The organism is Haloarcula sp. HT12 (assembly GCF_055271655.1).
This window is the reverse complement of the sequence record NZ_JBUXKW010000003.1, coordinates 109007-224349: the sequence shown is the minus strand read 5'-3', so window position 1 is coordinate 224349 and position 115343 is coordinate 109007. Positions and strand designations below refer to the sequence as shown.

The window sequence follows — 115343 nt, the reverse complement described above, 5'->3', positions numbered from 1 at the left end:
ACGCAACTGACCGCAGCCCTGTCCGAACAGTTCGAACTCGTCGACGAGACAACGATCGAGATCGACGGCGACAATCGAAACGCGTCTATTGCCTTCGATAACCCCGCGTTCGGAGACGTTCACCAACTGGACCACCCAGTGGTGTCCCTGCTTGCTGTGGGGTTTGCCACGGGCCTCGACCGACCAGTCACCGTCGACACACGCGAAGATGATCGGTTCAGCGGCGTGGTGACAGTTTCGTGGGACGCCGTCGAACAGTCACCAACACGGTCTGATGACGCGACGACCCAGTCACAAGAGACGACACCAGCCCCGGAAAGCGACTAACGGCAACCCAGTGCTACTCGAACTCGCGTTTCGTCCCGCCGTCACCGACAGCGGGCTCGACGCCCCCACTGTGATCGGTGTCGGACCCGGGTGGCGTGATCGACTGGAGGATTTCCTCGATAACCGCCTCGGAGGTGATCTGGCTCAGTTCGGCGTCGCTGTTCATGATCAGCCGATGCCGCAACACCGGAAGCGCCATCTCTTTGACGTCGTCGGGGATGACGTACTCGCGGCCGTTCAGACGGGCGACCGCCTTCGCCGTGTCCTGGAGGGCAATCGTCGCTCTCGGTGAGGCTCCGTGCGTGACGTTTCGGTGGTCCCGTGTCGCACCGACGATAGAGAGAATGTACTCCTTGACGCTGTCTTCGATGTGCGTTTCCGGGACCACAGTCCGGGCGTCCAGAAGTTCCTCACGGGAGATAACCTGCGAAATCGAATCCGCATCGAGTGTCGGATTCGCGTCGAACCGGTCGAGAATCGAACGCTCGTCTTCGGAGTCTGGGATCTCCGTGACGAGTTTCATTTGGAACCTGTCGCGTTGGGCTTCCGGGAGCTTGAACGTCCCTTCCATCTCCAGGGGGTTCATCGTCGCGACGACGGTAAACGGCGTCGGGAGTTCGAGCGTCGACCCCTCGATGGACACCTGTCCCTCCTGCATCGCTTCGAGCAGTGCGCTCTGTGTTTTCGGCGGGGCGCGGTTGATCTCGTCGGCGATGACCAAATTCGTGAACACGGGGCCTTTCTGGAGTTCGAACTCGCCGTTTCGCTGGTGGTAGACCGTCGTTCCGGTGATATCCGCGGGGAGGAGATCGGGTGTCATCTGGACCCGGGAGTGCTGGAGGTCCGTCGCGTTGGCGACGAGCGTGGCAATCGTCGTTTTCGCGACACCGGGGACCCCCTCCAGAAGCACGTGGCCGCGTGTAAGCATAGCGACAGTAATGTGTCGGAGGATCGCTTCGTTACCGATAAGAACTGTGTCCACCTCCTCCCTGAGACGGTCGTACAGCACCGACGGATCAGTCATTGCGCTGACGTTCGGCCCGCTGTTTAATAACGGCTTCCGTTACTCGCTTGATTTGTGCGGGCTCCCAGTCCGGATGGCGGGCTCTGAGATACTGCTCGACGCTGTCCGGGGACAGGTGTGGGTCCGCATCGCGGCCCCTGTATTCCCGAAGCCGGTCACGGAGCCACTCATCGAGACGGCGGTCGAACACGAGCAGCGCCCCGACCAGAACGACGCCACAGAACAGTAACAGTGCGTCGGACCGCTGTACGGCCAAGATAGCGGCGGCCACTGGCGGGACGCTGCTGGCGTGAGAGTAGTCCAGCAGCGCGGCATCGTGATCAGCGACGAGGTTCCGGACGAACCGTCGGTTGTCCCCACGTTCGAGCATCGCGTTCACGAAGACGCTCGGATCGCTGACGGCGATGACACGACCCTCGCCGACCGACTCGCTCGTGACGACAGGCCTGGACGCTAACTGCTCCCCACCATCGAGTTCTGCGTTCCCGTTGGTGTCGAGATAGGCGTACTCGGAGGTGTTGACGAGCGTCGTCGCCGGCCCGGCCCTGACAGTCGTGCCGTAGTTGAGGACGACGGTGTCAACGCCCGCCGTCTCCGAGTGATTACCGGTGGGCGTCGCTTCCGGGAACGAAGAGTTCCGGTAGTAGTTTCGGTTATCGTACACTGGGCGGCCGTCGAAGCGCGCGTCCGCCCCGACCGAAGCGAGCAGCGCGTTCCCGTGTGGGCGGTAATCCTCGGCGACGACGAGTGTGCCGCCACTTCGAACGAACTCAGCGATCCGCGTCCGCTCGCTCGACGAGTACGGTTCCGCCGGCGAGAGGACTATCGCGACGGTGCCGTCCGTGTCAGTCGTCGGATACTGACTCACGTTCGTTGTGACGGTCACGTTCGCGCCGGCCTCAGTACCGACGGTTCGGAGTTCGCCTGCACCGTCCCACTGGGAGTTGTACGCACCGAACGCCGCCGACGACGTGCTCGCGGCATAGATGAGCGCGATGACCGTAAGGGCGGTGTAGGCCGCCAGCAGGAGCTGCGGGAGACTGACCGACGGCAGCCAGGAATCGCCGGTGGACGGCGCCGATGGCATCAGACCAACCCCGGGGGGAGGATCTCGAGAATCCGTTTGATGACGACGTAGGCAAAGCCCACCAGCCCGAGACCGATGAGCCACCAGAGCCGCCGTCGCCAGCGCGGCGACACGGTCTGCGGTGCGACCAGTTCGACAGTGACGAGAAATCCGATCAGCGACACGACGAAAAACAACTCTAGCGTCAGCGCATCCAGCAGGGTCAACACGAGGATGGTACTAAGCACCCACATGAGATGCCCATAAATGAACTGCTGGCGCTGTCGAGTCGCCATACTACGCCGTTGTCCTGGGTAGACAGTCAAAGTTCCGACCGACGAACGCTGATTGCGACCCCGACGAAAGAACCAATAGTTGGCCTGGTATCTCGGCCCAGTCGCCGCTAGACAGTCTCGTGTCCGTTGACTCGTAATCAGGCTCCGGGTGCGGTCACCGCTGGGTAGCAGTGACACCGACCAGGCCGTCAATTCTAGAATCGTTGCGACGAGGGCACCGAACAGCGCGAGCGAGGCGCCGCCGACGAATATTGCTATGTGGATGGTCGGCGGCGTCTGTGCAGAAAGGCGGAACCTGAAAATCCTATCTGATACCATGGGACTGGAAAAAGCATTTCCCTAGAAGAACAGATACGGGCTAAAACAAATGTTTACCTGACTACCAGAACGCAAGGTTGCGTATCAGGAGCGGCTTGATTGTGTCAACGGTGTCGATATACTCGTCCTGATGACAGCAGATATCCAGCACAGGCTGATGTATCGAAGAATCGAGTCAATCAGCGTCTCTATTCGATGGAAATGGGCATTCGGATCGAACGCTCCCGGGTCGGAAATGCGGTAGTTTACTGGCTGCCCGGAGAAAAGTCGGGATCAAGCTGAGTCCGCCCAGCATCTGTCACCCAGTACACTCTTGCCCGACCAACTCGCTCCGACTCTACCCACCCTTTTGCTTCCATATCCTGTAGTTTGTTGCTCACAGCGGTATTACTGATATCTAAGCGTTCAGCGAGATCTTTTGGCGCCTGGACTGGCGGGTAGGCCAATCGCATCTCTTTCAGAACGTCAGTTTGCGTGACCGTCGGATCGGGTCCGGGCTTAGACACTTTGGAGTTAATTCACCTGCTTCAAACATAGTAATGCCTCTCGATAAGTGTTTTTCTAGGGCAATTATTATGCGTCCCGGTACATCACCGTGAGGTGGGAGGTGTGCTACAGCGTCCCAATTATCATCTATCGTACCAAACCAACGTCGAGGGCCTCAAAACAACACAACAGCAGACCCGTCACATCGCGTCTCCGCTAGTAACCTACGCATAATTAATCGGCTTACACATACCCAATCTGTATGGACCGAACGGTCGTTATCGGACTCGACGGAGGTAACTGGCCGCTTATCAACGACTGGATCGACGGTGGCCGCTTGCCGGTTTTCGAGCGGCTCCGCGACGAGGGTGCGTGGGGAACCTCTCGGAGTTATCTGCCGCCAGTGACCTGTCCGAACTGGAAGTGCTACGCCTCGGGAAAGAACCCCGGCAAGCTTGGTGTCTACTGGTGGGAACGCATCGAGACCGACGATCAAGAGATGGTACTCCCTGACGCGACGGATTTCACATCGCCCGAACTCTGGGACTATCTCAACGACGCCGGTCTGGAGACGGGCGTGATCAACCTCCCGATGAGCTACCCGCCCAGGGAACTCGACGGGTTCATGATCGCTGGCGGCCCTCGTTCTCGGGAACGCAATTACACGACCCCAACGGAGCTTCAGGACGATGTCGAATCGAGATTCGACTACCGCGTTCATCCCGAGAACGTACTCACGTCCAACAAGGGCGCTGACCGGGAAGTCGAGATGGTCCATGACCTCCTCCGGACGCGGTTACGGACTGCGAAGGCGCTGTTCGAGGAGACCGATGTCTCGTTTCTCCACCTGACGCTGTTCCACCTGAACGTCCTCCAGCACTACTTCTGGGACGGTCCGGAGACGCGCCGTGCGTGGGAGATAATCGACGAGGAACTCGAATGGTTCCTCGAAGCCGACTGCAACCTCGTCCTGATGTCTGACCACGGCTGTACGGAGATCGATACCGTGTTTTACGTGAACGAGTGGCTGGAAGAGAACGGCTACCTCGCGACCGAATCAAGCCTCGCCTCCCGGCTGTTCGATGTCGGCATCACGCAGGAGCGGATCGCCGAGATAGTCCGTACGCTTGACCTGGAGCGGTTTATCAGACCGTTCGTCCCCCGGGCGATCATCGAACGGTTCCCCAGCGACGAGGGTGTCGTCCGCGAGGAGAAGCTCAACATGATCGACTGGGAGAACACCACTGCTATCGGGAGCGGCCAGGGGCTCGTATACATCGTCGCTGACACCGAGGCCGAACATCAGCGAATCTTCGACGCACTGAAAACCGATCTGTCGGCGGTAACGGGGCTCAACGGCGAACCGGTCGTCGAGAGTGTCCACGCGCCGGCGGAGATATACACTGGCGGGCATCTCGACCGTGCACCTGATCTTGTGTTCGAACAACGCTCGGGCGTCCACACGGCCGAAGCGATGGGCCACGGTGAGTCGCTGTCCAGCCCGTCGGACTGGCAAGGCGAGAACGTCCCCGACGGGATGGTCCTTTTCCACGGTGACGGCGTCTCGCCGGGCCATCTCGACCCGATACGGATCTCGGACATCGCACCGACGGTCCTGCACTGGATGGGCCTCGCCGTACCCGACGATATGGACGGATACCCGGTTCTGTCGGCCTTCAGCCCCGAGAGCGAACCGGGTCAGCAAGCCGTAGAGACACGGACGCCACTCCGTGCACAGGACACGTCGGCCCGGACAGACCGGCTCGACGACGATGTCGCCGAGCGGCTTGAGGATATCGGGTATCTGGAGTAGGTCACGGACATCCCGGGAACCGATTCCGCAGCGTTTCGTGGGCTGAATCGATGGTGTCGAATCTGTATCCCTGCCGCCGGTATCGGGTAAGCACGTCGTGCAGCAGTGCGAACCCGTCGACGTTCCGCGAGTAGAGCGCCCGGTACAGTGGTGGGAGGGCACTGGCCGATGTCGGCGTTGCGAGGTCGTGGAGATGGATGTTGAACACGACAGTCGATGGGCCGGCCCGGAGGAGGGCGCTCGTGACTAGGCGGCCAAAGAACCGACAGTACGAGAGCGCCGTGGGAATCGGGACGACTGACGAAAGGACGGTGAAGGGCATCTCGAACAGGTCGAAGCGGTTCAGATACGTCGGTACCGCCGGCGCTTGCGTATTGTTGAAATGGCCCGGCCGCCACGTCGGGAAGACGCTCGCATCGAATTCGTACCCCTCCGCAGACAGTAACTGGTAGTCCGACGCTCTGACGTTCCCGTTCGGGAACCGGTAGCCGACAGGGCGTCGGTCGAAGAACTCGGTGAATCGGTCGGTGCTCCGGGTGATCTCATATCCCATCGAGGTGTTCTCGCGCTTGCTGTGGGTGTGTGAATGAGGGTGAAAGGTCACGGGTTGGCTGCACTCTCGGAGCCGCTCAACCGCTTCGGGGCGTTCGTCAAGCAGTTCGGTCTGAACGAAGCAGGTCAGCGGCGTCTCCGTTGTCTCCAGCAGATCAACGAGGTCATCGACGTACTCAACGGCCTCGTAGACGTTCCTCGTCAGCGCAGTCCCGAAGTCACACTCGAAATCGAGCGTCAGGTACACCGTCCGCTCGTCGGGCCACGGCTGTCTCTGTGGTTCGATTTGGAGTTCCGTGTGCTCCGATCCAGCCCTGTTCCAGCCCATTATCTGTCTACCACCTGCCGCCGGCCGTCGCCACTGGCCTTCGGGTGTTTTAATACACTGTGCTGATGGGTGAATGGCATAATCGATTTAATCTTCGCTTTTCGGTGCTGGTGACGCTTCCGACGAGGCCGCCCGTACCCCTGCCTCTGCCGGCTTCTCGACGATGAGATCTTCGAGTACGAGAAGGTCCAGTCCCATACCGAAGAAGTCCCTGATGGCCTCGTCAGGCTTCGTGACGATCGGCTCACCGTGGTCGTTAAACGACGTGTTCAGAACCACTGGAACGCCCGTGATCGCCTCGAATTCCTCGATGAGACGGTAATAGCGGGGGTTTTGCTCCTCCCGAACTGTCTGCGGCCGAGTGGTGTTGTCCCCAGGGTGAAGCACGGCGGAGATCTCATCACGGTTTTCGGCTACCGTATCGAAGGTTTTGATCATGTACGGCGACGGCTCGCCGTTTACGAGATACGTATCGATGCCCTTCTCCAACATCGACGGAGCGAAGGGGCGCCAGCCCTCTCGGTGTTTCACGTAATCGTTGACCCTGTCAAGGGACTCGATGGTCCGCGGATCCGCGAGGATACTCCGGTTGCCCAGTGCTCGCGGCCCCATCTCCAACCGACCCTGAAACCAGCCGACGAGAGCCCCGTCAGCGATCCTGGAGGCGACGTAGTGCTCTAAATTCTCGGGCTCTTTCGCAACAAGCTTGTTCGTCGACAGGTGCTGTTCGATACTGTCGGTTCTGTAGGATGGTCCCCAGTAGACGTTGTCCATCGGTGGGATCTCGCTGGGCTCGTACTCGAGCATCGCCCCGCCCAACGCGCTGCCGGCGTCGTTCGACACAGGCTGGATGAACAGTTCATCGACGCAGTCCAGTTCCATAACCTGCTTGTTCATCTTGCAGTTAAGCGCGACACCCCCAGCTAAACAGACCTTCGAGTGGTTAGTCCTGGCACAGAATGTCTTGACGATGTCGACAACAATCTCTTCGAGCAACGACTGGGTTGTAAACGCAAGGTCCTTCTCCCACTGCGAAAAGGTCTCAGTCGAGGACTTCCGAGGCCGGTCGAATATATCTTCAAGCCGCTGGGTCCCGATCTCGAACCCTTCGCTCGTAATCTCGGTCAGGTCGTAGTCGACTCCGGTCTCGATGTGCTCTCTGAGTGCCTGTTCGATGTCCTCGTTGTGTTCACCGTAGGGTGCAAGTCCCATCACCTTCCCTTCACCGTTATTCGCGTAGAAGCCGAGGAATTTGGTTACGGCACCGAAGAAGTAGCCGAGGCTGTTGGTGTATGGGTAGGTCCGAAGCCGTTCGAGTCCGCTTTCATCAGCGTGCCAGACAACGGTTCCGTCTGTCTCTCCACGCGCATCCATCGTGACGACGAGCGCCTCTTCAAACTCGGTCGGGAAGAAGCCGCTGGCAGCGTGACAAGCATGGTGGGTTCGGTATTCGATGGGCGGAACAGCGGTCCCTATCGACGAGAGTTCGTTTTCGATGGCGCGTTTGCCCAACACTGCCGGCGTGAGTTCGTTGCGGCTTCGCCAGCCAGTCCGTTTTATCTTCTCAAGTACTGAGTCGGAGCCGGTCCACATCCGTTTGTATATCTTTGGAAGCTCTCGGGGAAATTTCGAAGGAACCCACGGCACAACGACCGTATCTACTGCGTCAATATCGAGCTCTGCAGCTTCCAGGCATGCAGTGATGGATCGTTCGGGAAAGGTATTCGTTGCGTGTTTTGTCCGGGTGAATCGCTCCTCCTCGACACCGAACACGATATCACCATCGCGCAACAGCACTGCGCTCGTGTCGTGTGAGCCTAAATTCTTGATGCCGGGATTAATTGATAGCACGTACTGCGGCATGACATGATAGTAATGAAGAATGTTGATTAGTAAATACCAATTACCAAGACAATTGCGGCATTAATCCGCGGTAAGTAACCGTTTCGGACGATCACCATATTAGGTATAAATATCAAATTAGATAGTAATACGACTATGCTGAGTTTCACGTAATCAAATTAATAGGTTGTAACAACAGTATTCACTCGATAACTAAAGCTCAAGTATCAGTCTATCATAATATAGTGCCATGAGTGGCTTGATTGATATCCCATCCTTCTCAGTGTCGCGACACAGTGTCGCGGTCATTACGCTCATAGCGGCGTTAGTTACCGCTGTAGTCCTGCAGGCACAAGCCCTGTTGACGGTCTCCCTCGGTCCATTGGTTATTGGACCGATGTCAGTCTTGGTTACGGTGGCAGGGGTGCTAGTCGGTCCTATCGCTGTTATCGGATGTGTCGCCGGCTATCTCGTTCATAGCGCAGCATACGGTTTTTTTCCCCTGCTTGATGCGAGCGGCCACGTAGCTCTCGGTCTATCGGTATCGTTGTTCTGGGGTGGTTTCAAAGCTTCCGAGAGCCGGAATCGAACGGTGTATCGATTTCGTGCATTCCTTCTTGTTGCGGTGATAGCGTCCTTTGCCGCGGCGACGTTCGTCACGTGGGGTTACGAGGTGACCGGTCGGTTTCCCTTTTTTCCGAACGTGGTGTTCATCGGACTCGGGAACACGCTCTCCGTTTTGATCGGTGGCAGTATCGCGTTCGCAGTGTTATCGAAACTACGCAATAACCGAAAGTGGCAGTCGATGCTCAGAGCCGTCAACTTAGACCGCTATCCTCGCAATGCCTGGGAGTCACCCGAAATCCGTATCTCAGCCGGATTCCTGTTCGCCTGGATGCTGATTGGTAGTGTCGTCAGTATAGGATTCCAGATAGTCGAGTTGGTCCCGCCGTACCACATCCGTGTCCGGAGTCTCGATCCACTGCTGCTGCTCCATGAGTCCGGCCCGTTCGACCACGGCGGTGCGACACTTCACCTCGGCCTCGGTGTGACCGTGATTTCGCTGTGGCTCATCTCTCTGCGCCGCTATCGTACTGCCACAGCGGAATCTGGCGGATGACAATGACCGGGAATCCCTGCGAAAGAGATAATGTCAGCGGGATTCAAAATAGATCCGTGCGTCTTACGCGCCGAGATGCGCTACTCTCTTTGCTAGCAGGGAGTAGTGCGGGTGTGGCTGGACAGTTCGGGTTGTCATCGTTCGAAGGGCTGAACGAACGCCACGATGACGCCATGACCGATACCGTGGTTAGGGACCTTGCTGCCGTGGCAGAAGTCGTGTATCCGTCTGCGGTATCCGGTATAGAAGAGTTCGTCAGAACCTACGCTGGAGGCTTACCCGACACTCGAAAACAGAAAATCGCGTCGGCTGTGACTGAACTCAACGATTATGCATGCCGTACGCACGGCAACCGGTTCGCTGACTTGCCAGTCGGCGACCGGGATTCGGTCCTCCGAGCGATGGCCGTCGATCGGACGGGCTCTTCACCGGACGGAAACATTTCTGAGCGTATCCGCTACTACGTCGTCAATCAGTTGCTTTACGCACTCTACACCTCTCCTACGGGGAGTAGATTGCTCGGAATCGAGAATCCGGTCGGCCACCCGGGTGGCTTCGAATCCTACCAGAAAGGGCCGTCCCAAGCGGCGTTCACAGCGGAGGGTCAGGCTGATGAGTAAAACTATCGACACACAACAGGACCGCACTCCATCCGATGACGCGGACGTGTGCGTAGTCGGCTCGGGCGTTGCCGGCGCACTTGTCGCGTATTCGCTCGCAAAGCGGGATCACGACGTGGTCGTGCTCGAAGCGGGCCCCAGGTTTGACCCGTCGAGCCGACTCGGACAGATGGAAGAGGCGCTCAGACCGGAAGGGTCGATCAGGGACGTTTGGGAGATGGGTGGCGAACGGGACCGGTACACCTCTTCGGGCGGGGTTTATTACGGGTTGAATACTACGCGTGTCAAAGGTGTCGGAGGAACGACGCTCCACTGGCTAGGGATCACGCCCCGGTTGCACCAGAAAGACTTCGAAATGAACACCCGATACGGCCTCGCCTCCGACTGGCCGATAAGCTACGAACAGCTTCGTCCGTACTACGCCCTGGCCGAACAGGAAATGGGTGTCGCTGGGGGGACCGATAACCCGTTCGCGCCACCCCGTGAAACCGACTACCCCATGCCTGCTTTCCCGCCGAGTTACTCCGACTCACTGTTTGCCGATGCGTGTGACGAACTCGGTATCACGATGCACTCTGTCCCGCAGGCACGGAACACGGAGACGTACGACGGACGGAGCGCTTGTGTCGGATACGGCACCTGTATTCCTGTCTGTCCATCAGGGGCCAAGTACAGTGCCGACGTACACGTCTCGAAGGCCGAAGAACACGGTGCTCGCGTCATCGACCGGGCACCGGTCCAGCGACTCGAACACGACGATCGAGGTGTGAGCGTAACGGCGGCAATGTACGCAACCCCGGACGGAGCCCATCACCGACAAACCGCGGATCGGTTCGTTCTCGCGGCCGGTGCAGTCGAGATACCCCGATTGTTGTTGCTCTCGGCATCGGATCAGTATCCGGATGGGTTAGCCAACACCAGCGGTGTCGTTGGAAAGTACTTTATGGATCAGCCGATCGTTTCGATCACGGCTGAGATCGACGAGCCAACGAACCAGAATCCGATCGGCTATCACACGAGCGAGACACACCAGTTCTACGACCACGAGGAGCCACGGCCGGGCAGCATCAAATTCGTCTTCAACAACGAGAACCCGATAACTGCGGCCGATATCGCAATGCGCGGTGGTAATGAAGGGACACGGGAAGACTTGACGGACGTGCTCGCTGGAGACTCCTGGGGAGATGATGCGCTCGCAACGTTGCGTGAGAGGGTTCCCAACCGCCGGATCAGCATGTTCGCTAACCCCGAACTACTGCCGCGTGAGGAGAACGCGGTCACCCTGGACCACTCTAAGACCGACGACCACGGGAACCCGGTTCCGGATATCTCTTGGAGTATTGGATCCCACGCAATGGAGACGATGGAGTATGCCCGCGAGATACAGAATCGGATTCTGGACGAACTCGATGCGACGGTCCTGCACAAAAGCGACCTATCGGAGCCTAAAACAGCCGCGCACAAGATGGGCACGACCCGGATGGGAACTGATCCCGATACGAGTATCGTCGATCCAACACTTCGGACACATGATCTGGACAATCTCTTTATTGCCTCCAGCAGCACTTTTGTTACCGGCGGGGCGATGAATCCGACACTGACAATCGCAGCACTTGCCCTGAAGGTGGCTGATCACATCCATGAGGGACGATAGAGTGGACACAGATCGTGACGCAACCACAGCGGAGTAGCACCAGCGACTCGATCTTCAGGAATAGTGGTCTACAGAGAGACGATGATATCGTACTCGAGGTTCTCCTCTCCCGCTTTCGGTGGGGACGAATACGTTATCTCGATAGCCCCTACTGACTTACTGCTCACCCAGAACTCCCCGGCAGCGTCCGCTGATGTCGGTGTCACTGTTGCAACTCTCGGCGTGCTGTTGAGCGGGTGTGAAAACGAGAATGTGGCCGTGGATCCGTCGCCGCTTTTCGTCGCTGTCACCGCAGGGAGGTTTGGCGTGTGACCCGACTCTTCATCCCAGACGACGGATGCAGAGCCGTCGGTTGTCGCGATATCACCGGCCACTTGAATGGTTCCGTTATCAAACTTTGCCGTCGGTGAACCGTTCGTGGTCACACCAATCACCCCACCGCTATCTCTCCAGAAACCGGTGTTGTTCTGTTCAGTGAACGTGTAAGAGGGGTCGTTCTGTGTGCCATCTGGGACCTCAACCTCGTTTTCGACAATTACCGTGTCATCAAAATATAGATCTCCCTTATCGCCGTCCCCGGAGTGATCGTCCGCCTCTATGCGAATGTTCCTTCTAGAGCCCTCCTCAAATGGCTTGTGAACGACTTCAAACTCGTCGGCGCGCCGATTGTATCGCATCCCCCAGTCATCTTCGTCACCGAACGTAAGCCAACCGCCTGAAATGTTGGAGAAACCTGTTTCCGAATCCTCTGTTTGGTCTTGACTCTGACTTGATGCTCCCTGACTTGCTAGCTGGTCACACCCTGCAAATAAACCTGTGACAGCAGCAAGCGCAGATGAACTGAGAATGCGTCTCCTATGTACTTTAGGCTGTGGCACTTCATCTGACCCCATGTCATTCTTGATTTGTAATGGATTTTTAAATAACTACTGGCTGTCGTTTGCAGTAGTAGCCTGGACAGACGTTCCATACTCACCCAAACTGTTGAAACTAGTCCGTAGTAGTGATACCACTGTAGCCGGCGAACGATTCGCGGAACGTGTCAGTACGGCATTTGGTTTCTTAACCCAACGCCCGATACCGGTTTTCACACTGTGTTGACGGACAAGTATGCTGCCTGTACTCCTCGTACCGATATGCAACGACTTACCGTATCGCTATTCTTTCTCTGGTCCACTGCCCAAGGTAGCGACATGTTTGCCAGCCAGGCATACTGTCGGACGCCCACATACACAAGGCAAGTACTGTCACGACGATCTCGAACCCCCGAATCCAGAGCCCCAATTCGGGATGTCGGGGGATGTTTTCAGCCGTCCATGAGGGTTTGTGCGCGATCGCCTGCGCCACGCTCGGTGTGATTTGGAGCTGATCGACAATCAGCTCGGCCGGGAGTTCCAGCGGCCAGACCCAGAACGACACTTCTTCGAGATCCACAACAAGCGACCCCTGCAGAAACTGTTCGAGACCATCAAATATCGACGCCGCACTGATACTCACCCCGAACCCGACGGCCGAGTCAGTTTCACCGCGCTGGCAGTAGGTAATAGCACAGACCACCGCGATTACCGGAAAAACGAACAGTATCGAATGGCCGAGTGCTCGTCCCGTTGACACCACGCCAGCCAGCCAGAGCGGCTTGTCGATCAGGTCCGGGAGGAGAGACCCAAAAAGTACGAGAAGCGTCGGGAACTCCTCAGGTGAGTGACGATAGCGTAGGTGAGTATACCCGGAGTAAAGCAGATACCCGATCGCTAGATGTGTGGATGGCCACATGCTCTCTGGTGTTCATTTCCATCTAGCAAATTCTAATATATAAACATCGGCCACGTTCGAACTTACAGGAGCCCTTCACGGGTGTTCCATTTGTATGCTATATCCCGGTGATTGAGTACAATAGATCGATTTGGAGTTCTTGTTTACTATACGAACTTAATCCCGCCGGAAACGTCGCAGTAGTGGGTACATAACAATTATACTCTTGTTATTGTCGCCCCACCATCCGTCGTCTGGCCTGATTAATTGAGGAGCCGACCACGACCGTTAGGAACTGACTTCCAACTCATTGCACTGACTTCACAGATTTATATCAGTGGGAGAACAGTTGCATCGCTCTGATATGCTGGCCAGTTCTTCCGCCACGATAGCCAGTATCTATGATGCCAGATCCGTTAATCCATATCCAGTAGGTCGTGGGGACACCCGAGTCGGACTGGCTTTTCCCCGGATCGAACAGATGACGCCGATTATTCCTTTGCCATCCCAGCGGTTGCATCAAGGTTTCGAGAACGACAGAGCAGCTTCGAACGTGGGCTATATCGCCCTGTGAGAATGTTGATGTGAGGGGAACACGGCGTGTGTATAACTTCAGTCAGATAGTAAATCTCTGTTTTATTCATATGACTTGCGCCGTACGGTCGAACTAGCTCCGAATTCGTCATCCGACCGTTGGTATCATCACAGTCCACAAGCCTGCTTTTGACCGACTTGGAACCGATGAGAACGGACTCGTCGGTCTCACTGATTCGGGACGTTTCTAAGCCGCCGTCAGCAAGCCGATAGGTCCCTCATGCCGGTCACTGGACGCCTCGGGTTCTGGTTCTCTCGAAGGCATATCGTCCGTGATGTGTTCTCTCGTCTCCGAAGAACAACCGCCACAACCACAATCCCGGAAGCGCCACTCCAGCTATCGACGCCATGGGACTGCCACCAGTTGCCAGAGGAGCATCAACCCGGACAGTTCGACACGGATCGCGATACCTCTCTGCAGTCCCCAGACGTTGGTCGCGATGAAGACCTCACTCTCTATGCTCCACACAAATATTTAGGTTCCCCTACCGAGTACTAGCCCTCAAATGCGCTTCACGAGCCGATACTGGGCAGGCATCGCGCTCGCTGGAGTGTTAACCGTCACGTCCCTGTTACTCAAACGACCCGAACCGCTCATCGGAGCCTCGGGCATCGGTGCGTGGCTGTTCGCACAACAGTATCGGTTTCTCCGACAGACGCGACAGACCGTCGACAGCTTGTCAGTTACCCAAACGAGTTCGCGCGACCGTGTCGTGAAAGGGGACCAGTTCACCGTCACGGTCGACGTCTCTGCTGATCACGACATCCCGATCAACGTGGCGGTCACGTGCAATCCGTCTGTCAGCGTGTCCACCATCGACGCTCCGGCTCGGCGCTGTCGGCTCGAGCCTGGCGAGCAAGCCGCAACGACGAGGATGACCACGGCTGGTACAGTTGCCGGAGAGGTTTCGTTCGCGCCGCCCGACGTGACGCTCTCAGACCCGAGCAGGTTTTTCGAAGTGACCGTCCCAATCGGTGAGCCACTGACTGTTCAGATCGAGAACCGTTCCGATCGCGAATTACATGTCGGCGCAGGCGGACAACGACTGGCCGCCGAGTATGGTGAGCACGAGACCCTTCAGCAGGGAGCCGGGCTCGAACCCGCAGAGATCCGGGAGTACTCGCCCGGCGACGAAATTCGGCGGATAGACTGGAAGGCTACGGCACGATACAATTATCCCCACATCCGAAAGTACGAACGTAAGACACAGCGACGGACTGCACTCGTCGTCGACCATCGCGCCAAGATGGGCTTTGGTCCGTCCGACAAGCGGATGTTTGACCACGCAGTGGATGTCGCGCTCCTGTTCCTCACTGACGCCAGGCGAAACGGGGATACCGTGGGCCTTTATGCCGTTGGCGACCACGGGCTGACTGTCGAAACGGACCTCTCTTCGGGAGAAGAACAGTACAACAGACTACGCCGATCCCTGGAGGAATTGCACCCTACCAGTAAGTCCGGTTCCGGTACGCCCGCGTTCACAGCTCACCAGGGCCACGCTCGGCGACTGGCCGATCGGTTGCGCGGGTCGGTATCGTTCGACCGGACGCTCCGCCCGTACGTCTCCGAGCATGACGCCTACGTCCGTCGAATCGAGAGCAGACCGCTGTTTTCGGCAGTTCGAGCCCATGCAACGCCGCTCAGAGAGTCGACGTGGACGGTCATCATCACGGATGACTCCGACCGCGCGGAACTCCACGACACGGTGAAGCTTGCGCAGCAACACGACGGCCACGTCGCGGTGTTTCTGACCCCTAGGGTCCTCTTCGAAGAGCATGCGGCCGACGAACGGGAGTCGGCGTACCGACGGTACCGCGAGTTCGAGGAGTTCCGGCGAGACCTCATGGAACTCGACGGGGTCACGGCGTTCGAGGTTGGGCCGGAAAACAAGCTGGAAGATGTCCTGAGTGTCGGGCGAGCGGCGAACGAGGGGGACGGACAGACCACCGCACCAACACAGCCGCCAGGTGGTGGTCGATAGATGTTGGAACGCGTGCACTCGGCCGGCCGTCAAGCTGTCCGGCGCCCAGCCACCGGTCAGTTCCCGACATTCCCGGAGCTGGTCAGTCTCGGTCTCGCAGTGGCGGTACTCATCGCAGCCAACGGGATGGCTGGTGCCATCATAGGTGCTGTGCTCGTTCTCGTCTGGCTTCACCTGCCCGTCGAGTACATCGTTGCGCTTGGACAGGTTGCACTCGTGGTTTTCGCCGCCGATCAAATCCCGCTGACGCTCCTGCTTGCCGTGGAAGCCAGCCTCGGGTTGCTCTTGGTCGGCTCGCTTTTCGGGGCTTCCAGATCGCTGCTGCCGGGCATCGTCTGGCTCTTCGCATTCCTCACCTTCGGTGGCGGTGCCTGGGTCGCCGTGAATAACGGCGTCGCGCTCTGGCAGGTCGCTATCGCTCTCTGGCTTGTTGCTTCCACAGTCGCGTACGGACTCTACCGACACCAACTCGTCACGCTCGGACTCACAGACGGAGAACACCTCGCATGAGTAGGACAGACGAACCGCTTACCGACGACCGGACCGACTCGACGACTTCTACCCCAACCGAACTAGAGGAGGCGAAGCGACGGATCGACGAACTGGAAGCCGAGAACCGACGCCTCCGCGAAGACTACGTCCGCACGAAACAGCGCCAAAACCGGATGACTTCGGGGGCATTGCTGGTGATTGGACTCATCGGGCTAACAGCTGGAATCGCGTTCCCAGACGACCGGACCGTCCTCTTTGCGCTCGGTGCCACCGGCGTCTTTGGGGCCATCCTGACATACTTCCTCTCCCCGGAGCGGGTTCTCCCGGCAGCGGTGGGTCGTTCGATGTACGATGCAGTCTCGGACACTGGTTCGGCTGTCCGAGACGAACTCGGCCTCACAACGATCTCAGTGTACTGCCCGGTCCAGTCGGCGGCCGATCACGGTCGGGCGCCGGTCCGTCTGTTCGTTCCCCAGTCGACCGACTACGAGCTGCCATCCGAAGGGGACCTCCGCTCGACGTTCGTGGTGCCGGAAGACGGACACAGTCGCGGTGTCGCGTTCACGCCGTCCGCCACGGGGATGCTTGAGGAGTTCGAACAGACCGCCTCAGGCAGCATGAGCGACCAACCAGAGACGCTAGCAAACCAACTGTGTGACTCCCTTGTCGAACAGTTCGAGCTGGCCCGCTCCGCCGAGGCGGAATCGGATCGAGAGAGCCGGCGTGTCACTGTCCGCGTTTCGGGTTCGGCGTATCCCTCGGTCACCAGGTTCGACCATCCGATCCCGTCGCTTCTCGGGGGCGGTCTCGCTTGGGGGCTCGAAGAGCCGGTCACCGTTGAGACGGTATCCGCTGAGGAGGAGTCGGCGTATCTTGTCACCTGTCGGTGGTGACACGAAGACAGGACACGCGGGCAGGACCGCTGACAGACCGTTCCTCAACGCTTACTCGTCGTCGAACTCTGGAGACGACCCACCGTCGCTGACGGCCTCGGCCGAGCGAATCATATCGTCGTGTGTCGGCGGCGTCACCGTTCGGAGCGTCTCCTCGATTATTTCCTCGGGAGTGACGTCGCTGAGTTCGGCGTCGGTACTGAGTACGAGCCGGTGGGCCAGTACCGACTGGGCCAGCGCTTTCGGGTCGTCCGGAATGACGTAGTCACGCCCGCGAATGGCTGCCAGTGCCTTCGAGGCCTTGAGGAGATGAATGCCGGCTCGCGGTGAAGCCCCGTGTGCAGTGTCGGTACTAGCTCTGGTTCCCTCGACGATGTCGAGAATGTACTCACGAACTGACGCGTCGATGTACACGTTTTCGACTGCCTCCTGTGCCGAGAAAATTTCGTCGGTCGAGATGACCTGCTGGGTCTTCTCCGGTCCGAGGTCGGGAGTCTCGTCGAAGCGCGCATACAGCTCGTTTTCGAGCTCGCGAGGGGGGATGTCGACGGTGAGTTTGACCTGAAAGCGGTCGCGTTGGGCCTTCGGTAGCGAGAACGTCCCCTCCATATCGATAGGGTTCATCGTCGCGATGACCATGAACGGGTCCGGAAGCGGGAGCGTCTCTCCCTCAATGGTCACTTGCCTTTCCTGCATCGCCTCGAGCAGCGCGCTCTGTGTTTTGGGTGTCGACCGATTGATCTCGTCGACCACGACCAGATTCGAAAAGATGGGGCCCCGTTTAGTCTCGAAATCATTCATCGTCTGCCGATATATTTTCGTCCCAGTGATATCCGCCGGCATGAGGTCCGGTGTCATCTGGATGCGCTGGAAGTCCATACCGAGTGTCCACGCAAACAGCTTGGCCACCGTCGTCTTCGCCACGCCTGGAACGCCCTCCAGAAGTACGTGTCCGTCAGTGAGCAGCGACACAGTGAGCTCTTCAATTACACGTTCATTGCCGACGAGGACGTTGGCAGCCTCGGCACTGATTTCTTCGTACAGGGACTCAGGTGTGACCATCGTACAAATGGTTCCAGTGTAAATGATTTATCTTGCTGTTCATTTATATATTCTGATTTATATACATGCTGCCGGAGTTAGGCACGTTGTATAGAACGTCGTCTCCGGAGTAATGCCTCCATTCCTACCCATAGCGATATTTTATAAGTGCCACGGCCACGATACCGATGCTCCCGAGGAGTCCGCGAAGGATCGGTACTTCTCGAACAGTCAGTATAGCGGCTGTGAGCGGTGGGATGTCCTCACCGTGTGAGTAATCGAACAACACCGTCTCGTGACCGGACATGATCGCGCGGACGAATTGACGGTTGTCGGGACGATTGAGCATCGTATTGATAAATACGCTGGGGTCCGATACGACGACGACACGACCCTGTCCGATCGGCTCGACTGTCACTACGGGATAGTTGTCTAACTGTTCGTCCCGATCAATCGCACCGTTTCGGTTTGTATCGAGATAGCTGAACGACGAACTGTTGACGAGGACGCGTGCACCGCTGGGTTGCACTGCGGTGCCGTGATTCAGTGAGAGTTGCTCAGTCGTTCCGGTCAGCGTGTGCGGGGTAACGTCCGGTGCGACGACTAACTCCGGGGACCGATAGTACCTTTGCCCGTCACGAAGTAGTCGCCCGTCGACTCTCGCACGTGTGTTAAGAGCCGACAGTAGCGGATTTGTCTGTTCACCAAAATCCTCGGCAACGACGAGCGTGCCGCCCTCCCGGACGAACTGCTGGATGCGAGCGACGTCGTCGCCACTGTACGTGCTGTCGGGCGAAAGAATGATCGCAACGGTTGCGTCCGGATCAACTCGTTGGTACTCGGTCGTATTCGTAGCGATAACCGGCTCAGCACCGACTGCTGTGGCTTCCTGCCGGAACGACGATGTCCCATCCCACCCCTGATTGTACGTCCCGAAGGCGCTTGTGGAGGTACTCATCACGATGGCGACAGCCACCACCGTCACGACAGTCAACGCGATGAGAAGGAGCCGAGGGAAATCCAGCCGGGAGTGGCGCGCCATTCAGTGACGGCCTCCGTGTGGTTGTGAAAGCGCGTACCCACTGTTGTCGTACACTTTGCCCCAACACCCAGTATAACTTAGAAACACGGTCGGTCCTGACCTGTACGCAGTGCCGAGTGACTGGCCGCTCGGTGGTCCGACCCCACGACGATACCGCTCCGAAGCCATATACAATATACAAAGCGGAACAATATTTGTAGCTACCGCCGTGTGAGTTATTCTCGATAGGCATGCCGACGAAGTTGGACGCCGCGTGTCTCTTCACCGGTCAGAAGCCTGAACCTAGGACTCCCGAGCGCTGAACACCACATCGTCCGGTATCTATAAATGGCAATTCGACGATAAAACAGTTGCATGCCTGTCATCACAGGGAGAGATGAGTCTCGCTCGAGGGCGGCAGAGTTCGGACTCGGCCTTGGCGAGTGCAACCGTCACCGGAAGCAATAGAACCAGTCCTATGCTGGGTGAAATAATCTTCTGGTCCACAGCGCTTGTTCTGATCCACGTCTACCTCCTCTACCCCGGTGTCCTGTACGGTCTCAGTGTGATACGTGATCAGTCGGAGCCGTACGACCTGAACGACGGCGACCTTCCCGCTGTCACGCTGGTCATCGCCGCGTACAACGAGGAGGAGATAATTGGAGAGAAGATACAGAATTCCCTCGAGCTTGACTATCCTGACGAGCACCTCGATATTGTCGTCTTTTCTGATGCGTCATCAGACAGCACGGACCGAATCGTTCGATCGTATGAGGATGCAGGGGTGCGCCTGGAGCGTATCGAGGGACGGGTCGGGAAGACAGAGTGTCAGAACCGCGTTGTGGAAGGTCTCGACAGTGATATCGTGGTTTTCTCCGACGCCGACAGCATGTATGAGGCCGATGCCATCCGAAAGCTGGTCGCTAAGTTCGCCGACAACGTCGGCTGTGTCGTGGGCGAACTCCGGTACAAGAAGTACGGTGTGGAGGCAGAATCCTCGTACCGGGCGTTCGAGAAACTCATCAAGCGGCTCGAGGCGAAGGTTAGCTCTACTGCCGGCGGGAACGGCTCGATATACGCCGTCAAACGCGATTCGTACGTCCCCCTGCCCGCAAATCATATAAGCGACTTCTCGGAGCCGCTGGCGATTGTCCAGCGAGGGGAACGCGTCGAGTACGCTGCTGAGGCGCGTGCATGGGAGAATACCGGTGAGACCGTCGAATCGGAGATGAGTCGCCGTATCCGCATCGTCACTCGCTCCTGGCACACGTTCTTCGATTATCTTGGTTTGTTGAACCCGATCCGCTATCCACTGTTCAGCTTCGAACTCCTCTCTCACTGGGTCCTTCGATGGCTGTCACCGCTGTTGCTCGGTCTGATCGCGGTGACGAATGTCGCACTCGTTCTCGCCGATGCACATCCGATCTATCTTTTGACCCTGTTCGCGCAGGGAACCTTCTATTTGCTCGCGCTGATCGGCGGTGCGATGGAGCGACTCGACCGCTCGAACCCCCGAATCACGTATGTTCCCTACTATTTTGTCGTGCTGAACTACAGCCTTGTCGCCGGGCTCCGCAACGTCGTGCGGAACCGGAACATCGTCACCTGGGACACCGAAACCAGAACCGACTCGGACTGACACGCGCCCGTTTCTCATGGCGACTCTGTCACCGCCCTCTCTTGATTCAACCAGAGAGTTCCGCTGACCAAGTGGAAGTAAACCGCGTATGCCCCGAAAATAGCTGATAGGACTGCTGGAGGCCAGGAATTATCCTCTCATGAGACGTTGTAACATAGATGCCGGGCTTAATTCGCTGCGGTGACGTTCACATTGAGGTGGACCCATCGGTACGCGTTGTCCACTCGCGGATCGGCCGGTGACTCGCCGCGGTATAGCAAGAACACTATGCGGAGTCGGTCACCGATCAACGTGGGTGTCAGCACGCGTTCCTGCCGATCAGTCTCGTTCGGGGCCAGCGTGACGCGGTAGCTATCCAGCCGCTCCGCTTCGAGTACGCTTTTCGACTCACCCTCGGAACCGACCCGCTGTAGTTCTGTCACGACGGTGTAACTGGTTCGCTCGTGTTCGTGGTTCCGAACCCCCACGGTGAGTGTCTGGTTCTCCGTGGCGACGAGTTCAGTCGGATAGTTATCGGCGACGAGTTCGCCGTTCGTATCCTGGGTCAGAAGATACAGTTCAGTGTACTGTTCGCCCCTCTGCTGGTCGATGAATGCGTAGCCAGCGCCCGTCATCGCAAAAAGGAGCACGGCAGCGAGTGCGACGTTCAGCATTTTGTCGGTCCGCGTCTCGTTTGCGAGAACTTCATCGATGGACCGGTACCACGCCGATGGCGACACGCTGAACCGATGGTCGGGCGTGAGTGCCAGCCGGCGCTTTGTGGCTATCGCAACACAGACGACGGTAAAAAGGGAGATGCCGACCAGCATCGGGCCGAGTCCGATACCCCAGGGCGTGAAATTGAGTGTAAACCCGATCAGCGGGACGAGCGCCACACTGCTACCAAGCGACAGCACAATCCGCTCTAAACCGGTGAGAGGGCGGTTCAGAAGCTGTCTTTCATCTCGATCCTCGGTTGGTGAGTCGGGAAACAGCGCGGCAACGAACGCATATCCAGGGACGAACAAGAGAAACGGAATAGACAGGACAATCCGCAGTGACGTCTCCCGGACCACAGGCGCAGACACGACAATCGCTGTGGCTGCAACGAGACTGAGTACGATGGCCAAGTCGATAGGCAGACGATGGACTTGGCTGGGCAGGTAGGGTCGCACTCGATCCCTGAGCGACATACGGGATCGAACGCTTTCCGTTATAATAATACCTCGGTGAAAGGTCGGAGGATGGTTCAGCAGGCGACTTCCGCTCAGAACACTGCCTGGCTCACCGCGCGGATCTCCTGAATGATGAGGTAGACAAAGGCGAGAAGCCCGACGAGTATCGGCCACTTCAGCCGCGCCCGCCAGCGAGGTGTCAGGTTCACCGGTGCCGTCGCGATCGTTAGGAGCAGAAATCCGATGAGCGAGACGACTACGAACAGATCGAACGTGAGCGCACCGATCACAGCGAGGCTGAGAACCGATCCCAACATCCAGGCGATCTGTCCGTTCACGAACCGCTGTCGTCTCGTCGTCGCCATATACGCTATCCTCCCGTCTTTCTCTTAAACTATCTGGTCAGACCGACGACATACACCGAACCCGACCTCAAAGATTGGCGTACACGTCTGCTGTTGCGGATCCGATGTCTTCCCACCCGAACTCCAGAATCCGTTTACGGTTTTGCTCGCCTATAGCGTCTAGGTTCGCGGTCATGGCCCGCCGCATCGAATCCGCGAGCGAATCCACGTCGGGATCATAGAGGAGTTCTGATTGCCCGTCGAGCAGTTCCGGAAGACAACCGACGCGGGGTCCGACGACAGGTTTTCCGAAGGTCATCCCCAGAATCGCACTGCCCGAGGTGAGCACGTCCCGGTACGGCAGTACGATGGCGTCAGCGGCGTTGAGATACACCTGCATTTGCTCGTCTGGAATAAACTCGAACCTCGTCGTGATCCGGTCGTCGTCTCGACACGTCGACTCCATCTTCCGGACTTCTGTCTGGGTAGTCGGGTTGCCCGCAACGACGAGTCGGATATCCGTCTCCGGCATCTCGGCGAACTGCTCGACGAGCCGCGGTACCTGTTTGTACGGACGAATGCGTCCAAGGTAGAGAAACGTGGTCGGATCGTGATCGAGGTTGAGCCGATCACGGGCCCGACGCTGGCTGATCGTGTTCTCGTAACTATCGTCGTAGTGACCGTGGGGTACGACAACGGTCTTTTCCGCCGATGGAAGGTTGTAGCGCTCTACTGCTGATGTTTGGGCGGCGCTGCAGTGGACGATCATCTTATCGACTATGCGCGCGTAGATCCGTCTCACTTTTAGTTCCAGCTCGGGCTGTCGCCGTTCGTGGTCAAGCATGTTGTGGACCGTCCAGACGACGTCCATTCCCAATAACTTCGCAACGACCGTCGCCTGGAGGAACACAACAGACTTCACCAGGCTGATAGAGAGACGTTCATTGACGAGATATGGGGCAATCCAGTGGACGTGGATCACGTCCGGCCGACTTTTGAGGAGCGTTTCCAGCGTCGAGAGTGGATATCCACTCGCTAGCGAGACATCGACGCCCGCTTGGGAGAGTCCCGATACGAGGTTTCGCTGGTAGGGGTTTCCATCCATATGTGGAAAAAAGAGCACGCGCATAATTGCGTGTTCTGCGCTCCGGAGCTTAATTATTGTGTCATATTCGCTGCATCGGGGGGTATCAGGCTCCGTATCTGAGGAGGCGAGTGCTACGTAATTGTGTTTTCTCTGATACTGCGTAAACCACTCCAGCATCTGCCTGAGAGCACCAATAGAATTAAGGTCAATTGATAGATTATCCCAAATACGTGTCTATCGTCGCAAAGGTTCATCAGCTATATATCGTGGCAATCCGCTCCGGAGAAGCTAACAGATGAACATCGTCAGGTCTGGTGTCAAACTGTTTATCGCGAACGGCGCGAACGCGGCGATTACCTTTCTGGGTATCGCGTTTTTCGCGAAACAGCTTCCACCTGGGGAACTCGGTGTCTTTTTCCTGTTTCAAGCACTTCTCGGTGTCCTCATGATACCCGCTGATTTCGGTCTCCGCGGCGCAGCAGAAAAACGGATCAGTGAAGGGGACGAGCCGGGAAAGATGCTCACAACCGCATTTCTCCTAAAGACGCCACCACTACTGGTGATAATCGGAGCCGTCGTTGTCTTCGATGGTGTGGTGAACAATTATATCGGCGAGCGCGTCGCACCCCTGCTGGTTATCGCCATCGTCGGACACGAACTGTATCAGTTCGGCGTCCAGATCGTAAGTGCGGAACTCCGTGTCGGAGAGACAGCTGTCCTGCGGTTGACACACAAGATCGTGTGGGTCGTCACCGGGTACGGATTGCTCCAGTACGGTTTCGGAGTGACAGGTCTCATATACGGGCTCATACTGGGATATGCTATTCCGTTTCTCTGGGCTCTGTACAAACGGTCGACACCGTTTCGTCGCCCCGCAATGGAACACGCATATTCGCTAACGGCGTACTCCAAGTACAATTTTCTCTCAGCGGTCAGCGGCTACTTCTATAATTGGATGGATATTCTCATCATCGGCCTGTTTCTGACGTCGGCCCACGTAGGCGCGTACGAAGTTGCCTGGCGAGTCACTGCTGTCGTCACTATCGGCAGTACCGCGATTGCTCATACCATTTTCCCGCAAATCAGTCGCTGGGATGCCGAGGAAGCCATTATTCGCATCGAACAGCTCATTCCACAGGCAGTCACTCCCTCGCTCATCATCGCCGTTCCGGCCTTCTTCGGAACGCTCCTCTTTTCCAGAGAGATCCTCACACTGGTTTTCGACGCCGAGTACTCGATCGCGTGGTTGGTACTGATCATCCTGATGGCCGAAAAAATCCTCCTGGCCATCCACGTGATTACCGGACGCTCACTCAAAGCTACGGACCATCCTGAGCTCGCGGCTCGTGCCGCGGTCATAGCTATTGTGATAAATCTCATCCTCAATCTCGTGTTAGTCTGGCAGTACGGCATCATCGGTGCGGCCGTCGCCACTGTCATCTCGTTTGGCATCAACACGCTTTTGTGTATCAGATATCTCTCACGGTATCTGACGATTCGCATCCCGTGGAACGAGGTCGTCCGGGTTCTCGCCGCCTCGCTTGGGATGATGCTCGTCTTGTTCGGAGTGGACGCAGTTATCCAGGTCGACACGCTCATTCGCCTTGTCGTAGTTATCGGGTTTGGTATCGTCGTGTATTCGGGGTTCGTCTTACTATCCTCTCTACTCCGCACGAAAGTATTCAACAGCATCCAGCTCGTGAGGTCTGGGGGATCACCCAGCGAACCGGCACAGAGCGACGATTAAAATAGTGGCCGCCACTGAGGGAGCGCTACCTCTCCCAGGCGTTCTCCGTGATCTACCGTCCTATATCATCAGATCGGTGACAGGCTACGGTCAGCTTCAGCGCACCATTCGACCGGTGCCCGGTTCAACAGGCTGTGTAACATATCACGATGAACCACTGGTCTCCCTGGTCATGCGCTGGTGCTGGATGACGACATCCCCATTGCTGTAGACGACACTGGTGCTTGTTCGGTCCCACTGGAAGGTGTCCGTGTGTACCGGCGAATCGAGCTCCGTTTCGTTCGCAGTGTACCGAGGGTCCTCCACATCGACCATTCGCGCGTATAACCCTTGATTACGAAACGCAGCAACTGAGACGACGGTCAACCCCGGTCTCGTGACTATTTGCTGGTCCGTTTGACTGGCTCTGAGCTTGGCAAACTGTGACTCACTGTACGGCAGATTCAGTGCCCACGCGTACTCATGGAGATACACCATGAGTTCCGAGCGTGCGTAGACATCTTGCTGTCCGGTCATATGTGTAAAGACGAATTCGGTTGCGGTGAGTTCCTCGTCGGTGATGTAGTCCTGTCCTCCCTTCTGAATACCTGCAAAATCTGTGAGTGCGGGATATGCCATTCCGGAAGTTATTGTGACGAACACGAGTGCTACCGTAAATACGACGACACCAGCACGACGGATGGACGTACCGTTACCGGGGCGGATCCCGTATCTGAACCCCGCAGCGGGCACGAGCATCAAAAGCGGCAACACCATCAACCGCCACCGCTGGAACGGTATCAACCCCTCCAGTGGAATCCAGGCGGGATTCGGGAAATAGAGTACGGCCGCGGGTAGAAACCCCAGCAATGCGAGACGCCAATTGAGGTCAACAAGGCGGTCAGTACGCAGTACGACGAGGAGACCAATACACGCCAGCGCCAACAGAAATGAGTAGTGAAGACTATCCAAAAAGAACGGGATCGAACTGAGAAGAAGCTGCTCGACGCTATTTATGCTCTGGACTAGGTAGATGTCTGAAGGGATCCCCTCCGCGGCACTGCTTGTAAAGAACGTCCACACCAGAACTTCCCGAAACTGGGTCGTAACGATGGCCCAGTACACACCGAACATGAGACAGAAGACCGAGAATACGAACACTGTCTGACGGTCCGTTCCCTGCTTGTGTTTCCAGGTCCGTATTGCCAGGTAACCGATTGGTGTAGCTAGCAGCGAGATCACCATTAGAATACTCACGTGGTGAGTGACAATCCAGGCAGTCACAATCACCGCTGTGACTGTGACGTACCGAGTGCTCCACCGCCCCATGGTCAAGAGAGCAAGGAACACACAGAAAAAAACGAAACTCATCGACTGGTAATGTGGGACGGCAGCATAGTGAAGAAACGCCGTGTTAATGCTTATCAGAACGATGCCGATCAGCGCCAGTGAGCGAGACTGCCCCCAGTTCCGGAAGAACAAGAACGCGGCGAGGAGTGCGATCTGAAAGAAGGCGATCATGAGAACGGACATAAACATCCGAGGTCGAAGTTGTGTAAACCGCATCCCTGTGCTAGCGAGTAGGTGAAACGCCGAGTACGAAAAGTACCGAGTCGATTCGATCGCAGAGAGGCTCTCACCGTTCAACAGCACGATAGTGGCCGTCGTGTGATTAATTGTATCCGGAACCCGCACGAAGTACGCGACTGTAAAAACCTTCGAAGCGATGAGGAGAACCGACGTGCCACAGGTCAACAGTAAATTAGCACGACTGGCGATTGTACTCTCGTCCTGAGAGACACTTCGAAGGAGCACAAGAAGTAGCGTCGCCGTCACTCCAAAATAGAAGAGCAGGCCCTTCCCGACTAGCGCTAACACACCAGCACTGCCAATAAGGAGAATCACTGGGAAGCGGGTATCGAGTGCTCCCCGGGTGACGGCTTCTGCAGATGATCTACCCAGAAATAGGAGTACATCGATGAAAACTACCGCGGTAACTATGTAGAGTGAGAGGCCGACAAATCGGGGCCGGCCGATACGAACAGCGGCCCATATACCGAGCGGCAACGCGAGATGGCCAATAAGAAAGGCCACTCTCAGCAGAGTGTCCCGAGAGGGACTGAAGCCCGACATATGTCACCGGTCCGAATACATGGGCATATAATTTTCGTCTATTCGCCGACCAAAGCCGTGGGCGTATCCGTTCGGCTATGCTGTGCCCAACTGCTCCAGAACGCCCGATACGAGTCGTCAATTTTCGGAATCGACACCAGATGTGACTTTTCAGCAGTGTCCGAGAGCGTGGGTAATATCTCCGATGCCTCGTACTCCCACTCCGCTTCCTGTAACCCCGACACAGTCATCCACGTAGTTGCCTGTCTGGTGTATGGGAACGATGCAAGCACCAGGGCCTTCTCGTCGTGTGCCTCGTGCTCGCCTTCCTTTGACCAGTCTGTGGAGCGGAGCGGGTTGCCCCACTTCCAGTGCTCTTTGGTCAGCATATACTCGCTAAGCGGGGCAGGTATCCGTTCTTCAACCTCCGAGGTGGTGATGGTAAAACCGCCTGAGTTATGATCGAGGGCCGTCGACAGTCGCTTGAGCACAACGTAGGCGCTCCACCCGGAGTTCTGGATGTTGTACCCGCTTTGCTCGTTGATATCGATAACCTGTTCGTGCCAGTATACGACCAGCGAATCCGCGATGGAGGGGTCTGTGAGATAGGCATCTGCCACGGTGCAGACGTCCCCACCGGCCGCTACAACAACTGGAGTCTCGGGAGTGGCTGCCCTCGCAGCCTCCACAATGCGGTCAGTTCCTTCCGATCCAATCGGCTTCGTATCCTCGATGACACCGGAGTCGGGTTTGTCGTGCTGGTCGAACACCCCGAACTCTGCAGGCGGAAGGTTGTCAAGTCCGCTCTCAGACGCCTTTTCACGGACCTTGCGGTGGTTCGTGACACTGATTTCGCGGTATCGCTGATACTCCTCGGTACCCCTCCAGACTTCCTGCGGATAGCTCAGTAGAAACCCCTCTACGTTTGCCGTGCCGGAATCCGCCATGGCGAGCGCGAGTTCCCCCATGTAGTTGTCGGTGCTCTGATCGTCGAGGAATATGAGTGGATTCGATGAATCGACCGCTAACGGGTCAGGGACGCTATCTAAGCCGGGATACTGCCCGTCCGATGTTGTCCGCACCTGCTGTTGGTTCTGTTCCGTTTGTGGAGTCTCGTTCGGCGCTGTCGGCGACGGACTTTCTGGCGACTCCGAGTCAGCGAGCCGGCCACACCCTGCGAGCCCACTGAGAACGGCTGGGGACGTGAAAGCTGCAGTACGCAGGAATGAACGTCGAGTGAATTTCGCCCCATCTTTCACCATGATTGTCATCTACTGGTGACATGTACAAGAAACATATGGTCCGCACAGAAGCGTGTTGTCGCCCACTCTGTCTGAACTGGAGGCCGTGAGGGGAGTAGGTGAGCTAATACCGTCAATAGCGTGGCAAATTTTTACAATCGATGGCGATCTTTCGTTCTGATAGATGTCCGTTTCGGATGCAGAAGCCACAGATATGCGTGGTGAGCGAGACGACCCCTCGGTTGGGATTGTCGTGCTGAACTGGGAGAGTTACGAGGACACAGCCGAGTGTCTTCAATCGTTGCGCTCGATCTCGTACCCGAACTTTGAGGTCGTTGTTGTCGACAATGGGTCAACCGACGGGTCCAGAGAGCAACTCATGGAGGAGTTCGAGTGGTGTACCTTCGTGTTAAACGACGAGAACAGGGGGTTCGCTAACGGGAACAACCCGGGTATCGAAGCCGTATTATCCGATGGGGTAGACTACGTGCTACTACTGAACAACGATACGGTAGTCTCCCCCAATTTTCTGTCACCGCTCGTTGAAACAGCCGAAACGCATCACGACGTAGTAGCTGTGGGCGGCGTTCAGTTCCGATATGGTACCGACCAGATTCTCAGTGCTGGCTGTCGGTTTTTTCCGTATTTAGGTGGACGGATCTCGACACACCAGACAGTCCGAATGGATGAACCATACGAGGTCAGTTACGCTCCGTCATCGTTATTGCTGATTGACAGTACGTTCATCGAAAGGAACGATCTCCTCCACGAAGGGTACTTTCTCGGTATGGAAGATGTCGACCTCGCAGTACAGGCCAGGCAGAACGGGAAACGCGTCATGATTGCCCCTGATTCGACGATCCAACACAAAGAAGGACTCACGAAGCGTCGTAGCCCGTTCATGGTGTATCATTGGGTCCGGAACAGGCTTGAGTTCGCGTCGAAACGGCTTCGTGTGCATCAGCGGGCAGTGTTTTACATCGGGTTTGTTCTGACTCTCGTCCAGTTTTCCATACAATGGGTTTATGACGGCCGGACAGAACTGTTACGTTCGATGCGTGTGGGGATTTCCGATCATGTTCATGATAGAGAGTTTCGACAGTATTCGTTTTTCGAGTGAGGACAGTCGGAACGCGTCAATGAAATGTTGTTCGATTCTACGGGCGGGACAGGCCGAGTGTTGGGACATCAAACACCAGGTCAGTTCACTAATGCGGATTGAGGACCTGATTGCGCGCCCAAAAAGTATTATCCTTTGACACGCTATCTCGAATGGAGCAATATTCACGAGTATGTGTCAGGACACGATTCCAGCACACCAGTACTACCTTTCGGAGGTGGCTCCCGACACGATCCCCCCGGGGTACACGCTTAGACAACTTGACGGGTGGTGTCTCTGTCTCGACGCCGATTTTACCATCTTGCCGGTCGTTGCCGGCGGTAAACGAGTTGGGATCGTTTTCGGGACGATCCTCGATATAGCGGGTACAACAACCGACGGTGTCGTTCGATTAGACACCGATGGTTCCGGGGATGAACTTCTCAGTCGTTTTGAATCCGTACTACGACACCTCTTTGGACGCTATGTCGGGATAGTTATTGTCAACGGAGAGTCTCGGGTGTACCCAGATTCCGCTGGGACCATTCCCGTGTTCTACGATGCACAGGACGGCACTGTCGCTGCCTCACCGATGGCAATGCCAGAAGTAGATCACACTTCTCGTTTCAGAGAGTCACTGTACGATGCGCTCAAACGCCCTCTCGTTTCACGAGGTGAGAACATCTGGGTGCCCGGAGAACTAACCTACTACAGCGGGGTCTCTCAGCTGCTCCCCAACCACTATCTCGATCTCGACACGTTGGAGGCGACACGATTCTGGCCGGAACATAACGAACTGAGAGGCACTTCGAATTCGTCGGCCGAAATCGTGACGATCATCGATACGCTGGACCGCATCTTTGCCGCGGTTGTGGATTGCTACGAGAACCCGACAATGGGGCTGACTGCTGGGAAAGACTCTCGAAGTCTGGTGGCGACCGCTCGCAAATGGGTCACGAACCACGATATATCGATATTTACGCTCGGTGAGAACGATCGAGATGTGGACAGGCATGTCGCAAAACGACTCACGCGCAAACACGGCCTGAAATGGACCCCGCTACCGATTACCGAAGCGAGCGAGGCTGAACAGCGTCGTTGGTTAGAACGCACCGGGTACACCGTCGGTTCGGGCATAAAAGAGACCTATCCCTCGATGCATGCGCTCGATACGGACGCCGAGATCGGGGGCATCGGTGGCGAAATCGGGCGTGGCTATCTCTGGAAAGAGTCCGACGATAGAGATACCGATATTGGGCCGCGCGATCTCCTTTTTCGATGGCACAAACCGGAACATCCGGAGTTGGTGACCGCCATCGAACAGTGGTTGGAAGGGGTTGAACAGTTCGATACGTACACCACGCTCAATCTAGCACATCAAGAACACAGACTCGGTTGCTGGGGTGGTCCGCAGCATCTTGGATTCCGTGCAGAAGTAGACCACATCCGTCCGTTCCTTTACCGGCCGATCGTGGAATCCGCACACCGTCTCAGTCCGGATATACAACGGACGGATGGACTCCCTCTCCAAATTATCGAACGACGTTGGTCCGAGCTCGCTGAGTTTCCGTACAACTCGTTTACCGATTGGAAAAGATTCTGGGCACCGATTGAGGACAACGTTGCTACAATCAAAAGCGCCGTCATCCATCCCGATACAGCGCTGGATTATCTCACACGCAAATACCGGTTCTCGTGATCCGTTCTGTATTGAAGATCGTCCGGATAGCTGCCAACAGCTATTTCGAGTGGTTGAAACGGTACCAAGGAGTCATTGTAGTGGTGCTATACCCGTCAGCTGGAGGGTTCTCCGACGATTTCTGAATCGGTGTACTCCGTATCATTGAGAACGATACTGACTGGCCCTTCGCTGTCCGACTGATATCCAAACTCCGTGATTTCACCAGTGAAGAAGAACCGATCTAGATGAGTCGTTTCGGTAACCCATCCGACTGCACGGTTCCCGTCGACGAATTCGTCGTCCTTCGGTTCGAAGGTAGCCGAATCGGCTTCGAGATCACCTGAAACGGTGAAATCGTAATGCGACGGGACGCCGGTTCCACGTAGTTCGAGGGTGTGCGTCTGCGTGTCGTCGGTGTCTTGCGTGTTATCCTCAGCGGGCTCTCCGGAAACGATAGTAACTACGCCGTCTGCCAGTTGCGCCTTCATGTCGCCGGTGTCTTCTCGGAACCAGACTTCACCGTTGACCGCCTCTGCGGGATCGCTTTGGACCGATGGGGCTACCAACGTATCGAGCGGTTGTGGCGGTACCTCTTTCCACTGTGAGCCGTCACCGAGATACCGAACACCGGTGTCAGTAGCGAGGTACTTCGCGCCTTCCTTCGGGATATAGTCGCCCCGGTTGGCTTCGACATCTCGGATTTCTACTCCTGTATCGATCCGTTTGAAGTTCTCATTGAGCGGGACGTTCCAATCGAGCGATCCTTTTGCTGGTTCGTTGAGGTTGTGATTTTCCGTCATTGTGTTTATGTGTATTATTTGTTGTTTGTGTTGAACGATCAAGGAGCCTGTTCTGAATCGAACACTTGAATGTTGTCGATGTACGCGTGGTTGTCGCCGGAACCGTCCGGGGCACCCCAGCCACCGCCGTAGTACCAGAGGTTCCGGATCGCATACAGCTTGTCATAGGGAGACTCCCATGCGTAGTTGAAGTCAGTTTTCTCAAACACTAGTTCACCGTCCTGCCACTGCCGAAGGATCCCATCGTCAGTGTTTTTACCACTATTCATCTTGAAGTACCTATCAATCTGGTACCATTTCCCCTTTGACATCGACGCATCTGGGAAGAAGGAATCCCCATATTTGCCGTCCTGATCGGCGTGGTAGACGTATTGGGCTAGCACCCAGTCGTCGGGGTCACCGCCGATTTTGTCGGCGGACCAGACGGCACCGTTGATGAGCCAGCCGTTTGTCCCATTTGCACCACCATCGTCGGAGAGGTCGTTCTCAAACCGCCCATCAAACCCGGGGAACCCCTTCCCCATCTGTTGACCGGCCCACGGATTGTCGATGTCGAAGTTACTATCCAGCATTGCATAGTACCGGATGTGGCATTCGGTTAGGCCGCTGTCCGGATACTCGGGGCGTTCGTTTACGTAATGATATCCCTCTGTCCCGTAGAAGTCGCCGCCGGGGATATTGATGCGCATCGACCCGGATCCCTCCTTCGCGGGAGAGGACACCGCCTCTACCTTCTCCGAGTGGTATTTCGATTTGACGTTCACCCAGAAGTCATCAATATCCGCCTGCGTGTCGAGAGAATTCTGCACAAGCGGTTCTGCCCCATTATCAGTCTGGGTGTCGATAGGCGCGATAGTCTTGACACTACTTCCGGCCTGAACCCGGATTTCGTCGAGATCTTCGCGGTACCATACTGTACCGGTGTCTGCGTTGTCCGGATCCGTGGTCACAGACTGTGCGACAAAATTCGTTGGATTCTGTACTGGGAGTTTGGTCCATTGGTTGCCGTCACCGATATACCGGGCACCCGTATCGATAGCGAGGAATTTCGCCCCCTGCTTGGGTGCGTACTGATCAATATTGGCTTCAGTATTCCGCATCTCGATACCTGTATCGATCTGCTGGAAATTCTCGTTGAGTGGTCTGTCCCAGTCCAGTGTCCCTTTTGCTGGAATTTCGAGCCCGTGATTTTCCGTCGTCATGCGCTATATCACCTTGTTAGTTCCTACTACCTGCCGAGCAGAGATTCTGCTCGGACTTGGCTTCCGGTTTGCTAACTGATCATGCACTGATATCAACCGTGGAACGGTCATCCTACCGTACATTAGTATAGCGAATTCGATGTTGCTGATAAAGGAGTTATTTCGATATAGAGCAAAGTAGATATCGAGTATAGCGAACTTGTTCCTATTAACGTACGATATACTAGCAGTTGACGATGTGACAGTATAGACTCGCTACTTCTATTAAGCTATCATTACGGACTCCAGAAATACAAATTACAGGTAGTGGCTACTGTCGGTCCAAACGCGTTCCTGGAAAGCGTTGTCCATCTATCAAACGCCCTATGTATCCAATCCCAGCATGCAGATTACCCGTGGAGCAAGTCGGGGACGGGTCCGCAGTACGGGTCAGGAGGGACGGAGTTGATCGGCTGGCTCAGCAGAGAGTCAAACGATGGAATCCGTATCGGCGTCGAATGTCAGAGCCGTGTTGTCGAACAGTGCCCGACTATTTTAACCCAATATGACCCGATTCACGTTGTCCTTACCGAGTCCTCGGTTCCGACAGCATCAGAATACCCGTCCCTTGCGGGGAGAACGGGGACTATCACTCGAAGGCGGCAAAGAAACCCGAATCCGTCTGGTAGCCAAACTAGTCGCGATACACTTCCAGCGAGTGGAGGATAATCGCGGTGAAGGTCGCAAAGACCCCTATCATCGAAAAGGAAGTCGCGGTCAGCGCAAGTTCGATTGGGAAGGTTCCGGACTGGACGTAGTCGGAAACCGTATGATAACCGAATCCGAATCCAATGAGTGTACAGAGCAGTCCTGGAATACCGAGCATAGTGATTGGTCGTTCTCGTTCTATCGTCCGAAGGATATTCCACACCAGCGTCATCCCGTGCTGGATCGGGTTCTGACTGCTGTGATCCTCAACGTCGTAATCGATAGTTGTCGGCACCTCCTCAATGTCGTAGTCGTTTGAATGTGCATGATAGAGGATGTCGACGCTGGCATCCATCTTATCGCCGAGCGAACTATCCTCAGCGAGGGTTTCAACCGCAGACTGGCTGTAGACCCTGAATCCACTTTGTGTATCTCGGACTCTGGCCCAGGGCCGGAAAACGCCGAGGCTGAGGTTCGTGAGAACGTTGATAACACTCAGTCCAAACCGACGATAAACCGGCATCTCAGTCTCCGCTTCCTCACCAAACCGACAGCCGATGACGATGTCGGCCCCGCTCTCCTGCTGTCGCCGTACCAACTCCGGGATATCATCCGGATCATGTTGGCCGTCAGCATCGAGGACGACCAGGTGGTCCGCTTCAGCTCTATTGGCCTGCTTAAAAATGCTGCTGAGCGCTGCTCCGTACCCGCTGTTAGTTTGGTGTTCAACCACCGCTGCACCGGCCTTCTCGGCGATCTGGGCAGTATCGTCGTCGCTCCCGTCATCGACGACCAAAACCTTGTCCGCGTACTCGCTTGCCGATTTGACCACGGACGCGATGCTGCCAGCTTCGTTGTATGCGGGGATGCCGACCAATACAGACGGCTCCTGATCGACGGCAGGCCGGGGAAACGCATCGACAGCGAATCGCTCTGAGGCCCGCAACGCCGTACAACTCGCCTGCAGATCAATCCGCTTTGTCTCCTGAGAGTGGTACAGGAGTCCTGGGTACCCCTCTTCCCGTGCGAACGCGCGGAGCCGTTCCGCTGGCTCTGTAGTTTGTACCCAGTCACCGGTCGGTTCAATGACCTCCGCACCGAGAATGCGTGCGTACTCCAGGGCTTCGAGATCCACGTCGGCTTTCGGCGTGACAAGCGCCTGATGGCCCTGCCGGTGGATATGGAGAATCTCACCAGCGATCCAATTAGCGTTGTCTGCTGTCGCAACCAGTCCGACCGCCGGGGCGGTTTTCGATATCTGTGTCAGTAGCTGGCTGTGAACGTTCTGCTGTGTGTCATGGGACATTTCAGGCTCCCCCAGGAGGACCACTCATACGCATCGATACACATGGCGAGGGCCAGAACGGGTATCTGAAGCGGAGCGAAAATGTATCTGGACCTTCGACCGGATCAACAGTGCTGGCGAAGAACGACCGTACTGACACCTGTGCCTCTATTGGGCCTTCATATCGGACCGGAAGAGAGCGAATCTGGCTCATCGTTGGTTCTCGTGACCGTGATCACTGGACCGCATCCATCGTTCCGTCATTCAAACAGATAGAGACGTGCTTGATTGTTATTCCTCAATTTCCACGCTGAAAGCAAGTCCTAAACACACTCATCTTCCTGAAGGGGAACCTTACAAGCAATGCAGCCCATCGGTTATTGAGCTAACAATAACGCATGAATCAGGCTCACTGCGAAAGTTAAACCTGTACTACGAAACGTGATTCGGCGGAGGTGTCCAAAGTGTGTTCTCAACGCTGTGAGAGAGACGCAGGAAAATTCGATACTGGCTAAGACCTTGGAATCAACGATGATAACTGTTGAATAGCCCACACAATGTAACATCTGACCGGAGAGATGACGATTCGTCGAATGAACTCCACAGTCACGGTTGGAGTGAATATCGGACGTGCTGAGAAACAGCTGAGATAACCACTGTGGGCTTCACATGTATACCCTCAGATCATGTTGAATGACAAATCCTGAGAACTTTAGACTAAGAAATCACTCACTGCTAAATTTACGGGAACATCTATCCTGAACAACACTGAAGCGGTCACAGACTACTCGGTCCTTTTGTAGTGTCGGTGAATCAGCGTTACGGCAGCTAATATACTGGTCTACTTCGTGGGTACCTATCTGTTCGATGACCGCAACAAGAATGAAATTAAACGGATTGTATGGGTTTTGGAGTGGACCAGATGTGGAACACCTTACTTGGGCTATCAAGAGGAGCCCCACAGTGTAAACTATCTTTTACTTCGGATCGAAGCCTTGCTCGATTGGTAGGGTAGTGATTATTATATAACATGAAATCATTCTACCGATATGCCCGAGATAACGGTTATCGGTGCGGGTGTCGCGGGTTGTTCACTAAGCTATCTCCTCGATCAGGAGGGGTTCGATGTCACTATCGTGGAGAAAGACGCTGTTGGGGGCCTGCTCAGGGAAATCGAGTTTCAGACGGGATACCATTGTGACTCCGCTCCGCATCTGTTGTTCTTCGACGAGGAGGAAGAGTCGGTTGTCGGCGAACTCTTCTCAGAATTCACGCAGTTAGAGCCACACGAGTTCTATGCTGCGACGTATCCACGCGGGAAACTCTCCGATCCCCATCACTACCCGGTGAGTAAACAGAACATCGATAAATGGGATGATGCTGACTCCATTCGTGATGAATTAGCCAAAGCCCCGGGAAAAACTGATGCTGAGTACTTCGAGGAGTATATGAAAAATCAGGTCGGGGAGACGTTATACAATAGATATAACAAAAATTACACCGAGAAGCATTGGGGGATTGATCCCAAACGGATCACTGGAGACTGGTTCGATTTCAAGATTAGTTTCCCCGACGAGGAACAGGAATTCTTCGGTGATGGAGCGTACTATCCCGACGATAAATACACCGATATCCTCCAGTCGATGATCGCTGACTGTGAAATCATTTTCGATGGGGTCACCGGATTGGAGACCGACGGTGATCGGATTTCAGCAATCAAAACTGAAAGCGGCGACCGGATCAAAAGCGATCTTTTCGTTAGCACGATAGATCCGAGCATTCTGGTCGATACCTCGGACTCTCTCAACTATCGAAGCATGGTAATACTCGGAACGCATATCGAAGCTTCCGAACGGCTGTTTCCGGATCACGTCGACTGGGGATACTTCCCGAACCATTACGACTTTACCCGTATCACGGACTACAAATTCGTCCCACAATCGACACCTGATGGAGAATACATTCTCACTACCGAGTTCCCCTGTTTCATTGGGGATGACGTCTGGTCGAATGCCGAAGAGTGGTACAGTGAGTATCTGATGGATTTCCTCGACGAGCAGGGAATTAATGCGAAGTTACTCGACGCAGAGGTCAGGCGTGCACCGCGAGCGTATCCGCTCCCGGTGAAGGAAGAAATTGATACGTTCGAACGGATCAATGACCGGCTTAGCACATACGAGAATATGTTTAACCTCGGACGGGTGAGCACCTACGAGTACATCTGGATCAAGGATATCGTTCAGCAGGCTTACGAAACTCGGGACGAGATCCTGGAATACGCTCAACAGTCCACAGCCGACTGAAATCGGCCATACAGTTTCTCCGTCACAACCAATTTGGAAGACTGTAAAACAGTCAACTGAACTCTGATTTTCTCAAATATCACGAAGCGCGCAACAATATACTCCGCTCATGATTTTATACAGCTAATAACCGCTGACTCAATTTTTTAAATTCTCTACAAAGAATGTGTTGCCTACCGGTAGTCGGCGTTTGATAACTCAAATATACTTAAACGTGTTACCTCGTTGACTATATTGTAGTCTCAAACATGACTGAGATGGACTCCGAAACCGAGAAGATATTTGTCACGGGCATAGCTGGCTTCCTTGGAAGCCACCTCGCTGATAAATTCCTTGAGCAGGGGTACGAAGTTGCTGGGAACGATAACTTCGTGGGTGGATACGAAACCAACATTCCAGCGGAAGCTGAGTTTTACGAGGTTGACTGTAAAGACGTTTCAGGAATGAAGTCCGCAATGGAAGACGCAGACATTGTCTATCACACAGCAGCACTTGCATATGAGGGACTGAGTGTCTTCGCTCCAAGCCGCATCAATCAGAGTATTTACCAGGCAACAACTGCGACGCTTGCCGCCGCTGCAGATGTCGGCATCGACAGGTTCGTCTATTGTTCCAGTATGTCCCGATACGGGGAAAACGAGATGCCATTTACCGAAGATATGGAACCACAGCCGCAGGACCCATACGCTGTGAGCAAAGTAGCCGCGGAGGAGATGGTTGAATTGATGGCCGATATCTACGGATTTGACTACGTTATCGCTGTCCCACATAACATCATTGGGCCCAGACAGCGATATGACGATCCGTTCCGAAACGTCGCTGCGATTTTCATAAACCGGATGCTCCAAGGTAAACAGCCGATTATTTACGGGGATGGTGAACAGAAACGTTGTTTCACATTCATTCAAGACGACGTTCGCCCGCTGCAGAAACTCGCACATTATGATAACGTTACCGGTGAGGTTATCAATATCGGTCCCGACGATGAGTTCATTACTATCAACCATCTCGCTGAAACGATTGCCGATATTCTCGATTTCGACCTCGATCCGATATACAAACCGGATCGGCCACAGGAGGTCAAACTGGCGAACTGCTCGGCGGATAAGGCCCGGCGAATGATCGACTACGAGGCACAATACACGCTTCGTGACGGCTTGCAGGAGATGGCGGACTGGATCGAAGAGCGCGGGGCAAAGGAGTTTGAGTACCATCTCGACTGTGAGATTGTCAACGAACAGACCCCGGACACGTGGACGAACGAGCTAATATGAATGAGCGTCACTGCCCAGCTTGAATTGTAAGCTCGTCTCATCGATTACTCGTCGCCATCCACATTGCTGTCTGCAGTATCGGCTTCGAATCTAACCGTCACCCAAAGTATGATCCTGACCCCTTCTGCAGATTCAATAAGACTGCCATCCGGCCGGTTCTGCCGAGCGATGTAACCTAAAACAAATATGATATATCCATAGAGTGTGCCCATGACTGGCAGTTTAAATATTGGACGGTTCCGCCGGATGCCTCCTAGGAACAACTGACAGGTCTAGATGAGAGCCACCGACTGATTACTGTTATAATGGTTCGTATGGGTACACTCTTTTCGGTATTGGCAGCCCCGAGTGAGGCCGCTCACATTCAGATCTTGATGCCTGCTCGGGTATCCGACGGATGGCTCGCCGTACTCAGTCCGACGACTCGTCATCGGGCGTCCGTATCCGGTCGCCGCTGGGAAGCAGTGACACCGGCGCGGCCGTCAGATACGGGACCGTTGCGACGAGGGCGCCGAACAGCGCGAGCGAGACGCCGCCGACGAATATCGCCGCGAGGATGATCGGCGGCGTCCGCGCGGAGAGACGGAACCCGAAGAAGACGAGCCAGCCCGCACGTTCCAACAGCTGCAACGCGACGACCGACAGGCCGAGGGCGAGACCGGTCGCAGGGATGGCGATACGGGCGATGTCCCCCAGAATCGTCCGCAGGACCCGCCACTGCGTCGCACCGGTCGAGCGGTGGATGCCGATGGCCTGTCGGCGTGCGTGAACGCCCTGTGCGAACGTCGCCGTGGTACTGCCGACGGTACTCAGCGCAGAGAGGACGACGAGCACGCCCAGAATCAACTGGACGTTCCCGAACACGCCCTCGACGGAGCGCTCGATTGGTGTTCCGGACGCGTACGATCCGCTACTTGCCACCGCCGAAGCCAGTCGTCGGTCACCCGTCACAGTGTAGTCTGCCGTGGTGATGGTGGTCCCGTTGGCTGTCACCCGGTAGGTGTACGTCCCGGGCTGTCCCCGTCCGCCGTCCGGCGAGAACCGCGTCTGCGTGACGTTGCCGGGCGGCATGTAGACGGTCCGGTTCCGGGAGACACCGGGACCGACGACGGCCACCTCGCGCGTGATCGGTTCCTGCCAGGGGTTCGCGAGCCCGATCCTGAGCGTGGGCGTCGTCAGGACCGACCCCGAGGACGGTGAGATCGACAGCTCCGCGTACAGCTCCCGTTCGGCTCCCCGGACGATCTGGATGTCGTGTGTCGCCGTCTGGTCCCCCGACCGAGCCGTTATCGTGTAGTTCCCGGGCTCGCGCGGGAGAGGAACGACGGCGACACCGCTCGATCCTGTTCTGAGCGACGGCCCGTTCACCGTGACGGTAGCGTTCGAGACGCGGTCCCCGGTTTTCGTGACGACGGGCACGGAGAGCCCCGAACCGGGCGGGGCCTGTGACGGTAACTGGCTCGGAATTTCGATAGCGTCCGGCGAGACGACGGTCACTGTATGGGTGTACTCCCCGGCAGTGGCGTTTGCCGTCCCCAGCTCCGACGCCGTGAAGGAGACAGTCCCTGTCCGCTCCTGTCCCGGGGGGACAGCCACCATCGTCGTTCGCTGCTCGCCCCGGTACCGGACGGTGATCTCCCGTTCCGCCCGCTCGTTACCGACGTTTCGCACATCGACCGAGAGGTTGATGCTATCGCCTTCCGTGACGCGGCCCGGACCCGAGAGACCCGTCACCACAGCGCCCGACCGGTCGGTCGCATCGCTTCCCGCGTCGTCGATCTCGGACACCGGCCCCTTGACGCGGATCATGTGGACCTGCCCCTGCCCGGTCGCCAGGTCGGCCGCGGAGTCAAGCGGCAAGATGAGCAGGTCATCGAGCGTTCGAGGGGCCTCGAACCGTCCGACGACGGTGACCCGGCGAATCCCGGGTTTGACGCTCCCGCTGACGGTCAGTTCGTCACCGACCCCAATATCCAGAGTTCGCGCGAGGTCGCTGCCGATGACAGCCTCGTCGTGGCGCTCTGGTTCCCGTCCCTCGACCAGCGAGGCTCCGGTGACGTTCGCGAACGCGTCGTACTCCGCTCCGTGGGCCATGTACGGCTGGCCGTCCGAGACCTGGGCATAGATGATCTCCGGGCTGGCTGGCGTCCCGTCGGCCCGAAGCGCTGACGCGTACTCGCCGTCGAGGCGGCTATTCAGCGGATGGGGTGCACCGGCTTCGGTGATCGTGCCGGAGCCGCCCGCCTCGCCGCCGAGCGGGGACGCCAGGCCGGCCAGCGAGACGACCAGCAGGAACGTGATGCCGAACACGGTCAGGGTCGCTGCCGTTGGCACGACCGAACGCCACGACAGAAACGTCGGTGTGATCCAGTTCCGGACCCTTGCAAGCGTCGATTGCTCGGACTGACCGGAGCGAGTATGACGGTTCCCGAGCGAGGCCGGTGGACGGGTCGCCGCGGGATAGGCCGCGAGCGCGCCCGCGAACAGACCCATCACGACGAAGATTCCGGCGACGCCCGCGACGACGGTGGCGCTCTGGCCCGTAACAGTGATATCGAGCGCGATAGGCAGGCCGACGTAGATCGCGACGTTGACGAGCGCCTTGATGAGAATGAGCCCGACGGCGTATCCGAGGACCACACCGGTCGTGACGAGGAGACCGGCCCGAAGCGTAAACAGGAGCCCCACGCGCCAGCCCGACGCCCCGGTCGAGCGAATGACCCGTATCGCGTCGAGCCGGTCGCGGACGCTCATCCGCGTGACGTTGTAGACGACGATGAGGACAAGCAGTCCGCCGGCGGCCGCTGCGATCCCCAGCGCCCAGAGCACTTGCTCTAGGCCGCCCAGAACGTACAGGAGCGCGCTGACGAGCGGTGCCCCTTCATCGGGGAGGCTTCCCAGCCCGGTTCCACTCGGGTTGTGGTCGATGACGAAGTAGCCGGTGACGCCGACCCGCTGGGCAATCGAGGCGTTCGTGGCGTACCACTGGTTGGAGAGGAACGTCGTCCCCCGCTCCTGGGGCACGACCGAGAGTGAGATGGTGCCGTTTGATCCGCTGACCGTTCGGGTCCGCTGCTGGGAAACCGGCCCCCGTCCGTCGGCACCGTCCGGCATCGTCGGTAATCGGCCCTCCTGCCACTGGGCCGAGCCTTCGATCAGCACCCTGGGTGTATCGGGCGGAATACCGATCAGACGAACGTCGGTCTCGTTTACAGTCGCCGTCGCCGTCGGGAGGACGGTGACATCTCCATCGGTATCGGGCGGACCGTTTTCGGCGTCGTGATAGGTGACCGTCCCGGAGTTCGCAAGCGGTTCGGCGAACGTTTCCGAGTACGTGACCGCGGTGAACAACAGCAAGACCGTGCCGATGAGAAACGCGGCCGTCACGGCGACGACGACGACGGTGAGCCGGTCGCGCCTGGACCAGCGAAACAGGAGGGCGTTTCGGTATCCCATCGGTACGTTAGTTCGGCTCCGTGGACGGGCTCGCGTCCGGCGTCGAGGCGGCGTCAGCCACGAGCGTGCCACCGCGGATGAACAGCCGCTCGTCGAACCGCTGGGCCAGCTGTGGGTCGTGGCTAATGACCACGAGCGCGGTTTCCGTCGATTCCTTCATGCTGAACATGAGGTCTAGCACCGACTCGGCCGTATCCGGGTCTAGCTGTCCGGTCGGCTCGTCGGCAAGGATGATTTCGGGGCGGTTCGCGAGCGCGCGGGCAATGGCGACCCGCTGTTTCTCGCCCCCGCTCAGCGTGGCGGGGTACTGGTGTTCGAGTCCGGCGATGCCCAGGCGTTCAAACAACGTATCCAGCCAGTCGGGGTCGCGGTCGCCCGCGTGTTCCTGGGGAAGCGATGCGTTTTCGCGGGCGGTGAGGTCGCCGATGAGCTGGAAGTCCTGAAAGACGAACCCGAGCGTCGTTCGCCGGAGGCGAGCGCGCTGGCGTTCCGACAGCGTGCTCGCGTCCCGGCCGTCGATCTCCAGCCGACCGCTAGACGGAGCTTCTAGCAGTCCGAGCACGTTGAACAGCGTCGACTTCCCGGCCCCGCTAGGTCCCTGAACGAGCATCGCCGCGTCGGACCCGACCGTGAGTGAGACGCCATCGAGAATCTTGGTGCCCCGTCGCGTGACACAGAGTTCCGACCCGACGAGGACGGGGTCAGTCATTGTCGGCCTTTCTGCCGGCCCCGTATTGTATGCCACGGTTACATACCCGGTTCAAGAAGACGAGGAGGGTGTCACTGAAACCTCAACAACTCGTCCGGTTCCCGCCCGGCCGAACGAGGTACACGGAATCGAGACTGCGCGTGTCGTAGACCACGTCGTTCTCGTAGCGCCACTCATCCAGCGCTGCGGGCGTGGTCTTCTCGCTCCCAGCCGGGAACAGATGTGCCCCGGTGGTTCCCCACGATGCCCGGGACAGCGTCGGGCAGGTCGGTTCTGAACCGCCTCCGAGCCACCGGGCAACCGGCTGATACGTGCCGTTGGATGCGCTCGGATAGTACAGGGCGACGATATTACTGAACGGGTGATCCGACGCCCACTGCTCGTCGACGTGGTCCGCGGTGAACGTCGCGGCCGCGAACTGTGATTCGGTCGCCCCGGTCGGGAACGCGAAGGTATCGAGATTGACGAACGCGATAGGCATCGTCACGAGCGCGGCGACGACGATGACGACCGTCAGGACGGTAGCGAGCCGGTGGCTGTGGGTCCTCGGTGTTTCGGGCCCGCCATCCGGTGACGGTGTCCGGCGATAGGCGACCGACGCGACGCCGATGCCGGCGAGGACGAACACGGGCAGATGAACAAAGGTTTGGCCCCGGAGCGCGGTCCCGTAGTACTCCGGCGTCAGCGAGGCAGTCAGCGAGAAGTACACGGTGACAATCGGAGCCAGCAACAGCGCCAGCACGACCGGCCCGATCAGCCGTCGATCACGACTCGCAATCGGGAGTCCGACGACCGCAAACACCACCGGGACGGCGAAGGCCGCGACGAGGACCAGCAGTCCGACCGGCGTGGTCTGTGTCCCGGGAAAGACGGTCTGCAAAGCGTTCGCGCCAAGCGTCAGGAACCAGAGGCCGACTGCGCCGCCGATGGTCACCCGCTGGAGGCGAGCGCTCGTCCGCTGGAACCAGACCAGCGTCGCCACCAGCACGACGACCCAGGCCAGGAACAGCCCGGGATACGCGCTGATACGGTCGACGTAGGGAACCTCAAGGAGTGAACGTTCTGCAATCCGGTAGTACCCCCACATGTACACCCAGAAGCCCGCAACGACAGCCAGAGCGGTGACGGCGTCACGCCGCGAGGGGATCCGGGCGAGATGTGCCGCCAGCACCCCCGTGAGTACCAGCCCGACGATAAGCGAACTGAACGTATGCAGAAGCGGGAAGGCAGCGAACAGGACCACGACGACCGCGCCCCAGCGGCGCCTGTACCGGTCCGTCGTGAGCAGCCGGTGGACGGCAATCGCAAACAGCGGGAGCAGGAGAAAGGCCAGCGCCTCCTCGTCAGTCTGTCCGGTCCGCCGGAGATAGATGCCCTCGACCGCGAGCCCCATCCCGACGACACCCATCGCTAGCGTCGTTCGCGAGTGCCGCCAGCGAATCGAGTGCGCGAGGCGTTTGACCAGTGCCATCGCCGTTATACAGGACGCCGCACCGGTGACCGCGACGACCGGCTGGGCGATGTACAGCGGCCGCTCACCGGTGAGTGCGCCGACGGCCGTCAGAACAGCAGTGAACACGATGTTGTCCGCACGGAACCGCGTGAGCGGAAACGCGCCCGTTTCGAGCGTGTCCCTGGCCAGGGCGACGTACCCGAATCCGTCTAGCGTCGACGGCAGCGGTGTCCAATGGAGCGTCGTCAGTCGGGCCGCGACTGCCACGGCCAGCACAGCCACGATGAGTAGCAGTCGCCCCTTCCGGCCGTCACTCATTGGCGGGTCCTACAGCGGGTGGGTGTAAGAGCGTTACCGCATTTCGATAGACTACTCGGCATCCGTCACAGCCTTCGGCCCGGGGCGTCTACTGCTAGTCCCATCGGAAAATCGGGTATTCCCGGCGGACGAAAGCGTCTAAACACACTTGTTAAAGGGACCGAACCGGCAAGCGGGCGGTCACCGCTCCCCGTTCGACTTGATCTTGCGAGCACGTTCGATGGCTGCCTGCGCGCGCGACGGTTCGATCGATGTCGGCGCGAATGCCGCCGTCTCGAAGGCTTTGACCACCGTTTCGATATCTGCCGTCCGTTCGTCAGAGACCTCGTGCGCTCGGCTTTGCCGAAGGAGCTCCCAGTGAGTCGTCCCCTCGTCGATGCCGTTTTCGACCGCTAGCTCGTCGTGGACGGCGGTGTACGCCGCCATCACTGCGGCGTCGTAGTCCCCGCTGTCCAGATACGTCTCGATACGTTCCTCGAACGTCGGACTCGCTGTGGCCGACGGTGTCGACGGCTGGTCGGGCTCAGTCATCGATGCGTCAGTCGTCTCGGCCGGGACACTCGAGTCCGTGTCTTGAGACCGGTTGAACCGCGACACGACAAACCAAGACGCGACGACGACTGTAAGTGCCGTCCCACCGCCGAGGACGGGCAACCAGTTGTATCCGATGATCCCGCTCCCAAGGCCGGCGGCTGGGTTCTCGTCGGAGCCAAACAGGATCGCCACCAGGGTATCGATCAGCAGATCGTTGTCCGAATCAGAGCCGACCGGAGGGTTGCCGCCGCCGGCCCCCGCTAGCGTTGCCGTTGCGGTCGCGTTACCCAGGTTCGAACTCGGTTCGTCGTACGTGGCAGTAACGGTAACTGGATCGTTGGTCTGGGGTTCCGCGAGGACGGTCTGGAACGACCCGTTCCGGTTTGTTTCGACGACCTGTGCCTCGCCATCGGCGACCTGAATCCGGACCGGGCGGTCAGCGACAGGGGCTCCAGCAGCGGTCTGTAGCCGGCCGCGCGCACGGACCTCATCGTCTGCGCGCGATACATTCACTGTGAGGTCGGTCTGGGTCTCGGACACGATAACCGGGGTTTCGGACTGCACACCGGCAATCGCGCGGTCCTCGTATGGGATCCGGGCCACGACCTGACTTTCGCCATCGTTTACCGACGCGGGGACCCGGATCGCTGCTGTGGCGGTTCCGTTCGGTCCGGTCGTCGTCCGTGCAACGACCGCATCTCCGATGACGAATTCGACTGGGACCCCATCTACACCTGTCGTCTCGACTGTCACGGACGCCGAGGCGTTGAGTCGATCTCCGTATCCCACCCTCTCCGGCGCAACTTCGCTCGTCACGTCCGGCGTCACCTGTTGTATCTCAATCGTGAATGTGGTGTTGTCGGTCAGATACACCGAATCGGCATCCGGGACGTACTCGACCGGTACAGACTGCGACCCGAGTCTCGCCGAGCGCGGACGGTACTGCGTTTCGAACACGCCGTTCGAACCGGTCCGGACCGTCTGCGTTCGGTTCCCGATCCTGAGTTCGACCGCCTCGTCCGTAATGACCGAACCGTTCTCCGTCCGTATCTGGCCGGAGACCACCCCAGGATCGCTGAACGACGCAGTCGAATCTATCGCCTGAACTGTAAGCGTCGTCCCGACGAGCGTTTCTTCGCGGATGGCTGCCTGTGTCTCCGTGATGTTCTCCGTCGTCTCGTTGATCTCGGTTCGTCCCGAAGAGAGGTCGACCGTCGTGGTGTTCTCGATCCGTTCGAGGTTCCGGTTCAGTTCTCGGCTCCGCTCGCTGATGTTGGCCGCCGTTCGCTCCATCGCACGCGCGGTGACCCGGGCCTCGCGTTCGTTACCGCTCTCGCGTGCCTCCTGATACGCCGCATACTGTTGACGATACCGTTGTACCTCGTTTGTGAGGGTCGCCTGGTTATCGCGCGCGGCCTCGAACTCCCTCGCAGCGGTGTCGTCCGTATCCGACGACGTCTCGCCGGCGACCTCGACGTACTGCTCTAGGCGCTTGTCGTAGTCGTCGCCGAGGACCGACCGTGCCTGGTCGTACTGTTCGTTCGACAGGGCGATGCTGCTGTTTTCCAGCTGTCCTCCCATCGTTCGAGCCAACCAGGCGGCTGTTTCGTCGCTGTACTCCCCGTCCGATATTGAATCCGGGTTTTCCTGTTGGGTCTCGTTGTCGTCCGTCTGCGTCTCCACCTGACGGTTCAGAGCCGGGCCTCCGTCGTCCGTTTGCATCGCTGCCGCCCCACCGGCACACGCCGTAAGGCCTAGTACTGCCAGGGTGACGAACACAGCCCACGACTGGCTCCGGAACACACCGAGTTATTCTCCCCGTTTGATAAAATGCGTTCGGTTGGTTCATCAAGGTGTACTCTCGATCAGGGTGCGGAGCGGAAAGCGACGCAATCAGCTATTTTTTTACCGTGCCGACATGACTCACTGCTAATGGCTGATACCCCGGCGTGGAAACTGCTTTTGCCGCGCCAACTCCGCCACCTCCCGGCTGATCTGACCGGCGTTGTCGGCGTAGTTATCCTGACGAACCTGGCCGTCCTGTTACCGGTCGTCTCTGACACACCGGTCCGCATAGTTGCCGGACTCGTGTTCGTCCTTTTCATTCCCGGTTACGCGTTCATCGCCGCACTGTTTCCGGAGGCCGGGAGCGGCCCCACTCCCGACGATGAAACTGTCTCGGACACCCAAGCCGATGGAATCGACGGGATCGAGCGGGTCGCGCTCTCGTTCGGACTCAGCATCGCGCTCGTTCCCCTCGTCGGTCTGGTGTTGAACTTCACGCCGTGGGGCATCCGCCTGCTTCCGATTCTCGTGTCACTCAGCGGGCTGACACTCGTGTTGACTGCAATCGCGGCGGTTCGGCGCTGGGCGTTGCCCGCCGAGGAGCGGTTTCGCGTCCCGTACCGGGCGTGGCTCAGCGCCGGACGGGAGGAACTGTTCGCACCGGATTCGCGGACGGACGCCGCTCTGAACGTGCTACTGGTCGTGAGCATCCTGCTTGCCGTCGGCAGCGTCGGGTACGCCGTCGCGGTGCCGAAAGACGGCGAACGGTTCAGCGAGTTCTACCTGCTGACGGAAGACGAGGACGGTGAACTCGTTGCCGATGGCTACCCGACGGAGTTTCAGCAGGGTGAGAGCCGGTCGCTGATCGTCGGTGTCGGGAATCAGGAACACGAACGAACGGAGTACACCGTCATCGCCGAGTTGCAGCGCGTCGAGCGCGTCGGGAACGAGACGCGGGTCCGGGAACGATCGGAACTGCGGCGCTTCCAACCCACGCTGGGACACAACGAGACCTGGCACCGCCAACACGAGGTGCAGCCTGAGATGACTGGGAATAGGCTTCGGCTGCAGTACTTGCTGTACCGCGACTCACCGCCCGAGACCGTCGACCAATCGACCGCGTATCGGGAAGTCCATCTCTGGGTGAACGTGACCAACTGAGCCGCTCGCTCAGAGATGTGGTTCGACGCCGCTGAAGTGACGGGTACCTGGACCGAGAGCCGCCAGCGTTCTTTCTGCCCGTGCGGAAACCAAGCCTGGCGAACAGCTTTTCTCTTCGCGGGCCGTTGGTTTCACAGTGTACCCCGCAAGCCACTTCCTCCTTGCAGCCATCCCGCTGACGGCATATACGGTGGTTCGGTGGCGTCGCCTCCCGTCCGGGCCGACGGTACTCCTCCTGCTTGTAGCGACACAACTCCCGGACGTAATCGACAAGCCGCTCGCGTGGACGTTCGCTATCCTTCCGAGCGGGCGGATGCTGGCCCATTCCCTGGTCGTCTCGCTGCCCGTACTCACCGTCCTCGTACTGCTGGCCGCGCGCCAGGGATACGGGCGGTACGCGATGGTGTTTTCGGCCGGCTACCTCTCACACATCGTCGGCGACTTCTACCCGATTGTGCGGTTCGGGACGGACTACTACTTCTTCCCGAACCTGTTCTGGCCGCTGTTGGCGGCGAACCCCGATAGAACGCCGTCGTTTGCGGCCCATTCTCCCGACAGCCTGCTCTCGCTTGTCGTCCCACTGGTCATCTTCGGAGTGGCCGTCAGCTACAGCATCGTGACGGTGTACCGGAGAAACGAACGGGTCCCGGCGGAAATACCACAGCGGTGAAGCGCCGGTCCGAAATCGTTGCCAGCGAACCGATGGCACCAGTCGGCGATGGGTTACGTTCACCAGTCTGAGATCAAAGCGGCTGGCTGGCAGTTTGGTATCTACGACCGAAACGGACCCCACCAGTCTCAAGGTGTGGCCGCGGATTTGACCGGCGCTTCGCCGCAGTTGACACAAATGTATTCCTCGTCGACTGTGATCACGACCGGAGAATTGCACTCGATACACTTGATTTTCGCCGCGCGAGATTGCTTTGCGTAGTCCCCCATTGTATGGTACCTTACACACGCATGTTATTTGTAAAATAATATAAATTTATCCCTCCAATCAACGTTTTATTTGCAACCAGTCGGTTGCGGGATAATTCAGTGTTGCCCGGGAGAATCGAATCCGAATGGTCACACGAAAGGTGATCGCGTCAAAGCCGTAGCCTAACCCGTTGAGAGCGGTTGGAACGCCTCAGTCCCGTCGTGCTAGGAACCCGGCCCCTAGCAGCGCTAGCACCGTGACGAGCACGGTGAACCCGGGGCCGCTCGAACTCGTGGTTTCGACCGAACCCTGCGTACCGGTTGCATCCTCGTCGGGTTGCTGTGCACCACCACCTGCGGTCGTGGCTACTTCCGTCGGTTCGTCTCCGGCATCGGTTTCGCCTGTTTCGGTATCGGTTTCGTCTTCCGTTTCAGTCGCGGTGTCTACTTCCTCAGTGTCGTCTTCCGTTGCGTTGTCGTCGCTCTCGGTATCCGCGCTGTCGTTGTCGTTGGTATCGCCGTCGCTGTCGTTGGTATCGCCGTCGTTGTTGTCGCTGGTATCGCTGTCGTTGCTGTCATTACTCCCATCGTTACTGTCGCTGTCGTCACTCCCGCTGTTGTTGTCGTCGTCACTCCCGCTGTTGTTGTCGTCGTCACTCCCGCTGTTGTTGTCATCGTCGCTCCCGTCGGTGTTGTTGTCGCTATCGCTGCCATCGTCGGTCCCATCGCTATCGTCGTCCGAATCGCTCTCGTCGGACTGTGACAGCGTGACCGTCCCCGTGTCGGAGTTAATCTCGTTGGAGTCTTCCCCAACGGCGACGTGAACGTACGTGTACGTCCCGTTTGGCCAGGAATCGAGCGTTTCGATATCGACGGTGGTATCAGGGCTATCGGATACCGTCGTCGCCGAGGCGTGCATCACGTCATCACCGGTCGAATCCGGCGATGCTTCGGAGAGAACGAACCCGAACAGGCCGATCAGTCCCGCAGATGGCGTCGCACCTGCAGTCGTTGAGTCCCCACCGGAGAGGGTGGCGTCATCGTCGGACGACGAGACGCCGTTGACGCCGTCGAAGGAGTTCTCAACCGTGATCTGGTCTTCCGAGAAGTCCTCGTCGATGTCGCCGGAAACCCGGACGGTGCTCGTCCGCTGTTGGAGCTGGTCCTCGTTGAGCACCAGCACCGCGTGCGTCACGGTGTCGTCTTCTAGATCAGTCTCTATATCGAGCGAGACGTTGTCGCCGGCAGCGACCTCGTCGGCTGTCGCGTCAACAGACGATGCGCTTTCCTGAACCAGCGTCTGTTCGACGCCGACGACGGTCACGTTCCCATCGGCGGTGACGTTGTTATCCGACACGGACAGGCCCTCCCCGTCATCGACGGTAACCAGAATAAAGCCGTAGGCACCACCCGAGTCAGGCGTGTACGAGGTTTCGAGCACACCGTTGTCGTCTATCGTATCGACACCCTCCGTATCGTCTAGCAGTTCGACCGAGTTAGCGCTGGAATCGTTCGTGAAGATATTGGCCAGATCAGTTCTGACGCTTCCGTCGCTGAACCCGGTCGCGGATGTGCCCTCGGAGAGCCTGACAGCGAGCAGTTGCGCCTCGTCCCCGGCGACTGCCGAGGTGCCAGCCCCAGTGGTCGATTCGAACGTGAGGTCGACTGACTCGCCCGTCTCGTGAATCGTGTACTGCTCCCTGTTGAGGGGAACGTCACCGGTCTGTGCGGACTCGATGTTGATGTACGTCTGTGGGGCCGTTATCGTCGTCGGGCCCGCCGAGGACGTCCGAAGCGGGAGCAGTGATCGCTCCCAGACATCCACGTTGTCCGTCACCGCCCTCGTTTGACTCTCGTCGACTGGCGTTGCCGCCGCCGACGTTACCGACAGGGGGGCGGCTAACACCAACAGCACTGTAATCGCACAAATTACAGTGTGTTTTCCTTTTGTAGTTTTACACATTAATGGATTTTTTCGGATGGGTGCGGTATAATTCTTATGCAGTGACATTCGACGCTACACAGTGTCACATGAAACGTCGAAAACACGTAGACGCCATCTGAAGGTTTTACAGTGTGTCGACCAGTCGCTCCGTTCGGGTTGTAAGACCTATCTAGGATCGTAAACGTATAACAGGGGATAGCTGACAGCGAACCCGATATTAGTGTCAACTAATCAATGTTTCGCTTCGGTACCGGCCAAAAGTCACACCCCCAGATGTCACACTACGTAGTGTGTTCGAATGACTGAATTCGCGAAGGAGCGTGTCTGATCAGTTACTCCGCTTCAGTGTCGTCTGCAGCGGTATTCGGTCCACCCGCGTTATCCGGGCCACCGCCGTTGCCCGGACTGCCGCCGTTGTCAGGGCCACCGCCCTGGCTCACTGTCACCGTTCCGGTATCCGAGTTGATAGTCCCGGATTCGTTGCCGACTGCGACGTGGACGTACTGGTACGCCCCGTTTGGCCAGGAGTCCAGCGTTTGGACCGTGACGTTGGCGTCAGCGTCACCGCTGACGACCGTCGCAGAGGCATGGACGACTTCACCGTCAGCGCCCGACTCAGCCTCGGAAACCACCATGCCGAACAGACCCTGTAATCCGATTGCGGGTATCGACTGGTTCGCGGAGAGGTCGATATCCCCGATTCGGGTGTTGTCGCCGACCGTTGCAACACCGCTGACGCCGTCGAAGGAGTTCTCGACGGAGACCTGGTCCGCTGAGAAGCCCTCGTTCAGTTCGCCCGAGACGGTCACCGTGCTCGACTGCCGCTGGAGCTCACCCTGTCTGACCAACAGGACCGCGTGGGTGACGTTCTCGCCTTCGATCTCAGTGTCGACGTCCAGCGTTACATCATCGCCCGGATTGACCGGGTTCTGGGTCCGCTCGGCGTTCGAGGCGTTGTCATGCACTATGGCCTGTTCGACGCCGACAACGGTCACATCCCCGTTGACAGAGACGTTGCCGTCAGAGACCGACAGCCCTTCATCACCGTCGTCGACAGTCACCAAGACGAAGGCGTATGCACCGCCCGATTCAGGAGTGTAGGACGCGTTCAGTTCGCCGTCCTCGCTTATCGTGCCGACGCCTTCCGCGTCATCGAGGAGCTCCTCCGACGTGATATCCGAATTGTTTGCGAGAATCTTTTCGAGGGAGGCGGCGGTGATGTCGTCAGTGTTTGCCCCCGCCGTCGTTGGTGCTCGGTCCAGCTTGACTGCGAGCAGTTGTGCTTCATCGCCGGCGAGAGACCGCGTTCCAGCGCCGACTCTCGGTTCAAACGACATGTTGATCGACTCGTTGCGCTCGTGGATCGTCACTGTGCGCTTGTTGAGCGGGAGGTCGCCGGTCGCGGCCGACTCGACGTTGATGAACGTTTGCGGTGCCGCTATCGTCGTCGGCCCCTCCGACGTCGTTCGGAGCGTGAGCGGGGACCGCTCCCAGAGGTCGACGTTTTCGGTCACCGATATCGATTGGCTTTCGGCAACGGGGGTTGCCCCAACAGTGGACGTCACTGATAACGGACCAGCGAGTACCAGTGCGACGGCCATCACGAAGATGACAGCCGGTTTTAGTATTGGTGTTTTTACCATTACTGAGACATTACAGAAGCCTGTGGTATATTTCTTGTGCAGTGACAAGACTGAGAGAGCTACAGCGGAGCGCTACCCAGCCATTATATACAAACGGAGATGAAACTGATAACTAACTCTTAATTATACATTTGCGATATGTAACCGGAAATAAGATGATGACTAACCGATACTAAAACAGTCTATATAATATATCAGTAGTTGTAGGCAGTGTGTAGAGTGGTAATTCCTGAAGTAATCTGGTACAATTCACAGGTGGTGCGGTTCTGAGAGGATGTGCCCAACGAGCTAAATTCCACTCACCGACCGGATGCTTGCTACCGAGATTCTAACCGTCCCTATAGAATACTCGGAACCATGACATCGACCCTATTGTGCGAACATATTGTGATATGAAATGGGTCCCGGAATCCAATGGGTCGAGAACACGGTGAGGACAGTGGGCACTGGACCTCAGTGCGGAGACACCGCTGCAGTGGTAAATCGGAGAATTGCGAGGGAAGACCGCTCCGTGCGAGTCTTCCGGCACCGATCGGCTATCGTCGGTCCAGCGAGATTCCATCGGGGTGGATGGAGTGACGATGACCGCTCGCTGTTTGCGAGGGACCGTGTCGGTCCAACAGTGCGAGGGAAGGGATTTGAACTACGCGAAGGCGAGTAACCGCCCGCCTTCTCTCATCCAAACCCTTCCGTGTGCATCCTTCGGCGTCGCGTTGTGCGACCCCTATACGATGCGAGGGAAGGGATTTGAACCCTTGGACCCCTACGGGAGCGGATCTTGAGTCCGCCGCCGTTTCCTGGCTTGGCTACCCTCGCACGCGTAGTGCATTCGGTACACATGGCAGTGCAGTATAAATGTCGTACGGAAGCGACTCGGCCCCAGCGGACCGAGAGTTGACAGAACCGGTGGTTTGACCCCCTGCGAGACAGTAGCGTAAGCATGGACGACCACACGCGCGACCCGACCGTCGAGCCCCCGGACGGGAACCCTTCGGGCTGGCGAGCCGACGGGCAATGGGAACACGAGACGCTCAGGCGAGCCGTCGTTCACGGCGTCCGCCTCTACAACTCCGGGGAGTTCCACGAGTCACACGACTGTTTCGAGGACGAATGGTACAACTACGGCCGCGGGAACACGGAGAGTAAATTCCTCCACGGGATGGTCCAGGTCGCTGCCGGCGCATACAAGCACTTCGACTTCGAGGACGACGACGGGATGCGGTCGCTGTTCCGCACGTCGCTGCAGTACTTCCGTGGCGTCCCTAACGACTACTACGGCGTCGACCTCCTCGATGTGCGGACGACGGTCACGAACGCGCTATCGGACCCGACGGCGCTGCACGGCTGGCAGATCCGTCTCGACGGCGGGTATCCGACGTGTCGCCCGGAAGATATCGAGTTCGCCGAGTCGCTCGATCACTGACCGGATCCGGGGAATTCTAAAGGCTGGAGGCGTTATCACGGGTAGATGCGAATCGAGCAACTGGGAGACGGGGTTCCGGAGGTGGCCGTCGTGGGAAGCATCCACGGCGACGAGCCGTGTGGACGGGACGGCATCGAAGCTGTGCTTGCCGACCCGCCCGAGATCGAGCGGCCGGTGAAGTTCATCGTCGCGAACGAGGAGGCTCTCGAGGCGAACCAGCGATACCTCGATACGGACCTCAACCGTTCGTTCCCCGGCGATGCCGAGAGCGAATCACACGAGAGCCGGCTGGCCGCGGCTCTCACCACAGAGCTCCAGGACTGTACTGTGCTTTCGCTGCACTCGACGCAGTCCTACGAGGGAATGTTCGCCCTCGTCGACGAACTCACGCCGCAGTTGGAAGGGCTCTGTAGCGCGCTGTCCGTGGACGCCGTCGTGCAGACGAAAGGCGCAAACGAGGGGCGGTTGTTCGCAACGGTGGACTCCGTTATCGAAGTCGAGTGTGGCTATCAAGGATCTCGGGAGGCCGCGGAGAACGCAGAGCAGGTCATCCGGGAGTTCCTCGCCGCCACCGGTGTCACCGCCGAATCGCCCCCGCAACGGGACATATCGCTGCCAGTGTTCCAGCTCGGTGAGCCGATTCCGAAATCGGCAGCCGAGCAGTACGAGGTGTTCGTCCGGAACTTCGAGCCCGTGCCCGAGGGCGACCCCGTTGCAGCGGCCGACGACGAAACCATCGTCGCCGAGAAGCCGTTCCATCCCGTCTTGCTCTCAGCCTACGGCTACGAGGACGTGTTCGGTTTTACCGCGGATCGGATCGGTATGCTGGACTGATACGGATTACTGTAGAGTATTTCCGGATTACGCCGACCCAGGGTGGGGGGACACCGGTACATTGCTACGACAATCCGTATGAGACGGTTTTGTGGTGGGATCCGTCTGCTCGTAGCATCAGCGTCACTAACCGTTGGCTCACTCTCGACTGTCTGTCGAAGGCTGGCCTTGTCGGCTCTCTTCTCTCTCTTTATCTGATTGGACTCGCTCGGATATGGCCTCACAGCAGACGGCACAGAGTTCGACAGCCTTGATGATCGCAATGAGGAGTGAGTCCATACTCACTCCGTTTCTATATTTTCCCGATAAAGAATCCCTTTCGACCAGCGAAGTGAGGAGTTGGTCGGCGTATACTACGTTCCCCTGTTCGAGTTCCCTGTCCTCCAGTCTTGATTGGAGAGAGTCAATGAACAGATAATATACGCTGGCCGCCGGTAACTATGACAAGTTCCAAACATACAGAAGAGGTTTACAAACGCAATAAAATGGAATTGACGCTACTATGCCCTCCAAGCCCTCCGTTAGTAGCCTCGGGAGTCTGTTCGCCGTACTTGGACTCGCCGGGGTCGCAACAGCACAGCCCACCGCCCCGAATGGTACCGCCGACCCGGCCCTGAGCGTCGTTCTCCGCTTCGGTATCGGTTTCGTCGTTCTCGCAGTATTAGGTGCTGCAGCTGCCGCTATCGGACCGGAATACACGACCAACGCCGTCCGAGAGATACAGGACGACCCCGGCGCGGCTATCGGTTGGGGAATCCTTGTCGGTATCCTGCTCCCCATCGGACTGGTACTGCTCGCATTGACGGTTATCGGCGCGCTGATCTCGATTCCGGGATTGCTCCTTATCGGCGTTCTCGGTATCGTCGGCTCCGGAATCACTGCTGTCTGGGTCGGAAACTCTGTTATCGGGGATGATGGGACCGTTAGCCCAACGGACGGCGTCGCCGGCGGCCTGTTACTGGCCGTCCCCTTCGCGATTCCAGTCGTCGGTGGTTTCCTCCTCAACCTCATCACGCTCGTCGGCCTCGGTGTGGTCGGACGCGGACTGTACGAGGACTGGTCGGACTGACTGGCCTGTCGGATTTCTGTCGACGCGATAGCGCTGTCCCCCGACGAGTAGGTTCAGCCGGCTCCGGGACAGCCGAGTTCGTACGGGTCGTCGTACACATCCGGCGGAATCGAGATTGCGGTCGGTTCACCGTAATCACTGTACTGGACCGTGAGCGTCGCGGTTGCAGTCGCGCTACGCTGTGAGATTTTTATCCTGAGTTCCGACTGTACCGGTCGGTTCGTGTCCGGATCAAGCCACAGCCGTGCTGTCGCGTTCTCAAGCGAGCCACGGTTTAGATCCATGTCGCCAGCCTGTCGGCGATTCATGAGTGACTCGATGGTCTCGGCGCTCGGGGAGGCTGTGACGAGGACAGTCCGGTTGCCGTCGAGCGTCTCATTGCCCTGCCAGTAAACATTCGAGCGTTCGAAGAGCAGTAACTGCCGATGGAGCGGCGTCGCGGTCGCCCACGGCTCGGAGCGCGAGACGTTCTCGACGGCGTACCCACCCCAGGGGTCCTGACATCCCTGGTACGTTTTGTACCCGTCGACGTAGGACTCGACCGTTTGGTCTTGCATCCGCGTCGTCGCTTGCATCCGTTTTGCCGAGACGTTTACCGCACCGTCGCCATCGACTCTCACCGTTCGTGACTGCTCACCATCCGATGCAGCCACATGCATCTCCATCCCGAAGCGATACGTTTCGACGGCTTCGACCGAACTGTTCGCCTCCTCTATTGCTGTGACAGCACGCTCGTCGCTCGGCGGTGGGCTGTCACTCAAAAGTGCACTACATCCCGTGAGGAGGGAGACCAGGCATACGGCGAGGACCAATCGTCGCATACGTCCCCGTACGTCTCTCAAGCAAAAAGGCGTGGGTCTGACAGGTCCGTGTAGTTCGATTGCGCTGAACGAAGATTCCCATTTCTCTCGGTCACGAACAGGGGGCAGGTCCGGTTCCGACCGCACGTTGATTCGTCCCTCACGAAAAGGACGGGGACTCCCTCGCTTTCACAGGGAGCGAATCCACGAGAACAATAGGGGCTTGATACCCTAATGCAATGGTCCGGGACTCTCGTTATAAATTAACTAACAATACTGCGACGTCTTGAATTAGCGGTTAGATCCATGAGAAGAGTAGTCAAACACCTGCCGCTGAGAGTGGAATCGAACGGCCGGATTCTGTTTCGGTGGTTCATCGCTCTTCTACTTCTACTGATCGCGTGGTGTGTGACGCGGGGATGGTCACCTTCCTCTACGGCATCGATGCGGCCGCCGAAGCCTCCACGGAACCCACCCCGTTCAAACTCGTGAAGGCTACGCGAGGATAACGACCAATTACCAGTGGTACCAGGTACGGTAAATCCTCGAAAACCGGAAGGACGCCTTTCAGAAGGATGTTTTGACACCAGGCGTAATTCCAAAAACAGCTGCGCTGGCTGCACAGTGCCATGGTGATGCACGGAAGGCGATTCGTCTGCACCGGCATGCAGGTGACTACGCTAAAACAAACGGTATTGTACTGTCAAGGAGGCACACCTCGAACTAGCTCAGGACCAGGCTGAAGGTGAACGACTCAAGGAACTCATTTCCGGGCTTCCACTACACAGCAAGTATGCTCTCTATGCGCTTGCGAATCTTACAGATACACGGTATCGCCCGATTCTAATGACCTACAGATAATCGGGGACTCGGTGGGATTGTGGACGTACATAACACATTGCCCTCTTTGGGAGTGTGATTAGTTCAGCACAAGGGAACAAATGCCCAGAAATCCCCCGCGCTATCGGCTCTCGCGACTCGCTGTGCTCCTCGGTCGTTACACTCCCTGTGGTGCTTGCGTCGTCGGGATTCGCCGATAGCCCGGCCCCTTTCAGTCCCACCCATACCGGTTGGTCAGCCGGCTACGAGTAGTAATAAACGGGTACCTGACTGAACAGCGGCGGATGACGCAGGGACTCCAAATCAGTCCAGACGGATTTGCTGGCTCCCTGTCAAACTAAACACGAGTGGTCAGTATCCATTTAAATACGATCAGGGGGGACTCCGTGTAATCTCGCTTGAAATGTACGATATACGCAAAGAAATCGAATTACCACCCAGCACTATTCCCACATCTTGCCATGCTCTCTGGTTTTGCCGCCGATCTCACCACTCATCAGCCGCTGCAGCCGTATATGCGTCCAGCGCGTCCTCGGCTACTTGATCCCAGTCAAACCGTTGTGCGCGCTGTCGCGGCTCTGTCGTAGGCTCTGCACCGGCCAGGACACGGTCCAGTACGTTGGCGACACCTTCGACGGTCGGGTCGGCTAAGAATCCTGCATCACCGATGACCTCGCCAACTGCCGAATCCGGATGATCAGCACCGATGACCGTACAGCCCGCTGCCATTGCCTCCACAGCCGTGATTCCGAAGCCTTCACGCGTACTCGGTGTCGCAAAGATACTGGCTGTCTGCATCTGTGCCAGAACATCGTCGTACTCCTCAAGGAAGCCAGTGAATGTTATCTGCTCAGCTACCGATAGCGAGTCGGCTAGAGTTTTGAGTTCCGTACGCTTCGGGCCATCACCGACGATGCCGAGTGTGGTCTCTTTTGGCGCGATTTGGTCGAACGCTCGGAGGAGGATATCGACGCGCTTGTCCTCGATTAATCGTCCCGCAAAGAGGACATCGAACCCGTCCTCAGAGGGGGATGTGTCTCGAATCTGCTCGTAATCGATCCCGTTCGGAACGGTCCGAATCTGGTTGCGTTCGGGGCCGATGCCACCCAGACGACTCGCGGTGAGTTCTGAGACAGCAATTGGATGCTGTGGGAGGCGAGCAGTGACGTGCTCAACGGCCTTGCCAAACGGTGCTAGATGCCCAAGATAATCGTCCCAGTAGCTTTGCCAGACTTCGTGCCAAGTTGTTACGAGCGGCGTATCAGTACCGAGTGCCGCGATCTTGCTAGCCAAGACTGGAAAGTAGGGAAACACAGATGCGATGACAACATCGTATTCGTCTATGTGTCGTCGCAATGGGATCACCACGTCTTTTGCGAACTCTATCGCTTCACTGATTGACCGTCTCCCATCGTCATCCGTGTAGAGTTCGCGGTGGGGACACACTGCTCGGAGTGTCATTCCCTCGTGTGTGATCTCTTTCGGCCCATCCCAGAAATGACGTCCATAGACGTTTACGTCGTGGCCGTCGGCAGCAAGTCGACGTCCGATTTCATGGATTCGTTTCTGAGCTCCACCTTCTATATAAGGATACACGACATTGCTAATAAAAGCGACATTCATTTTCTGATGCCCGTATGTTCAGCAACCGCTGTCTTCAACGCAGCGTTTCGAGGGCAACAGTAGTCTGGAATCATCTAGGACTTATGCTTCTGGCTTTGGAACTTGGCATTTATACTCGTACTGTGGGATTCTATTCCGTCGTCTGAAATCGGCTAAGAAGATTCATATGTCGTAATCCCAAAGTCGGATATACAGTTTTGATCCGTTCTCGATGTCTTTCTGTTTGACAGCACGCTGCGAGGGTGTCATAGAACGGTTACCACACCAAAGAGCAGGGTGAATGCTGAGGTGGTATGGACTCAGCGACCCTGCAAGATGGTCCTTCGGTAGAGTCGTTCTTCAATGTCGCGAAAACCGAGACGCTAGCGTTTTTTGAGCATCTCTCCTTTGAGTTTCTCGCAGAGTTCGACGTGTTCGCTACGGCGAAGACGGGGCGGATGGTCGGTGACAGCGACTCCGACACGCTCGACTAGCACGCCCACCTGCTGGCCGCAGGAGTCGTGCCAGTCGCTCCGTACAACGAGCGAAACACCGACGATCCGAAAGACATCGAGTATAGGGTCGAAGACCATATTGAGGAACACAGCAAGGACGTTCAGCTGAAGCAATCAACCTTGGACGAGACGTACAACCGCCGCACTGGAGTCGAACGAACCAACGAATCGGTCAAGGACTGCGGCCTCGGGCGTAAGTTCGCCTGAGGCCGCGTCCACGCACGAGCACAGGTCTTTCTCGCCCTGTGTCTTCGTCTTGTCTCCGCAATCACCAACTACGAACGTGAAGACAATCCGGGAAGCATGATCACCACGGTGTGACAAGATTTCTATAACATACTATATATATTAAGTTATTCATATATTTCCTGTTAATCTACGTCGTTTATTGGACTGTGATCACACTCGCAAAAAAAGCTACTTGAAAATTGTAATTGGTATCAAGCAGAGGATTATATTTCCTATATCTTATTATCAACTCATATAGAGTAACTTGATTTTTCCTTCCGTGTATACCTTATTACCTCTCGATGTCCGGATCGCGTATGCATTTTTAGAAATTGGCCTATGATTATAGTCTGTTGCAAACAGGCCTTGATTATACATAGTGTCAGATATTATAACATATTTACCACCTTGATCTGTTACATATTTTGTGAAGTTTTCATAATTCTCATCATAATACAAATGACGTAATCCCTCTTGATCTAGCGGATATTCATATGAATAGTATTCCCTAACAATTAGAGGCGATCCAAATTTAGTATCCCCAAGAATTAAACCCCTAGCGTGTTCACTAACCCAATCAGATTCCTCATCCACACCCGCTTGATATGTCTGAATATCAATAAGAGTGGCTGAAGATGACAAGTAAAGTGTGATGAGTAAAACGACAATCAGTATAGAAGACACATACTGAAAATAATTTTCATTGATACGTGTTAGCACAGCTCCCATCGAAATTATTATAATTGGTGAAGCGAAAGCAAAGGGCCTTGTTATCAACCAAGATTCTCCTGTACTCAAATAAAACATTGAAATAATAAAAACTCCTGCACCCCAGGTTACAATAATATCCTGTGTCTGAGAGTTACTATTGATAATCGACGATACTGTAGATCTGAGCATAATAATTCCTCCCAGTAAACTTAGTGGTAGCACAATTGCTAGTGGAATAGCCGAATAGTAAGTCGGGGGGATAGCAGTCGCAGGTACAGAAGTTGTACTACTGTCAGTTATCCCAGGAACTGATATATTTAAGCTAATTAGTCGGACAAATCCTAGTTGGAACCAATGAACGTAAGTTGGAAGAGGAGTAGAAAAAACTAGAAGTAGTATACTCGTTGATAGCACTCCCAGAATACTATATTTTGAAATATCTGAACCATTCATATACATCAGAACAGTTGTGACAATTGTGGTGGTGAAGATTACCATATATAATGCCGGATACCAATAAAATATACATATAGAACAAATAAAGAAAATAAGTATATATTTTAAGTGTGATAAGCCACTATATTTCTGAGCGTACAACCTCGCCACGCAGAAGATTGTAATAAATAAAATCAAAAGATTTGTAGTGCTAATGTTCATAGTATATTCTGGTCGAACATTTGGTGCCAATGCACCAAATACAGCAATCATTAGAACCACGCTATCACGATTGAATATTTGCTTCCCAACCAATACGTATCCAACAAAGACAAAAATGTACCCTGGGAAGTACGAATAAAAATATTTTATTGGGATCCCTGTTACCTGACTGGCTATAGAAAGAAGCAATGGATATACCGGTGTTTTGATTCTTGTGTTTATCTTTCCATAGTATCTCGATACCCTCCCTTCTGAAACTTGATTTACTTCCGCAATCGATGGGACATAGCCTGTTGATATTATCTGGTGGTGGAGATAGGCGTCAGCATAATAAAATATATCACGATAAGTTGATGTATAAGCAATAAAAGTTATTATCAATAGTGGGAGTACTAACCCAATTATGGATAGGAGCTTAACATTTTGCTTTTCCGACATTCTATTTTAACAAACTCCTTATTTTTTTTACAAAACGGTTTTCCCGTCTAATTCCCAAGAGAGCCAATATCACCACTCCAAGAGCGTTTATACTAAGGCCAGCATATTTGAGCGATTTTATACCCGACGTGATTGCTAGCTTCCGGTCTCCTTGTATGTATGAATGCCTGGAAATACTCATGTATGTGTGGCCAATAATCTCATTTTTAAGCTTTGGTTCCATGTCCGGAATCATAGACAACTTCTTGTCCAACAATTTCTTTTCGGCCTCTATTCTAGTCTCCGTTGAGTTGCTTATTCGATCGTCACGGTCCTGATATATATTTACCAAGTATTCTTCCACATAGTCAAACTTGAACTCTTTCGATAGCCTTAGCCATAGATCGTAGTCCTGTCTAGCAGGTAAATCTTCGTCAAACATTCCCACCTTGTCGAAGCAGTCTTTCTGCACCATTACCCCAGACGTAGAACAGATTTGGTCGCACACCAATTGCTTATTAAAGATATCCCCTGCGGCTTCCGGTATGGTTCCAACCATCTCGTCACCGTTAACGACTATCTTTGTTCCACAGTAGATTACCTTCGCAGAGGAGTTGTTCATAACGGCAAGCTGCTTCTCCAATTTAGTGTTTTTCCACTCGTCGTCACTATCTAAGAATGCGACATACCGGCCGTTTGATTGTCTGATTCCAGTATTTCTTGCTGCGTTGCTTCCTCTATTCTTATTATGTTCCACTATCCTAATTCGACTGTCAGATAATGCAGATACTTTTTTAATAGTTTCATCCGTTGAACAGTCATCCACGATTAACAGTTCAAAGTTTGTGTACGTCTGTTTAAGAACACTGTTTATCGCCCGTTCAATTACGTCTGCTCGGTTGTATGTGGGAATTATTACTGAAATCTTCATATTACGGATTGTAGTTACGTAACTCAGTAACTGACTTTTTTTCCGAATATGGAACGTACTTTTTACCGTCTGGATAGCCAACTGCAAGCAACATCACTATTTTTTCATCATCCTCCAATCCAAGTCTGCTGTGTGCATGATTTTCGTGCTCGGGTATGGCAGGCCAATTTATTGAACATGAAGCTAGTCCTAGAGTTTCTAACGCGAATTGGAATGACATTGAAGCTAGACTCGCGTCGATGTATATCAAGTGGCGGTCTCTATCGTGGAAATACGACCGCTGGGTCCCAACGAGGGCAACTAAGCACGGGATGTTGTCCTCATATCCGGAGACACCGATTGAAAGCTCACAGATCTCTTCAATCTTTTTTTGATCATCATACACTTCGAATCTGAATGCTTGGCGGTTACATGCACTCGGTGCTTGACTCGCAAGCAAAACCGCGTCATCTATTTTGCTTCTAGGTACTTTTTTCTGGAGGAAATACCGAGTACTTGACCGCTGGTGAGCTAGCGACTTGAGATCTTGATAAGATGGGATTTCTGTTGCCAGCTCACTCCTTGGCTTAGGATGCTTGTCACCAATAGAATGATTAGTACGGTCTATAATCTCATCATATTTATCCTCCGCACGCGCAATGGTTTCAGTCGCATCAACCACCTCAAAGTACATTGAGAGAACGTCCAAGCACCAATCCATTCGATTAAACTCTGATTCATCGTCTATAGCCGCTTCAATATCCAGAACCAGCTTTTCAATATAGCCTTCTGCAAAAACACTCCTCCGATCATCCATCGACAGGCCCTTTTCAATACGATGTGTATTTCGGACTATTCGAGCCCTCCGACTTTCAGCATCAGATGTTTGATCTGGGCCTACAGACGATGAGTACTTTGATTGACCTACCAATATGCTTCTCTGCTCGTTGTAGAACGTGCCTCTCAAATAAAAGTACAGTGCAGTCAACAGTCTTGAATGAGAGATACCGCGTTTTGTCTTCCCCTCTGGTAGAATTTTCCAAATGAGTTCCCCAGAGATATCTCTCAGTATGTAATGGATTCCCTTGCTAGCGTAAAACCGCTTAAATCGATTAAGAAATTCACTCAGGCCTTCTTCTTTGACCAGAGATATGCCCTTGCTTATTGACATACAATTGTATTTATCCAGAGGATTGAAATGTACATAAAGGCTGTCATAGAAATATTCACACACCATACAGCATCCCGAAAACAGTGTCTGAAAAGCAGTTGATATCGCCGCCAGCCAGAAGAAGTGTAGTGTAATTCTTAGCAGATAGCCGAAAATCAGGCTATCCAGGCACTGTCTAATTGAGCAAGTTTGAGAGTGAGGAAGTCGTAGCGAGAAGTGTCCATGCAACTCGCAGACCTCCTCAGCGAGACGTTAGATGAGGACAGTCAAGACGTTTGGGAGAACGAGCGCACCCCGGCACCCGTCCGGCGGTTTGGGGTGTGTCTCCATACTTCGAGGCTGTCGATCAGGGAGACGGTGGCAATCTTAGACCCGCTGGGTGTCGATCGTTCTCACGGTGCAGTCTGGAACTGGGTTCATACGTTGTCTGAAGCCCAGAGCGACCTGCCGACGACGTCGCCGTCGCAGGTCGCGGTCGACGAGAAACAGATTGAGGTTGACGACGAAAAAAGTGGTTGTACGCCGCTGGCGACACCGAATTAAAACTGTTGCTCGAAATTGACGTGTTCAGCCGCCGCGAGACTGACCCAGCGGCGGCGTTCCTGCATCGGCTCACTCAGAAACACGATGTCACCGATCCAGTGTTTCTCGTGAATGCTGGCGGCTATCTGATTGCTCTCTCACGTCACAATTTGAGCGGTCGGCTCGACTATCGAATCCAGAACCACATCGAAAAGTGGTTCCAAACTGTGAGCATGCGTATCGACCGCTTTCACTCCTTCTGGAGGGGCAGTCAATCCAGCGCGAAACAGTGGTTGCGACGCTTCAGACACCACTACAACCACGAACGACCGAGCCAAGCTCTTGACCGAAAAACTCCAGCTGAGAAAATCAAGAACTAGACAGTGCCGATCAATTTAACAGACCACCGACCGTATATGATACAATAAGCCGGAATACAAATTCTTTATTAAACAGGACTCTAGTCACAATCCACGTGATAATCCAATCACATTCAACATTTATCATGGACGCTCTCCGATTCCCACAGTTCAAACTTAGATTACTAATAACAAATTCATGAAGATTGTACAAACACCGATCCGTTACTATCCGTTCATAGGTGGGGTAGAGACACATGTGCAAGAAATATCTGAAGTGCTAGCAGATCGAGGTCATGATGTTACTGTCATCTGTTCAGCACAAGACGAAGATCCTGGTATAAAGGATCACAACGGAGTTACTGTTCGCAAGCTCAACACATCATTCCAACCAGCAAATACAAATATCAGCCCCAGATTATTGCCTGAACTGTTCAAGATAGCCAGCTCTGCAGATGTTTTTCATACTCATTTGCCTACACCATACTCCGCAGAATTATCCGTTTTCGTCGGTCAAATAACAGACACACCAGTGGTATTAACTTATCATAACGATATCACCGGCGATGGCGCATATCAATACATCTCGAAACTCTACAACAGACTCATTTTAAAAAGGACCCTGACAAACTGTGACCGAATTCTCATCACACAGGAGGATTACGCTTCTAAAAGTCCGTATATATCGGGTTTTTCGAATAAAGTGCGAGTAGTTCGTAATGGGGTAAATGTAAATCGGTTCTCCCCAAACAGCGGCATTAAGAACAACACGGACATACAGAGTTACTTTGATCCGTTCAAAACTAATCTATTCTTCTTATCGGTACTTGACAAACACCATGAGTATAAAGGCTTGAGCTACTTAATCGACGCCATGGAAAGGGTCCAAAATTTAGAAAAAGATCAGTTCAAACTGATCGTCGGTGGTGATGGGCCACTCAGAAGTGAATACGAACAATATGCGGCAAACAAGGGCTTATTCGAAGATACTATTGAATTCACGGGACGAATCCCCAAATCATCGCTCTCAAATGCATATAACCTGGCAGATCTATTTATATTACCCTCAACTTCATCTACTCAGGAAGGGTTTGGGTTAGTTACATTAGAATCTTTGGCTTGTAAGACCCCGGTAATTACGACACCAGTAGTTGGTATCGCAGATCACATCACCGAGAATAATTTTGGTGAAGTGGCAAAAAAAGAAGACGCTGAGGCACTATCTGATGCGATTGTTAGAGGACGCCTTAATAACGATCACTATGATATGGAGTCAGCCAGACAGTTTTGTGTGGATAATTTTTCATGGGAAAAATCTGTTGACAAACTAATACAGGTATATCTGTCGGTCCAATCGGAATCACATTCCACATAAGTTGAAATACCCCGTGTCCTATCCAAACAAAAGATTAAAATGTCACCTATAGGAACTGCTGAATAATCCATGAAATCAAAAAAAGCGATCCGGATTGCAGTTTCTATGGGAATTTCTCTTTCTCGAGAGATATCTGGGCTACATACTGAAAGGGATAGACAAAGAGGTAATACAATAGGAATTGTCGGTGGCCAAATGTTCAATAAAGGGGCACAAGCAATGACTTTTACCGCGGTGTCAGAATTGTCAAAAAGATTTCCCAACCACGATATTGTCTTATTTTCTACGGTTGATTACAACCGACCAACTACTGAGCGAGAAAAATATGCATTCGATATCCTACCATGGGAACCCCAAATGAAGCACAAGGTATTAGGAAATGATTGGTACGATAAGAAAAATATCCCAGTGGAAATAGTCAGAAAAGTCAGAGATGTAGACTTTTTCATAGATATTAGTGGATACGCATTGTCCTCACAATGGGGATTTCAGGGCTCAATGAACTACATATTAAATATTTTCGTAGCCCGGGACTTGGGCGTACCCTACTATGTATTACCTCAGTCTATTGGTCCGTTTGACTACAGTGGGCTGAAGAAGCATGTATTAAGGCCGTTTCTTAATTCCGCCCTTAATTATCCCTCTAAAATATTTGCTCGTGAACAATACGGTGTAGATGAAATTTACAACTATGCTAACAGGAGTGTGTCTTACTCGCCAGACATTGTCCTATGTGGTGAAACATACGATCTTGAGGCAATATATGATGATATGCCAGATGTTGAGCATATAGAACTTACTAGTCAATCTGTAGCAATCGTACCTAACCATCGAGTGATCGAAAGAGTAGATTGCACTAAGATAATTCAACGGTATAAAAAAATTGCCACCCAACTGTGTGATTCGGGATATAACGTCCATGTACTCTCTCATTCAGATGAGGACCAGCAAATTTCTGAGACGATTTTCAATGAGATACCTACAAACGATGGGCGCTTATTAAATAGCAAAGTCCCAGCTTATGTACTTGAGCATGCCATTGCACAGATGGACTTCTTAATTGCTTCCCGTTATCATTCAATAATCCATGCGTATAAAAATGGTGTACCGTGTCTTGTTTTTGGTTGGGCTAAGAAGTATGAAGAACTATTAGAGACATTTAATCAATCAAATCTGTACATTGATGCCCGATACAAAATTGACAAAGGTGTATCAGATGAAGTTGATGAACTGATCGAGAATCACAACAGACTATCTGAGACTATCTTGAATCAGTTGTCGGAACTCTGTGGTACGTCGCCTTTCGATTATATTGATAATGAAATCCAGTAGTCTATTCAGAAAGTTCCTCTCTATATTTGCGGGGAAAGTCGGTGTGTTTACCCTAGGAATATTAATTACACCCGTATTAGTTAGACTTTTGACTAAGTCCGATTATGGCAAATTTGCTTTCTTTTTATCACTATTTGGTGTAACAGTAACGTTTACAAAGTCTGGGATTTTTAACGGTGTAAGAAAATACGTTTCGGAAGATCGTGATATTCAGGGATGGGGTGAATATGTACTATTTATTTACTTTTGTTCGTCTATTATATCTTGTTTTCTGATATTCACGGTATATGCTGTAGCTATCTTTTTCTTGTCAAATTATACTAGCGTAGAAATTATAGAAATTGAAGAATATGTTATATTCCTTTGTTGGGTGGTTGGTGATTTATTTGTAGGTTATATGAGAGGTTCATTGATGGGGAAAAACAAGGAACATCTCTCAGAATCAATGTTACTGATTGAGAGGGTCATATTCTTTGGAATTTGTTTGATTATGCTTCCTAAGGGCTTCGGCGTCACAATGGTACTGTTGGCAAAGGTGGTTGGCTCAATGGCAGCTGTTTTTATCTACTCCCCATTTCTATTACGGGAATATAGGATTTCAGAGATTTGGAAATTAGATGGATTTAGGAATTTCAAACAATTAATTAAGTATCAATATATGAGCGTATTGTTAGCTGTATTGACCGTCTCATTATATCAGTTTGATATACTAGCTGTACAGTATTTTATAGGGACCACAACCACAGCTAGTTACAAGGCTGCGTTAATCACTGCCGAGTTTATTTGGTTTGTTCCTATTGTTTTCCAATACATGCTTGTACATTCATCATCAAATCTCTGGTCTAATGGAGAGATAAATAAAATCAACACTATTTCACAGCAGATATGCCGCTATACCCTTTGGCTATCGGTTTTACTTGGGATTGGATTGTTTACGTTATCGGACTCATTTATTCTCATATACTTCGGAAAAAATTATGTCAGTTCTGTGGGTCCGTTAAAATATTTATTGCCAGGAGTGATTGGTTTCGCGGTTTCAAGGCCAATTTTTGCGATCGGTCAAGGGAAAGGCCAAATGAAGCCTCTAATACTGGCATCACTGCTCTCAGCCCTGCTAAATATTATTCTGAATCTAATTCTAATCCCACAATATGGAATGACCGGGGCTGCAATATCAACTAGTATTGGGTATGGATCAATGCTAGTACTACATAATATTTCTGCCAAAAAAATCGGATTCAGGCCGCTGGCGGATTTGAGAATGATTAAAATTTTGATCGCGGCTATTCCTACATTGTTATTTATAAGAGTTCTTGATATCGTTATAGTTTCCAGCGGATATTCATTAATATTTATCCCGTTGATTGGACTTCTGATATACTCAGCTATATCGTGGAAGATTGGTGTAGTCAAAATAGCTGAATTGAAGTCATTCTTATAATACTGAAAGTAGAGATTCATATACTACCAGAGATAACCAATGGTAATGCGAGATTGGATAACGTTCCGATCAAATATCTCCGCCAGATCTTGAGGAGGTCAATAATGCTGACGCAACAAATGTATAATGGTGCAATCACCTATAACGATATCGACGATCTGACGGAAACAGACGCTGCCGCTCTCCCTGGACTTTTTTATAATTGACCTCGAAATATCTCTCTCATCAGTAACAACTCGCCATTGAGCCGTTTAAGGAGGTTGTCTATTGCAGATCACTAGATTACAGATTAACTAACCTTTCTGGGTCAAAGGGTCATGTCTAGTTAAGCGTGAGGGGTGAGACGGACGGATTTCTTGGTGCCTATGCCAGAAATCAGCCGCCTAAGCGGGATTAGAGACTGGATTGATTTGGATTTTGTGGAGCGTGAGCGGGCACCCGAGCAGGCGATGGCGTTGGGTATTCAATCGCACGTTGCAGGGATGTCGCTGTCGAATACCGTCGAATTACTCGATCATTAGGGTGTCCAACGCAGTCGAAAAGCCATCACGATTGGGTGTAGAAAGCCGATCAACAGCCCGAGTCGAAGAAAGCTCCGAATCAGATCGTGCTCGACGAAACCGTGATTCGGATCAACGACCAGCAATTCTGGCTGTACGCCGCTGCCGAACCGCAGTCGAACGAACTGCTTCACGTCCGGTTATTTTCAACGACCACGACCGCTCTCGCGGAAATTTTCCTGCGTGAACTGGGGCAAGAACACGATGTCGAAACCTCCGAATTTCTTGTCGATGGTACTCACCACCTCCAAACTGCACTTTCCCGAGTTGGCCTTCGATTTCAGATGCGTCGCCACGGAAATCGGAACGCCATCGAACGGATTTTCCGAGAACTGAAGCGCTGAACCTTGTCGTTTTCGAACTGCTTCAGTCATGTCAAACCGGAAACAGCCGAAAATTGGTTACAGACCTTCGCTCGCTGGCACAATGCTCCAAACTAAACACGACCCACTGTCGGTGATTTGTCGTTCGTTCGCAGGATGCACGCGTGTGAGATGTGACCTTCACTCAGTACGGTGAGACACGGACGGGGGTCCGTGTAAATTCACTGGCATTGCGCGTCACGATCAGTTCGTCACGTGCGACAGCGGTTCCCGCGCTCATCGCATCAACAGCACCGATTTGCTTACCGTTCTAGCTGATCTCCCGTTGGATATCAACAGCACGTCGTGCTGCCTAAGCATCAAATGGCACCAGTCGAACGTCGTCGAGAATATTTTCGAATTGCTGGCCTGTCTACGTCGTCGGGTCGATACCGATCTCAACCTCGGTGTAGACAAGCGTTTGGAAGACAAGCAGTTCGTCACTTATTTCATCCGGCCTCGCAACAGTCTCAGCATCCTCAGCGAGCAGGTCGATTAAAAAACAAGCATCAAGAATCACTGGTCAACCTGCTCTTTGGAACCCCATACGATTGTCAATATCAGCACGAATGGACCACTCCCCCTCCCGAATTCGTTCGACTTTCGCCTCTTCCGCTAACCCGACAAGACCGTATAGTGGATGTTCCTCTTCGTTGAGGAAGCAGTCTATGTCGTCGCTGAAACTCTCGTTATCGACTTCTCACGGCGTAACCGTTCGTATGTCTCTTCTTGAGGCTAATTGTTTTGCTCGCCATATTTGTATCTTTGCATATGTAGTGCCTTGTTGAATCACAAGATAGCGGCGGGATAGGATTACTCAGCCACAGTTTCACAGCGTCAACGGCATAATTTCGGGACCAGACGATGCAGTAGCTGTCCCTACTGGTACTTAGTGAATAATCAGAACTATGTCATTTTGTTCCCACAGTCAAGTGACGACGGCGATGCCTCTCCTGGATACGTCCAGAAAAGGGGAGCAGGCGGCGAGCCCTAACTCGCCGCCTGCGTTAGATTATGCACGATGCACTTGCGTGTGAGCTCCCGGAACTGGCCATGCCAGCTCCGGGAGCGGAGCTTCTCGCCGTCGTCTTTCTTCAGCTGTGAGAAGCCTGTTTCACTCATCCAGCGCTGGTTGTAGTCCTCGTTCATTCGGGCGTTGTGGGCCTTCTGCAACGGTGTTTGCTCTCTGTGTTTAATCAGCGGTCGCGTTGAGTTGGAGCGACACTCATCACGGAGGTCGCTCCACGAGTAGTTCGCATCAGCAGACAACACACGCAGGTCTTCCGCGTTCCGGCGGAAGACCTGCATCCCGATGTGGCCGTCCCACGCCTTCTGTGTCGTGTAGTGAACGTCCTTGATCGCCAGCGAGTTCACGTCGATCAAAATCGTTGTCTTCATCGACTGGAACGAGTAGTTTGCGCGGTCGCGGTAGTGGTAGCTGGTTTGATCGCGCTGGAAGCCGCTTGCGTCAATCGCAGCTTCACCACTCCAGCCCGTCTGCTCCGCCGAAGCGCGGAGCAGGCGGCGGAGTTCACGCATCCGATACTCTCGTTCCCACCGGCAGAGCGAGCTGTAGTGCGGTGCCTCATCGAGGTCGAATACAGCAAGAACACCGGGCATCTCGTTGAGGTAGTCTTCAGTTTCGCGGAGACTCTTTTCCAGTTCGACACGGTACAAAATTAACGCGATCTGCACCCACTCGGCGTACCCGTCCGCGCCGTCCGGCGCGGCGGGTACGTCCGGATCATCAACGTGCTGTTTGGCAAGAGTTCGACACATCCGTGCGAGCCGTCTGAGCGATACCATATCGCCAGACGGCGTCCATTTCCCGGTTAGTCTGACGGAATCTTCCCGTGAGAAGGTCTGAAGCTGTCGTCAATCAACGGCAAAACAAGGCAATATGTAGTCTATGTACATATTTTCCGAGTAAGAGCTATTGTGTGTTCGTGGTACGACGGAAACCCTGATAGCCCGGTCAAGCACTTATGTGGAATCAGGGGTCCGTGTCCACGGCATACCGGTTCAAACACTAAGATCCCATCAACGAACAACCCACCAACTAGCTCGCCACTACGGTTATAATGAGCTAAACCCTACCATGAGATGGTATGTCACAACAAAGCGTCCAGGAGGAACTCCACGTCGACCAGTACACACTCGGGCTAGTGGGTCCCGATCAGGAGTGGGCTGGCACAGTCGCTGACGGTGGCCGAGTCACGACGTACACGCCACCGGGCTGTTGGGGCCCGATGATCACGCCCTCGTTCCGTGGCGGGCACGAAGTCACACGGCCGATCCGGGTCGAAGGGGCAAGCGTTGGCGACGCCGTGGCGATCCACATCCGCGACATTGAGGCGACGAGCACGGGGTCGATGGCCGAGCGCGACGGGGCTTTCGAGGATGATCCGTTCGTCGACCATCGGTGTCCGGAGTGTGGGACGACATGGCCCGATTCCGTCGTCGAGGGCACTGGTGAGGATGCCATCCGGTGTGCTGAGTGCGGCGCGAACGCCTCCTCGTTTGGCTTCGAGTACGGGTACACCGTCGCCTTCGACCACGAGAACGCCGTCGGGCTAACACTCGACAAGGACGGCGCACACGAGTTAGCGACAGACGGCGACGAAGTGATGGACATCCCCGAGAACGCTCGTCAGCATCCCATCCTGCTGTACGAACCTGACGGGATGCCCGGGACGCTCGGCCGACTGCGGCCGTTCATCGGCAACATCGGTACGACGCCGCCCGTTACGATGCCGGATTCACAGGCGGTACGAGGCGGATGCCCCGACCCTTGAGGTCGGGGAGGAAGCCGACACTCGATGAAACTTGCCTCGCTCGATGGCAAGGCCGACTCCCCCTCCGCACATAAACTTTCATATGGCAACAGATGTAAATGTGAACCACGGATGGACGATGCGCCACGACGCACCGTGCCCATCAAACTCGACGTGTCCGAAGAGCGTCGTGGCGACCTCCATCAAACCAAGAAGCAATTCCTTCACTGCGCCAACCGCACGAGCGAGTGGGCGTGGCGCTACGACGACCTCTGCATCACCAGCAAGAGCAAGGCCGAAGACGCTCTCTACAGCGAGTTGCGTGAGGTGACCGATCTCACCGCCAACCTCGTCCAGAAAGGCATTCGCCGCGCCATCGAAGCCGTCACGAGCGGCGTCGAGAAACTGAAACAAGGCGAAAAGACGAGTCAACCAGAGTTCGACTCTTGGAGCGTCGTCTACGACAAACGCTCCGCGTCGTTCAACGACGACCACGCCACACTCTCCACGCCGAACGGTAGGGTCACTGCCGAATACGTTCTCCCGCCCGGGGACGAACGCGAAGACACGCCGTTCGGCAGGTACTACGAGAGCGACGACTGGGATGCGTCGAGCGCCACGCTCCAGTACGACGAGCAGGACGACACGTTTTCCCTGCACGTCTCGCTGAAGAACCCGGATTATGTGGTTGACGGAACGGAACGCCACGAAGCCGGTCACGATGATGATGGTGCCGAGAACGGAGTGGTTCTCGGTGTTGATCTGAACGTGACTGGCGCGTTCGCCGTCACCTCCACGGGAGAGTTCATCGGGAGTGCGGACTATCTCACCCACAAGCGTGACCAGTACGAACAACGCCGCGCCCGTCTGCAACAGACGGGTACACGGTCGGCTCACCTCACGATTCAGTCCATCGGAAGCTGCTTCTCGGATTGGTCGCTGGACTGGCTCCACAACAGAGCGAACGACCTTCTCGCGGAAGCCCAAGAAGCGGATGTAGACGGCATCATCTTCGAGAACCTTGACCACATCCGCGAGAACATCGCCAACGGCTCGAAGTTCCAGCAGTGGGCCTACGCGAAGTTCGTGGAACTCGTTGAGTACAAGGTCGAGTCAACGGCGTTGTTCGTTGACACGGTGAACCCGGCGTACACGAGCCAGCGGTGTTCTCACTGTGGGTTTACCCACGAGGACAACCGCGACGACAAAGAGTTCGAGTGCCAATCGTGTGGGTATGAGGTGAACGCCGATTACAACGCGGGGAAGAACATTGCCAACCGATACTGCGGGTATATCCATCGCGGGCAGAAGTCTCGCGGTGGATGGGCCACCAGTCAACTGGCCCTCAAGTCAGGGATATTGACCGTGAACGGCGACTACACGCCTGCCGAATTACTCGGTTAGAACGGGAGTCCACTGACAAGCCTTGGGACTTGACCCCGAGGCGGTTGACACAACGCGGGGGACTTCGGACAGAGCCTCATCGGTGCCGACCACGACTACGGCGTCGAAACCGAGGCCGACCTGGAACAGCGGACTGACGGGCATATGGACATTCCGGAGGTCCGCGAAGGCGCGACACTTATCTGTCCCGTCGCCATCGACGGCGGTGGCGTCTACGTCGGCGACCTTCACGCGAACCAAGGTGACGGGGAACTCTCGTTGCACACGACCGACGTGAGCGGGACCGTCACGATGGATGTCGAGGTCATCGAGGGACTCGCACTGGATGGTCCCATCCTGCTACCCAACGAGGAGGACTTGCCTTTCATCAGCCAGCCCTACAGCGACGAAGAGCTCGAGGCCGGTCGCGATCTCGGTTCGGAACACGGTGTCGACGTGCAGGAAAACATGGCACCTATTCAGGTGGTCGGCTCAGGTGCGACAGTCAACGACGCCACGCAGAAAGCCTTCGACCGGGCGACGACGCTGCTGGACATGAGCGAGGGCGAGGTCCGGGCGCGCTGTACCTTTACTGGCGGCGTCCAGATCGGTCGACTCCCCGGCGTCGTCCAGCTCGATATGCTCGCCCCGCTCGATATATTGGAGGATCGCGGCCTCGGCGACACCATCCAAAAGCAGTACGGGCTGTAGCAGTCCCCTCCAGTCTGTTCCGGTACAGGCAGTCAGCTGCGGGTGCCTCGTGGGATACAGCCGAACACTTATTCCGAGCGAGTCGCCTAAGAAGAGTATGGCAAGCGCGACTCGTCGAGAGGATGACGGTCCCGACGGAATCGAATTCATCCGCGAAGATGACGGGACCATCACGGCCCGGGATCTCGAAACCGGACTTGCCCGTGGGGGAGATACCCGCGCAGAGGCGCTGACACAACTCGCGGAAGTACTCGCGCTTGAAGCTGGCGACGGCGAGCCTATCGACAATCCCGATGAGTTTTTACAGAATTTTGGCGTGAATCCCACTACCGACGACAAGGGACTGCCCGACTTTTTGCATTGACATCCTCCCCGCCCTGAAAATTGAGACACTGGTCGCGATAGGGAAAGCCCTCACAGCCGCTAGCTTCCCCGAGATAGACGAACACTCCACCTCCCAGGTTAGGTCAGCAAGCGTACGACTACTCATTCGAGGGAACATCGACTGCATCGAGATCGGGTTCGTCGAACTCAAGCGCGTCCGCAACAGCGTCAGGAAGTTCCGGGCGCGGGGCCGATTCATGACGTTCGATCTTCTCAGTCTTGCGCGTGCTTTCGTAAAGGGCGCGGGCGACTGGGAGCCCTCGGAGGTACTTGTAGTCGTGGAGGACCTCGATGCCCCGCTCCGTGAACCCGTAGAACTGCGACGGGAGATCGCGTTTCCCCTCGCTCGGGTCGTACGTGTAGCGCGCGAGGAGCCCAGCGTCGATCAGCGTCTCCAACTGGTCTTTGATCGCAGCTTGGCTCTTCCCAGTCATATACTCGAGTTCGGCGAGTGACATGAGATGTGTGGGGTGGCCCAGCAGCTCCTGGATGATGAGGTGGCGCGTATCTTGGGACAGTAACTCGAACAGCCGCTGCTGTTCCGCAAACGGCCCTGCATCGGCCCCACCAGTGCCGGTTTCGCTCATACGTGACGTTATGAGGCGGGACGCTATAACAGTTTGGTATATCCAAGTTGGTTAATCAAGAAAAAGCCAGAGTGATTCAGAAGCCATAAGGTGTTATGGTTTGAACCGATAGCTCATGAGCGATCCAAGCCCTCCGCCAGACGCCGCAGACATTATGACAGTTGTTCACGAGGCTGTCGGAGGTATCGAACTTGAACCAGCGGAGAAACGGGATATCTGGCGCTTTATCCAACGTGAATTGCCGTATCTCTGGAGTCAACGGACGTCGTACTTCATCCTCGGGAGCTATCGCGATCCCTACATCCGCCGGCTTCGTGCCGTACAGGCTGAACTCAACAGGAAACTGGGTGCATACCCGTTCATCATGGGAGATCTTCTCGAGTTGCCGACGAAACGGCTCAACACATTCGATATCATGTTCTCATTGTTGGCGACGTACAGCGACTACATCGTCGGTGTCTTCGAGAAGGAAAGCGGTGGGGAAGCGCCGGAATTGGGCGAAATTGATGACCCGCCGTATTTCGACAAATCGTACGTGTTCCCGCGTGATTACGCGTGGGTGACTGACGAGAACCTCGAGTCGAAACATCACGTCATCAAAGCTGCCCTCGAAATCGTGTTCACAGATGAGTTGTCGGAGGAACAGATCCGTTCGAAGATCGAATCGCTCATTGACCGTGCGCAAGGAGCTGGCATCGATATCGAGGAACACGAGGTCTGGGATGTTATCGACAATCGGACAGATGAGGAAGCGGAACCAGCGACCTACAGTTGGGTCCATCTCAACAAGTTCCACAAATTCGAATTACACAACCAATGCTTCCCATGGACAACGGAGGAAGAACTCCGAGCTGAGGTCAACGAGCTCCCGTCGCCAACACCGCGACCGGAATGGGAAGCGACCGACAATCTCTGAGTGTCGGACACAATCAGTAGCAGGTACCATTCGAATATCTTCTTTAGTTACCAACACCCCATCTGCTCAAGAGTGGGTCAGCTATTCTCCGGGCGCTTCCAACTCCACCAACGTCAAATCCCGATCTAGCATGCAGTAATCATGCGGCGGGTCGCCAATAATCTCGTCAATCCGATACTCTTCATCAAACTCGGCACCGGCAGGCTCACAGTAGGGGTGGCTGGGACATTCAGTGTGTGGACAGGGACCCATCAGCGATGCTTTGCTTCCAGCATACGCACCCTTCGAGGGCACGTTCGCCCTGATCGGCGCGGGTTCGACCTCAACGGCCCGCACGCCATCTTGATGCACAGCACAGTCTAGCGTTTGCCCGCTCTGTCTGACATTGGTAATCCGATACCGGCGACCGGTATTCAGATTGAGACATTGGTCGCGATAGGGGCAGCCCTCACAGCCGCTGGCTTCGCCGTGGTAGACGAACTCCTCGCCGACCTCGGCGAGGCGCGTCCCGACGAGTGTGACAGTAGTCATGCTAGCCTATAAACAGTGAACACGGTAAAGCCTCAGGTCCGACCAGTGAGGTCGTCCAGTTTGTCCAGATACGCTTCGCGGGGCACTTGATACAGCGAGCGATAGTCCAAGTTGCCGTCGGCGAACCGAGTCGCCAGTTCGACAGCACCCTCGACGGCAGCATCGCGGCGCTCATAGGCATCGGCGTCACGCTCGACATCGGGTTCGAGATAGAATGTGACGTACCAGCGCTCCCCGGTCCGGTCAGCGCCGGGGCGTCGGGTCCGTTTCCCGCGCGTGAGATAGATGGTCGGGAGACACGGCGCTGGGAACTGCTCGGAGTCAAAGACGTCCGGGCGGTACGCGAGGATGAGTTTGTCGTCGGTCTCGTTCCACACCGTCCAGTCTTCGGGGAGGCCCGACAGGTCCATACCACTGGATTCGTCCGGATCGGCAAGAATCCGCTGGTCCGTCCTGAACTCGTCCAGACCTGAACGGAGACGCACTCGTTCGTACGACGGCAAATCGGATCCGGCGATACGCCATAGTATGTGTCCCGTTCTCAACCGACAATCAACTCAGCAACAGATTCACATCAATCCAGCGCTAAACGTTGTCCGACACACCGAAGAGAACAGTTGACAAGCGACAGAGTATATAAACCCACCTCAAAAGCAATGACCTATGGTAACACACCTGTGGCCCGCTATCCCCGTGTTAGGCCTATCACGGGGTCGGAATTTGTCGGCGGTATGCCCACAAGGGGACAAAGTTTTTATAGGTCCAAGACTCGTACAATAAATAGTATCGGAAACAGTTCCACACTGTCTCCCGTTACCACACCGGGTCGGAACAGTCCCCGTGTTCCGCCCGGCAGGTTAGCCATGGAAGGGCACACCCGTCACCCCGCAGCGAGAGGGCCATTCGGCGGCCGCAGGCGAGCACGCGTGCAGCGGCCAGTGCCGACGACGGATTGCACTCGAACGGCGGCAGCGAGGCCGTCCGTGTTGGGTCGCGTGCACCCGCGAGACGAACTACTGAGATAGCATGAGCAAGAACAAAGAGACACTCGAAGCGCTGAGCAAGGAGTACCGTGACACGATACCGGCGGACCTCCGGAAGACGAACACGTTCGACTGGTATCTACAACAGCTGTACGACGAACCGACGATCGCCCGCAACGCCCACCAGCGCGTCGCAGACATGTTCGACTACTACGGCACGACCTACGACGAGGAGGCCGGCGTAGTCGAGTACGAACTGGCGAGCGAGGACCCGCTCAACGACGGCGAGAACACCTTCTACGGACGGGTCATCCACGAGGCGATCCACGAGTTCGTCAACAAGGTCAAATCCGGCGCTCGCGGCCTCGGCCCCGAGAAGCGCATCAAACTCCTGCTCGGCCCTGTCGGGTCGGGGAAATCCGACTTCGACCGGCAGGTCCGGCGCTACTTCGAGGACTACACGAGCCGGGACGACGGCCGGATGTACACGTTCCGGTGGACGAACCTCTGTGACGTCATCCACGACCAGGACCCCGCCGACGACGTGGTCCGGTCGCCGATGAACCAGGACCCGCTCGTGTTGCTCCCCCAGAAGCAACGCGACAAGGTCATCGAGGACATCAACGAGGCCCTCGATGCGCCCTACACCATCCGCAACGAGCAGTCCCTGGACCCCGCTTCGGAGTTCTACATGGACCGCCTGCTGGCCGAGTACGACGACGACCTCCAGTCCGTGCTGGAGAACCATATCGAGATCATCCGCTTCGTCGCCGACGAGAACCAGCGCCGCGGGATCGAGACCTTCGAGCCCAAGGACAAGAAAAACCAGGACGAGACGGAGCTCACGGGCGACGTCAACTACTCGAAAATAGCAATCTACGGCGAGAGCGACCCACGGGCGTTCGATTACTCCGGGGCGTTCTGTAACGCCAACCGGGGCATCTTCTCCGGCGAGGAGCTGCTGAAGCTCCAGCGGGAGTTCCTCTATGACTTCCTGCACGCCAGCCAGGAGCAGACGATCAAGCCCAAGAACAACCCCCGCATCGACATCGATCAGGTCATCGTCGGCCGGACGAACATGCCCGAGTACCGGGACAAGAAAGGCGACGAGAAGATGGAGGCGTTCAACGACCGGACCAAGCGCATCGACTTCCCGTACGTCCTCCAGTACGAGGCCGAGGCCCAGATCTACCAGAAGATGCTTCGCAACGCCGACCTGCCGGACATCCAGGTCGAGCCCCACACCCTGGAGATGGCGGGCCTGTTCGGCGTCCTCACCCGCATCGAGGAGCCGGACAACGAGTCCATCGACCTCGTCCAGAAGGCCAAGGCCTACAACGGCGAGATCGACGAGGCCGAAGACGTCGACGTGAAGAAACTCCGCGAGGAGGCCGAGAAGATGGCCGACATCGGCGAGGGGATGGACGGCGTCTCCCCGCGGTTCATCGGCGACGAGATCGCCGAGGCCATCATGGACTCGATGCACCGCAGCCGCGATTTCCTCTCGCCGCTGACGACGTTCAACCACCTCGAAGGCAACCTCGAGAACCACGGCTCCATTGACGAGGAGTCGTTCAGCAAGTACTACCGCTTCCTCGAACTCGTCCGCGAGGAGTACAAGGAGCGGGCCATCGAGGACGTGCGCCACGCCTTGGCCTACGACATGGACGAGATCCAGCGCCAGGGCGAGAAGTACATGGACCACGTCATGGCGTACATCGACGACGCGACCGTCGAGGACGAACTCACCGGCCGCGAGCAGGAGCCCGACGAGCAGTTCCTGCGCTCCGTCGAGGAGAAACTCAATCTCCCCGAGGACCGCAAGGACGACTTCCGACAGGAGGTGTCGAACTGGGTGTCCCGCCGCGCCCGCGAGGGTGACACGTTCAACCCACAGGACAACGACCGCCTGCGCCGCGCGCTGGAACGCAAGCTCTGGGAGGACAAGAAACACAACATCAACTTCTCCGCGCTGGTCTCCAGCTCGGAGATGGACGACGAGGAGCGCAACCAGTGGATCGATGCCCTCATCGAACAGGGCTACTCCGAAGAGGGAGCCAAGGAAGTGCTCGAGTTCGCCGGCGCGGAGGTCGCCAAAAGCGAGATGGAAGAGTAATGACCGGCAAGGAGTACATCGACCGCGCGGACGAGTCCCTCGACGCCGCCTACGAGGCCCCGATGAGCCTCGCGGAGTACGTCGACGCCGTCCTCGAAACGCCTCAGCTCGCGGCGCATGCCTCGAAGTACCTGCTCGATGCGATCGAGGATGCCGGGACGCGGATGGTCATTGAGGAAGGCGAGGAGAAGGAGCGCTACCGCTTCTTCGATGACCCGTACAACGACGGCGAACACGCCATCCTCGGTAACACCGAGGTCCTGAACGCCTTCGTCGACGACCTCCGCTCTATCGCGGCGGGTCGCGGGAAAGACGAGAAGATCATCTGGCTGGAGGGGCCGACAGCCACGGGCAAGTCCGAGCTGAAGCGCTGTCTCATCAACGGCCTGCGGGAGTACTCGAAGACTCCCGACGGGCGGCGCTACACCGTCGAGTGGAACGTCGCCGGGGCCGGCGGCAGCGCCACCAGCATGACCTACGGGAACGCGGCCATCGAAGACGAGGACGACTGGTACGAGAGTCCCGTCCAGGCCCACCCGCTGACGGTGTTCCCCGACGACGTTCGCGCGGACCTGCTCGCCGAGATCAACGAACGGCTAGACGACCACATCCCGATCCGGGTCGACGGCCAACTGGACCCGTTCTCGCGGGAAGCCTACGACTTCCTCGAAGAGCAGTACCGTCGGCAGGGCGAGACGGACCTGTTCTCGGCGGTCACGCAGCCCGCCCACCTCCGGGTGAAGAACTTCGTCGTGGACGTGGGCCACGGCATCGGCATCCTCCACTCCGAGGACGAGGGGACGCCCAAAGAGCGGCTGGTCGGCTCGTGGATGCACGGCATGCTCCGCGAACTCGACTCACGGGGCCGCAAGAATCCACAGGCGTTTAGCTACGACGGCGTCCTCTCGCAGGGCAACGGCCTGCTGACCGTCGTCGAGGACGCCGCCCAGCACGCCGACCTGCTCCAGAAGCTGCTGAACGTCCCCGACGAGTCCCACGTCAAGCTCGACAAGGGCATCGGGATGGACGTGGACACCCAGCTCATCATCATCTCGAACCCGGACTTGGAGGCCCAGCTCAACAAACACGCCGACCGCGAGGGCCAGGACCCGCTGAAGGCGCTCAAGCGGCGACTGGACAAACACGAGTTCACGTACTTGACGAATCTCTCGCTGGAAGCCCAGCTCCTGCGGCGGGAGCTGACCAACGAGACGGCGGTCTGGGACCCTGAGACATGGGACCAGCTGGAGACGTGGATCCAGGAGCCACTGACCATCTCGGTCCGGGACGAGGTCGAGACGGCGACCGACAAGGAGCTGGCCCCACACACCATCGAATCCGCGGCGCTGTACGCCGTTGTCTCGCGGCTCGACAGCGCCGAGATCCCGACCGGGCTGGACCTCGTCGACAAGGCCCTGCTGTTCGACCGGGGCTACCTGATGGAGGGCGACGAACGCGTCGACATCGACGACTACGACCTGGAGACCACCGCCGAGGACGGCGACCACGGCATCCCGGTCACCTACGTGCGCGACATCGTCGCCGACCTGTTGCACGAACCACAGGACCGCCATCACCCCGATCTCCCGGTCGAACACGTGCTGATGCCCCGGGACGTGCTCAACGCCGTCGCCGAGGGGCTGGAAGACGCCCCCGTGTTTTCGACCGGCGAGGCTACCGAGTACGAGGAACGCGTCGTGACTGTCAAAAACTACATCTTCGGCCAGCAGGAACAGGACGTGCTCGACGCGATGATGCGGGACAAGCGCGTCGACGAGGCGACTGTCGAGGAGTACATCGAGCACGTCTACGCCTGGGAGTCGGACGACCAGATCGAGAACGAGCGGGGCGAGCTCGTCGACCCGGACCCGCTGAAGATGAAGGTGTTCGAGATCGAGCACCTGGGGCGGTTCGACGAGAAGAACTACGACGGCAACGACCCCGACCACGCCGTCGAGCAGTTCCGCACCGACAAGATCATCACCGCCTTGAACCGCCACGCGTGGCAGCGCCGCGACGAGGAGTTCCGCGTCGGTGACGTCAACCCCAAGGAGATTCCGGTCATCAACACCGTCCTCGGGAGCTACGACTGGGACGACATCCAGCGCACCTACGAGGACTTCGAGCCCGGACAGTGGGACGAACCACCGTCCGGGACCGAGACGGCCCGCCTCAAGGAGAAGACGCTTGCCAACATGGTCGAGATGTTCGACTACACGCCGGCGTCCGCCGAGCTGACGAGCCGACACGTCATGAGCCAGGTGAGTTACAGATGGGACTGAAAGACGACCTCGAACGGTACCGCGACGTGGGCGAGGAGCGCCGCCAGGACCTCGCCGAGTTCATCCAGTACGGCGACCTCGGTCAGTCACGGGGGGACTCGGTCCGCATCCCGATCAAGATCGTCGACCTGCCGGAGTTCGAGTACGACCAGCGCGACCAGGGCGGCGTCGGGCAAGGGGAAGGCGCAGAAGAGGGCGATCCAGTCGGCCAGCCACAGCCCCAGCCCGGCGATGGCGACGACGGCGAGGACGGCAAGCCCGGCGAGGAGGGCGGCGAACACGAGTACTACGAGATGGACCCCGAGGAGTTCGCCGAGGAGCTGGACGAACAACTCGGGCTCGACCTCGAACCGAAGGGCAAGAAAGTCATCGAGGAGAAGGAAGGCGACTTCACGGACATCACGCGGACCGGCCCGTCTTCGACGCTGGACTTCGAGCGCCTGTTCAAGAAGGGGTTGAAGCGAAAGCTCGCGATGGACTTCGACGAGGACTACGTCCGCGAGGCGCTCAAAGTCGACGGCTGGGGACCGGCCACCGTCTACGAGTGGACCCGCGAGCAGAACATGCCGGTCTCGAAGGCGTGGATCGACGACGCCTACGAGGAACTCCCAAGCGGCGAGAAGGCCGTCTGGGACTCCATCGAGGAGATGGAAGACAACGTCGAGAAGGTCGAGACCTCACAGCGCATCCGGCGGGAGGGCGTCGATCAGATCCCGTTCCGGCGCGAGGACGAACGCTACCGCTACCCCGAGATCGTCGAGGAGCGCGAGAAGAACGTCGTCGTCGTCAACATCCGGGACGTCTCCGGGTCGATGCGCCAGAAGAAACGCGAACTCGTCGAGCGGACCTTCACGCCGCTTGACTGGTATCTCACCGGCAAGTACGACAACGCCGAGTTCGTCTACATCGCTCACGACGCCGACGCCTGGGAGGTCGAACGCGACGAGTTCTTCGGCATCCGCTCGGGCGGGGGCACCCGCATCTCCAGTGCGTACGAACTCGCGGCGGAAATCCTCGAAGAGGAGTACCCCTGGAGCGAGTGGAACCGCTACGTGTTCGCGGCGGGCGACAGCGAGAACTCCTCGAACGACACCGAGGAGAAAGTCATCCCGCTGATGGAACAGATCCCGGCGAACCTCCACGCCTACGTGGAGACCCAGCCCAGCGGCAACGCCATCAACGCCACCCACGCCGAGGAAGTCGAGCGCAACTTCCGCGACGCCGACAACGTCGCGGTCGCGTACGTCTCCTCGCCGGAGGACGTGGTGGACGCCATCTACGACATACTCAGTACGGAGGACCAATGAACAACGATAGATTCGCGAAACAGCGCGTGGCAGACGAACTCGACGAGCCCGTCGAGGAGGCGGGTAACCTCGCCCGGAAGCTCGGGCTGAAGCCGTACCCGGTGAACTACTGGATCGTCGACTACGACGAGATGAACGAACTCATCGCCTACGGCGGGTTCCAGCAGCGCTACCCGCACTGGCGCTGGGGGATGCAGTACGACCGCCAGCAAAAGCAGGGCCAGTTCCTCGGCGGCAAGGCCTTCGAGATCGTCAACAACGACGACCCGGCCCACGCCTTCTTGCAGGAATCGAACACCCTGGCCGACCAGAAGGCCGTCATCACCCACGTCGAGGCCCACGCGGACTTCTTCGCCAACAACGAGTGGTTCCGCATGTTCACCGACGGTTCCTCCCGGACGACGACCGACGCGTCCGGGAGCGAACGCCGACGCGGCCCCGACGCCGCCGGCATGTTAGCCCGCCACGGCGACACCATCCAGGAGTTCATGCAGGACCCCGACATCGAGCGCGCCGAGGTCGAGCGGTTCATCGACCACGTCCTCTGTCTGGAGGACAACATCGACCAGCACGTCCCGTACAGCCCGGTCGAGACAGTCCCCGAGGAGTTCGAGGACATCGAAGGGGCCGACGTGACCGACCAGCTAGAGGACCTAGATCTCTCCGAGGAGGTCAAGCGGCAGGTGTTCGACGACGAGTGGCTCGACGCCCAGCGCGACGACGACGAGAACGTTACGTTCCCTGCCGAGCCGGAAAAGGACGTGCTCGGCTTCCTCCGGAAACACGGGATGCAGTACGACGAGGACGCCGAACGCGCGACGGAGATGGACGACTGGCAGCTGGAACTGCTGGAACTGCTCCGTCGGGAGGCCTATTATTTTGCACCCCAGAAAATGACAAAAATAATGAACGAAGGATGGGCCTCCTACTGGGAATCTCTGATGATGACCGGCGAGCAGTTCGCCGGCGACGACGAGTTCATCCTCTACTCCGACCACATGTCGAAGGTACTCGGATCGGGCGGGCTGAATCCCTACAGCCTGGGCCTGGAGATCTGGGAGTACGTCGAGAACACGGAGAACCGACGGGAAGTCATCGAGCGCCTGCTCCGCGTCGAGGGGATCACCTGGCGCAACTTCGACGAGAGCGTCGATTACGAGATGGTACAGGACCACCTGGAACCGCCGGCGTGGCTCACCGACGTCCCGGGCCACCTCGACGACCTCGACCCCGAGGACCCCCGCGTCGATAGCGAGGGGCTGGCGGCGGCCCGCGACGGCGAGTTCGACGTGGAACAGTACCCCTGGAAGGTCCTGACCTACGAGGGGCTGGCCCAACGGCACTACTCGCTGGTCAAGCCCCAGTACCGCGGCTTCGTCTCCCGGATCGGTCAGGAGGAGCTGGAGCGGACCGCCCGCTACATGTTCGACGACTCGCGCTACGACAGCGTCTCGGACGCACTCGACGACGTGGACTACACCCGCGGCTGGGAACGCATGCGCGAAATCCGGGAGAGCCACAACGACGTGACGTTCCTCGATGAGTTCCTCACCCAGGAGTTCGTCGACGACAACGACTACTTCACCTACGAGTACACCCACGCCTCCGGCGACTACCGGGTGACCTCGACGGACCACGAGGACGTCAAGAAGAAGCTGATGCTGCAGTTCACCAACTTCGGCAAACCGACCGTCGTCGTCGAGGACGGCAACTACCAGAACCGCAACGAACTGCTGCTCGCCCACCAGTACAACGGCGTGATGCTCGACATCGGGCAGGCCAAGGAGGTCCTCAAGCGGACCTTCGAACTCTGGGGCCGGCCCGTGAACCTCCTGACCATCGTCAAGGAGTTCGACGATCACGACGTGGAGGTCGCAAAGCGCCGCGACCGCGAGCCCGAACCCGAAGAGGTGGGCAAGCGCATTCGCTACGACGGGGAGAGCGTGACCGTCACCGACGTGGACTGGTCCGAAGTCGAACACCTCACGGCGACCGACATCGACTACAACACCAAGCCGGACGAATGGCTTGCCTGAAGGGCGGAGTGTGAACGAGGCCCGGTTTTCCGACTGGCGACGCTGAGTGTAGCGGTACGCTTGAGTCCCGCCCGCTCGTGGGCGCAAATATGCCAACGAATCGGTTCACTGTCGCGACTGACGACCGGCTCTCGGTAGTCGATATCACCGAGCGGGTCCGGGACGTGATTCCCGACGACGCCGAGGGAACCTGTACAGTGTTCGTCCGTCACACCACCGCGGGCATCACGGTCAACGAGGCCGAGCCGCGACTGCTCGGCGACCTCGGGGACGCCCTCGGAGACCTTATCGCGGACAGCGGGTGGGACCACGACGAACTGGACGGCAACGCGGACTCGCACGTCCGGGCGATGCTCGTCGGGCCCAGCGAGACGGTCCCCGTCCGCGACGGGGACCTCGATGTCGGGACGTGGCAGTCCGTGCTGCTCGTCGATTGTGACGGGCCCCGCGAGCGGGCCGTGGACGTGGTCATCACCGACTGAGGCGGCGACAGCAGTACTGGCGACTACCAGTCAGACTGCCTCGACGTGCTGCTCGCCGTATATCTCTGCGAGTTTCTCGCGGTACGCGCTGCGGATGTTGCGGCGCTTCTTCTTCATCGACGGGGTGAGCAAGTCGTTCTCGGCGGTCCACTCCCGGGAGACGAGCGCGAACGACTTGATCCGCTCGACGCGTTCGAGGTCCTCGTTGACCGCGTCGACGGCAGTCCCGACCCACCCGTGGACGCGTTCGTCCTCGACCAGTTCCTCGGGGTCGTCGGGGAGGGTGACGCCCTCGCGGTCGGCCCAGCGACGGAGTTCCTCGAAGTTCGGGACGAGTATCGCGCCGACGAACTTCTGGTCGTCGCCGACGATCATGACCTGGTCGACCCGGTCGCTCGTCGCGAACTGGTCTTCGATGGGCTGGGGCGCGACGTTTTTCCCCGTCGAGAGGACGATGAGTTCCTTGAGGCGGTCGTGGTAGACCAGAAAATCGTCGTCAGTCCGCTCGACGATATCGCCGGTGCGGAACCACTGGGTGCCGTCGATTTCGGTGAAGGCCCGCGCAGTCCCGTCGGGGTCGTTCCAGTACCCCTCGGTGACGTTCGGCCCGTCGACGAGCAGTTCGCCGACCGCGCCGGTCACGTCGTCGAACTCGCTGGCGTCGACGACATCGGTATCGAGGTGCACATCGACGTCAGGCAGCGGGGCTCCCAGCGTTCCGGGGCGGATGTCCTCCGGCGGATTCACAGTCAGGACCGGCGACGTTTCCGTGAGGCCGTATCCTTCGAGTATCGTCAGTCCCATCCCGAGGAACGTCTCACAGAGGGTTTGCGAGAGGCTCCCCCCGCCGCTGACCATGAACTCGATGTTGCCACCGAGCCGTTCTTTGACAGTGCTGTAGACGAGGCGGTCCGCGAGCGAGTGTTTGACACGGAGTATCGGTCCCGGGTCGTCGGTCCGGGCGTAGTCGCGGGCCACGTCCAGCGACCAGTCGAAGATCCGTTTTTTCACCGGCGATTCGCCCGCCTGCGTTCGCATGGTATCGAAGATGCGTTCGTACACCCGGGGGACGCTCGCGCCGGTGGTCGGTTGGACTATCTGGAGGTCCTCGGCCAGCGTGTCCGGACCTTCGGCGTAACCGACGGCAGCACCGGAGGCGTACATCAGGAAATGCCCAGCGAGGCGCTCGAATACGTGTGCCAGCGGGAGAAAGGCTATCGAGCGGGTGTCCGCAGCAATCGTCGTCAGGTCGGATGGCTTGTCCGGGCGTGGCCCCATCCGCTTGCGCGTCTGGTTGACGTTCGCCCGGAAGTTGCGGTGGGTGAGTCGGACCCCTTTCGGTTGGCCCGTCGTCCCCGAAGTGTAGATGAGGCTCGCAAGATCTTCCGGGTCGCGTTCGTCCAGCCAGGACCGGTACGCCGTCTCGCTGAACGTTTCCTCGCCGCGCCGGTACACCGTTTTGAGCGTGTACACATCCTCGCGGTCTATGTCAGTGTCGTCCATGACGACGATGAACGACAGCGACAGATCGTCCTCGACAGCCAGAACGCGGTCGAGCATCTCGTCGTTCTCTACGACGACGGCACTCGCCTCTGGATCCGATAGCAGATACTGGACTTGCTTCGGCGAGGAGTCCGTGTACACGGTCGTCACCACCCCACCCGCGGACAGGAGCGCAAAGTCGCTCAGCGCCCACTCCATCCGCGTATCGGCCAGAATGCCGACGCGAGTGTCCGAGCCAACACCGAGGTCGCGAAACCCCGCGGCCAGCTGTTTGACCAGATGGTGCATCCGTTCGTAGCTGAGGTCGGCGTAGTCCCCGTCGGGAGCCGTCGGAATCACGTCGTCTGTCAGTGACCGGTCGTAGACGCCACCCTTGTACAGTTGGGCCGTCGTGTCGGCGTTCCGGGTCGCGCTCGCGGCGAACATCTCGCCCAGCGTGTCGTCGCCGATGACCTCGTCAGTGTACGCTTCCTCGGCCACACGCCAGTCAGAGTGGTCGGCCGTGGTCATGTCATACCGAAGTGTTCACCAGGCCGTCCCAAATATGTGCAGGATGTTAACACTCACTGAGTTTGTCAGAGTTGATTCCCACAAGGGTTTCGAGAGGTGAGACGATGGCGGCGCTGGAAAAGTGTCACACCAGCGTTTTGTTTTGTCCACGACATAGCTGGACTATGGTCATCTCGACAGACCCCGCCTGGGGTGACGCTGTCGACCAGTTCGTCCAAGCGTACGAGAACGCCATCGTGTACGCCGACATCGACCAGGAGATAGTCCTGCACGAGGGTGCGGTTCGTGTGCTCGCAAACGGCTGGGTCGAGCTTCCAACAGGGCGACTCCTCTCCCCAGACGCAGTCAATCACATCGATACGCAGACCGGCTAGGAGAGGTTCGGTGTGTGTTCGGTGGCGAAGCGATCGGGCCGAAGCCTACGGCGCGAGGGAAGTAGTCAGCAGGCGATCGCCGTCCAGAAGTCAGTCAGAACAGACCTGTTACTGCCACTCTATCCGGCAGTCTTCGTTGCAAAAGTGGGCTGTTTCGACGCTGCCGTCCTCTATCCATGTTATGACGCGGTGTGTCACTTCGTTGGCGATAGCGTCACCGCAGGTCGCACACTCCGGTGCCTCGTCCTCGTCGATATCCTCGTGGTGATCTGATGTCGGGTCGACCATCTTAGTTGAGAGTGGCTTTCACGGCACTTAATCCCACATACTTGCAGCGTACGTCACGATCCTACACGAATGTCGAATCTGTAACAGAAGGGAAGCTATCCGGACGGAAGCCGAACAGAAGTGAGACCGGCATACGCAGGAACGTCCCGCTACCGGTCCCGCGTAACGGACTCGCCAGGGGTTGTCGTCGCCCCGGAAGAGAGGACGACGCCGGCGTTCAGGCTCGTGTTGATGGCCGTCTTCGCGCCGTCGCCGGCGACGACGCCGAACTTCCGACGGCCCGTCGAGACGCGGTCGCCTTTCACCGTCATTCGGACCGGGTCGCCGTCGTGGCGCAGGTTCGCCACCTGCGTTCCCGCGCCGAAGTTGACCTCGCGCCCGATGACGCTGTCACCGACATAGGAGACGTGGGGGACGTTCGAATCGGCCATCAGCACCGTGTTCTTGAGTTCGACGCCGTGGCCGACGTGGGTACCCTCGCCCAGCAGGGTCGCCCCGCGGACGTAGGCGTTCGGACCGACGTGTGCGCCCGAGCGGACCAGCGCCGGCCCCTCGATGACGACGCCGGGTTCGACGACCGCGCCCTCCTCAACGACGACTTCGCCACGCAGGTCGGCGTCACCGCGCACCTCGCCGTCGAGTCGCCGATCCAGTTGTCCGAGTTTCCACTCGTTGGCTTCCAGCAGTTCCCAGGGACGGCCCACGTCGAGCCAGCGGTCGACCTCGACGGCGGTGACCGTCGACTCCTCGATGACCTTGGCAAGCACGTCCGTGATCTCTCGCTCGCCGCGGTCGCTGAGCGGGACATCGAGCCAGTCCCGCGCTTCTGCCGGGAAGACGTACGCCCCGGCGTTGGCGAGGTCCGTCGGCGGGTCGTCTGGCTTCTCGACGATGCCGGTGACGGCATCGCCATCCGACGACAGCACGCCGTAGCTCGTCGGGTCGTCCACCTGGTAGGCGGCGACCGACGGTGCGGCGTCGAAGAGCCCGCTGAGGCTCTCGGCGTCGTAGAGGTTGTCACCGTTGAGGACCGCGAAGGGGCCGTCGAGGTGCTCCTTGGCAGCGGCCACCGCGTCGGCGGTCCCCAGTTGCTCTTCCTGCACGGCGAAGCTGACCGGGACGCCGTTGTACTCGTCGCCGAAGTACGACCGGACCGCCTCGGCCTCGTAACCGACGACGAAGACGAGTTCGTCGGCCCCCGCCTGGATAGCGGTGTCCGCGGTGTGGGCCACCAGCGGCCGGTCCGCGACCGGGAGCATCGGCTTCGGCGTGTGGTCTGTCAGCGGCCGCATCCGTGTCCCCTGCCCCGCCGCGAGTACGACTGCTTGCATGGTGGGGCCGTCGCCCGGCCGCGAAAAATACCTACCGCTGTTGTCTCGTGGGGATGCTACTACGGCTCTCGGCGTCACTCACGGGTTTGTTCGCGACGAGTGTGCTCGGTCGGGGATTTGAACCTGGTCCTCGGCTCGAAAGGCCTCCGATTCTCGCGGAGCGACTCTTCGTTGCGAGGGCACCCAAATCCGCTCAATTGCGTTTTTTGGCCGCTATTAACAGTCAATATGCAGGGCTAGTACTCAGACCACCGAGATTATTGTTCACCAGCCAAGTTCGATTCGGAGGATTCTGTGGTTTCGATTCCCGCAAGTCGGGACGGGTTCGAGCTAAAGAAATTATAATTTCGGAAATCTCGATTTCCAAAATCGGGAGTTCTATTATCGTGGGTGTGGTACTGCTGGTATGGCACAGTTCGTTGATCGGGATATTGAACTCGATCAACTCACAGACTGTTACGAGTCTGCGACGGCGGACTTCGTCGTGATATATGGCCGTCGCCGTCTCGGGAAGAGCGAACTCGTCCGCCAGTCCATCGCTGATCGTGACGACGCCGTGTATTACCAGGCAGTTGAGTCCACGGCACCGAACCAACTCGAACAGTTTGTCGACACTGCAACTGCGCAGTTCCCGTCGCTGCGAAACGTCCGCCGGGATTGGGAAGCGCTTCTGGAAACACTCGGCGAGGAAGACGCCGTTGTTGTCATCGACGAGTTCCCGTTCCTCATCGAGGAGGACGAATCGCTGCCGTCACGGCTACAACGCGTTTGGGACATGAAGCTACAGGAGACGGGGATGACGCTCGTGCTCGTCGGTTCCTCGATTAGCGTTATGGAGGACAAAGTGCTCTCAGGGAGCGCACCGCTGTACGGTCGCCGGACAACAACAATTGATCTCAAGCCCCTCGGTTTAGCCGATGCGCGGGAGTTCTTCCCGGACTACGACCCGGAGACCGCAGTCACCGCCTGGTCGATCTACGGCGGGACTCCGTACTACCTCCAGACTATCGAACCCGACCAGCCGTTGGGAACGAACGTCCAGCAGACGGTTCTCTCAGAGCGCGGGCTCCTGTACTCCGAACCCGAATTCCTTCTCCGTACCGAACTCCGGCAGCCGAACACGTACTTCAGTATTCTCCGCGCGCTTGCACATGGGCGTCCCACCCCGAACGAGATTGCGGGGATGGCCGGCGTGGATTCGGGGTCACTCAGCACGTACCTCCAGAAGCTTCGCAGACTCCGTCTCGTCGAACGCCACATCCCCGTCACGGAATCACCGACGGCTTCGAAGCGCGGCCGGTATCGTATCGCCGCGCCGCTGTTCCGGTTCTGGTTCCGTTTCGTCTACGGGAATCAGGACCAGCTTCGGATGCTCGGCGACGACGCGTACGGCGAACTCGTCGAACCAGAACTGGCCGATTACGTGAGTCCGCTGTTCGAACGGCTCTGTCAGCGAGTGCTCCCCGACCTCATCGACCGGCAGTTCCGGGAGGTCGGGCAGTGGTGGTTCAAAGAACACGAGTTAGATGTCCTTGGTCTCTCAGATGAGGGGCTTGTCACCGGCGAGTGTAAGTTCACCTCTCAGCCCGTAAGCGAGGGCGTGCTCTCTAATCTTGAACGAACAACGGAAGAAGTCCGGTGGTCAGAAGGGCCAGTGGATAGAGAGACACTGTACGTCTTGTTCAGCCGCTCCGGCTACACTGACGACCTCGAACACGTCGCTGACACGCGCGATGACGTGCTCCTCTTCGAACTGTCCGATCTGGTAACAACTAACAACACCTCGTGAACGCCACCCAATCTCCGCACAACGGTCACTCACGGAGTTGTTCGCGACGAGTGTCCTCGGTCAGGGATTTGAACCGAACTCAGACGGTCCAGCTCGCTCCCGTAGGTCCCTCGCTGGCTGCGACTGATAGGGTTCAAATCCACGCAAAACAGTCGCTCACGGGCTTGTTCGCGACAGTAATGTGCTCGGTCAGGGATTTGAACCCTGGTCCTCGGCTCGAAAGGCCAAGATGATTGGCCGGACTACACCAACCGAGCGTACTCTGGCGTTTCGGGTGCTGGGATTTAATCCCATCGAAATAGCCGCTATCTGAGGATGCGTACCACTCACAGAGTGATGCAGCCCCTCCTGACAGAAGCCAGCACACTTTACTCCGCTCACGGCCGGGCTGTGGATATGTCCCTCAATTCGTTCATCAAGAGCAATTTCCTCGCCGGACTCGTTCTCGTCGGCCCGCTCGTGGTCACTATCGCAATCATCCGTGTCCTCCTGGGTTGGATCGGCGGCTTTCTCGACCCGCTTATCACCGGGACGCGGCTGGCGACGCTGACCGCGGACAACGTCCTGCTCGCCCAGTTGCTGACGCTCTCGGTTCTGGTCGCGCTCATCACGGTGCTTGGCTATCTCGCCCAGCGAAGCGCCGGGAAGCATCTCTTCGGCAAGACCGGGCAACTGGTCACGTTCGTGCCCGTCGTCCGGACTATTTACGGGAGTATCCGGCAGATGACCAGCTCCGTGGTCAATCGGCAATCTGACTACGAATCCGTCGTGTACGTCGAGTACCCCCGCGAGGGCGTCTACCAGCTAGGGCTCAAAACGGGAACGAGTCCCGCGGATGTCTCCGAGGCGGCCGGCGAACGCGCATCGAGCGTGTTCATCCCGGGGAGCCCCAACCCCACCCAGGGAATGCTCGTGATGGTCCCCGAGAGCCAGACCTACGAGTCCGACCTTAGTGTGCGGGCGGCTATCCGCCTGTTGATGACGACCGGGATGGCCCAGTCCGAGGAGATCATTCGGCTCGATGACAACGAAATCGGTGGCGGAGCGACCGGCCAACAGGTAGAGTAGTCTGAGCGGTGAGGTTCTCGACGTTCTGCCCGCTTACTTCCCCTCGAAGTTCGGCTCCCCGTCGCCCATGAACGCGTTGATGCCCTCCATCACGTCGTCGGTCCCGATGAGGTGGCCGAAGGCCTGCGCCTCGACTTCGAGGCCGGCGTCGATGTCGTCGCGGCCGGCGAGCATCGCGCGCTTGGTCAGCTTCTGGGCGACCGGCGGGCCAGCAGCCATGTCTTTAGCCAGTTCGAGCGCCCGCTCGTGGAGCGAGTCGTTGTCGACGACCTCGTTGATGAAGCCGTACTCGGCCAGTTCCGCGGCGTCGTAGCGCTCGGCGGTGAAGATGATCTCTTTGGCGCGGCCCTCGCCGACGATGCGGGCGAGCCGTTGGGTGCCGCCCCAGCCCGGCAGGAGGCCGAGGTTGTGTTCGGGCTGGCCCAGTTCGGAGCGTTCCGAGGCCACGCGGAGGTCGGCACAGGTCGCCAGTTCCATCCCGCCGCCCAGCGCGTAGCCGTCGATGCCGGCGACGACCGGCATCGAGCACTCTTCGAGCTTGCCGAAGGTCTCCTGGCCCTTGCGGGAGAGGTCGATAGCGGACAGCGGTGTCGCGTTGGAGGCCATCGACTGCACGTCGGCTCCGGCGGAGAACGCCTTGTCGCCGGCCCCGGTCAGCAGGATAGCGCGCACCTCGTCGTCGTCTTCGAGCATATCGACGGCGTCGGCGAGGTCGTCCATCAGTTCGGGGCTGACGGTGTTCATCCGGTGGGGGCGGTCGAGTTCGATATGCCCGACCATGTCGCCGGGGTACTCGACGTTGATGTTGTCGAACTCGGCGTCACCCGCGTCCTCGCCGCCGTAGAAGCCGCCCGCCTCGGCGGCCTCGCGAAGCCCGTCGGAGACGGCGTATCGCTCCGCGGCGGTCTCCTCGTAGGTCGTTTCAAGCGTCTCGACGAGCGTCTCCAGGCCGGTCTTGTCGGCCATCTTCGCGGGGCCGTCAGGGAAGCCGCCGCCGAGCTTCACGGCCTGGTCGATATCGGCGACCGGAGCCACGTCGTTCTCGACGAGCTTGCCGACCTCGTTTGCCATCACGGCGACGAGGCGGTGTTCGATGTCCTCGCGGCCGGCGTCGGTCGGGATGTCGACGCCGCCGTTCTCGTAGTCGTAGAACCCCTTGCCGGACTTCTTCCCCAGTTCCTCGTTTTCGACCTTTTCTTCGAGCAGGGGACACGGGGCGTAGGGCTCGCCCAGCACTTCGTGCATGTACTCTAAGACGTGCAGACCCACGTCGTTGCCGACCTGGTCCGACAGCTCGAAGGAACCCATCGGCAGGCCCATGTCGAACTTCGTCGTCGAGTCGACCTCGGCGACGGTCGCCTCGTCGGTATGGACGAGCCAGGCGGCCTCGTTCATCAGCGGGACGAGGATGCGGTTGACGATGAACCCCGGCGAGTCCTTGCGCACACGGACCGGCGTTTTCTCGAAGTCCTCGGCGAGGGCCTCGATGGCCTCCAGCGTCTCGTCGCTGGAGTGGGCCCCGGAGATGACCTCGACCAGTTGCATCCGCACCGGCGGATTGAAGAAGTGCATCCCGCAGAACTGCTCGGGCCGTTCGGTGACCTCCGACAGCTCCGTGATGGAGAGGCTGGACGTGTTCGTGGCGAAGATGGCCTCCTCGGGCGCGTACTCTTCGACTTCCGTGTACACGTCCTTCTTGATCTCCATCTTCTCGGGGACCGCCTCGATGACCACGTCGACGTCGCTGACGGCTTCCTCGACGTCGACCAGCGGCGTCACGCGGTCCAGGGCCGCGTCGGCCTCCTCTTGGCTGAGCTGGTCCTTTTCGGCGAGTTTGTTCAGCGACCACTCGATGTTGTCGTAGCCGTCCTGAACGAACTCGTCTTTGATGTCCCGCATTCGCACGTCGTAGCCTGCGAGGGCGGCCACTTCGGTGATTCCATGGCCCATATTCCCGGCACCGAGCACGGCGATAGTGTCAATATCCTCGAAATCCATGACATATCGTTCCACTGCCGGCCGACGCTTCAACGTTTCTCTCAATAGCAAACCACTCTTCAGTTTATTTCGGATTACAAACCATTAATGCATTCCACGTCAACACACCACACATGGACTTCCAACTGACGGACGAGCAGCGACAGATACAGGACGAGATCGCTCGGTTCGCCGAAAACGAGATCAAGCCGGTCGCGACCGAGTACGATACGGAAGAGAAGTTCCCCCGCGAAATCGTCGAGCAGGCCGCGGAGATGGGACTGACAGGCGCGAACATCCCGCTTGAGTACGGCGGCGCGGGCTACGACACGCTGACGAACGCTATCATCGCCGAGGAGTTGTTCGCGGCCGACCCCGGTATCGGCCTGAGCATCCAATCGGCCGCGTTCGGTGCCGACGCTATCATCGGCTTCGGTTCGGAGGCCCAGAAGGAGGAGTACTTAGAGCCCGTGGCGACCGGCGACGCCATCATGGGCGCGGCCATCTCCGAGCCGGACACCGGGTCGGACGTGTCGTCGGTCTCGACACAGGCGCGAAAGGACGGCGACGAGTGGGTCATCAACGGCAACAAGATGTGGATCACGAACGGCTCCGTCGGCGACTACTTCGTCGTCCTCTGTGAGACCGACCCCGACGCGGAGGGCCGGTACAACGGCTTCTCCCAGATTCTCGTCGAGTCCGACCGCGACGGGTTCGAGGCCGAGAAGATCACCGGGAAACTCGGCATCCGCGCGTCGGATACGGCGGAGCTTCTCCTCGACGACGTGCGCGTCCCCGAGGAGAACCTCATCGGCACGCGCGGGGCCGGCTTCCTCCAGATCATGCAGTTCTTCGACGAGACCCGAACTGGCGTGGCCGCCCAGGGCGTCGGTATCGCTCGCGGAGCCGCCGAGCGAGCCCTGGAGTACGCCCAGGACCGCGAGCAGTTCGGCCAGTCCATCTCGGAGTTCCAGGCCATCCAGCACAAGCTCGCCGAGATGTTCACCGAGATCGAGGCGGCCCGCCAACTCACGTACAAATCGGCCTGGAGCGTGGACAATTCCGAAGACCAGCTCACCCAGCTTGCCTCGATGGCCAAGGAGAAAGCCTCCCGCGTCGCCGTCGAGACCGCCGACGAGGCCGTCCAGATTCACGGCGGCGCTGGCTACGTCAACGACTTCGACGTCGAGCGGTTCTACCGCGACGCCAAGATCACCCAGATCTACGAGGGGACGACCGAAATCCAGAAGAACATCATCGCCCGGGAACTGCTCGGGAAGGGCATGACCTGAGCAGGTCTCGGTGATCGAACCACTGCTTTTTAAGCTACCGAGCGACGTAGGTAGACCAACCATGGGCGACCGAGTCCCACGTCGCGCTACTCGCCCGCTTCTGACCGCAATCAGTTGCGGCTCTCCCCATCGCTGTTGTCGTCCCCAGTAACTCCCGTCCGGTGATTCGGACCGCGACCGACAGTCTCGTGCGCAGACGACACGCTCCCCTACAACACACCAATGTTCGACCGACTGAAAGCGGATATCCGTACAGCACTCGCGAAGGACCCGGCGGCGACGAGCGCCGCCGAAGTGGCGCTCACCTACCCGGGACTCCACGCCATCTGGGCCTATCGCATCGCCCACTGGCTCTGGGGCCACGACCGGAAACTGCTCGCCAGACTCGTCTCCCACGTCACCCGGTTCCTGACCGGCGTCGAGATCCACCCCGCCGCCGATATCGGCGAGCGCGTGTTCATCGATCACGGGATGGGCATCGTCGTCGGCGAGACAGCCGAGATCGGCGACGACGTGCTCCTGTACCACGGGGTGACGCTCGGCGGGACGTCAATGCGACGGGAGAAGCGCCACCCCACCGTCGAGGACGGCGCGACCATCGGCGCTGACGCCTCGATAATGGGGCCGATCACCGTTGGCGAAAACGCCTCCGTCGGCGCTGGCGCTGTCGTCGTCGACGACGTTGCGCCGGAGACGACGGTCGTCGGTAACCCAGCGAAACCCGTCGGCGCGGCCGGCGTCGCCTCGCCCAGCCCGGACCCCATCATTGCCGACGGCTAACTCCCTCAGCGGCGACGGACACGTTCTTCTCGGTCGAGTCACTACCAGGAAGCGATGAGCAACTCGCCACACGAGGCGTTGCGCGCAGACCCCGACATCGGGCCGCTGGTCGAGACTCACGGCGAACTCACGCTCGACCCGGCGTCGGACCTCTTCGAGCGGCTCGTGGTCTCGATTCTCCGCCAGCAGGTGTCGATGGCGTCGGCCGCCGCGACACGGGAGCGGCTGTTCGACGCCGTCACTGTGACGCCGGAGGGCATCAGCGCTGCTGACAACGACATCCTGCGGGACGCCGGGCTCTCGCGCCAGAAGACCCGCTACGTCAACGAGGTCGCCGACACGTTTCTGGAACACGACTACTCGCTGGAAACGTTCGAAGCTGCCACCGACGAGGAAATCCGGGCTGAGCTGACGGCCATCACCGGCGTCGGCGACTGGACGGCAAACATGCAACTCCTGTTCGCCTTCGGCCGCGAGGACGTGTTCCCGGTCGGCGACCTCGGCATCCGGAAGGGGTTCGAGGCCGTCGTCGGCGAGGGGTACAGCCGCGCGGAGATGCGCGAGTACGCCGAGCGCTGGTCACCGTATCGCAGTTACGCGAGCCTGTATCTGTGGCGGGCCAGCGAGGACATCGCCGAGAGCGTCGCGGAAGTGAGCGAAGACTGAACCGGTTCGGACGCTGGGACTGGCGCGCCGTTACTCCTCGCTCTGTTCCTCCTCCTCAGTGTCCACTTCTGACTCGTCGTCCGCGCGACGGTTCACATCGACCTGGTAATGTTTGAGGATATCCCGGCCCAGCAACAGCGGATAGTCCATGTGCCCGCGGTCTTCGACGCTGGCCGTGACGGTGTGCTGGGTCCCGCCGACGCCGACGACGAGGTCGACGACCGGGCGCGAGCGGCCGGATTTGACGCTCCCGGACTTGATCTTCACGATGTCGAGGATCGGCCCCGTGCCGATTTCCGCGGCGAGTTTGGCGTCGATGCTGGTCCGGGTCGCACCGGTGTCGGACTTCGCGAGGACGGACTTTGTTCCCTGCGTACCGGTGACGACGACCTCCTCGATGTAGCCGACGACGACGTTCTCCTGTGCTTTCGGCTGTGGCTTCTTCGGCGTACATGCGGGCTTGGAGTCGTCGAGCCGGTCTGAGAGCCGCTCGACGGTTGCCTCGTTGACGCTCCCGCCGGCCCGTTCGATTGCGAGTTTGGCTATGTAGGGAGCGGGGCTGACGCCGCTGGCCTTGAAGAGCCCGCGGAACCCGGCGGTGGGGTTCACTTCGAGCACGTAGTAGCCGTCGTCGCTCTGGACGATATCGACGCCGGCGTAGTCCAGCCCGATGGCCTCGACCGAATCGAGCGCGATCTCCCTGACCCGCTCGGGGAGCTCCCCCGTCATGTCCTCGACCTCGCCGCCGAGCGCGACGTTCGTTCGCCACTCGCCTTCGGGCGCGTAGCGGTTCATCGCGCCGACGATCTGATCGCCGACGACGTACACCCGGAGGTCGTGGTGGCGCTGCTCGTCGTGTTCCATGTACTCCTGTAAGAACGCGTAGCGGCCGCCAACCTGGGCGTTGACCTGGTTCTCCAGGTCGACCATCCACGTCCCGCCGCCGTGGGTCCCGATAGCCGTCTTGTACACCGCGCGATCACCGAAGCGGTCCCGTTCCTCGTTCAGTAGGTCGCTCGACAGGGCGAGCAACGCGTCCGGGACTGGGACGCCGGCGTCGGCCAGTGCGGCGGCGCTTGCGAACTTGTGTAGGGCTGTCGTCGCGGCCATCGGCTCGTTCAGCATCGGTGCGAGCCGACTGATAGTCATCCCGAGCCCGATCCCCTCCGCGGGGTGTTCGTTACTGGAGAGCAGTAGACGGTTCGCGACCACGTCGACGTCGGGTTCGAGTGTCATCTCACCGTCAGTAACGCCGATTGCGGTGTTTTCGTTGCGGAGCCACTCCGTGTCGTAGCCCATCTCGTCGACGGCATTCAGGATGGCCTTCGACTCCTTGCTAGAGTGGAGGCTGAGAACGCCGACGGTGATATCCTGGTCACTCATGCTGTCGCCTTCTGTCGGCGGTAACAAAGGTGTAAGGATACTCACCCGTCCCGGAGGGGTTTTAGCTGCCGCATCTCTTGTGAGGGCATGGAAGAGGCCAGGGCGTTCACCTTCGACGGCGGCCGCGTCGAGCCGGGTGAAACCCGCAACGTCCGCTACACGGTCAGCGAGACGTATCTGGGCGACGCCGTCAGAATGCCGGTTACCATCGTCAACGGAGAGCGCCCGGGACCGACAGTGTTTCTCACTGCGGCAGCCCACGGCGACGAACTCAACGGCATCGAGGTCGTTCGGGAGGTCGCCCACGAGTGGGACCACGAGGGGCTGGCGGGGACGCTGGTCTGTCTGCCGGTGCTGAACGTCCCGGCGTTTCTGGCACAGGAGCGATACCTGCCGATTTACGACCGGGACCTGAACCGCTCGTTCCCCGGCGACCCCGACTCGACCAGCGCGAAGCGGATGGCCCACGAGATATTCCGGAACTTCCTGGCCCCGTGTGATGTGGGCCTGGATTTCCACACGTCCACGCGCGGGCGGACCAATATGCTCCACGTCCGGGCGGACATGGATGACTCCGAGGTCGCGCGGGTCGCAAACGCCTTCGCCTCGAACGTCATCATCTCCTCACAGGGCCCGTCGGGGTCGCTCCGGCGCGAACTGAGCGATGCGGGCGTCCCGACGATAACGATAGAGATGGGCGAGGCCCACCGGTTCCAGCGCCCGCTCATCGACTCGGCGCTTGATAGTGTTCGGTCGGTGCTGGCGGAGTTCGGCCTGCGGGACTCCGACACCGTCCGGTGGCCGGGCTGGCGAACGGTCATCGACGACGACGGCGAAAAAACGTGGATCCGTGCGGACTCGGGCGGCCTGGTGGATATGCACTATCACCGCGGCGATCTGGTGTACGAGGACGACGTGATCTGTACGATCACGAACCCGTTCAAGACGGAGAACACGCTGATGCGTGCGCCGTTTACCGGCCTCTTGGTCGGCGTCCTCGAGAACCCACTGGTGTACCCCGGCAATCCGCTGTGTCACCTGGTCCGACTCGACGACCGGACACAGCGAGCAATCGAGTGGAACCGTCGGATCGAAGACGACGATTGGTGACGACGGAGTAGTCAATTGACGAACGTCTTCGGCCGGGATTCCGGCGATAGCCGTCCGCTCTAGAAACTACTATCTGTCCCCGGACTAACCCCCCTGTGTATGAGTCAGTCTTACAATCGCGGCACCGTCGAGGATTTCGGACGGTGGCGGGAGTTCTCGGCCGGGATGTGGGCCTGGATATTCCACAAGTTCACCGGCTGGGTGCTCGTGGGCTACCTGTTCACCCACATTGCCGTGCTGAGCACTTCGGTCGGCGTCGACCCGGCGAGCGCACAGGCAGGCAGCGACCTCTACACCAGCACGATTAGCGGCCTCGAATCGCTACTGATCGTCCGGTTCCTCGAAGTCGGGCTGCTAGCCGTCGCCGTCTTCCACATCCTCAACGGCATCCGATTGCTGATGGTTGATCTGGGAGTGGGCCTGGAATCGCAGGACAAGAGCTTCTACGCGTCGCTGCTGCTGACCGGCGCTATCGTCGTCGCCAGCGTGCCGACGTTCCTCGGAGGGAAGCTAGCCTGATGGCACAGCACTACTCCTCCTTTGACCGTGGCGGGCGTCGCTGGCTGTTCCAGCGGCTGACGGCGGTGTTCCTCATCGGCGTCCTCGCCTTCCACTTCATGCTGTTGCACTTCGTGAACCACGCCGCTGACCTCACGTTCCTGGGCACGCAGGCCCGGATGAGCCAGGTCAGCTACTTCGCGACGATGTGGCTGTTCCTCGTCACGGCGACGTTCCACGGCGTCAACGGCGTGTACAACGCGCTGGTCAACCAGGGACTCACGGGCACCCGGAAGAACGCAGTCAAATACATGCTCGGCGTCGCCGGCCTCCTGCTCGTCGTGCAGGGGACCCGCGTGGCGATTGCCATGACGAACCTCGTCTGAACTATGAGTACGCAAATCGAACAACAGGAAACCGAGACCGAAGCCGACGAAGAGACAGAGCCCGAGGTCCAGTCCCCGGGCGACCGTCGGCGCGCACAGCGAGACGAACGACAGGCACAGGAGCAGGCCCAGCGGGAAGTCGAGGAGGAGACTCTCGACGACGAAGACACGATCACGCTGAAAGTGTTCCGCTACGACCCCGAAGTCGAGGGGAAGCGGGAACCACGCTTCGACGATTTCCGCGTCCCGTTCCACAAGGGGATGACCATCCTCGACGCGCTCATCTACGCGCGGGACCACTACGACTCCTCGCTGACCTTCCGTCACTCCTGCCGGCAGGCCGTCTGTGGATCGGACGCGCTGTTCGTCAACGGCCGGCAGCGCCTCGGCTGTAAGACGCAGATATCCGACCTTGACGACCCCATCCGTATCGAGCCGCTGCCCCACCAGGAAGTGGTGAAAGACCTCGTCGTCGACATGGAGCACTTCTACGACCAGATGGAGGCCGTCGAGCCGTACTTCGACGCCGACGAACTCCCCGAGGACGAACTCGAAGAGCAGCGCCAGACCCGGGAGAACCGCGAGAAGGTCAAGATGTCCACGCGGTGTATCTGGTGTGGCGCGTGCATGTCCTCGTGTAACATCGCCGCCGGCGACAACGAGTATCTCGGCCCCGCCGCCATCAACAAGGCCTACCGGTTCGCGATGGACGAGCGCGAGGGCGAGAACCGCAAGCAGGAACGGCTTCGAATCATCGAACAGGAACACGGCGTCTGGCGCTGCCAGACCCAGTTCTCCTGTACCGAAGTGTGTCCGAAGGACATCCCGCTAACCGAGCATATCCAGGAGCTCAAGCGGGAAGCGGTCAAGAACAACCTGAAGTTCTGGTAATTCGCGGCTTGACTGGCGTGTTTTCTGCCGCGCAGCTGAGAGAGGTCGTTGTAGTGCCATCATCCGGACGAGCGGCCCGCTCGCCTGGTCAGTCGTCCCCGGTGGCCCACGGCGACAGAACCGCGGTCACGGCCTCGTTCATCGGGACTTCGACGCCAACGGCGTCGGCGTGGCGGACCACCGAGCCGTTGAGTGCGTCGAGTTCCATCGGCTTGTCGTGGGTCAGGTCGTAGTGGAGCGAGGAGTACATCTCCGGGTCCAGCTCCGCGGCGAAGTCGAGCCACTCCGAGACGATGTCGTCGGGCAGGTCGACGCCCTCGGCCCGGGCGACGGCACACACCTCCTCGATGAGTCGGCGGTACATTTCCCAGGACGCCTCGTTCGCCCGGATGTCGCCGAGGGGTCGCCTGGTCGTCGCCGTCATCCCCGCCTGGGCGCAGATGAAGGCGAACTTCCGCCAGAGTTCGACGCGGATGTCGTCGGCGAGCACTGCATCAATGCCCTCGCACGCGGAAAGCGCATCGTCCAGCGCACGGATGCGGTCGGTCCGCTCGCTGTCGAGTTCGCCGTAGACGAACCGGGCCGGTCCGCCGGTGTGTTCGACGACGCCGGGCTCCTTGATCGTCGAGAAGATGTATGCGACGCCGCCGACGACGTGTGACTCGTCTATCGTCTCCGCCAGCCACGCCTCGTTGTCGACGCCGTTCTGGAAGGAGACGACGGTGGTGCCCTCGCGCAGCAGCGGGGCCATCTCCGCGGCGGCCGCGCGCGTGTCGTTCGACTTCACGCAGAGTAGAACGGCGTCGCAGGGGCCGACATCGGCCGGATCGTCGGTCGCGGGGAGGTCGACCGCAGTGTCGCCGTGGATGCTTTCGACCCGGAGCCCGTCGGACTGTAACGCCGTCAGGTGCTCGCCTCTGGCGATGAGGTGGACCTCGTGGCCAGCGTCGGCGAGTCGCGCGCCGAGATAGCCGCCGATACCGCCAGCACCGAAGATACAGAGTTTCATGTTCCGTGTAGCTACAGCGAACCGGGTGAAATGGGTTTTGGGGGACGAACGAAACGCCCACTCAGCTATCGCGACAGATGAACTCGAAGCGGGCACCGCCGCTTTCGCTGTCAGTCGCGATGACATCCCAATCGTGTGCGTCGACGATCTGTTCGACGATACAGAGCCCGAACCCGGTCCCCTCATCCGCCGTCGAGTAGCCGGGTTCGAACAGGTCCGCAGTGCCGTCAGTGAAGCCCGTGCCGTCGTCCGTGACGTAGAACCCCCACGACTCCGTCCCGACGGTGACGGTCACGTCGTCGCCACCGTGTTCGATAGCGTTCCGGAAGAGGTTCTCAAGCAGTTCCAGCACCGCGCCCTCGTCGGCCCTGATCGTGTCGTCGGCGGCGGTTGCCAGCGTCGCGTCCTGTGTGTCGACCATCGACCAGGCCCGCTGTGAGAGGCTCCCGAGGTCGACTGCTTCGATTTCCTCCGGGTCGACGCCCTGTTTGGCGAGCATAAGCAAGTCGTCGATAAGCGTGTACATCCGGTCGATGCTCCGCTTGGCCCGCTCGAAGTGCGCCTCGTCGCCGGTCTCCCGGGCGAGTTCGAGCGAGCCGTCGAGGACGTCCAGCGGGTTCCGTAGGTCGTGACTAATCGCGTCCGAGAACCGTTCGAGGCGCTGGTTCTGTCGCCTGAGTTCCTGTTCGCGCTGTTTCCGCTCGGAGATGTCCCGGGTCGTCACGACGACCTGGCCCTCCAGCGGGCCGCTCGGGACCTGCTGGCCGCGGGACTCCGCCCAGATCCAGTCTCCGTCGGCGTGCCGGTACCGGTGTTCGATGACAGCGACGTATCCCGGCTCGTCGATCATTCGGCCGAACTCCTCCAGCGCGTTCGAGATGTCGTCCGGGTGGACGTACTCGAAGAGGTCGGCGTCCTGCATCTCGGCCTGATCGTATCCCAGCACACGCTCGACGGACGGGCTGATGTACTCGACGTTGCCTTGCTTGTCGAATACGGTGAGCACGTCGGACGTGTGTTTGACGAACTGTCGGAACCGGGCCTCGAAGCGCGGCCGGTCGCTGACCTCGCGGGACGTGAACACCCGGCAGTCACAGTCCGTCTCGGTGTCCGTGGAGACGATGGTTTCGAGCCAGACCCAGTCGCCGTCTGCGTGACGGAACCGGTACTCGGTCCCGTTTTCCTCTCGGTCGCCCGCGAGCGTAGCACGGACGCGGTCCGTGTCTTCTGGGTGAACGAGATCCAGCCAGCTCGTCCCGACAAGCGAATCCACGTTGTACTCCAGCACCCGTTCGACAACCGGGCTGACGAACTGTATTGAAAGATTTTTGTCAGTTACGGTCAGTACTGAGGGTGCTTCGGCTAACACCGCTTCGAAATCGTCAGTTGACGTGAGATACTGGTCCGGCATCGGGTTTGAGACGGGTGCTTGCCCGTAGGATACCATCCGTAGTGTCTGGTATCAGTAGTTGCCTCCTAAGTATTCACAGCGCGTGATATAATTCCATCGGATAGGACAAAAATACTTTTTCTCTGACAACACTACCCGGTGGGAAGAACGGAGTCCGGGCCACCAGTGATGTAGCCCGCGGTAGCGCAACAGGGAGGCTTAAGTTTGGCTAATCCTAAGCCGAAACCACGCCAAGAGACTCTCTCACAATGTACGAACACGATGTCATCGTGGTCGGCGCGGGTGGCGCTGGCCTCAGGGCGGCTATTGCAGCGGACGAAGAGGGTGCGGACGTGGCCCTCGTGACCAAGCTCCATCCGGTTCGGAGCCACACAGGCGCCGCGGAGGGGGGAATCAACGCCGCACTCCAGGAAGGGGACTCCTGGGATCTCCACGCGTACGACACGATGAAGGGGTCGGACTACCTCGGTGACGCCCCCGCCATCGACACCTTCGCCAAGGACGCCCCCGAAGAGGTCATCCAGCTCGAACACTGGGGGATGCCCTTCTCGCGCGAGGACGACGGTCGCGTCTCTCAGCGCCCGTTCGGCGGCCTCTCCTATCCGCGGACGACGTACGCGGGTGCCGAGACCGGCCACCACCTGCTGCACACGATGTACGAGCAGGCGGTCAAGCGCGGCATCGAGGTGTACGACGAGTGGTACGTGACCCAGCTGGCGGTCACCGACCACGACGACCCCGAGGACCGCGTCTGTCACGGCTGTGTCGCCTACGACATCAAATCCGGCGAGATTCAGGGCTTCCGAGCCAACAACGGCGTGATTCTCGCGACCGGCGGGCTCGGCCAGGCCTTCGATCACACCACGAACGCCGTCGCCAACACCGGCGACGGCTGCGCGATGGCCTACCGCGCCGGCGTCCCGATGGAGGACATGGAGATGATCCAGTTCCACCCGACCACGCTGCCGTCGACGGGCGTCCTCATCTCCGAGGGGGTCCGCGGCGAGGGTGGGATCCTCTACAACGACGACGAGGAGCGGTTCATGTTCGAGCACGGCTACGCAAACAACGAGGGGGAGCTGGCCTCCCGCGACGTGGTCGCCCGTGCGGAACTGACCGAGGTCAACGAGGGCCGCGGCGTCGAGGACGAGTACGTCGACCTCGACATGCGCCACCTCGGCGAGGAGCGCATCCTCGACCGCCTTGAGAACATCCTCCACCTCGCGGAGGACTTCGAGGGCGTTGACGGTCTCGACGAACCGATGCCAGTCAAGCCCGGTCAGCACTACGCCATGGGCGGCATCGAATGTGACGAGAACGGCGAGACGTGCATCGACGGCCTCTATGCGGCCGGCGAGACAGCGTGTGTCTCGCTGCACGGCGCGAACCGGCTCGGGGGCAACGCCCTGCCGGAACTGCTCGTGTTCGGTGCCCGCGCCGGCCACCACGCCGCCGGCAAGGACATGAAGACCGCCGAGATCCAGACCGGCCCCTCCGCCAAGAGCGAGCCCGGCGACGTCGAACCGCCGGTCGACCCCGGCGCAATCGACGCCGGCAGCGACGACGTCGCCGCTGACGGGGCGGCCGTCGAACCGAAGGCGGTTCTCGAAAGCACCGTCGAGCAGGAGCGCCAGCGCGTCGAGGACCTCATCGAATCCGACGGCATCAACCACGCCGAAGTCCGCGCCGACGTCCAAGAGACGATGACCGAGAACGTCAACGTGTTCCGGACCGAAGAGGGCCTCGAAAAGGCCCTTCGGGACCTCCGGGCGGCGCGCAAGGAGTACGAGAACGTCGCCGTCGAAGACCCCTCGCGAACCTACAACACGGACCTCATCCACACCATCGAGACCCGAAACATCCTCGACGTGGCCGAGGCCATCACGCTCGGCGCGCTCGCCCGCGAGGAGTTCCGCGGCGCTCACTGGCGCGCCGAGCACCAGGAACGCAAGGACGACGAGTGGATCAAACACACGATGCTGGCCTGGAACGAAGGCCAGCCGGAACTGTACTACAAGCCGGTCATCCTCGAAGGCGACGAGGAGACCTACGAGCCGAAGGTCCGGTCGTACTGACGACCCCGGCTACCAGCGCTGTTTCTGCGAGTGTCAGGGTGCGCCGACGAGGACGAACGTGCTCTCCGTGTCGCCGTTGTGGATCGTTCGCTCCGCCTCCGGCGGGAGCCTGATCGCGTCACCCGCTTCCAGAGCCACGTCCTCGCCGTCGACTTCGACGGTCGCTGTCCCCTCGACGAGGACGTACACCTCCTCGTGGCCCTCGTCGGCGTGGTCGTGCGGTTTACCGGTCCAGCCGGGGTCACAATCGAGGATAGTGACGCCGACCTGTTCACAGTCCAGGGGGTCCCGGAGGAAGCGCATCGCATCGGCGACCGGTTCCACGTCGGTGTAGTTGACTTTCGAGTAGCTCACGTGCGCTGCTGTCGTCGCCCAGCAGCAAATAAGTTGTTGTGAATCCGAAAGGAATGGGGAGCCGGGGCGGATATCGTTCCCGTGCTGGGCGTTCCGAGCCGTGAGGCACGCACCAGCGTCCGGCTAAGCCACACTCCTATGGCGGAGGCGGTGAGTGCGGAAACACCCGGAATCATCACTTACTTGGTTGTCAGGAACGTATCGATGGTCGCCTGGAAGGGTGGCTCAGTGGTAGAGCGCTACCGACCAACATGCCAGAATCGGTCGGTGGTTACCCCGCAAAGGGCTCCGCGTGGTTCGACTCCCGCCCCTTCCATTCTACTGTGGTTCGCTGAGAACGGATATAGTCTGTTCCGACGGTGCCACACCAGGAGGACACGGCTGACGGTCCGCTGATCCGAAATCCCAGGAGGTAGATCTGACTGTGGATGAAAGGTAACGAGCGGTATCGATGTTGAAGCCGACGCCTCACAGGAAGTGGAAAGGTAAGGAAAGTGGGGGGTGGGGGTGGGGGTGGTGCGGCACCAGTACGGTGCCTATCTGAACGAAGGGGAGGAGGTGTATAAAAATCCACCGCTGCAATTATCGTATTTGATATTGGATCGGTTTGTCATCAGCAGAGTCCACGCTACTGGCGACGAGAATCGGCGAGAAAACGACGAGAAAACAGCAGCTGTCCCGCGGTTACTTGTGGGTGAACAGCACGACGTTCCCGTCGTGGATGGTCGTACAGAGGTCCATCTCGAAATCGAGATTAAGCGAGGTGAACTCCTGCTTGCAGACGACCATATCGTCGAACGGTTCCTCGCAGGACGGACAGGCCACGGCCGTCGTGTTCTGATAGGAAGCGATAGCCTCGTTGTCCTCGCGCGGCGTCAACGACGAGAGGAGTTCGTCAAAATCGTCCATATTCGGGGAACCGGGGCGTGGGGCATAAATCATACGCCGCCAGGCACCGAGGTATTAAAGTTGATTTGTGGTAATACAAGCACAATGACTTCACCCGGTGGCGGCACGCGCTTCGCACTCGTCGCAGGAACCACGGAAACCGCAGGTCGAACGGGGATCAGCGCCGCCGGAGCCGATCCGGAGTTGATGTCGGTAACGCCCGCTGCGGACGCGGAGCTCGTGACCTACGGCAGGCCGGTCCGGACGGACGTGACACCAGTCAGTCCGAGCGGCTGTCCGACGCCGGCACTGGTGACACGGGCCGTCCGGGAAGTACTGGGACTCGATGTCACAGTCGTCGACGGCGGACTGGCCGAGAAGACCGGCGCACCGACGGTCTCAGTCGGCGCACGACCGGGCAAAGACATCGCGGAGCAAGACCCGGTGTCGACGGCCCACGGGGCGTTCGCGGCCGCCCGACAGTTCGGTCAGGCACTCCCGGCCGACGAACTGTATCTGGGCGAGACCATTCCCGGCGGGACGACGACGGCGCTCGGCGTCCTTCGCGCGCTGGGCGAGGACGGGATGGTCTCCTCGTCGCTGCCCGAGAACCCGACGGAACAGAAGCAAGAGCTTGTCGCCGAGGGACTGGGGGCCAGTTCGCTGGAACCGGGCGACGCCGCGAACGAACCGAAACGAGCGGTCCGCCGGATGGGCGACCCCGTGCTGGCGACGCTCGCTGGCCTGACTGCGGGGGCCGTCGAGAGCGACACCGCCGTGACGCTGGCCGGCGGCAGCCAGTGTGTCGCCGTCGCCGCACTGGTCCGCCACGGCGGCTACGAGGGACCGCTCGACCTGGCGACGACGAGCTACGTGGCCGACGACGAGACCGCCGACGTGCGCGAGTCGGCGGACCGGCTCGACCTCGACTTGACAGTGACAGACCCCGGGTTCGACCGGAGCGATCACGTCGCCATGGAGCGGTTCGTTGCCGGCGAGGCCAAGGAGGGGGTCGGCATGGGCGGCGCGCTGGCGCTCGCCGACCGCGCCGGCATCCCGATGGCGGAAGTCCGGGACCGCTTCGCGGCGATCTACGACGAGCTGATCGGCGACGCGGCCACGGCGACGGCCGAGGAGGGGCCGTGACGATGGATGGCGTCGTCCTCGCCGGGACGAGCTCCGGCGTCGGCAAGACCGTCGCGACGCTGGCGACCCTGACAGCGCTCGAAGACGCCGGCTACCAACCACAGCCAGCCAAGGCCGGCCCGGATTTCATCGATCCGAGCCACCACGAGGCGCTTGTCGACACGCCCTCGCGGACGCTCGACCCCTGGCTCGCGGGCGAGGACGGGATGTGCCGCACCTACTGGCGCGGCGCGGGCGACATCTGCGTCGTTGAGGGCGTGATGGGGCTCTACGACGGGAGCAAGACGTCGACGGCAGCGGTCGCCGAGAGCCTGGACCTCCCGGTCGTCCTGGTCGTGGATGCGAAAGCCGGCATGGAGAGCGTCGCCGCGACGGCGCTCGGGTTCGCCACCTACGCCGACCGCGTCGGCGTCGACATCGACGTGGCCGGGATCATCGCCCAGCGCGCCCACGGCGGTCGACACGTCGACGGTATCAGAGAGGCACTCCCGGACGAACTCACCTACTTCGGCCGGATTCCGCCGATGTCGGACCTTGAGATCCCCGACCGCCATCTCGGGCTGCACATGGGCTCTGAAGCCGGGCTCGACCGGGACGCGTTGGCGACGGCGGCGGAGACCATCGACGTGGAGGGGCTGGTCGACGTGGCACGAGCACCGCCGGAGGCCGTACCCGATGAGACGGTCAGCGACGGCTCGACGGCCGACCGGCGGGTCGCCGTCGCACAGGACAGCGCGTTCTGTTTCATCTACCCCTCGACACTCGAACGGCTCCGATCCGAGGCGACTGTCGAACCGTTCTCGCCGGTCGCCGGCGATCCGGTGCCCGACGCCGACGCGATCTATCTACCCGGCGGCTATCCGGAACTCCACGGCGAGGCCCTCGAACGCGGTGGCACACTCGACGAGATAGCCAGCCGCGGGGCCGACGGGATCCCCATCTACGGCGAGTGTGGCGGCCTGATGGCGCTGTCGGAGTCGCTAACGACGACTGACGGCGACACCTACGAGATGGCGGGCGTCCTCCCGGCAGCCATCGAGATGCAGGACCGGTATCAGGCGCTCGATCACGTGGAACTCAGCGCGCGGTCGGACACCATTACGGCCACGTCCGGCACCCACCTCCGGGGCCACGAGTTCCACTACTCGGCCGCCGACGTCGCCGGTGACGCATCGTTCGCCTTCGATATGGTACGTGGGGACGGGATCGACGGCGAGCACGACGGACTGACCGAGTACAACACCGTCGGCACGTACTGTCACTGCCACGGGGCGAGCGGCGCCTTCAACCAGCTGCTGGAGCTGCCTTCGAAGGAATCTGACGCGGCGGCCGACCGTCGGACGCGTGGCTGACCGCCCGCAACCTTTTTTTCGGCAGACAGCGTCGTTCTGATAATGAACGAGTTGCGCGACCTGCTCGGAGACCTGGTCGCAGACGTCGACGCCGTGTTCCTGTTTTCCCCGAACGCGTCGTTTTTCGAGGAGTTCGACGACGTCGACGAGAAGGTCGTCGTCGTCGGTCCGGAGAACACCCTCAATGCGGAGCCGTTCGTCGAACTCCCGATCGATTTCACCGACCTCGAAGGGCGTCTTCGCTTCGGGATCGAAGGTGCATTGGAGCAAAGCATCGTCGACGAAGGCGACGAGGTACTCTGTGTGACCCAGATGTTCGACGGTGCCGAGAACACGCTCGTGCGGGTCCAGACCAACGACTTCTCACCCTCCGGCGTGTACGACATGTTCGTCAACTCCAGGGCGGACGCGAGCGTCGTCCGCGACGTGTTCGAGGTCGCCATCGAACTGGGGAAGAAAGGCCAGAAGGGCAAGCCCGTCGGCGCGCTGTTCGTCGTCGGCGACGCCGGGAAGGTGATGAACAAGTCCCGGCCGCTGTCGTACAACCCCTTCGAGAAGTCCCACGTCCACGTCGGCGACCCCATCGTCAACGTGATGCTCAAGGAGTTCTCGCGGCTCGACGGTGCGTTCGTCATCTCCGACGCCGGCAAGATCGTCTCCGCGTACCGGTATCTCGAACCCTCCGCGGAAGGGGTGGACATCCCCAAGGGGCTCGGCGCTCGCCACATGGCCGCCGGCGCGATCACCCGTGACACCACGGCGACGGCTATCGTGCTCTCAGAGAGCGACGGGCTGGTACGGGCGTTCAAAGGCGGGGAGCTGGTCCTCGAAATCGACCCCGAGGAGTACTGAGGATGCAGTTCGGCTTCGACTGGGCGACGGTCATCCGGCGGGTGTTCTCGCCCCAGGGGACGTTCGTCTTTTCGCTCGTGGTACTGGCTGTGGGCATCGTGCTCGGCTATCTGGTCTGGCGCTCCTCGCGGCGGTTCATGCGCGAACTCGGCGTGCCGGAAGCAGTCGAAGGGACTCCCTTCGAGCGGACGGCGAGGGGGCTTGGCACGTCGACCGTCGGCATCGTCTCGAACCTGGCGGCGCTGTTCATTTACATCACGACGGTCACCGCCGTCCTCAACATCGCCCAGTTGACCGACCCGGAACTGTACTGGGCCCGCTTCACGTCGTTCCTGCCCGACCTGTTTATCGCCCTCTTTGCCGTCATCATCGGCCTCATCGCGGGCGATAAGGCCAAACTCGTCGTCTCCGAGCGACTGCGCAGCGTCAAGATGCCCGAGGCGACGGTCATCCCCGAACTCGTCAAGTACAGCATCTTCTATCTGGCAGTGCTCATCGCGCTCGGCCAACTGGGCGTCGAGACCCTCGCCCTGCTCATTCTCCTCGGGGCGTACGCGTTCGGCCTGGTGTTCGTCTGCGGGCTGGCGCTGAAAGACATTTTGCAGGCCGGGGCGGCCGGTATCTACCTCCTGCTGACAGAGCCCTACAGCATCGGCGACGAGATCGTTATCGGCGACCAGAGCGGTATCGTTCAGGAAGTGGACATCCTCGTGACACGCATCGAGAGCGACGGCGAGGAGTACATCATCCCGAACAAACGCGTGTTCAACGCGGGTATTGTCCGCATCCGGAGCTAGGGGGTCAGCTCCGCTCGGTCGATGCGTCATCCGAACCCAGCGGTTCGGCCGGGACGCCGGCGACCGTCGTCTCCGGCGGTACGTCGTCGGCGACAAGGGAGTTCGCGGCGACCTGTGCGCCCGCGCCGATCTCGACGCCGGGCAGGACAATCGCGCCCGCACCGATCATCGCCCGTTCCCCGACGACGACCTCGCCGGTGCGGTACTCCTCTTGCAAGAACTCGTGACACAGCAGCGTCGCGTCGTAACCGATGATGGCGTGGTCCCCGACGGTGATGAGTTCCGGCCAGAACACGTCCGGCGTCGACTCAAGGCCCCAGGCGACGCCGTCGCCGACGGTGACTCCCAGGCGGGACAGCAGCCAGTTTTTGAGGCGGAGGCTCGGCGAGATGCGACAGACGAGGATGACGACGTAGTTGACCATCACCCGGAGCGGGTGTTTGCCGTCCGGCCACGGGAACAGCGAGTTGTACGGCCCGGGCGTCGGATGCTGGGTCAACCGGTCGTGTCGTGGACCACTCACGTCCGTCGTGTACGGGGCCGCGATAATCAAACCCGTCGGCTCCGGCGGCGGTCGCGGGTACCAGCACCGCCGGAGCCGACAGCCGTTCGTCAGGCTCTCAGCGTTTCCAGAACGTCGGCGTCAACAACACCATCACGGGGACGATCTCGATGCGGCCGATCCACATCAGCAAGACCATCATCACCTTGCTCGACCGGGCAAAGCCCTCGTAGGTCCCGTAGGGGCCGGCCCGACCGAAGGCCGGCCCGATGTTGAAAAACATCGATGCGGCGGCGCTGAGCGCTTCGAACTCAGTTATCGGCGTCCCGGACAGTTCGCCGTCCACGACGAGCAAGAGCGTGCCGGCGATGAAGAACACCAGCGCGACTAGCGTGTAGGCGTACACGTCCCGGACGGTGTCTTCGTCAACGATGTCGCGTCCCAGGCGGACCGGCCTGACGCTCTGGCGGTGGGCCGAGACGTTCAGGTCCCGCCAGAACGACTTGGTGACGATGAGCCAGCGCAGCGTCTTGACCGAGCAGGTCGTGCTCCCGGCCATCCCGCCGATGAACATCATCACGAAGAGGAGGTTCTTCGCGCCGGCCGACCAGGTGTTGAAATCCGTCGAGGCGTAGCCGGTCGTCGTGACGATGGCGGCGGTCTGGAAGACGGCGTGACGAATCGTCTCCCCGACACCGCCGGTTACCCCTTGATCGAGGAAGAGCAAGGTACCGACCAGCAGGGAGCCGACGCCGAGGATCCCCAGATAGAAGTGGAACTCCTCACTATCCCGGAGCCGGTCAGTGTCACCCCGAACGAGGGCGTACAGCAGGACGAAGTTCGTCGCTCCGACGATCATGAACAGCGTTACCGCCCACTGGACAGCCGGCGAGAACGCGCCGACGCTCTCGGCCCGCGGGGAAAAGCCCGCCGTCGCAATAGCGGTGAAGGCGTGCGCGATTGCGTCGAACAGCGTCATTTCGGGCGCGAGACCGCCGACACCCAGACCGACGAGAATCAACGCTGCTCCCACCGTCAGCGCCAGATACAGCGAGCCGAGGATGCGCGCCGTGTCCTCGATACCGGGAGTGAGCTTCGTGACGTTCTCCGTTCGCGTCTCCGTCTCCATGAGCTGTGCGCCAGCGACCGAAAGCCGCGAGAGCACCGCCGTCGCGAGCAGGAGCACCCCCAGCCCGCCGAGCCACTGGAGGACCTGCCGCCACATCAACAGCGCCTGCGAGTGGACGTCGAAATCACGGATGACAGTCGCACCCGTCGTCGTGATGCCGCTCATCCCCTCGAATAAGGCGTTGACCGGGCTAACGAACACGCCAGTTCCCTCGATGTACAGCGGTATCGCGCCGACGACAGCGATTGTGAGCCAGGCCAACGACACCGTCAGGAACGCCTCGCGGTCGGCGATACGGCCACGTTCCAGTCGGGTGAGCGCCGTGCCGACACCGAGTGTAATCGCTATCGTGACCAGATACGGGAGCGGCGACTCACGATAAATGACGGCGACGACGGTGGGAATCAACAGCGGGACGGCCAGCCATTGCAAGATTGCGCCGAGAACGCTTAGCGACGACCGCACGTCGACGGTAGTCAGTGCCACCGGGGCTCACCGCCGGGGGTTCGCCGCCGCGTAGCCGCTGACGCTGCAACCACGCGCTCAGTCAGCGCCGCCGCGGATGTCGTTCATGTGGTCGATACGCTGCTGGACGAGGTCGGTTTTGCCGATGTCGTGGCGGACGCGCAGTCCCTCCGTACCGGCCCGCTGGAGCGAGGCTTCGGCGATGGCCTCCGCGTCGGCAATCGTCTCGGCCAGACCCACGACGGCGTAGGACCGGGAGGTGGTCGTGTAGATGCCGTCCTCGCGGTCGTCGACGCTGGCGTAGAACAGCAGGGCCTCGGGGGCTGTCTCCGACTCGTCGCTGGACTGCTCGCGATGATTCTGAACGACTTCCGCGATGACATCGTCGTCGATGGTCACCTTCGCCCCGGCGTCGGGGTCGGTCGGGTAGCCGTCCGGGACGGCGTACTTGCAGACGGTCGCCATCGGGCGGAAGGAGAGCTGTGGCAGGGGCTCCTCGTCGCGGGCGGCGGTCAACACGTCGAGGAAGTCCGTGTTGAGCACCGGCAGCGTGTTCATGGCCTCGGGGTCGCCGAAGCGAGCGTTGAACTCGACGACCCGGGGGCCGGTCTCGGTGAGCATGAACTGGCCGTACAGCACGCCCTTGTACCCGTCGAGCGCATCGACCGTCGCACGGAGCACGTCGACGGCGTCCATGTAGTCGTCCTCGTCCATGAACGGCAGGTGGAGGCTGGAATCGGAGTAGCTCCCCATCCCGCCGGTGTTCGGCCCTTCGTCGCCCTCGTATGCGCGCTTGTGATCCTGCACCGCCGGCGTGACGCGCAGTTGGCCGTTGGCGACGAACGCCTGGACGGTGAACTCCTCGCCGACGAGGCGCTCTTCGAGGACGACGCGGTCGTACTCGGAGTTCCGGAGGTACTCCTTGGCCTCCTCGGCGGTGCACTGGTCGCCGATGACTCGAACGCCCTTGCCGCCGGTGAGCCCGGCGGGCTTCACCGCGAGGTCGCCGTCGTACGCGTCGATGTACTCGCAGGCGGCGTCCATATCCTCGAACGTCTCGAAGTCGGGGCAGCCGGGGATGTCGTGTTCCCGCATGAACCGCCGCTGGAACGCCTTGTCC

General features: G+C 58.3%; 92 protein-coding genes, 3 tRNA genes and 6 pseudogenes (2 of these 101 running past the window's edge). 52 read left to right on the top strand and 49 right to left on the bottom strand.

The window, feature by feature from the left end; translation table 11 throughout:
* Positions 1-327: the 3' end of a bZIP transcription factor gene (locus ACY9XZ_RS10760; RefSeq protein ID WP_463457037.1), read on the top strand. 630 nt of this gene lie to the left of the window's left edge; 327 of the gene's 957 nt are visible here — the last part of the coding sequence; its start codon lies beyond the left edge, outside the window; it ends in the stop codon at positions 325-327.
* A gap of 13 nt (positions 328-340) precedes the next feature.
* On the opposite strand, the gene ACY9XZ_RS10755 is transcribed toward ACY9XZ_RS10760, so the two are convergent.
* From ACY9XZ_RS10755 to ACY9XZ_RS10740, 4 genes are all read right to left on the bottom strand, one after another.
* A complete protein-coding gene (locus ACY9XZ_RS10755) occupies positions 341-1351 on the bottom strand; it encodes an AAA family ATPase (RefSeq protein WP_463457036.1) in 1011 nt (336 codons plus the stop codon).
* Positions 1344-2438, bottom strand: a complete 1095-nt coding sequence (locus ACY9XZ_RS10750; protein ID WP_463457035.1) for a DUF4350 domain-containing protein — start codon at positions 2436-2438, stop codon at positions 1344-1346. Before ACY9XZ_RS10750 ends, ACY9XZ_RS10755 begins: the two co-directional genes overlap by 8 nt.
* On the bottom strand, positions 2438-2713 hold the full coding sequence (locus ACY9XZ_RS10745; protein WP_463457034.1) for a hypothetical protein: 276 nt from the start codon (positions 2711-2713) through the stop codon (positions 2438-2440). Before ACY9XZ_RS10745 ends, ACY9XZ_RS10750 begins: the two co-directional genes overlap by 1 nt.
* Positions 2714-3276: 563 nt before the next feature.
* On the bottom strand, positions 3277-3537 hold the full coding sequence (locus ACY9XZ_RS10740) for a MarR family winged helix-turn-helix transcriptional regulator (protein ID WP_463457033.1): 261 nt from the start codon (positions 3535-3537) through the stop codon (positions 3277-3279).
* Between the two features lie 242 nt (positions 3538-3779).
* On the opposite strand from ACY9XZ_RS10740, the gene ACY9XZ_RS10735 reads away from it, so the two are divergent.
* Positions 3780-5330, top strand: coding sequence for an alkaline phosphatase family protein (locus ACY9XZ_RS10735; RefSeq protein ID WP_463457032.1), 1551 nt, complete (start codon positions 3780-3782; stop codon positions 5328-5330).
* A gap of 1 nt (position 5331) precedes the next feature.
* Here ACY9XZ_RS10735 and ACY9XZ_RS10730 read toward each other — a convergent pair whose 3' ends face one another.
* Together ACY9XZ_RS10730 and ACY9XZ_RS10725 are read right to left on the bottom strand one after the other, a co-directional pair.
* Positions 5332-6210, bottom strand: a complete 879-nt coding sequence (locus tag ACY9XZ_RS10730) for a polysaccharide deacetylase family protein (RefSeq protein ID WP_463457031.1) — start codon at positions 6208-6210, stop codon at positions 5332-5334.
* 87 nt (positions 6211-6297) lie between these two features.
* Complete coding sequence (locus ACY9XZ_RS10725) at positions 6298-8073, bottom strand: carbamoyltransferase family protein (protein ID WP_463457030.1); 1776 nt, start codon at positions 8071-8073, stop codon at positions 6298-6300.
* A gap of 229 nt (positions 8074-8302) precedes the next feature.
* Between ACY9XZ_RS10725 and ACY9XZ_RS10720 the strand changes: the two genes are divergently transcribed.
* From ACY9XZ_RS10720 to ACY9XZ_RS10710, 3 genes are read left to right on the top strand one after another with little or no spacing between them, the layout of a single operon-like run.
* A complete protein-coding gene (locus ACY9XZ_RS10720; RefSeq protein ID WP_463457029.1) occupies positions 8303-9172 on the top strand; it encodes a hypothetical protein in 870 nt (289 codons plus the stop codon).
* A gap of 56 nt (positions 9173-9228) precedes the next feature.
* Positions 9229-9792, top strand: a complete 564-nt coding sequence (locus tag ACY9XZ_RS10715; RefSeq protein ID WP_463457028.1) for a gluconate 2-dehydrogenase subunit 3 family protein — start codon at positions 9229-9231, stop codon at positions 9790-9792.
* Complete coding sequence (locus ACY9XZ_RS10710) at positions 9785-11446, top strand: GMC family oxidoreductase (protein WP_463457027.1); 1662 nt, start codon at positions 9785-9787, stop codon at positions 11444-11446. The genes ACY9XZ_RS10715 and ACY9XZ_RS10710 overlap by 8 nt, the downstream gene beginning before the upstream one ends.
* A 68-nt stretch (positions 11447-11514) precedes the next feature.
* Here ACY9XZ_RS10710 and ACY9XZ_RS10705 read toward each other — a convergent pair whose 3' ends face one another.
* Together ACY9XZ_RS10705 and ACY9XZ_RS10700 are read right to left on the bottom strand one after the other, a co-directional pair.
* Positions 11515-12339 carry a hypothetical protein gene (locus tag ACY9XZ_RS10705; protein WP_463457026.1) on the bottom strand — a complete coding sequence of 275 codons (825 nt, stop codon included), beginning with the start codon at positions 12337-12339 and terminating at the stop codon, positions 11515-11517.
* A gap of 253 nt (positions 12340-12592) precedes the next feature.
* Positions 12593-13219 carry a metal-dependent hydrolase gene (locus tag ACY9XZ_RS10700; RefSeq protein WP_463457025.1) on the bottom strand — a complete coding sequence of 209 codons (627 nt, stop codon included), beginning with the start codon at positions 13217-13219 and terminating at the stop codon, positions 12593-12595.
* A 1079-nt stretch (positions 13220-14298) separates the two neighbouring features.
* Here ACY9XZ_RS10700 and ACY9XZ_RS10695 point away from each other — a divergent pair.
* From ACY9XZ_RS10695 to ACY9XZ_RS10685, 3 genes are read left to right on the top strand one after another with little or no spacing between them, the layout of a single operon-like run.
* A complete protein-coding gene (locus tag ACY9XZ_RS10695) occupies positions 14299-15774 on the top strand; it encodes a DUF58 domain-containing protein (protein ID WP_463457024.1) in 1476 nt (491 codons plus the stop codon).
* Positions 15775-16284, top strand: a complete 510-nt coding sequence (locus tag ACY9XZ_RS10690; RefSeq protein WP_463457023.1) for a hypothetical protein — start codon at positions 15775-15777, stop codon at positions 16282-16284.
* Positions 16281-17159 (top strand): hypothetical protein, encoded by an 879-nt coding sequence (locus ACY9XZ_RS10685; protein ID WP_463457022.1) that lies wholly within the window; start codon positions 16281-16283, stop codon positions 17157-17159. Before ACY9XZ_RS10690 ends, ACY9XZ_RS10685 begins: the two co-directional genes overlap by 4 nt.
* 51 nt (positions 17160-17210) lie before the next feature.
* Here the strand turns inward: ACY9XZ_RS10685 and ACY9XZ_RS10680 are convergent, their stop codons facing one another.
* Both ACY9XZ_RS10680 and ACY9XZ_RS10675 read right to left on the bottom strand, forming a co-directional pair.
* Positions 17211-18221 (bottom strand): AAA family ATPase, encoded by a 1011-nt coding sequence (locus ACY9XZ_RS10680; protein WP_463457021.1) that lies wholly within the window; start codon positions 18219-18221, stop codon positions 17211-17213.
* 124 nt (positions 18222-18345) lie between these two features.
* Entirely contained in the window at positions 18346-19242 is an 897-nt protein-coding gene (locus tag ACY9XZ_RS10675; protein ID WP_463457020.1) for a DUF4350 domain-containing protein, read from the bottom strand.
* Between the two features lie 544 nt (positions 19243-19786).
* On the opposite strand from ACY9XZ_RS10675, the gene ACY9XZ_RS10670 reads away from it, so the two are divergent.
* Positions 19787-20860, top strand: coding sequence for a glycosyltransferase (locus ACY9XZ_RS10670; protein ID WP_463457019.1), 1074 nt, complete (start codon positions 19787-19789; stop codon positions 20858-20860).
* Positions 20861-21027: 167 nt separating this feature from the next.
* On the opposite strand, the gene ACY9XZ_RS10665 is transcribed toward ACY9XZ_RS10670, so the two are convergent.
* The 3 genes from ACY9XZ_RS10665 to ACY9XZ_RS10655 form a co-directional block, all read right to left on the bottom strand.
* A complete protein-coding gene (locus ACY9XZ_RS10665; RefSeq protein ID WP_463457018.1) occupies positions 21028-22032 on the bottom strand; it encodes a DUF1616 domain-containing protein in 1005 nt (334 codons plus the stop codon).
* A 74-nt stretch (positions 22033-22106) separates the two neighbouring features.
* Positions 22107-22379: a hypothetical protein gene (locus ACY9XZ_RS10660; protein ID WP_463457017.1), complete on the bottom strand. Its 273-nt coding sequence runs from the start codon at positions 22377-22379 to the stop codon at positions 22107-22109.
* A gap of 67 nt (positions 22380-22446) precedes the next feature.
* Entirely contained in the window at positions 22447-23463 is a 1017-nt protein-coding gene (locus tag ACY9XZ_RS10655; protein ID WP_463457016.1) for a glycosyltransferase family 4 protein, read from the bottom strand.
* A gap of 277 nt (positions 23464-23740) precedes the next feature.
* Here ACY9XZ_RS10655 and ACY9XZ_RS10650 point away from each other — a divergent pair, with 277 nt between their 5' ends.
* Complete coding sequence (locus ACY9XZ_RS10650) at positions 23741-25192, top strand: flippase (protein WP_463457015.1); 1452 nt, start codon at positions 23741-23743, stop codon at positions 25190-25192.
* Positions 25193-25336: 144 nt separating this feature from the next.
* On the opposite strand, the gene ACY9XZ_RS10645 is transcribed toward ACY9XZ_RS10650, so the two are convergent.
* Together ACY9XZ_RS10645 and ACY9XZ_RS10640 are read right to left on the bottom strand one after the other, a co-directional pair.
* The gene (locus ACY9XZ_RS10645; RefSeq protein ID WP_463457014.1) at positions 25337-27304 is read right to left on the bottom strand and encodes a hypothetical protein; all 1968 of its coding nucleotides are present in this window, start codon (positions 27302-27304) and stop codon (positions 25337-25339) included.
* 38 nt (positions 27305-27342) lie between these two features.
* Positions 27343-28251, bottom strand: a complete 909-nt coding sequence (locus tag ACY9XZ_RS10640) for a hypothetical protein (RefSeq protein WP_463457013.1) — start codon at positions 28249-28251, stop codon at positions 27343-27345.
* A 457-nt stretch (positions 28252-28708) separates the two neighbouring features.
* On the opposite strand from ACY9XZ_RS10640, the gene ACY9XZ_RS10635 reads away from it, so the two are divergent.
* Positions 28709-29644: a glycosyltransferase family 2 protein gene (locus tag ACY9XZ_RS10635; protein WP_463457012.1), complete on the top strand. Its 936-nt coding sequence runs from the start codon at positions 28709-28711 to the stop codon at positions 29642-29644.
* 529 nt (positions 29645-30173) lie between these two features.
* Positions 30174-31322, top strand: coding sequence for a hypothetical protein (locus tag ACY9XZ_RS10630; protein WP_463457011.1), 1149 nt, complete (start codon positions 30174-30176; stop codon positions 31320-31322).
* A gap of 95 nt (positions 31323-31417) precedes the next feature.
* Here ACY9XZ_RS10630 and ACY9XZ_RS10625 read toward each other — a convergent pair whose 3' ends face one another.
* The 3 genes from ACY9XZ_RS10625 to ACY9XZ_RS10615 all read right to left on the bottom strand — a co-directional run bounded on the left by ACY9XZ_RS10625 (position 31418) and on the right by ACY9XZ_RS10615 (position 35128).
* Positions 31418-32104, bottom strand: coding sequence for a hypothetical protein (locus ACY9XZ_RS10625; protein ID WP_463457010.1), 687 nt, complete (start codon positions 32102-32104; stop codon positions 31418-31420).
* 38 nt (positions 32105-32142) lie between these two features.
* Positions 32143-33306: a hypothetical protein gene (locus tag ACY9XZ_RS10620; RefSeq protein WP_463457009.1), complete on the bottom strand. Its 1164-nt coding sequence runs from the start codon at positions 33304-33306 to the stop codon at positions 32143-32145.
* Between the two features lie 673 nt (positions 33307-33979).
* Positions 33980-35128 carry a glycosyltransferase family 2 protein gene (locus tag ACY9XZ_RS10615; protein WP_463457008.1) on the bottom strand — a complete coding sequence of 383 codons (1149 nt, stop codon included), beginning with the start codon at positions 35126-35128 and terminating at the stop codon, positions 33980-33982.
* 1199 nt (positions 35129-36327) lie between these two features.
* On the opposite strand from ACY9XZ_RS10615, the gene ACY9XZ_RS10610 reads away from it, so the two are divergent.
* Positions 36328-37581 (top strand): protoporphyrinogen/coproporphyrinogen oxidase, encoded by a 1254-nt coding sequence (locus ACY9XZ_RS10610; RefSeq protein ID WP_463457007.1) that lies wholly within the window; start codon positions 36328-36330, stop codon positions 37579-37581.
* 248 nt (positions 37582-37829) lie between these two features.
* Entirely contained in the window at positions 37830-38855 is a 1026-nt protein-coding gene (locus ACY9XZ_RS10605) for an NAD-dependent epimerase/dehydratase family protein (protein WP_463457006.1), read from the top strand.
* 411 nt (positions 38856-39266) lie between these two features.
* Here ACY9XZ_RS10605 and ACY9XZ_RS10600 read toward each other — a convergent pair whose 3' ends face one another.
* The 4 genes from ACY9XZ_RS10600 to ACY9XZ_RS10585 all read right to left on the bottom strand — a co-directional run bounded on the left by ACY9XZ_RS10600 (position 39267) and on the right by ACY9XZ_RS10585 (position 47047).
* The gene (locus tag ACY9XZ_RS10600; RefSeq protein ID WP_463457005.1) at positions 39267-42311 is read right to left on the bottom strand and encodes an ABC transporter permease; all 3045 of its coding nucleotides are present in this window, start codon (positions 42309-42311) and stop codon (positions 39267-39269) included.
* 7 nt (positions 42312-42318) lie between these two features.
* Positions 42319-43020 (bottom strand): ABC transporter ATP-binding protein, encoded by a 702-nt coding sequence (locus ACY9XZ_RS10595; RefSeq protein WP_463457004.1) that lies wholly within the window; start codon positions 43018-43020, stop codon positions 42319-42321.
* Positions 43021-43102: 82 nt separating this feature from the next.
* Positions 43103-44791, bottom strand: coding sequence for a sodium:phosphate symporter (locus ACY9XZ_RS10590; RefSeq protein ID WP_463457003.1), 1689 nt, complete (start codon positions 44789-44791; stop codon positions 43103-43105).
* A 180-nt stretch (positions 44792-44971) separates the two neighbouring features.
* Positions 44972-47047 (bottom strand): hypothetical protein, encoded by a 2076-nt coding sequence (locus ACY9XZ_RS10585; RefSeq protein ID WP_463457002.1) that lies wholly within the window; start codon positions 47045-47047, stop codon positions 44972-44974.
* A 210-nt stretch (positions 47048-47257) separates the two neighbouring features.
* Here ACY9XZ_RS10585 and ACY9XZ_RS10580 point away from each other — a divergent pair, with 210 nt between their 5' ends.
* Positions 47258-48271, top strand: a complete 1014-nt coding sequence (locus ACY9XZ_RS10580; RefSeq protein ID WP_463457001.1) for a DUF1616 domain-containing protein — start codon at positions 47258-47260, stop codon at positions 48269-48271.
* A 136-nt stretch (positions 48272-48407) separates the two neighbouring features.
* Positions 48408-48941 carry a metal-dependent hydrolase gene (locus ACY9XZ_RS10575; protein WP_463457000.1) on the top strand — a complete coding sequence of 178 codons (534 nt, stop codon included), beginning with the start codon at positions 48408-48410 and terminating at the stop codon, positions 48939-48941.
* 459 nt (positions 48942-49400) lie between these two features.
* Here ACY9XZ_RS10575 and ACY9XZ_RS10570 read toward each other — a convergent pair whose 3' ends face one another.
* The 3 genes from ACY9XZ_RS10570 to ACY9XZ_RS10560 form a co-directional block, all read right to left on the bottom strand.
* The gene (locus tag ACY9XZ_RS10570) at positions 49401-51152 is read right to left on the bottom strand and encodes a PGF-CTERM sorting domain-containing protein (protein ID WP_463456999.1); all 1752 of its coding nucleotides are present in this window, start codon (positions 51150-51152) and stop codon (positions 49401-49403) included.
* 314 nt (positions 51153-51466) lie between these two features.
* Complete coding sequence (locus tag ACY9XZ_RS10565) at positions 51467-52735, bottom strand: PGF-CTERM sorting domain-containing protein (RefSeq protein WP_463457485.1); 1269 nt, start codon at positions 52733-52735, stop codon at positions 51467-51469.
* A 774-nt stretch (positions 52736-53509) separates the two neighbouring features.
* Positions 53510-53593, bottom strand: a tRNA-Leu gene (locus ACY9XZ_RS10560).
* Between the two features lie 124 nt (positions 53594-53717).
* Between ACY9XZ_RS10560 and ACY9XZ_RS10555 the strand changes: the two genes are divergently transcribed.
* From ACY9XZ_RS10555 to ACY9XZ_RS10545, 3 genes are all read left to right on the top strand, one after another.
* Complete coding sequence (locus ACY9XZ_RS10555) at positions 53718-54200, top strand: DUF309 domain-containing protein (protein ID WP_463456998.1); 483 nt, start codon at positions 53718-53720, stop codon at positions 54198-54200.
* A 45-nt stretch (positions 54201-54245) separates the two neighbouring features.
* The gene (locus ACY9XZ_RS10550; RefSeq protein ID WP_463456997.1) at positions 54246-55034 is read left to right on the top strand and encodes a M14 family metallopeptidase; all 789 of its coding nucleotides are present in this window, start codon (positions 54246-54248) and stop codon (positions 55032-55034) included.
* 502 nt (positions 55035-55536) lie between these two features.
* The gene (locus ACY9XZ_RS10545; protein WP_463456996.1) at positions 55537-56103 is read left to right on the top strand and encodes a hypothetical protein; all 567 of its coding nucleotides are present in this window, start codon (positions 55537-55539) and stop codon (positions 56101-56103) included.
* A gap of 53 nt (positions 56104-56156) precedes the next feature.
* Here ACY9XZ_RS10545 and ACY9XZ_RS10540 read toward each other — a convergent pair whose 3' ends face one another.
* Positions 56157-56924, bottom strand: coding sequence for a LolA-like protein (locus ACY9XZ_RS10540; protein WP_463456995.1), 768 nt, complete (start codon positions 56922-56924; stop codon positions 56157-56159).
* 559 nt (positions 56925-57483) lie between these two features.
* Here ACY9XZ_RS10540 and ACY9XZ_RS10535 point away from each other — a divergent pair.
* The gene (locus tag ACY9XZ_RS10535) at positions 57484-57630 is read left to right on the top strand and encodes a hypothetical protein (RefSeq protein WP_463456994.1); all 147 of its coding nucleotides are present in this window, start codon (positions 57484-57486) and stop codon (positions 57628-57630) included.
* Between the two features lie 599 nt (positions 57631-58229).
* Here the strand turns inward: ACY9XZ_RS10535 and ACY9XZ_RS10530 are convergent.
* Entirely contained in the window at positions 58230-59366 is a 1137-nt protein-coding gene (locus ACY9XZ_RS10530) for a glycosyltransferase (RefSeq protein WP_463456993.1), read from the bottom strand.
* Between the two features lie 437 nt (positions 59367-59803).
* Between ACY9XZ_RS10530 and ACY9XZ_RS10525 the strand changes: the two are divergent.
* Positions 59804-60181: pseudogene (locus tag ACY9XZ_RS10525) on the top strand (transposase); the annotation flags it as partial.
* A gap of 153 nt (positions 60182-60334) precedes the next feature.
* Here the strand turns inward: ACY9XZ_RS10525 and ACY9XZ_RS10520 are convergent.
* The 3 genes from ACY9XZ_RS10520 to ACY9XZ_RS10510 are packed head-to-tail and all read right to left on the bottom strand — an operon-like array spanning position 60335 to position 63954.
* Positions 60335-61894: a hypothetical protein gene (locus ACY9XZ_RS10520; protein WP_463456992.1), complete on the bottom strand. Its 1560-nt coding sequence runs from the start codon at positions 61892-61894 to the stop codon at positions 60335-60337.
* 1 nt (position 61895) lies between these two features.
* Positions 61896-62804 (bottom strand): glycosyltransferase family 2 protein, encoded by a 909-nt coding sequence (locus ACY9XZ_RS10515; RefSeq protein ID WP_463456991.1) that lies wholly within the window; start codon positions 62802-62804, stop codon positions 61896-61898.
* Position 62805: 1 nt separating this feature from the next.
* The gene (locus ACY9XZ_RS10510) at positions 62806-63954 is read right to left on the bottom strand and encodes a nitroreductase family protein (RefSeq protein WP_463456990.1); all 1149 of its coding nucleotides are present in this window, start codon (positions 63952-63954) and stop codon (positions 62806-62808) included.
* 222 nt (positions 63955-64176) lie between these two features.
* Here ACY9XZ_RS10510 and ACY9XZ_RS10505 point away from each other — a divergent pair.
* From ACY9XZ_RS10505 to ACY9XZ_RS10485, 5 genes and pseudogenes are all read left to right on the top strand, one after another.
* A pseudogene (locus tag ACY9XZ_RS10505) lies at positions 64177-64856 on the top strand (IS6 family transposase).
* 178 nt (positions 64857-65034) lie between these two features.
* The gene (locus ACY9XZ_RS10500) at positions 65035-66210 is read left to right on the top strand and encodes a glycosyltransferase (RefSeq protein ID WP_463456989.1); all 1176 of its coding nucleotides are present in this window, start codon (positions 65035-65037) and stop codon (positions 66208-66210) included.
* A gap of 69 nt (positions 66211-66279) precedes the next feature.
* The gene (locus tag ACY9XZ_RS10495) at positions 66280-67542 is read left to right on the top strand and encodes a polysaccharide pyruvyl transferase family protein (protein ID WP_463456988.1); all 1263 of its coding nucleotides are present in this window, start codon (positions 66280-66282) and stop codon (positions 67540-67542) included.
* On the top strand, positions 67529-68983 hold the full coding sequence (locus ACY9XZ_RS10490) for an oligosaccharide flippase family protein (protein WP_463456987.1): 1455 nt from the start codon (positions 67529-67531) through the stop codon (positions 68981-68983). The genes ACY9XZ_RS10495 and ACY9XZ_RS10490 overlap by 14 nt, the downstream gene beginning before the upstream one ends.
* A 365-nt stretch (positions 68984-69348) precedes the next feature.
* Positions 69349-69983 (top strand): annotated as a pseudogene (locus tag ACY9XZ_RS10485) (IS6 family transposase).
* Between the two features lie 295 nt (positions 69984-70278).
* Here the strand turns inward: ACY9XZ_RS10485 and ACY9XZ_RS10480 are convergent.
* Positions 70279-70425 carry a hypothetical protein gene (locus ACY9XZ_RS10480; protein WP_463456986.1) on the bottom strand — a complete coding sequence of 49 codons (147 nt, stop codon included), beginning with the start codon at positions 70423-70425 and terminating at the stop codon, positions 70279-70281.
* Positions 70426-70895: 470 nt separating this feature from the next.
* Positions 70896-71711, bottom strand: a complete 816-nt coding sequence (locus ACY9XZ_RS10475; protein ID WP_463456985.1) for an IS5 family transposase — start codon at positions 71709-71711, stop codon at positions 70896-70898.
* A 302-nt stretch (positions 71712-72013) separates the two neighbouring features.
* Here ACY9XZ_RS10475 and ACY9XZ_RS10470 point away from each other — a divergent pair.
* The 4 genes and pseudogenes from ACY9XZ_RS10470 to ACY9XZ_RS10455 form a co-directional block, all read left to right on the top strand.
* Positions 72014-72667, top strand: a pseudogene (locus ACY9XZ_RS10470) (acetamidase/formamidase family protein); the annotation flags it as partial.
* A 144-nt stretch (positions 72668-72811) separates the two neighbouring features.
* A complete protein-coding gene (locus tag ACY9XZ_RS10465) occupies positions 72812-74083 on the top strand; it encodes an RNA-guided endonuclease InsQ/TnpB family protein (protein WP_463456984.1) in 1272 nt (423 codons plus the stop codon).
* Between the two features lie 48 nt (positions 74084-74131).
* Positions 74132-74773: pseudogene (locus ACY9XZ_RS10460) on the top strand (acetamidase/formamidase family protein); the annotation flags it as partial.
* A 97-nt stretch (positions 74774-74870) separates the two neighbouring features.
* A complete protein-coding gene (locus ACY9XZ_RS10455) occupies positions 74871-75137 on the top strand; it encodes a type II toxin-antitoxin system HicB family antitoxin (protein ID WP_463456983.1) in 267 nt (88 codons plus the stop codon).
* A 7-nt stretch (positions 75138-75144) separates the two neighbouring features.
* Here the strand turns inward: ACY9XZ_RS10455 and ACY9XZ_RS10450 are convergent.
* Positions 75145-75234, bottom strand: a pseudogene (locus tag ACY9XZ_RS10450) (UPF0179 family protein); the annotation flags it as partial.
* Between the two features lie 21 nt (positions 75235-75255).
* Entirely contained in the window at positions 75256-75744 is a 489-nt protein-coding gene (locus ACY9XZ_RS10445) for an ArsR family transcriptional regulator (protein WP_463456982.1), read from the bottom strand.
* Between the two features lie 115 nt (positions 75745-75859).
* Here ACY9XZ_RS10445 and ACY9XZ_RS10440 point away from each other — a divergent pair, with 115 nt between their 5' ends.
* Positions 75860-76660, top strand: coding sequence for a hypothetical protein (locus ACY9XZ_RS10440; RefSeq protein WP_463456981.1), 801 nt, complete (start codon positions 75860-75862; stop codon positions 76658-76660).
* 81 nt (positions 76661-76741) lie between these two features.
* Here the strand turns inward: ACY9XZ_RS10440 and ACY9XZ_RS10435 are convergent, their stop codons facing one another.
* A complete protein-coding gene (locus ACY9XZ_RS10435; RefSeq protein WP_463456980.1) occupies positions 76742-77191 on the bottom strand; it encodes a UPF0179 family protein in 450 nt (149 codons plus the stop codon).
* A 32-nt stretch (positions 77192-77223) separates the two neighbouring features.
* The gene (locus ACY9XZ_RS10430; protein WP_463456979.1) at positions 77224-77601 is read right to left on the bottom strand and encodes a DUF5820 family protein; all 378 of its coding nucleotides are present in this window, start codon (positions 77599-77601) and stop codon (positions 77224-77226) included.
* A gap of 616 nt (positions 77602-78217) precedes the next feature.
* On the opposite strand from ACY9XZ_RS10430, the gene ACY9XZ_RS10425 reads away from it, so the two are divergent.
* From ACY9XZ_RS10425 to ACY9XZ_RS10405, 5 genes are all read left to right on the top strand, one after another.
* On the top strand, positions 78218-80290 hold the full coding sequence (locus ACY9XZ_RS10425) for a PrkA family serine protein kinase (protein ID WP_463456978.1): 2073 nt from the start codon (positions 78218-78220) through the stop codon (positions 80288-80290).
* Positions 80290-82572 (top strand): PrkA family serine protein kinase, encoded by a 2283-nt coding sequence (locus ACY9XZ_RS10420; protein ID WP_463456977.1) that lies wholly within the window; start codon positions 80290-80292, stop codon positions 82570-82572. The genes ACY9XZ_RS10425 and ACY9XZ_RS10420 overlap by 1 nt, the downstream gene beginning before the upstream one ends.
* Positions 82563-83879: a YeaH/YhbH family protein gene (locus ACY9XZ_RS10415; protein WP_463456976.1), complete on the top strand. Its 1317-nt coding sequence runs from the start codon at positions 82563-82565 to the stop codon at positions 83877-83879. Before ACY9XZ_RS10420 ends, ACY9XZ_RS10415 begins: the two co-directional genes overlap by 10 nt.
* On the top strand, positions 83876-85915 hold the full coding sequence (locus tag ACY9XZ_RS10410; RefSeq protein ID WP_463456975.1) for a SpoVR family protein: 2040 nt from the start codon (positions 83876-83878) through the stop codon (positions 85913-85915). Before ACY9XZ_RS10415 ends, ACY9XZ_RS10410 begins: the two co-directional genes overlap by 4 nt.
* Positions 85916-86004: 89 nt before the next feature.
* Positions 86005-86397, top strand: coding sequence for a secondary thiamine-phosphate synthase enzyme YjbQ (locus tag ACY9XZ_RS10405; RefSeq protein ID WP_463456974.1), 393 nt, complete (start codon positions 86005-86007; stop codon positions 86395-86397).
* A 30-nt stretch (positions 86398-86427) separates the two neighbouring features.
* Here the strand turns inward: ACY9XZ_RS10405 and ACY9XZ_RS10400 are convergent, their stop codons facing one another.
* Positions 86428-88410: an AMP-dependent synthetase/ligase gene (locus ACY9XZ_RS10400; RefSeq protein WP_463456973.1), complete on the bottom strand. Its 1983-nt coding sequence runs from the start codon at positions 88408-88410 to the stop codon at positions 86428-86430.
* 164 nt (positions 88411-88574) lie between these two features.
* On the opposite strand from ACY9XZ_RS10400, the gene ACY9XZ_RS10395 reads away from it, so the two are divergent.
* Entirely contained in the window at positions 88575-88784 is a 210-nt protein-coding gene (locus ACY9XZ_RS10395) for a hypothetical protein (RefSeq protein WP_463456972.1), read from the top strand.
* Positions 88785-88892: 108 nt separating this feature from the next.
* On the opposite strand, the gene ACY9XZ_RS10390 is transcribed toward ACY9XZ_RS10395, so the two are convergent.
* The gene (locus tag ACY9XZ_RS10390) at positions 88893-89072 is read right to left on the bottom strand and encodes a DUF7576 family protein (RefSeq protein WP_424329024.1); all 180 of its coding nucleotides are present in this window, start codon (positions 89070-89072) and stop codon (positions 88893-88895) included.
* A gap of 149 nt (positions 89073-89221) precedes the next feature.
* On the bottom strand, positions 89222-90403 hold the full coding sequence (gene glmU / locus ACY9XZ_RS10385) for a bifunctional sugar-1-phosphate nucleotidylyltransferase/acetyltransferase (RefSeq protein ID WP_463456971.1): 1182 nt from the start codon (positions 90401-90403) through the stop codon (positions 89222-89224).
* Between the two features lie 406 nt (positions 90404-90809).
* Between glmU and ACY9XZ_RS10380 the strand changes: the two genes are divergently transcribed.
* Positions 90810-92192 (top strand): ATP-binding protein, encoded by a 1383-nt coding sequence (locus ACY9XZ_RS10380; RefSeq protein ID WP_463456970.1) that lies wholly within the window; start codon positions 90810-90812, stop codon positions 92190-92192.
* A 182-nt stretch (positions 92193-92374) separates the two neighbouring features.
* Here the strand turns inward: ACY9XZ_RS10380 and ACY9XZ_RS10375 are convergent.
* A tRNA-Glu gene (locus tag ACY9XZ_RS10375) sits at positions 92375-92449 on the bottom strand.
* 139 nt (positions 92450-92588) lie between these two features.
* On the opposite strand from ACY9XZ_RS10375, the gene ACY9XZ_RS10370 reads away from it, so the two are divergent.
* Positions 92589-93260 (top strand): DUF502 domain-containing protein, encoded by a 672-nt coding sequence (locus ACY9XZ_RS10370; RefSeq protein WP_463456969.1) that lies wholly within the window; start codon positions 92589-92591, stop codon positions 93258-93260.
* Between the two features lie 33 nt (positions 93261-93293).
* Here ACY9XZ_RS10370 and ACY9XZ_RS10365 read toward each other — a convergent pair whose 3' ends face one another.
* Positions 93294-95258 carry a 3-hydroxyacyl-CoA dehydrogenase/enoyl-CoA hydratase family protein gene (locus tag ACY9XZ_RS10365; RefSeq protein ID WP_463456968.1) on the bottom strand — a complete coding sequence of 655 codons (1965 nt, stop codon included), beginning with the start codon at positions 95256-95258 and terminating at the stop codon, positions 93294-93296.
* 113 nt (positions 95259-95371) lie between these two features.
* On the opposite strand from ACY9XZ_RS10365, the gene ACY9XZ_RS10360 reads away from it, so the two are divergent.
* From ACY9XZ_RS10360 to ACY9XZ_RS10350, 3 genes are all read left to right on the top strand, one after another.
* Positions 95372-96529 carry an acyl-CoA dehydrogenase family protein gene (locus ACY9XZ_RS10360; protein ID WP_463456967.1) on the top strand — a complete coding sequence of 386 codons (1158 nt, stop codon included), beginning with the start codon at positions 95372-95374 and terminating at the stop codon, positions 96527-96529.
* Between the two features lie 222 nt (positions 96530-96751).
* Positions 96752-97309 carry a serine O-acetyltransferase gene (gene cysE / locus ACY9XZ_RS10355; RefSeq protein ID WP_463456966.1) on the top strand — a complete coding sequence of 186 codons (558 nt, stop codon included), beginning with the start codon at positions 96752-96754 and terminating at the stop codon, positions 97307-97309.
* A gap of 54 nt (positions 97310-97363) precedes the next feature.
* Positions 97364-97975 (top strand): DNA-3-methyladenine glycosylase family protein, encoded by a 612-nt coding sequence (locus ACY9XZ_RS10350; protein ID WP_463456965.1) that lies wholly within the window; start codon positions 97364-97366, stop codon positions 97973-97975.
* 30 nt (positions 97976-98005) lie between these two features.
* Here ACY9XZ_RS10350 and ACY9XZ_RS10345 read toward each other — a convergent pair whose 3' ends face one another.
* Positions 98006-99358: a RimK family alpha-L-glutamate ligase gene (locus tag ACY9XZ_RS10345; RefSeq protein WP_463456964.1), complete on the bottom strand. Its 1353-nt coding sequence runs from the start codon at positions 99356-99358 to the stop codon at positions 98006-98008.
* A gap of 87 nt (positions 99359-99445) precedes the next feature.
* Here ACY9XZ_RS10345 and ACY9XZ_RS10340 point away from each other — a divergent pair, with 87 nt between their 5' ends.
* The 4 genes from ACY9XZ_RS10340 to ACY9XZ_RS10325 all read left to right on the top strand — a co-directional run bounded on the left by ACY9XZ_RS10340 (position 99446) and on the right by ACY9XZ_RS10325 (position 102243).
* Entirely contained in the window at positions 99446-100468 is a 1023-nt protein-coding gene (locus tag ACY9XZ_RS10340) for a succinylglutamate desuccinylase/aspartoacylase family protein (protein ID WP_463456963.1), read from the top strand.
* A gap of 99 nt (positions 100469-100567) precedes the next feature.
* On the top strand, positions 100568-100987 hold the full coding sequence (gene sdhC, locus ACY9XZ_RS10335) for a succinate dehydrogenase, cytochrome b556 subunit (RefSeq protein ID WP_137684945.1): 420 nt from the start codon (positions 100568-100570) through the stop codon (positions 100985-100987).
* Positions 100987-101352 carry a succinate dehydrogenase hydrophobic membrane anchor subunit gene (locus tag ACY9XZ_RS10330; RefSeq protein WP_463456962.1) on the top strand — a complete coding sequence of 122 codons (366 nt, stop codon included), beginning with the start codon at positions 100987-100989 and terminating at the stop codon, positions 101350-101352. Before sdhC ends, ACY9XZ_RS10330 begins: the two co-directional genes overlap by 1 nt.
* Before the next feature lie 3 nt (positions 101353-101355).
* On the top strand, positions 101356-102243 hold the full coding sequence (locus ACY9XZ_RS10325) for a succinate dehydrogenase/fumarate reductase iron-sulfur subunit (protein WP_463456961.1): 888 nt from the start codon (positions 101356-101358) through the stop codon (positions 102241-102243).
* An 88-nt stretch (positions 102244-102331) separates the two neighbouring features.
* Here ACY9XZ_RS10325 and ACY9XZ_RS10320 read toward each other — a convergent pair whose 3' ends face one another.
* Entirely contained in the window at positions 102332-103252 is a 921-nt protein-coding gene (locus ACY9XZ_RS10320; RefSeq protein WP_463456960.1) for a 2-dehydropantoate 2-reductase, read from the bottom strand.
* A gap of 61 nt (positions 103253-103313) precedes the next feature.
* Positions 103314-104663 carry a PAS domain S-box protein gene (locus ACY9XZ_RS10315; protein WP_463457484.1) on the bottom strand — a complete coding sequence of 450 codons (1350 nt, stop codon included), beginning with the start codon at positions 104661-104663 and terminating at the stop codon, positions 103314-103316.
* A gap of 248 nt (positions 104664-104911) precedes the next feature.
* Here ACY9XZ_RS10315 and ACY9XZ_RS10310 point away from each other — a divergent pair, with 248 nt between their 5' ends.
* Complete coding sequence (locus ACY9XZ_RS10310) at positions 104912-106738, top strand: FAD-binding protein (protein WP_463456959.1); 1827 nt, start codon at positions 104912-104914, stop codon at positions 106736-106738.
* A 33-nt stretch (positions 106739-106771) separates the two neighbouring features.
* On the opposite strand, the gene ACY9XZ_RS10305 is transcribed toward ACY9XZ_RS10310, so the two are convergent.
* Positions 106772-107092, bottom strand: coding sequence for a cupin domain-containing protein (locus ACY9XZ_RS10305; RefSeq protein ID WP_463456958.1), 321 nt, complete (start codon positions 107090-107092; stop codon positions 106772-106774).
* A gap of 214 nt (positions 107093-107306) precedes the next feature.
* Here ACY9XZ_RS10305 and ACY9XZ_RS10300 point away from each other — a divergent pair.
* Positions 107307-107408, top strand: a tRNA-OTHER gene (locus ACY9XZ_RS10300).
* A 368-nt stretch (positions 107409-107776) separates the two neighbouring features.
* On the opposite strand, the gene ACY9XZ_RS10295 is transcribed toward ACY9XZ_RS10300, so the two are convergent.
* Complete coding sequence (locus tag ACY9XZ_RS10295) at positions 107777-108001, bottom strand: DUF7385 family protein (RefSeq protein WP_463456957.1); 225 nt, start codon at positions 107999-108001, stop codon at positions 107777-107779.
* 84 nt (positions 108002-108085) lie between these two features.
* On the opposite strand from ACY9XZ_RS10295, the gene ACY9XZ_RS10290 reads away from it, so the two are divergent.
* Genes ACY9XZ_RS10290 through ACY9XZ_RS10275 form a run of 4 tightly spaced genes read left to right on the top strand, consistent with a single transcriptional unit; the run spans position 108086 to position 112127 of the window.
* Positions 108086-109126, top strand: coding sequence for a nicotinate-nucleotide--dimethylbenzimidazole phosphoribosyltransferase (locus ACY9XZ_RS10290; protein WP_463456956.1), 1041 nt, complete (start codon positions 108086-108088; stop codon positions 109124-109126).
* A 2-nt stretch (positions 109127-109128) separates the two neighbouring features.
* On the top strand, positions 109129-110478 hold the full coding sequence (locus ACY9XZ_RS10285) for a cobyrinic acid a,c-diamide synthase (RefSeq protein ID WP_463456955.1): 1350 nt from the start codon (positions 109129-109131) through the stop codon (positions 110476-110478).
* 42 nt (positions 110479-110520) lie between these two features.
* Complete coding sequence (gene dacZ, locus ACY9XZ_RS10280) at positions 110521-111330, top strand: diadenylate cyclase DacZ (RefSeq protein WP_463456954.1); 810 nt, start codon at positions 110521-110523, stop codon at positions 111328-111330.
* 2 nt (positions 111331-111332) lie between these two features.
* Positions 111333-112127 (top strand): mechanosensitive ion channel domain-containing protein, encoded by a 795-nt coding sequence (locus ACY9XZ_RS10275; RefSeq protein WP_463456953.1) that lies wholly within the window; start codon positions 111333-111335, stop codon positions 112125-112127.
* Positions 112128-112131: 4 nt separating this feature from the next.
* On the opposite strand, the gene ACY9XZ_RS10270 is transcribed toward ACY9XZ_RS10275, so the two are convergent.
* From ACY9XZ_RS10270 to purD, 3 genes are all read right to left on the bottom strand, one after another.
* Positions 112132-112680: an acyltransferase gene (locus tag ACY9XZ_RS10270; RefSeq protein ID WP_463456952.1), complete on the bottom strand. Its 549-nt coding sequence runs from the start codon at positions 112678-112680 to the stop codon at positions 112132-112134.
* A 67-nt stretch (positions 112681-112747) separates the two neighbouring features.
* Positions 112748-114244, bottom strand: a complete 1497-nt coding sequence (locus tag ACY9XZ_RS10265; protein ID WP_463456951.1) for a TrkH family potassium uptake protein — start codon at positions 114242-114244, stop codon at positions 112748-112750.
* Positions 114245-114301: 57 nt separating this feature from the next.
* Positions 114302-115343: the 3' portion of a phosphoribosylamine--glycine ligase gene (gene purD, locus ACY9XZ_RS10260; RefSeq protein ID WP_463456950.1), read on the bottom strand. The gene runs 311 nt beyond the window's last position; only the last 1042 of its 1353 coding nucleotides appear in the window; the start codon falls outside the window, past its right edge — the gene reads right to left on this strand; its stop codon occupies positions 114302-114304.

Bases quoted from the DNA above. Each gene is read 5' to 3' on its own strand.
- ACY9XZ_RS10725 (WP_463457030.1), bottom strand. From the start codon at position 8,073: ATGCCGCAGTACGTGCTATCAATTAATCCCGGCATCAAGAATTTAGGC.
- ACY9XZ_RS10425 (WP_463456978.1), top strand. From the start codon at position 78,218: ATGAGCAAGAACAAAGAGACACTCGAAGCGCTGAGCAAGGAGTACCGT.
- ACY9XZ_RS10370 (WP_463456969.1), top strand. From the start codon at position 92,589: ATGTCCCTCAATTCGTTCATCAAGAGCAATTTCCTCGCCGGACTCGTT.
- ACY9XZ_RS10520 (WP_463456992.1), bottom strand. From the start codon at position 61,894: ATGTCGGAAAAGCAAAATGTTAAGCTCCTATCCATAATTGGGTTAGTA.
- ACY9XZ_RS10345 (WP_463456964.1), bottom strand. From the start codon at position 99,358: ATGAGTGACCAGGATATCACCGTCGGCGTTCTCAGCCTCCACTCTAGC.
- ACY9XZ_RS10645 (WP_463457014.1), bottom strand. From the start codon at position 27,304: ATGTCGGGCTTCAGTCCCTCTCGGGACACTCTGCTGAGAGTGGCCTTT.
- ACY9XZ_RS10435 (WP_463456980.1), bottom strand. From the start codon at position 77,191: ATGACTACTGTCACACTCGTCGGGACGCGCCTCGCCGAGGTCGGCGAG.
- ACY9XZ_RS10665 (WP_463457018.1), bottom strand. From the start codon at position 22,032: ATGTCGCTCAGGGATCGAGTGCGACCCTACCTGCCCAGCCAAGTCCAT.
- ACY9XZ_RS10590 (WP_463457003.1), bottom strand. From the start codon at position 44,791: ATGAGTGACGGCCGGAAGGGGCGACTGCTACTCATCGTGGCTGTGCTG.
- ACY9XZ_RS10495 (WP_463456988.1), top strand. From the start codon at position 66,280: ATGAAATCAAAAAAAGCGATCCGGATTGCAGTTTCTATGGGAATTTCT.
- ACY9XZ_RS10610 (WP_463457007.1), top strand. From the start codon at position 36,328: ATGCCCGAGATAACGGTTATCGGTGCGGGTGTCGCGGGTTGTTCACTA.
- ACY9XZ_RS10530 (WP_463456993.1), bottom strand. From the start codon at position 59,366: ATGAATGTCGCTTTTATTAGCAATGTCGTGTATCCTTATATAGAAGGT.
- cysE (WP_463456966.1), top strand. From the start codon at position 96,752: ATGTTCGACCGACTGAAAGCGGATATCCGTACAGCACTCGCGAAGGAC.
- ACY9XZ_RS10720 (WP_463457029.1), top strand. From the start codon at position 8,303: ATGAGTGGCTTGATTGATATCCCATCCTTCTCAGTGTCGCGACACAGT.
- ACY9XZ_RS10620 (WP_463457009.1), bottom strand. From the start codon at position 33,306: ATGACGACGGAAAATCACGGGCTCGAAATTCCAGCAAAAGGGACACTG.
- ACY9XZ_RS10430 (WP_463456979.1), bottom strand. From the start codon at position 77,601: ATGGACCTGTCGGGCCTCCCCGAAGACTGGACGGTGTGGAACGAGACC.
- ACY9XZ_RS10675 (WP_463457020.1), bottom strand. From the start codon at position 19,242: ATGGCGCGCCACTCCCGGCTGGATTTCCCTCGGCTCCTTCTCATCGCG.
- ACY9XZ_RS10695 (WP_463457024.1), top strand. From the start codon at position 14,299: ATGCGCTTCACGAGCCGATACTGGGCAGGCATCGCGCTCGCTGGAGTG.
- ACY9XZ_RS10465 (WP_463456984.1), top strand. From the start codon at position 72,812: ATGGACGATGCGCCACGACGCACCGTGCCCATCAAACTCGACGTGTCC.
- ACY9XZ_RS10625 (WP_463457010.1), bottom strand. From the start codon at position 32,104: ATGACGGAAAATCACAACCTCAACGAACCAGCAAAAGGATCGCTCGAT.
- dacZ (WP_463456954.1), top strand. From the start codon at position 110,521: ATGAACGAGTTGCGCGACCTGCTCGGAGACCTGGTCGCAGACGTCGAC.
- ACY9XZ_RS10365 (WP_463456968.1), bottom strand. From the start codon at position 95,258: ATGGATTTCGAGGATATTGACACTATCGCCGTGCTCGGTGCCGGGAAT.
- ACY9XZ_RS10735 (WP_463457032.1), top strand. From the start codon at position 3,780: ATGGACCGAACGGTCGTTATCGGACTCGACGGAGGTAACTGGCCGCTT.
- ACY9XZ_RS10585 (WP_463457002.1), bottom strand. From the start codon at position 47,047: ATGCAAACGGACGACGGAGGCCCGGCTCTGAACCGTCAGGTGGAGACG.
- sdhC (WP_137684945.1), top strand. From the start codon at position 100,568: ATGAGTCAGTCTTACAATCGCGGCACCGTCGAGGATTTCGGACGGTGG.
- ACY9XZ_RS10285 (WP_463456955.1), top strand. From the start codon at position 109,129: ATGGATGGCGTCGTCCTCGCCGGGACGAGCTCCGGCGTCGGCAAGACC.
- ACY9XZ_RS10390 (WP_424329024.1), bottom strand. From the start codon at position 89,072: ATGGTCGACCCGACATCAGATCACCACGAGGATATCGACGAGGACGAG.
- ACY9XZ_RS10705 (WP_463457026.1), bottom strand. From the start codon at position 12,339: ATGGGGTCAGATGAAGTGCCACAGCCTAAAGTACATAGGAGACGCATT.
- ACY9XZ_RS10475 (WP_463456985.1), bottom strand. From the start codon at position 71,711: ATGGTATCGCTCAGACGGCTCGCACGGATGTGTCGAACTCTTGCCAAA.
- ACY9XZ_RS10510 (WP_463456990.1), bottom strand. From the start codon at position 63,954: ATGTCAATAAGCAAGGGCATATCTCTGGTCAAAGAAGAAGGCCTGAGT.
- ACY9XZ_RS10655 (WP_463457016.1), bottom strand. From the start codon at position 23,463: ATGGATGGAAACCCCTACCAGCGAAACCTCGTATCGGGACTCTCCCAA.
- ACY9XZ_RS10275 (WP_463456953.1), top strand. From the start codon at position 111,333: ATGCAGTTCGGCTTCGACTGGGCGACGGTCATCCGGCGGGTGTTCTCG.
- ACY9XZ_RS10315 (WP_463457484.1), bottom strand. From the start codon at position 104,663: ATGCCGGACCAGTATCTCACGTCAACTGACGATTTCGAAGCGGTGTTA.
- ACY9XZ_RS10540 (WP_463456995.1), bottom strand. From the start codon at position 56,924: ATGCGACGATTGGTCCTCGCCGTATGCCTGGTCTCCCTCCTCACGGGA.
- ACY9XZ_RS10500 (WP_463456989.1), top strand. From the start codon at position 65,035: ATGAAGATTGTACAAACACCGATCCGTTACTATCCGTTCATAGGTGGG.
- ACY9XZ_RS10730 (WP_463457031.1), bottom strand. From the start codon at position 6,210: ATGGGCTGGAACAGGGCTGGATCGGAGCACACGGAACTCCAAATCGAA.
- ACY9XZ_RS10330 (WP_463456962.1), top strand. From the start codon at position 100,987: ATGGCACAGCACTACTCCTCCTTTGACCGTGGCGGGCGTCGCTGGCTG.
- ACY9XZ_RS10595 (WP_463457004.1), bottom strand. From the start codon at position 43,020: ATGACTGACCCCGTCCTCGTCGGGTCGGAACTCTGTGTCACGCGACGG.
- ACY9XZ_RS10410 (WP_463456975.1), top strand. From the start codon at position 83,876: ATGAACAACGATAGATTCGCGAAACAGCGCGTGGCAGACGAACTCGAC.
- ACY9XZ_RS10320 (WP_463456960.1), bottom strand. From the start codon at position 103,252: ATGAAACTCTGTATCTTCGGTGCTGGCGGTATCGGCGGCTATCTCGGC.
- ACY9XZ_RS10400 (WP_463456973.1), bottom strand. From the start codon at position 88,410: ATGACCACGGCCGACCACTCTGACTGGCGTGTGGCCGAGGAAGCGTAC.
- ACY9XZ_RS10455 (WP_463456983.1), top strand. From the start codon at position 74,871: ATGGCAAGCGCGACTCGTCGAGAGGATGACGGTCCCGACGGAATCGAA.
- ACY9XZ_RS10690 (WP_463457023.1), top strand. From the start codon at position 15,775: ATGTTGGAACGCGTGCACTCGGCCGGCCGTCAAGCTGTCCGGCGCCCA.
- ACY9XZ_RS10405 (WP_463456974.1), top strand. From the start codon at position 86,005: ATGCCAACGAATCGGTTCACTGTCGCGACTGACGACCGGCTCTCGGTA.
- ACY9XZ_RS10750 (WP_463457035.1), bottom strand. From the start codon at position 2,438: ATGCCATCGGCGCCGTCCACCGGCGATTCCTGGCTGCCGTCGGTCAGT.
- ACY9XZ_RS10605 (WP_463457006.1), top strand. From the start codon at position 37,830: ATGACTGAGATGGACTCCGAAACCGAGAAGATATTTGTCACGGGCATA.
- ACY9XZ_RS10565 (WP_463457485.1), bottom strand. From the start codon at position 52,735: ATGGCCGTCGCACTGGTACTCGCTGGTCCGTTATCAGTGACGTCCACT.
- ACY9XZ_RS10570 (WP_463456999.1), bottom strand. From the start codon at position 51,152: ATGTGTAAAACTACAAAAGGAAAACACACTGTAATTTGTGCGATTACA.
- ACY9XZ_RS10710 (WP_463457027.1), top strand. From the start codon at position 9,785: ATGAGTAAAACTATCGACACACAACAGGACCGCACTCCATCCGATGAC.
- ACY9XZ_RS10685 (WP_463457022.1), top strand. From the start codon at position 16,281: ATGAGTAGGACAGACGAACCGCTTACCGACGACCGGACCGACTCGACG.
- ACY9XZ_RS10325 (WP_463456961.1), top strand. From the start codon at position 101,356: ATGAGTACGCAAATCGAACAACAGGAAACCGAGACCGAAGCCGACGAA.
- ACY9XZ_RS10340 (WP_463456963.1), top strand. From the start codon at position 99,446: ATGGAAGAGGCCAGGGCGTTCACCTTCGACGGCGGCCGCGTCGAGCCG.
- ACY9XZ_RS10440 (WP_463456981.1), top strand. From the start codon at position 75,860: ATGAGCGATCCAAGCCCTCCGCCAGACGCCGCAGACATTATGACAGTT.
- ACY9XZ_RS10600 (WP_463457005.1), bottom strand. From the start codon at position 42,311: ATGGGATACCGAAACGCCCTCCTGTTTCGCTGGTCCAGGCGCGACCGG.
- ACY9XZ_RS10635 (WP_463457012.1), top strand. From the start codon at position 28,709: ATGTCCGTTTCGGATGCAGAAGCCACAGATATGCGTGGTGAGCGAGAC.
- ACY9XZ_RS10580 (WP_463457001.1), top strand. From the start codon at position 47,258: ATGGCTGATACCCCGGCGTGGAAACTGCTTTTGCCGCGCCAACTCCGC.
- ACY9XZ_RS10545 (WP_463456996.1), top strand. From the start codon at position 55,537: ATGCCCTCCAAGCCCTCCGTTAGTAGCCTCGGGAGTCTGTTCGCCGTA.
- ACY9XZ_RS10490 (WP_463456987.1), top strand. From the start codon at position 67,529: ATGAAATCCAGTAGTCTATTCAGAAAGTTCCTCTCTATATTTGCGGGG.
- ACY9XZ_RS10550 (WP_463456997.1), top strand. From the start codon at position 54,246: ATGCGAATCGAGCAACTGGGAGACGGGGTTCCGGAGGTGGCCGTCGTG.
- ACY9XZ_RS10755 (WP_463457036.1), bottom strand. From the start codon at position 1,351: ATGACTGATCCGTCGGTGCTGTACGACCGTCTCAGGGAGGAGGTGGAC.
- ACY9XZ_RS10640 (WP_463457013.1), bottom strand. From the start codon at position 28,251: ATGGGGGAACTCGCGCTCGCCATGGCGGATTCCGGCACGGCAAACGTA.
- ACY9XZ_RS10420 (WP_463456977.1), top strand. From the start codon at position 80,290: ATGACCGGCAAGGAGTACATCGACCGCGCGGACGAGTCCCTCGACGCC.
- ACY9XZ_RS10555 (WP_463456998.1), top strand. From the start codon at position 53,718: ATGGACGACCACACGCGCGACCCGACCGTCGAGCCCCCGGACGGGAAC.
- ACY9XZ_RS10445 (WP_463456982.1), bottom strand. From the start codon at position 75,744: ATGAGCGAAACCGGCACTGGTGGGGCCGATGCAGGGCCGTTTGCGGAA.
- ACY9XZ_RS10745 (WP_463457034.1), bottom strand. From the start codon at position 2,713: ATGGCGACTCGACAGCGCCAGCAGTTCATTTATGGGCATCTCATGTGG.
- ACY9XZ_RS10515 (WP_463456991.1), bottom strand. From the start codon at position 62,804: ATGAAGATTTCAGTAATAATTCCCACATACAACCGAGCAGACGTAATT.
- ACY9XZ_RS10380 (WP_463456970.1), top strand. From the start codon at position 90,810: ATGGCACAGTTCGTTGATCGGGATATTGAACTCGATCAACTCACAGAC.
- ACY9XZ_RS10295 (WP_463456957.1), bottom strand. From the start codon at position 108,001: ATGGACGATTTTGACGAACTCCTCTCGTCGTTGACGCCGCGCGAGGAC.
- ACY9XZ_RS10360 (WP_463456967.1), top strand. From the start codon at position 95,372: ATGGACTTCCAACTGACGGACGAGCAGCGACAGATACAGGACGAGATC.
- ACY9XZ_RS10700 (WP_463457025.1), bottom strand. From the start codon at position 13,219: ATGTGGCCATCCACACATCTAGCGATCGGGTATCTGCTTTACTCCGGG.
- ACY9XZ_RS10680 (WP_463457021.1), bottom strand. From the start codon at position 18,221: ATGGTCACACCTGAGTCCCTGTACGAAGAAATCAGTGCCGAGGCTGCC.
- glmU (WP_463456971.1), bottom strand. From the start codon at position 90,403: ATGCAAGCAGTCGTACTCGCGGCGGGGCAGGGGACACGGATGCGGCCG.
- ACY9XZ_RS10415 (WP_463456976.1), top strand. From the start codon at position 82,563: ATGGGACTGAAAGACGACCTCGAACGGTACCGCGACGTGGGCGAGGAG.
- ACY9XZ_RS10350 (WP_463456965.1), top strand. From the start codon at position 97,364: ATGAGCAACTCGCCACACGAGGCGTTGCGCGCAGACCCCGACATCGGG.
- ACY9XZ_RS10290 (WP_463456956.1), top strand. From the start codon at position 108,086: ATGACTTCACCCGGTGGCGGCACGCGCTTCGCACTCGTCGCAGGAACC.
- ACY9XZ_RS10650 (WP_463457015.1), top strand. From the start codon at position 23,741: ATGAACATCGTCAGGTCTGGTGTCAAACTGTTTATCGCGAACGGCGCG.
- ACY9XZ_RS10660 (WP_463457017.1), bottom strand. From the start codon at position 22,379: ATGGCGACGACGAGACGACAGCGGTTCGTGAACGGACAGATCGCCTGG.
- ACY9XZ_RS10395 (WP_463456972.1), top strand. From the start codon at position 88,575: ATGGTCATCTCGACAGACCCCGCCTGGGGTGACGCTGTCGACCAGTTC.
- ACY9XZ_RS10310 (WP_463456959.1), top strand. From the start codon at position 104,912: ATGTACGAACACGATGTCATCGTGGTCGGCGCGGGTGGCGCTGGCCTC.